The organism is Bradyrhizobium sp. CER78, assembly GCF_029846235.1.
Classification (GTDB): Bacteria; Pseudomonadota; Alphaproteobacteria; order Rhizobiales; family Xanthobacteraceae; genus Bradyrhizobium.
In genome coordinates this window covers 1-115,343 of record NZ_JARVWP010000018.1, presented here as the reverse complement: position 1 = coordinate 115,343, position 115,343 = coordinate 1, and the positions used below count along the sequence as shown (strand labels likewise).

99 protein-coding genes (1 of these 99 running past the window's edge) are annotated in these 115,343 nt (G+C 65.4%); 48 read left to right on the top strand and 51 right to left on the bottom strand.

The window, feature by feature from the left end; all coding sequences use genetic code 11:
- A protein-coding gene (locus QDT69_RS30180; RefSeq protein WP_279710111.1) for an AraC family transcriptional regulator crosses the window boundary here: on the bottom strand, positions 1-624 show its 5' portion. It extends 447 nt beyond the left edge of the window; only the first 624 of its 1,071 coding nucleotides appear in the window; its start codon is at positions 622-624; its stop codon lies off the left edge, out of view.
- A 422-nt stretch (positions 625-1,046) separates the two neighbouring features.
- Between QDT69_RS30180 and QDT69_RS30175 the strand changes: the two genes are divergently transcribed.
- From QDT69_RS30175 to QDT69_RS30150, 6 genes are all read left to right on the top strand, one after another.
- Positions 1,047-2,699 (top strand): fatty acid--CoA ligase, encoded by a 1,653-nt coding sequence (locus QDT69_RS30175; protein ID WP_279710110.1) that lies wholly within the window; start codon positions 1,047-1,049, stop codon positions 2,697-2,699.
- Positions 2,700-2,734: 35 nt separating this feature from the next.
- A complete protein-coding gene (locus QDT69_RS30170; RefSeq protein WP_279710109.1) occupies positions 2,735-3,211 on the top strand; it encodes a MaoC family dehydratase in 477 nt (158 codons plus the stop codon).
- Positions 3,208-4,911 (top strand): alpha/beta fold hydrolase, encoded by a 1,704-nt coding sequence (locus QDT69_RS30165; RefSeq protein WP_279710108.1) that lies wholly within the window; start codon positions 3,208-3,210, stop codon positions 4,909-4,911. The genes QDT69_RS30170 and QDT69_RS30165 overlap by 4 nt, the downstream gene beginning before the upstream one ends.
- Positions 4,904-5,851 (top strand): poly(3-hydroxyalkanoate) depolymerase, encoded by a 948-nt coding sequence (gene phaZ / locus QDT69_RS30160; RefSeq protein WP_279710107.1) that lies wholly within the window; start codon positions 4,904-4,906, stop codon positions 5,849-5,851. The genes QDT69_RS30165 and phaZ overlap by 8 nt, the downstream gene beginning before the upstream one ends.
- A gap of 16 nt (positions 5,852-5,867) precedes the next feature.
- Entirely contained in the window at positions 5,868-6,296 is a 429-nt protein-coding gene (phaP, locus tag QDT69_RS30155) for a TIGR01841 family phasin (RefSeq protein WP_279710106.1), read from the top strand.
- 61 nt (positions 6,297-6,357) lie between these two features.
- Positions 6,358-7,575: an acyl-CoA dehydrogenase family protein gene (locus QDT69_RS30150; protein ID WP_279710105.1), complete on the top strand. Its 1,218-nt coding sequence runs from the start codon at positions 6,358-6,360 to the stop codon at positions 7,573-7,575.
- Positions 7,576-7,599: 24 nt separating this feature from the next.
- On the opposite strand, the gene QDT69_RS30145 is transcribed toward QDT69_RS30150, so the two are convergent.
- Genes QDT69_RS30145 through QDT69_RS30130 form a run of 4 tightly spaced genes read right to left on the bottom strand, consistent with a single transcriptional unit; the run spans position 7,600 to position 10,235 of the window.
- Positions 7,600-8,847, bottom strand: a complete 1,248-nt coding sequence (locus QDT69_RS30145; RefSeq protein ID WP_279710104.1) for an MFS transporter — start codon at positions 8,845-8,847, stop codon at positions 7,600-7,602.
- Positions 8,844-9,173, bottom strand: coding sequence for a hypothetical protein (locus tag QDT69_RS30140; protein WP_146988596.1), 330 nt, complete (start codon positions 9,171-9,173; stop codon positions 8,844-8,846). The genes QDT69_RS30145 and QDT69_RS30140 overlap by 4 nt, the downstream gene beginning before the upstream one ends.
- Complete coding sequence (locus QDT69_RS30135) at positions 9,160-9,738, bottom strand: isochorismatase family protein (RefSeq protein ID WP_279710103.1); 579 nt, start codon at positions 9,736-9,738, stop codon at positions 9,160-9,162. The genes QDT69_RS30140 and QDT69_RS30135 overlap by 14 nt, the downstream gene beginning before the upstream one ends.
- 44 nt (positions 9,739-9,782) lie before the next feature.
- The gene (locus QDT69_RS30130) at positions 9,783-10,235 is read right to left on the bottom strand and encodes a MarR family transcriptional regulator (protein ID WP_279710102.1); all 453 of its coding nucleotides are present in this window, start codon (positions 10,233-10,235) and stop codon (positions 9,783-9,785) included.
- A 249-nt stretch (positions 10,236-10,484) separates the two neighbouring features.
- Here QDT69_RS30130 and QDT69_RS30125 point away from each other — a divergent pair, with 249 nt between their 5' ends.
- Positions 10,485-11,438, top strand: coding sequence for an alginate lyase family protein (locus tag QDT69_RS30125; RefSeq protein ID WP_279710101.1), 954 nt, complete (start codon positions 10,485-10,487; stop codon positions 11,436-11,438).
- 38 nt (positions 11,439-11,476) lie between these two features.
- On the opposite strand, the gene QDT69_RS30120 is transcribed toward QDT69_RS30125, so the two are convergent.
- Complete coding sequence (locus tag QDT69_RS30120; protein WP_279710100.1) at positions 11,477-11,743, bottom strand: hypothetical protein; 267 nt, start codon at positions 11,741-11,743, stop codon at positions 11,477-11,479.
- A 292-nt stretch (positions 11,744-12,035) separates the two neighbouring features.
- Between QDT69_RS30120 and QDT69_RS30115 the strand changes: the two genes are divergently transcribed.
- The 9 genes from QDT69_RS30115 to QDT69_RS30075 all read left to right on the top strand — a co-directional run bounded on the left by QDT69_RS30115 (position 12,036) and on the right by QDT69_RS30075 (position 18,467).
- Entirely contained in the window at positions 12,036-13,106 is a 1,071-nt protein-coding gene (locus tag QDT69_RS30115; RefSeq protein WP_279710099.1) for a histidine kinase, read from the top strand.
- A gap of 108 nt (positions 13,107-13,214) precedes the next feature.
- The gene (locus QDT69_RS30110) at positions 13,215-13,871 is read left to right on the top strand and encodes a response regulator transcription factor (RefSeq protein ID WP_021079504.1); all 657 of its coding nucleotides are present in this window, start codon (positions 13,215-13,217) and stop codon (positions 13,869-13,871) included.
- Between the two features lie 139 nt (positions 13,872-14,010).
- Positions 14,011-14,397 (top strand): hypothetical protein, encoded by a 387-nt coding sequence (locus QDT69_RS30105; RefSeq protein WP_279710098.1) that lies wholly within the window; start codon positions 14,011-14,013, stop codon positions 14,395-14,397.
- Between the two features lie 2 nt (positions 14,398-14,399).
- Complete coding sequence (locus QDT69_RS30100) at positions 14,400-16,151, top strand: OmpA family protein (RefSeq protein WP_279710097.1); 1,752 nt, start codon at positions 14,400-14,402, stop codon at positions 16,149-16,151.
- Positions 16,151-16,663: a GTP-binding protein gene (locus QDT69_RS30095; protein WP_279710096.1), complete on the top strand. Its 513-nt coding sequence runs from the start codon at positions 16,151-16,153 to the stop codon at positions 16,661-16,663. Before QDT69_RS30100 ends, QDT69_RS30095 begins: the two co-directional genes overlap by 1 nt.
- A gap of 282 nt (positions 16,664-16,945) precedes the next feature.
- Entirely contained in the window at positions 16,946-17,362 is a 417-nt protein-coding gene (locus QDT69_RS30090; RefSeq protein WP_279710094.1) for a DUF3597 domain-containing protein, read from the top strand.
- A gap of 84 nt (positions 17,363-17,446) precedes the next feature.
- On the top strand, positions 17,447-17,761 hold the full coding sequence (locus QDT69_RS30085; RefSeq protein WP_279710092.1) for a hypothetical protein: 315 nt from the start codon (positions 17,447-17,449) through the stop codon (positions 17,759-17,761).
- 71 nt (positions 17,762-17,832) lie between these two features.
- The gene (gene mscL, locus QDT69_RS30080) at positions 17,833-18,252 is read left to right on the top strand and encodes a large conductance mechanosensitive channel protein MscL (protein WP_279710090.1); all 420 of its coding nucleotides are present in this window, start codon (positions 17,833-17,835) and stop codon (positions 18,250-18,252) included.
- 47 nt (positions 18,253-18,299) lie between these two features.
- On the top strand, positions 18,300-18,467 hold the full coding sequence (locus QDT69_RS30075; RefSeq protein ID WP_167351838.1) for a hypothetical protein: 168 nt from the start codon (positions 18,300-18,302) through the stop codon (positions 18,465-18,467).
- Between the two features lie 35 nt (positions 18,468-18,502).
- Here the strand turns inward: QDT69_RS30075 and QDT69_RS30070 are convergent, their stop codons facing one another.
- Both QDT69_RS30070 and QDT69_RS30065 read right to left on the bottom strand, forming a co-directional pair.
- A complete protein-coding gene (locus QDT69_RS30070; protein WP_279710089.1) occupies positions 18,503-19,321 on the bottom strand; it encodes a class I SAM-dependent methyltransferase in 819 nt (272 codons plus the stop codon).
- Positions 19,308-19,772, bottom strand: a complete 465-nt coding sequence (locus tag QDT69_RS30065) for an Rrf2 family transcriptional regulator (RefSeq protein ID WP_279710088.1) — start codon at positions 19,770-19,772, stop codon at positions 19,308-19,310. Before QDT69_RS30065 ends, QDT69_RS30070 begins: the two co-directional genes overlap by 14 nt.
- A 158-nt stretch (positions 19,773-19,930) precedes the next feature.
- Between QDT69_RS30065 and QDT69_RS30060 the strand changes: the two genes are divergently transcribed.
- Positions 19,931-22,012: a tetratricopeptide repeat protein gene (locus QDT69_RS30060; RefSeq protein WP_279710087.1), complete on the top strand. Its 2,082-nt coding sequence runs from the start codon at positions 19,931-19,933 to the stop codon at positions 22,010-22,012.
- Positions 22,013-22,019: 7 nt separating this feature from the next.
- Here the strand turns inward: QDT69_RS30060 and QDT69_RS30055 are convergent, their stop codons facing one another.
- Positions 22,020-23,753: an ATP-dependent Clp protease adaptor ClpS gene (locus tag QDT69_RS30055; protein WP_279710085.1), complete on the bottom strand. Its 1,734-nt coding sequence runs from the start codon at positions 23,751-23,753 to the stop codon at positions 22,020-22,022.
- A gap of 326 nt (positions 23,754-24,079) precedes the next feature.
- Here QDT69_RS30055 and QDT69_RS30050 point away from each other — a divergent pair, with 326 nt between their 5' ends.
- The 3 genes from QDT69_RS30050 to QDT69_RS30040 all read left to right on the top strand — a co-directional run bounded on the left by QDT69_RS30050 (position 24,080) and on the right by QDT69_RS30040 (position 28,578).
- On the top strand, positions 24,080-26,437 hold the full coding sequence (locus QDT69_RS30050) for a mechanosensitive ion channel domain-containing protein (RefSeq protein ID WP_279710084.1): 2,358 nt from the start codon (positions 24,080-24,082) through the stop codon (positions 26,435-26,437).
- A 406-nt stretch (positions 26,438-26,843) separates the two neighbouring features.
- Positions 26,844-27,944, top strand: coding sequence for an LLM class flavin-dependent oxidoreductase (locus QDT69_RS30045; protein WP_279710083.1), 1,101 nt, complete (start codon positions 26,844-26,846; stop codon positions 27,942-27,944).
- A 79-nt stretch (positions 27,945-28,023) separates the two neighbouring features.
- Positions 28,024-28,578 (top strand): flavin reductase family protein, encoded by a 555-nt coding sequence (locus QDT69_RS30040; RefSeq protein ID WP_279710082.1) that lies wholly within the window; start codon positions 28,024-28,026, stop codon positions 28,576-28,578.
- 258 nt (positions 28,579-28,836) lie between these two features.
- On the opposite strand, the gene QDT69_RS30035 is transcribed toward QDT69_RS30040, so the two are convergent.
- Positions 28,837-29,313 (bottom strand): hypothetical protein, encoded by a 477-nt coding sequence (locus QDT69_RS30035; protein WP_279710081.1) that lies wholly within the window; start codon positions 29,311-29,313, stop codon positions 28,837-28,839.
- 450 nt (positions 29,314-29,763) lie between these two features.
- Between QDT69_RS30035 and QDT69_RS30030 the strand changes: the two genes are divergently transcribed.
- Positions 29,764-30,519 (top strand): SDR family oxidoreductase, encoded by a 756-nt coding sequence (locus QDT69_RS30030; RefSeq protein WP_279710080.1) that lies wholly within the window; start codon positions 29,764-29,766, stop codon positions 30,517-30,519.
- Positions 30,520-30,528: 9 nt separating this feature from the next.
- Here the strand turns inward: QDT69_RS30030 and QDT69_RS30025 are convergent, their stop codons facing one another.
- From QDT69_RS30025 to radC, 7 genes are all read right to left on the bottom strand, one after another.
- Complete coding sequence (locus QDT69_RS30025; protein ID WP_279710079.1) at positions 30,529-32,514, bottom strand: hypothetical protein; 1,986 nt, start codon at positions 32,512-32,514, stop codon at positions 30,529-30,531.
- An 81-nt stretch (positions 32,515-32,595) separates the two neighbouring features.
- Positions 32,596-34,458 (bottom strand): sigma-54-dependent Fis family transcriptional regulator, encoded by a 1,863-nt coding sequence (locus QDT69_RS30020; protein WP_279710078.1) that lies wholly within the window; start codon positions 34,456-34,458, stop codon positions 32,596-32,598.
- 140 nt (positions 34,459-34,598) lie between these two features.
- Positions 34,599-34,745: an adenylate/guanylate cyclase domain-containing protein gene (locus QDT69_RS30015; protein WP_279710077.1), complete on the bottom strand. Its 147-nt coding sequence runs from the start codon at positions 34,743-34,745 to the stop codon at positions 34,599-34,601.
- Positions 34,735-35,865, bottom strand: a complete 1,131-nt coding sequence (locus tag QDT69_RS30010) for an adenylate/guanylate cyclase domain-containing protein (protein ID WP_279710076.1) — start codon at positions 35,863-35,865, stop codon at positions 34,735-34,737. Before QDT69_RS30010 ends, QDT69_RS30015 begins: the two co-directional genes overlap by 11 nt.
- A 302-nt stretch (positions 35,866-36,167) precedes the next feature.
- Entirely contained in the window at positions 36,168-38,282 is a 2,115-nt protein-coding gene (gene glgX / locus QDT69_RS30005) for a glycogen debranching protein GlgX (RefSeq protein WP_279710075.1), read from the bottom strand.
- A 535-nt stretch (positions 38,283-38,817) separates the two neighbouring features.
- A complete protein-coding gene (locus tag QDT69_RS30000; protein ID WP_279710074.1) occupies positions 38,818-40,179 on the bottom strand; it encodes a prenyltransferase in 1,362 nt (453 codons plus the stop codon).
- Positions 40,180-40,256: 77 nt separating this feature from the next.
- Positions 40,257-40,970, bottom strand: a complete 714-nt coding sequence (radC, locus tag QDT69_RS29995; RefSeq protein WP_279710073.1) for a DNA repair protein RadC — start codon at positions 40,968-40,970, stop codon at positions 40,257-40,259.
- Between the two features lie 117 nt (positions 40,971-41,087).
- Between radC and QDT69_RS29990 the strand changes: the two genes are divergently transcribed.
- The gene (locus tag QDT69_RS29990; protein ID WP_279710072.1) at positions 41,088-41,807 is read left to right on the top strand and encodes a DNA-3-methyladenine glycosylase I; all 720 of its coding nucleotides are present in this window, start codon (positions 41,088-41,090) and stop codon (positions 41,805-41,807) included.
- A 196-nt stretch (positions 41,808-42,003) separates the two neighbouring features.
- On the opposite strand, the gene map is transcribed toward QDT69_RS29990, so the two are convergent.
- Together map and QDT69_RS29980 are read right to left on the bottom strand one after the other, a co-directional pair.
- Entirely contained in the window at positions 42,004-42,828 is an 825-nt protein-coding gene (gene map / locus QDT69_RS29985) for a type I methionyl aminopeptidase (protein ID WP_050426054.1), read from the bottom strand.
- A gap of 168 nt (positions 42,829-42,996) precedes the next feature.
- Complete coding sequence (locus tag QDT69_RS29980; RefSeq protein ID WP_279710070.1) at positions 42,997-44,313, bottom strand: mechanosensitive ion channel domain-containing protein; 1,317 nt, start codon at positions 44,311-44,313, stop codon at positions 42,997-42,999.
- 239 nt (positions 44,314-44,552) lie between these two features.
- On the opposite strand from QDT69_RS29980, the gene QDT69_RS29975 reads away from it, so the two are divergent.
- A complete protein-coding gene (locus QDT69_RS29975; RefSeq protein WP_279710069.1) occupies positions 44,553-46,346 on the top strand; it encodes a potassium/proton antiporter in 1,794 nt (597 codons plus the stop codon).
- A 7-nt stretch (positions 46,347-46,353) separates the two neighbouring features.
- On the opposite strand, the gene QDT69_RS29970 is transcribed toward QDT69_RS29975, so the two are convergent.
- The 6 genes from QDT69_RS29970 to mepA form a co-directional block, all read right to left on the bottom strand.
- Entirely contained in the window at positions 46,354-47,577 is a 1,224-nt protein-coding gene (locus QDT69_RS29970; protein ID WP_279710067.1) for a hypothetical protein, read from the bottom strand.
- A gap of 93 nt (positions 47,578-47,670) precedes the next feature.
- Positions 47,671-48,342 carry a molybdenum ABC transporter ATP-binding protein gene (gene modC / locus QDT69_RS29965; protein WP_279710066.1) on the bottom strand — a complete coding sequence of 224 codons (672 nt, stop codon included), beginning with the start codon at positions 48,340-48,342 and terminating at the stop codon, positions 47,671-47,673.
- 2 nt (positions 48,343-48,344) lie between these two features.
- Complete coding sequence (gene modB, locus QDT69_RS29960; protein WP_279710065.1) at positions 48,345-49,040, bottom strand: molybdate ABC transporter permease subunit; 696 nt, start codon at positions 49,038-49,040, stop codon at positions 48,345-48,347.
- Positions 49,040-49,825: a molybdate ABC transporter substrate-binding protein gene (modA, locus tag QDT69_RS29955; RefSeq protein ID WP_279710147.1), complete on the bottom strand. Its 786-nt coding sequence runs from the start codon at positions 49,823-49,825 to the stop codon at positions 49,040-49,042. Before modA ends, modB begins: the two co-directional genes overlap by 1 nt.
- A 208-nt stretch (positions 49,826-50,033) precedes the next feature.
- The gene (locus tag QDT69_RS29950; RefSeq protein ID WP_279710064.1) at positions 50,034-50,543 is read right to left on the bottom strand and encodes a hypothetical protein; all 510 of its coding nucleotides are present in this window, start codon (positions 50,541-50,543) and stop codon (positions 50,034-50,036) included.
- A 147-nt stretch (positions 50,544-50,690) separates the two neighbouring features.
- Positions 50,691-51,638: a penicillin-insensitive murein endopeptidase gene (gene mepA / locus QDT69_RS29945; protein ID WP_279710063.1), complete on the bottom strand. Its 948-nt coding sequence runs from the start codon at positions 51,636-51,638 to the stop codon at positions 50,691-50,693.
- A gap of 208 nt (positions 51,639-51,846) precedes the next feature.
- Between mepA and QDT69_RS29940 the strand changes: the two genes are divergently transcribed.
- Both QDT69_RS29940 and QDT69_RS29935 read left to right on the top strand, forming a co-directional pair.
- A complete protein-coding gene (locus QDT69_RS29940; RefSeq protein WP_279710062.1) occupies positions 51,847-52,260 on the top strand; it encodes a L,D-transpeptidase in 414 nt (137 codons plus the stop codon).
- A 335-nt stretch (positions 52,261-52,595) separates the two neighbouring features.
- The gene (locus QDT69_RS29935) at positions 52,596-54,800 is read left to right on the top strand and encodes an EAL domain-containing protein (RefSeq protein ID WP_279710061.1); all 2,205 of its coding nucleotides are present in this window, start codon (positions 52,596-52,598) and stop codon (positions 54,798-54,800) included.
- Positions 54,801-54,962: 162 nt separating this feature from the next.
- On the opposite strand, the gene QDT69_RS29930 is transcribed toward QDT69_RS29935, so the two are convergent.
- Positions 54,963-55,409 (bottom strand): DUF1801 domain-containing protein, encoded by a 447-nt coding sequence (locus QDT69_RS29930; RefSeq protein WP_279710060.1) that lies wholly within the window; start codon positions 55,407-55,409, stop codon positions 54,963-54,965.
- Positions 55,410-55,578: 169 nt separating this feature from the next.
- Here QDT69_RS29930 and QDT69_RS29925 point away from each other — a divergent pair, with 169 nt between their 5' ends.
- The gene (locus QDT69_RS29925) at positions 55,579-56,286 is read left to right on the top strand and encodes an RDD family protein (RefSeq protein WP_279710058.1); all 708 of its coding nucleotides are present in this window, start codon (positions 55,579-55,581) and stop codon (positions 56,284-56,286) included.
- Positions 56,287-56,341: 55 nt separating this feature from the next.
- Here the strand turns inward: QDT69_RS29925 and QDT69_RS29920 are convergent, their stop codons facing one another.
- From QDT69_RS29920 to lepA, 5 genes are all read right to left on the bottom strand, one after another.
- On the bottom strand, positions 56,342-58,309 hold the full coding sequence (locus tag QDT69_RS29920) for a methyl-accepting chemotaxis protein (protein WP_279710057.1): 1,968 nt from the start codon (positions 58,307-58,309) through the stop codon (positions 56,342-56,344).
- 632 nt (positions 58,310-58,941) lie between these two features.
- Complete coding sequence (locus QDT69_RS29915) at positions 58,942-60,114, bottom strand: acyl-CoA dehydrogenase family protein (RefSeq protein WP_279710056.1); 1,173 nt, start codon at positions 60,112-60,114, stop codon at positions 58,942-58,944.
- A gap of 140 nt (positions 60,115-60,254) precedes the next feature.
- Positions 60,255-61,481: an MFS transporter gene (locus QDT69_RS29910; protein WP_279710055.1), complete on the bottom strand. Its 1,227-nt coding sequence runs from the start codon at positions 61,479-61,481 to the stop codon at positions 60,255-60,257.
- Between the two features lie 252 nt (positions 61,482-61,733).
- Entirely contained in the window at positions 61,734-62,069 is a 336-nt protein-coding gene (locus tag QDT69_RS29905; RefSeq protein ID WP_279710054.1) for a hypothetical protein, read from the bottom strand.
- Positions 62,070-62,274: 205 nt separating this feature from the next.
- A complete protein-coding gene (lepA, locus tag QDT69_RS29900) occupies positions 62,275-64,086 on the bottom strand; it encodes a translation elongation factor 4 (RefSeq protein ID WP_279710053.1) in 1,812 nt (603 codons plus the stop codon).
- 162 nt (positions 64,087-64,248) lie between these two features.
- Between lepA and QDT69_RS29895 the strand changes: the two genes are divergently transcribed.
- The 3 genes from QDT69_RS29895 (at position 64,249) to QDT69_RS29885 (ending at position 68,186) form a co-directional block, all read left to right on the top strand.
- The gene (locus QDT69_RS29895; protein WP_279710052.1) at positions 64,249-65,619 is read left to right on the top strand and encodes a YARHG domain-containing protein; all 1,371 of its coding nucleotides are present in this window, start codon (positions 64,249-64,251) and stop codon (positions 65,617-65,619) included.
- Positions 65,620-66,399: a M15 family metallopeptidase gene (locus QDT69_RS29890; protein WP_279710051.1), complete on the top strand. Its 780-nt coding sequence runs from the start codon at positions 65,620-65,622 to the stop codon at positions 66,397-66,399.
- 173 nt (positions 66,400-66,572) lie between these two features.
- On the top strand, positions 66,573-68,186 hold the full coding sequence (locus QDT69_RS29885) for a glycosyltransferase family 39 protein (RefSeq protein ID WP_279710050.1): 1,614 nt from the start codon (positions 66,573-66,575) through the stop codon (positions 68,184-68,186).
- Between the two features lie 280 nt (positions 68,187-68,466).
- On the opposite strand, the gene QDT69_RS29880 is transcribed toward QDT69_RS29885, so the two are convergent.
- The 5 genes from QDT69_RS29880 to QDT69_RS29860 all read right to left on the bottom strand — a co-directional run bounded on the left by QDT69_RS29880 (position 68,467) and on the right by QDT69_RS29860 (position 72,463).
- On the bottom strand, positions 68,467-68,793 hold the full coding sequence (locus QDT69_RS29880) for an HPr family phosphocarrier protein (RefSeq protein WP_074130446.1): 327 nt from the start codon (positions 68,791-68,793) through the stop codon (positions 68,467-68,469).
- Positions 68,790-69,191: a PTS sugar transporter subunit IIA gene (locus QDT69_RS29875; RefSeq protein ID WP_021076632.1), complete on the bottom strand. Its 402-nt coding sequence runs from the start codon at positions 69,189-69,191 to the stop codon at positions 68,790-68,792. The genes QDT69_RS29880 and QDT69_RS29875 overlap by 4 nt, the downstream gene beginning before the upstream one ends.
- A 214-nt stretch (positions 69,192-69,405) precedes the next feature.
- The gene (locus QDT69_RS29870; RefSeq protein ID WP_279710049.1) at positions 69,406-69,846 is read right to left on the bottom strand and encodes an HPr kinase/phosphatase C-terminal domain-containing protein; all 441 of its coding nucleotides are present in this window, start codon (positions 69,844-69,846) and stop codon (positions 69,406-69,408) included.
- The gene (locus QDT69_RS29865; protein ID WP_074130449.1) at positions 69,843-71,651 is read right to left on the bottom strand and encodes a sensor histidine kinase; all 1,809 of its coding nucleotides are present in this window, start codon (positions 71,649-71,651) and stop codon (positions 69,843-69,845) included. The genes QDT69_RS29870 and QDT69_RS29865 overlap by 4 nt, the downstream gene beginning before the upstream one ends.
- Before the next feature lie 110 nt (positions 71,652-71,761).
- Entirely contained in the window at positions 71,762-72,463 is a 702-nt protein-coding gene (locus QDT69_RS29860; protein WP_016843287.1) for a response regulator transcription factor, read from the bottom strand.
- Between the two features lie 237 nt (positions 72,464-72,700).
- Between QDT69_RS29860 and QDT69_RS29855 the strand changes: the two genes are divergently transcribed.
- The 3 genes from QDT69_RS29855 to QDT69_RS29845 all read left to right on the top strand — a co-directional run bounded on the left by QDT69_RS29855 (position 72,701) and on the right by QDT69_RS29845 (position 75,933).
- A complete protein-coding gene (locus tag QDT69_RS29855; protein WP_279710048.1) occupies positions 72,701-73,435 on the top strand; it encodes a DUF2470 domain-containing protein in 735 nt (244 codons plus the stop codon).
- Positions 73,436-73,767: 332 nt separating this feature from the next.
- Positions 73,768-74,136, top strand: a complete 369-nt coding sequence (locus tag QDT69_RS29850) for a hypothetical protein (protein ID WP_279710047.1) — start codon at positions 73,768-73,770, stop codon at positions 74,134-74,136.
- 180 nt (positions 74,137-74,316) lie between these two features.
- Complete coding sequence (locus QDT69_RS29845; protein ID WP_279710046.1) at positions 74,317-75,933, top strand: phosphoenolpyruvate carboxykinase; 1,617 nt, start codon at positions 74,317-74,319, stop codon at positions 75,931-75,933.
- Between the two features lie 225 nt (positions 75,934-76,158).
- Here the strand turns inward: QDT69_RS29845 and rocF are convergent, their stop codons facing one another.
- The 3 genes from rocF to QDT69_RS29830 form a co-directional block, all read right to left on the bottom strand.
- Positions 76,159-77,136 carry an arginase gene (rocF, locus tag QDT69_RS29840; protein WP_279710045.1) on the bottom strand — a complete coding sequence of 326 codons (978 nt, stop codon included), beginning with the start codon at positions 77,134-77,136 and terminating at the stop codon, positions 76,159-76,161.
- A 158-nt stretch (positions 77,137-77,294) separates the two neighbouring features.
- Entirely contained in the window at positions 77,295-78,113 is an 819-nt protein-coding gene (locus QDT69_RS29835; RefSeq protein WP_279710044.1) for a thioesterase family protein, read from the bottom strand.
- 198 nt (positions 78,114-78,311) lie between these two features.
- The gene (locus tag QDT69_RS29830) at positions 78,312-80,867 is read right to left on the bottom strand and encodes a glycogen/starch/alpha-glucan phosphorylase (RefSeq protein WP_279710043.1); all 2,556 of its coding nucleotides are present in this window, start codon (positions 80,865-80,867) and stop codon (positions 78,312-78,314) included.
- A 253-nt stretch (positions 80,868-81,120) separates the two neighbouring features.
- Between QDT69_RS29830 and QDT69_RS29825 the strand changes: the two genes are divergently transcribed.
- Positions 81,121-81,354, top strand: coding sequence for a hypothetical protein (locus QDT69_RS29825; protein WP_050426158.1), 234 nt, complete (start codon positions 81,121-81,123; stop codon positions 81,352-81,354).
- Between the two features lie 297 nt (positions 81,355-81,651).
- On the opposite strand, the gene QDT69_RS29820 is transcribed toward QDT69_RS29825, so the two are convergent.
- Positions 81,652-81,831, bottom strand: a complete 180-nt coding sequence (locus QDT69_RS29820) for an RNA polymerase sigma factor region1.1 domain-containing protein (protein ID WP_279710042.1) — start codon at positions 81,829-81,831, stop codon at positions 81,652-81,654.
- 170 nt (positions 81,832-82,001) lie between these two features.
- Here QDT69_RS29820 and QDT69_RS29815 point away from each other — a divergent pair, with 170 nt between their 5' ends.
- The gene (locus QDT69_RS29815; protein WP_074130459.1) at positions 82,002-82,433 is read left to right on the top strand and encodes a hypothetical protein; all 432 of its coding nucleotides are present in this window, start codon (positions 82,002-82,004) and stop codon (positions 82,431-82,433) included.
- Between the two features lie 107 nt (positions 82,434-82,540).
- Here QDT69_RS29815 and QDT69_RS29810 read toward each other — a convergent pair whose 3' ends face one another.
- Together QDT69_RS29810 and pyrE are read right to left on the bottom strand one after the other, a co-directional pair.
- A complete protein-coding gene (locus QDT69_RS29810; RefSeq protein ID WP_279710041.1) occupies positions 82,541-83,323 on the bottom strand; it encodes a DUF2865 domain-containing protein in 783 nt (260 codons plus the stop codon).
- Positions 83,324-83,700: 377 nt separating this feature from the next.
- A complete protein-coding gene (pyrE, locus tag QDT69_RS29805; RefSeq protein WP_057019495.1) occupies positions 83,701-84,264 on the bottom strand; it encodes an orotate phosphoribosyltransferase in 564 nt (187 codons plus the stop codon).
- A 225-nt stretch (positions 84,265-84,489) separates the two neighbouring features.
- On the opposite strand from pyrE, the gene QDT69_RS29800 reads away from it, so the two are divergent.
- Entirely contained in the window at positions 84,490-85,116 is a 627-nt protein-coding gene (locus tag QDT69_RS29800; protein WP_106324250.1) for a glutathione binding-like protein, read from the top strand.
- 139 nt (positions 85,117-85,255) lie between these two features.
- Here the strand turns inward: QDT69_RS29800 and QDT69_RS29795 are convergent, their stop codons facing one another.
- The 6 genes from QDT69_RS29795 to QDT69_RS29770 all read right to left on the bottom strand — a co-directional run bounded on the left by QDT69_RS29795 (position 85,256) and on the right by QDT69_RS29770 (position 95,130).
- The gene (locus QDT69_RS29795) at positions 85,256-85,891 is read right to left on the bottom strand and encodes a LysE family translocator (protein ID WP_279710040.1); all 636 of its coding nucleotides are present in this window, start codon (positions 85,889-85,891) and stop codon (positions 85,256-85,258) included.
- Between the two features lie 410 nt (positions 85,892-86,301).
- Positions 86,302-89,340 carry a DNA polymerase I gene (polA, locus tag QDT69_RS29790; protein ID WP_279710039.1) on the bottom strand — a complete coding sequence of 1,013 codons (3,039 nt, stop codon included), beginning with the start codon at positions 89,338-89,340 and terminating at the stop codon, positions 86,302-86,304.
- Between the two features lie 250 nt (positions 89,341-89,590).
- Positions 89,591-90,328 (bottom strand): response regulator, encoded by a 738-nt coding sequence (locus QDT69_RS29785; RefSeq protein WP_050425909.1) that lies wholly within the window; start codon positions 90,326-90,328, stop codon positions 89,591-89,593.
- On the bottom strand, positions 90,325-92,070 hold the full coding sequence (locus tag QDT69_RS29780; RefSeq protein ID WP_279710038.1) for a DUF3369 domain-containing protein: 1,746 nt from the start codon (positions 92,068-92,070) through the stop codon (positions 90,325-90,327). The genes QDT69_RS29785 and QDT69_RS29780 overlap by 4 nt, the downstream gene beginning before the upstream one ends.
- Complete coding sequence (locus tag QDT69_RS29775; RefSeq protein WP_279710146.1) at positions 92,040-94,106, bottom strand: HAMP domain-containing sensor histidine kinase; 2,067 nt, start codon at positions 94,104-94,106, stop codon at positions 92,040-92,042. The genes QDT69_RS29780 and QDT69_RS29775 overlap by 31 nt, the downstream gene beginning before the upstream one ends.
- A 34-nt stretch (positions 94,107-94,140) precedes the next feature.
- A complete protein-coding gene (locus tag QDT69_RS29770; RefSeq protein WP_279710037.1) occupies positions 94,141-95,130 on the bottom strand; it encodes a TRAP transporter substrate-binding protein in 990 nt (329 codons plus the stop codon).
- Between the two features lie 183 nt (positions 95,131-95,313).
- On the opposite strand from QDT69_RS29770, the gene ugpB reads away from it, so the two are divergent.
- From ugpB to QDT69_RS29720, 10 genes are all read left to right on the top strand, one after another.
- Positions 95,314-96,633 carry a sn-glycerol-3-phosphate ABC transporter substrate-binding protein UgpB gene (gene ugpB, locus QDT69_RS29765; protein ID WP_279710036.1) on the top strand — a complete coding sequence of 440 codons (1,320 nt, stop codon included), beginning with the start codon at positions 95,314-95,316 and terminating at the stop codon, positions 96,631-96,633.
- A gap of 143 nt (positions 96,634-96,776) precedes the next feature.
- A complete protein-coding gene (locus QDT69_RS29760) occupies positions 96,777-97,730 on the top strand; it encodes an aminoglycoside 3'-phosphotransferase/choline kinase family protein (RefSeq protein ID WP_279710034.1) in 954 nt (317 codons plus the stop codon).
- A 451-nt stretch (positions 97,731-98,181) separates the two neighbouring features.
- Positions 98,182-99,804, top strand: coding sequence for an ABC transporter substrate-binding protein (locus QDT69_RS29755; protein ID WP_279710033.1), 1,623 nt, complete (start codon positions 98,182-98,184; stop codon positions 99,802-99,804).
- A gap of 300 nt (positions 99,805-100,104) precedes the next feature.
- Positions 100,105-101,118 carry an ABC transporter permease gene (locus tag QDT69_RS29750; RefSeq protein WP_279710031.1) on the top strand — a complete coding sequence of 338 codons (1,014 nt, stop codon included), beginning with the start codon at positions 100,105-100,107 and terminating at the stop codon, positions 101,116-101,118.
- 10 nt (positions 101,119-101,128) lie between these two features.
- Positions 101,129-102,028, top strand: a complete 900-nt coding sequence (locus QDT69_RS29745; protein WP_279710030.1) for an ABC transporter permease — start codon at positions 101,129-101,131, stop codon at positions 102,026-102,028.
- A 301-nt stretch (positions 102,029-102,329) separates the two neighbouring features.
- Positions 102,330-104,132: an ABC transporter ATP-binding protein gene (locus QDT69_RS29740; protein ID WP_279710029.1), complete on the top strand. Its 1,803-nt coding sequence runs from the start codon at positions 102,330-102,332 to the stop codon at positions 104,130-104,132.
- A gap of 69 nt (positions 104,133-104,201) precedes the next feature.
- Complete coding sequence (locus QDT69_RS29735) at positions 104,202-104,381, top strand: DUF4089 domain-containing protein (protein WP_279710028.1); 180 nt, start codon at positions 104,202-104,204, stop codon at positions 104,379-104,381.
- 28 nt (positions 104,382-104,409) lie between these two features.
- Positions 104,410-105,786, top strand: a complete 1,377-nt coding sequence (locus QDT69_RS29730; RefSeq protein WP_279710027.1) for an AtzE family amidohydrolase — start codon at positions 104,410-104,412, stop codon at positions 105,784-105,786.
- Between the two features lies 1 nt (position 105,787).
- On the top strand, positions 105,788-106,180 hold the full coding sequence (gene hpxZ / locus QDT69_RS29725; RefSeq protein ID WP_279710026.1) for an oxalurate catabolism protein HpxZ: 393 nt from the start codon (positions 105,788-105,790) through the stop codon (positions 106,178-106,180).
- Between the two features lie 17 nt (positions 106,181-106,197).
- Positions 106,198-106,929, top strand: a complete 732-nt coding sequence (locus QDT69_RS29720; protein WP_279710025.1) for a GntR family transcriptional regulator — start codon at positions 106,198-106,200, stop codon at positions 106,927-106,929.
- A 177-nt stretch (positions 106,930-107,106) separates the two neighbouring features.
- On the opposite strand, the gene atzF is transcribed toward QDT69_RS29720, so the two are convergent.
- Both atzF and QDT69_RS29710 read right to left on the bottom strand, forming a co-directional pair.
- The gene (atzF, locus tag QDT69_RS29715) at positions 107,107-108,894 is read right to left on the bottom strand and encodes an allophanate hydrolase (RefSeq protein ID WP_279710024.1); all 1,788 of its coding nucleotides are present in this window, start codon (positions 108,892-108,894) and stop codon (positions 107,107-107,109) included.
- Between the two features lie 236 nt (positions 108,895-109,130).
- Positions 109,131-109,661 carry a MarR family winged helix-turn-helix transcriptional regulator gene (locus QDT69_RS29710; protein ID WP_279710023.1) on the bottom strand — a complete coding sequence of 177 codons (531 nt, stop codon included), beginning with the start codon at positions 109,659-109,661 and terminating at the stop codon, positions 109,131-109,133.
- A 155-nt stretch (positions 109,662-109,816) separates the two neighbouring features.
- Between QDT69_RS29710 and QDT69_RS29705 the strand changes: the two genes are divergently transcribed.
- On the top strand, positions 109,817-111,673 hold the full coding sequence (locus tag QDT69_RS29705) for a feruloyl-CoA synthase (RefSeq protein ID WP_279710022.1): 1,857 nt from the start codon (positions 109,817-109,819) through the stop codon (positions 111,671-111,673).
- A gap of 458 nt (positions 111,674-112,131) precedes the next feature.
- Here the strand turns inward: QDT69_RS29705 and QDT69_RS29700 are convergent, their stop codons facing one another.
- Positions 112,132-112,656 (bottom strand): MarR family winged helix-turn-helix transcriptional regulator, encoded by a 525-nt coding sequence (locus tag QDT69_RS29700; RefSeq protein ID WP_246667591.1) that lies wholly within the window; start codon positions 112,654-112,656, stop codon positions 112,132-112,134.
- 82 nt (positions 112,657-112,738) lie between these two features.
- On the opposite strand from QDT69_RS29700, the gene QDT69_RS29695 reads away from it, so the two are divergent.
- Both QDT69_RS29695 and QDT69_RS29690 read left to right on the top strand, forming a co-directional pair.
- Positions 112,739-113,941, top strand: a complete 1,203-nt coding sequence (locus QDT69_RS29695; protein WP_279710021.1) for a cytochrome P450 — start codon at positions 112,739-112,741, stop codon at positions 113,939-113,941.
- A gap of 35 nt (positions 113,942-113,976) precedes the next feature.
- Positions 113,977-115,188 carry an ABC transporter substrate-binding protein gene (locus QDT69_RS29690; protein ID WP_279710020.1) on the top strand — a complete coding sequence of 404 codons (1,212 nt, stop codon included), beginning with the start codon at positions 113,977-113,979 and terminating at the stop codon, positions 115,186-115,188.
- The last annotated feature ends 155 nt before the right edge of the window (positions 115,189-115,343 follow it).

Sequence of the window (115,343 nt, the reverse complement as noted above, 5' to 3'; positions counted from 1 at the left end):
CGGGCACCCGACATGATCGAGCGGAAGCTCGAAGTCGGTCGCCCGCGGATAGGCGAGCGTGATTTCGAATGGGGTGAAGCCAGGCCCCATGACGTCGCGCATCAGCGAGATGTGGATGCCGATCTGCATCTCGGCGACGAACCGGTAGAGCGCGGAGTCGGCGAGTGCGTGCAGATTGGGCTCGATGGTCCAGCGCGCATGGGCCTTGTCCTCGGTGAAGTCGATCGCCGCCAGCGGCGCCGCGAGCGCGTGGTAGCGCATCGCAAACTCCATCGCCTTGCGAAAGTCCGGACAGCACAGCAGCGCATAGCCGTACATTCCGTATGTCGAGACGTGGATCGATGCGCCGATGCGATAGGGCAGATGACGGTCGGTCGACAGCCGCACCGCGTTTTGACAGACCGTCAGCAGTTGCGTCAGCGAGATCCGCGCCTGCGGTGAATGGACGTCGGCCAGCGGAATTTTGGTGTCGCGCAGGATAGCGTCGGCCGGGACGCCAGCGCCGGCCAGCATGTCGAAGACGGCACCGAGCTTGGTCGTCTCGTAGACCTTGTCGCTGGTGCCGACGGTCAGGATGTCGCCGCGGGAGCCCGGAAGCCTCTTCAGTCGCGTGGTTGGTTGCAACCTGCACCAGCCTTTCCTTCGGTCCCGAAGCAGGACGCCGCAATGCCCGGGCAGAGCCGATTCACGCCCGCCAACACCTCGGAACATAGCCGGTTCGCGGCGCAACCCAAGGCTTATCCAAGGCCTATCAATGGGTCATCCATGCTGCGTAGCAGCAAGAGCGGCGGCGGCGAGACGACGGTGAAGACGCCAAAGAGGGCAATTTTGGCCGAGACCGTTGCTGTCGATGAGAGCAGTCTGTCCGCTTGAGACCCCGCCGATGTCCGATTCGGACCTTCACAAATCTCGGGCATCACGCGAGGCTTCGTTTTAATGTCACACGGTCAGGCCGCTGTGACGCAGGACGGCAGACCACGCGATCCGCGCACTCAAGAACTGCGGACGTCACGGTTGGAGGACATGCCAGGTCGAGGGAGGCTTCCATGGTTGGAAGGCTGATTCAGACTGCACCATCCGCGTATCAATATCCGCTCATCTTCAAGCAGCTTTGGCACACGCCGCGTGTGCAGGCGCCCGACCAGGAGATCGTCTATCGCGATCTCAAGCGTCAGACCTATCGACAGACCAGAGAGCGGATCGGTCGCCTCGCCTCGGCGCTCAGCAAGGCAGGCGTCGAGCCCGGCGACACCGTCGGCGTGCTCGAATGGGACAGCCATCGCTTCCTCGAAGCATTCTTCGCGATCCCGATGATGGGCGCCGTGCTGCAGACGGTGAATGTCCGCCTGTCGCCCGAGCAGATCGCCTACACGATCAACCACGCCGGCGCGTCGACGCTGCTCGTCAACGACGAGTTCGTCGGATTGCTGGAAGGCATGAAGGGACAGCTCCCGAATGTGAAGCGGATGATCGTGATGTCGGACCGGCCGGCGCCGCAGACCGGCAGCCTGTCCTTCATCGGCGAATATGAGAGCCTGCTGGCGGCAGCCTCGCCCGATTACGACTTTCCCGATTTCGACGAGAACACCCAGGCCACCACCTTCTACACGACCGGCACCACCGGGCTGCCGAAGGGCGTCTACTATAGCCACCGCCAGCTCGTGCTGCACACGATCGCCGGGCTGGCGCTGTTCGGCATGGCGGGGTCGCAGGGACGCTTCTCGCGTGACGACGTCTACATGCCGATCACGCCGATGTTCCACGTGCACGCCTGGGGCTTCCCGTGGTCGGCGACGCTTGCCGGCACCAAGCAGGTCTATCCCGGCCGCTACGAGCCGGCGATGCTGGTCAAGCTGATCAAGAGCGAGGGCGTCACCTTCACGCATGGGGTGCCGACCATCCTGCAGATGCTGCTCAACGCCGCCGCGGCGGCCAAGGTCGATCTCAATGGCCTCAAGATGGTGATCGGCGGCTCCGCCTTGCCGAAGGCGCTGGCCAAGCAGGCGATGGAGGCCGGCATCGACATCTTCGCCGGTTACGGCATGTCGGAGACCGGTCCGCTGGCCGCGGTGTCCCATGTCAGCTCCAGGGATCTCAGCGGCGACCCCGACGGCGAGGTCGAATTCCGCACCCGGGCCGGCATCGCCGGTCCACTGGTCGACCTGCGCATCGTCGACCCCGACATGAAAGACATCCCGCATGACGGCAAGTCCGCCGGCGAGATCGTGCTGCGCGCGCCCTGGCTCACCCAGGGTTACTACAACAATCCTGAAGGCTCGGAGCAGCTGTGGGCCGGCGGCTATCTGCACACCAGTGATATCGCGGTGGTCAGCCCGGGCGGCTACGTCCACATCACCGACCGGATCAAGGACGTGATCAAGACCGGCGGCGAATGGGTCTCCTCGCTGCAGATCGAGGACCTGATCTCACAATGCGCCGGCGTTGCCGAGGCCGCGGTGATCGGCGTCAAGGACGACAAATGGGGCGAGCGGCCGCTCGCGCTGGTGGTCAAGAAGCCGTCCGGTGCCGACGACGTCAGCGATGCCGTCATCAAGGACCATCTCAAGGTGTTCGCCGACCAGGGCGTGATCTCGAAATACGGCATCCCCGGGACGATCCTGTTCATCGACAGCATTCCCAAGACCAGCGTCGGCAAGATCAACAAGAAGGAGCTGCGCGAGCTGTACGGCGACATGTGAGGTTGGGACAGAACGGATCGAGGAGGGACAACATCATGAGCAGCCTCACAATGGCCGGGCTGGGCGAACACGTTGGAAAGGAGCTCGGACTTTCCGATTGGGCCACGATCGATCAGCAGCGCATCGACACGTTCGCATCCTGCACCGGCGATCACCAATGGATTCATGTCGACGTTGAACGGGCGAGGCGCGAGAGCCCGTTCCGCGGTCCGATCGCGCATGGCTATCTGACGCTTGCGATGGTGGCGCCGCTTGCGATGCAGGTCGGCATCATTCCGCGCGATGCCGCTGCCGGGCTGAACTATGGGGTCGACAAGGTCCGCTTCTTGGCGCCGGTGCCGGCAGGCGCGCGGGTGCGGCTGCGCGTCGTGTTGTCCGGCATCGAGCCGAGGGACGGCGGCCAGGTGATCATGAAGACCCTGAATACGCTGGAGGTCGAGGGATCGGAGAAGCCTGCTCTGATCGCCGAGACGCTGGCACTTCTGATTCCCGCAGCGGGAGCAAAGCAATGAGCACCGAAAATCGCAGTCCGGATCAGCCGGCCTCTGACATGTCCGAGGCCGCGTCGCGCAACACGCTGGCGCTCAATCCACTGGTCGGCATCCAGGGCCAGGATCTGGTCGAGGGCGCCGGCATCCTGTTCAAGGCCGTCATCAACGAACCGAAGGTTGCGACCGAGCAGTGGCTGTCGTTCGTCAGCGAGCTCGGCTCCATCGCCGCCGGCAAGTCGGAGCGTGCGCCGAAGGCGGGCGACAAGCGATTTGCCGATCCGACCTGGAAGGAGAGCTCGCTGCATAGCGGCCTGCTCAAGGCCTATCTGGCCTGGGGCGAAGCGGTCAACGGGCTGGTCGACAAGACCAGCCTCAGCGACATCGACAAACAGCGCGCGCATCTGATCACCGAAATCCTGATCGATGCGGTAGCGCCGACCAACACGATGATCACCAACCCGGCGGCGGTCCGCAAGTTCATCGACACCGGCGGGCAAAGCCTGTGGAGCGGCCTCAAGAACTATATCGGCGATCTGACGCAGAATCGCGGCATGCCGTCGATGGTCGACATGAAGGCCTTCATGGTCGGCGAGAACCTCGCGACCACGCCGGGCGCGGTGATCTTCCGCAATGAGCTGCTCGAGCTGATCCAGTACACGCCGACGACGCCGACGGTCAGGAAGCGGCCGCTCGTGATCACCCCGCCGCAGATCAACAAGTACTACGCGCTCGATCTTTCGCCGGACAAGAGCATGGTGCGCTTCCTTTTGGAGAGCGGCATCCAGGTCTTTGCAGTGAGCTGGCGCAACCCGACCACCGCGCACCGCGACTGGGGGCTTGACACTTATGTCGCGGCGCTGGACGAGGCGGTCGACGCGGCGCGCGAGATTTCCGGCAGTGAAGACGTCTCGATGATGGGATCCTGCTCCGGCGGCATCACGGCGACGGCCTATTTCTCGACGCTCGGCAGCGCCGCCGAGAAGAAGATCAAGAATCTGGTGCTGGCGGTCTGCCTGCTCGATCCCAACTCGGCCGAGGAGAGCGCGTTCGGCTGCCTGATGACGCCCGAGACCATGCGGGCGGCGAAGGCGTCCTCGCAGCTGCGCGGCATCGTCGATGGCCATGATTTGGCGCGGATGTTCGCCTGGATGCGGCCCAACGACCTGATCTGGAACTACTGGGTCAACAACTATCTGCTCGGCAACCAGCCGCCGGCGTTCGACATCCTGTACTGGAACGCCGATACGACCCGCCTGCCGGCGGCGCTGCATGGCGATTATCTCGATCTCTACTTCAGCAACCCGTTCGTCAACGCCGGCAAGCTCACGCTCAACGACAAGACCATCGACATGAGCAAGGTCAAGGCGGACAGCTATGTCGTCGCCGGGGTGACCGACCACATCACGCCGTGGCAGGGCGTCTACAAGACCGCCCAGATCATGGGCGAGGGCACCACCTTCGTGCTGTCGAACAGCGGGCACCTGCAGAGCCTGCTCAATCCGCCGAGCAACCCGAAGGCGTCGTTCATGATCGGGCCGGTGTCCGCGGACAAGCCCGATGCGTTCATGGCCTCGGCCGAGAAGCGCAAGGGCAGCTGGTGGCTCGACTGGCGCGACTGGCTGCAGCCGCGCTCAGGCGACGAGATCACCGCGCCCGCTGCGCTCGGCAGCGTGCGCCATCCGCCCCTTACGAAAGCACCAGGAACCTACGTCTTTGACTGAGCATATTACCAGCGTCGATACGGCGAGCCCGCCACCGGTTGCGCAACGCGGCGTCATCGAGACGCGGCAGGTCTCGATCGATGGCCAGCTGCTTCAGGTCGCGATCCGGCACGGCGACGGCAGCGGGCCGCCGCTGCTGCTGTTCAACGGCATCGGCGCCAATTGGGAGCTGGCGAAGCCGTTCCTCGATGCGCTCACGAGCACCACCGCCATCATCTTTGATGTGCCCGGCGTCGGCGGCTCGCCAAGGCCGGCCTGGCCCTATCGTCCATCGACACTGGCGCGGCTTGCCGCCGACCTCGTTGCCGAGCTGGGTTATGTCGAAGTCGACGTCGCCGGCGTGTCCTGGGGCGGCGGCATCGCACAGCAATTCGCGCACCAGTTTCCGAAGCGCTGCCGCCGGCTGGTGCTGGCCGCGACCGCGCCGGGCTTCACCATGGTGCCGGCAAGCCCCTCGGTGCTGTTGAAGATGGCGACGCCGCGCCGCTACACCGACAAGGGCTATATGAAGAGCATCGCCGCCGACATCTATGGCGGGGCGTTTCGCGACGATCCGTCACTGATCGGCCGGCATGCGGCCGCGATGCATGGCGCGCGTAGCATGGGCTACTTCTATCAGCTGCTGGCGATGACCGGCTGGACCAGCCTGCCCTGGCTGTGGTCGCTGCCGCAGCCGACGCTGATCCTGATGGGCCGCGACGATCCGCTGGTTCCTCCGATCAACGGTCAGATCATGGCGAGCTTGATCCCGAATGCCGAGCTGCACCTGATCGACGACGGGCACCTGTTCATGGTGACGCGGCCGGCGGAGACCGCTGGCCTGATCGAGGCGTTCCTCGCCGATGAGGGCCGGCAGGCCACGTCGACCCTGCTTTCGCGCACGACCAGTTACCTCAGAGACCTCGTTCCAACATCCGGAGGCGGGCACCTTAAGTCGTAACCACAGGGAGAATATCATGACGGATAACAGCTCATATATCGACATGCTGCGGAAGTTCGGTAGTGACCTCGGCTTGCCGAAGCTGAACGTGGACGAACTGCTGCAGGCCCAGAAGAAGAACCTCGAGGCGCTTGGCAAGAGCGCGAAGGTCGCGGCTGAAGGCGCGCAATCGGTGGCGCAGAAGCAGCGCGAGGTGCTGGAGGCGGGCTTGCGCGAGGCCTCGACGCTGGCGCGCGAATACAAGCCGCTCGGTAAGGTCCACGAGAATCTCGCTCTGCAGACCGAGTTCGCCCGGAAGATGTTCGACATCGCGGTGAAGGGTGCCCAGGACAGTGCATCGACGGCGCGGCAGTCGACAACAGATGCGGTCAAGATCATCCAGGATCGCATGAAGGAGAGTTTCGAGGAGTTCCGCGCCAGCGTGCGTCCGAACAAATCGGCCTGAGATCGTCGGCCCGGATCACGACCCATCAAGCAAAGCCTCGCCACGCATCAGGGAGGACACCATGGCTAACGCGCAGGCAACACGGGCGGCCAAGCCGGACTATGCGCCACCGCCGATCAACGGCGACTTCTACGGGATTGCCCGCGTCCTGAACGAGAGGGAGCGGGCGCTGGTGCGGCGCGTGCGCGAGTTCACCGAAGGCGTGGTGGCACCCGTCATCGAGGAGTTTTGGGGCCGCGACGAATTCCCGTTCGCGATCGTCCCGAAGATGGCCGAGATCGGCATCGGCGGCGTCGGCTACCAGGGCTATGGCGCCGCCGGCGGCAGCTGGCTGCTGAACGGCTTTGTCGCGATGGAACTGGCGCGGGTGGATTCCTCGGTTGCGACCTTCTGGGGCGTGCACACCGGACTTTCGGCGGGCTCGATCTATCTGTGCGGCGACGAGGCGCAGAAGCAGCGCTGGCTGCCTGCGATGATGCGCTTCGAGAAAATCGGCTCGTTCGGTCTCACCGAGCCGCTGGTCGGCTCGGCGACGTCAGGCGGGATGCTGACCACCTGCCGGCGCGAAGGCGACGTCTGGATCCTCAACGGCCAGAAGAAGTGGATCGGCAACGCCACCTTCGCCGACATCAACGTGATCTGGGCGCGCGAGGAGGGCTCGAACCAGGTCAAGGGCTTTGTCGTGGGCAAGGACAATCCCGGCTTCTCGGTCGAGAAGATCAAGACCAAGATGGCGCTGCGCGTGGTGCAGAACGGCCTGATCACCCTGAAGGACTGCCGCGTGCCCGAGGCTGACCGGCTGCAGAAAGCCAACACGTTCAAGGACACCGCCAAAGTGCTGCGCATGACCCGCACTGGCGTCGCGTGGTTCGCCGTCGGCTGCGCGATGGGCGCCTATGAGCATGCGCTGCGCTATGCGACCGAGCGGCAGCAGTTCGGCAGACCGATCGGCGGCTTCCAGCTGGTGCAGGATCTCTTGGTCAGGATGCTCGGCAATGTCACCGCAACGCAGGCGATGATGCTGCGGCTCGGACAGATGCAGGACGAAGGCGTGATGCTGGACGAGCACGCCTCGCTGGCGAAAGCGTTCTGCACCGTCAAATGCCGCGAGACCGTCGGTTATGCGCGCGAGTTGCTGGGCGGCAACGGCATCTTGCTCGAGAACCATATCGGCCGCTTCGTGGCGGATGCCGAGGCGATCTATTCCTATGAGGGCACCCGCGAGATGAACACCCTGATCGTCGGCAAGTCGATTACGGGATTGAGCGCCTTCGTCTGAGCCGTGGCGCGGTTGCGCCGTCGGTCATTCGGCCGGCGGCATGCTGCGATGTCCGCTGCCATGTCCGGCCGCGGCGTTGGCCTGCGAGAGCATGCCGAGCGCGACGAGTGCCGCGGCAAAGCCTGCGGCAGCGCCGACGCCGAGCGCCCAGCGCGGCCCGAGATGGTCGGCGACCCAGCCGACGATCGGTGCGCCGATCGGCGTACCGCCGAGCGCAACGCCGAGCCGCAGCGCCATCACACGCCCGCGCATCGTCGGCTCGGTGGAGAGCTGCATCAGTGCGTTCGAGGTGTTCAAGACCGTCAACGAGGCGATGCCGATCACGACCAGGGCGGCGGCAAACAGCCAGTAATTCGGCGCCAGTGCGGCGAGCGTGCAGCCGACGCCGAAGATCGCGGACCCCAGCATCAACGCGACAAAGCGCGGCCGGTCGCGGGTCGCCGCCAGCAGCGCTCCCGACATCGTGCCGATCGCCATCATCGACGACAACAGGCCAAAGCCGCGCGCGTCGGTATGGAACACGCCGACCGCCATGGTCGAGATGAAGATCGGAAAGTTCAGCCCAAACGTGCCGATCAGAAACAGCATGACCAAGGTCGCCCTGAGATCGGAGCGGGACCAGACATAGTGAAATCCTTCCGTGATGCCGCCCCTGGTGCGGAGTGCGCGCGCATTCGGCCGAAGCTCGGATTTGCGCAGCAGGCACAGCGAGGTCAGCACCGCCATGAAGGACGTGCCGTTGAACAGGAACGCCCAGCCGGTGCCGACCGAGGCGATGAGCAGGCCGGCCATCGCGGGGCCGACCATGCGCGCGGCATTGAAAGAGGTCGAGTTCAACGCGATGGCGTTCGATAGGTCTTTATCGCCGACCAACTCGGCCACGAAGGTCTGGCGGACCGGGGCGTCGAGCGCGGCGCTGCAGCCGAACAGGAACGCAAACACATAGACGTGCCAGAGTTGCACCAGCCCGGTGACGGTGAGGATACCGAGGATGAGCGACAGCGTGCCCATCGTCGCCTGCGTCGCCATCAGGAGCCGCCGCTGGTTGAAGCGATCGGCGGCGAGGCCGGACCAGGGCATCAGCAGCAGCTGCGGTCCGAATTGCAGCGCCATCACGATGCCGACGGCGGATGCGCTATTATTTGTCAGCTGGGTGAGGACGAGCCAGTCCTGGGCGGCGCGCTGCATCCAGGTGCCGATGTTGGACACCAGCGCGCCGACCGCCCAGACCCGGTAGTTAAAGCTCGCCAGTGATCGAAAGACGCGTCTCATGTTCGTTGAGGATCATTCCCGCCGTGAAACCGTCCGAACCGCCGCGCCAGGAACAGGCCGATCAGGAGGCCGCCGAGGCCCAGCGCGGCGACGTCGCTGGTGGTTCGGAGGCCGAAGTCGCCGACACGGCAGACCAAGAGATATCCGACGGCGAGGTTGAAGAAGCCCCATACGATGTTGACGGTCGATGACGACAGGCCTTCGCCCGGCGGCTTTGCGAACGGGCTCTGAAACGGCTCGCCCATCATGCCGGCGACGACGTGGGGGATCGCGTTGGTGAGGAAGGCGCCGCCGAAGAAGTAGGCGACAAGGTCAAGCCAGTTCATGCGCGTGGGTCCTTTCAAGCAGATCGATGATCGCCTGCGTCGAGCCGGTTTCGCCGAGCCGCGGGAATACGTGCTCGATGCTGTAATCATGGGCGTGCGGTCGCGCATCGGTCATGGCGTCGATCGCGAGCGTGACGTTGAAGCCGGCCTCAAAGGCCTGCCGTGCCGTGGATTCGACGCCGCCGGCGGTCGCGACGCCGGCGATCACGACATGGGTAACGCCGCGGGCACGGAGCTGGTTCTCGAGGTCGGTGCTCGCAAATGCGCCCCGCGTTCGCTTGGTGACAACGATGTCGCCAGGCTGCCGGTCGAGCTCCGGAATGAGATCGGTCCATCCGTCGGGAAACGGGCCGTCATGGCGCGGCGCCTGCTCAGTTCGCCCCGGCGAACTGCCATCGACATTGACCAGCGCGACCGGCAGGGCGCACCGCCGAAACGCAGCACCAAGCGCCGCAGCGCGCGCCACGACGTCGCCGATCGGATAGGTGAAGGGCCAGCTCATGAGGCCGTTTTGCAGATCGACGACGATGAGGGCGGTGATCGGATCGAGCGTCGTAAGGGCCATGATCGTTTCCTTTCAACCGGGTGTGTCTCGCGAATGGCGCGGCGTCAGTCCGCGACCAGCCGCTTCAGCAAGCCGACCGCGGCGGCGAGTTCATCCTGTTCCCGCGCCGACAGCCGCGCGGCAATCGTGCGTGACAGCCAGTCCTGCCGCGCGGCGCGGCCGGTGCGCAGCCGCTCGCGGCAGGTGTCGGTGAGCGACATGATGGTTTGGCGGCCGTCGTCCGGATCGGGCGCACCGCGCACCAGGCCCGCCGCCTCGAGCGCGGCGATCGCCGAGCTCATCGACTGCGGACGCATCCCCTCCGACCGCGCCAGGCTGGACACGGTCGCCGGGCCGTCCTTTTCGAGGCGCAGCAGCACCGCGACCTGGGAAGGCGGCAGGTCGTCCCGTTGACCCTGCTCGCGCAGCCGCCGTTTCAGCGTTCCGATCAACAGGCGAAGGTCTTCGGCGAGCGCGGATGTCCGTGCCGAGCCGGTACGGGCTGGTGAACTGTTCATGCCGGTAGTGATGGCATATATGCAGGTAAACTGTAAAGATTGTCTTCGCAGCTTAGCTTCATATTGCCGTGATCGTCGGCGCTTCGGCCGAGTCTTGCTGGACCATGGCGTAACCCTGAACGGCGCCTGAATCCGGTTTCCCGAGCGCATCACTTTAGATTTTGTTGTCTTCCTGCGCGCCGTCGCCGATGACTGCGCCGGCGCTCACGACGGGCGTATCTTCCCGCGGTGGCTCGCGGAGTTCCTTCAATGAAGCATGACATTCGTTTCGCAGCGATCGGCGTGTCGATCGCTCTTGCTTGCCTCGCGCAGCCGGCAGCGGCCCGGACGTGCGAGGCGCCGCCGGCGCTGACGTCGATCGATCCGCCGGGCTTCTACCAGGATGCGAGCGGTTACGCGGAAGCCATCAAGCCGCTGCACGCGTTCATCGCGGAGGTCAACAAGGCGGCCGATGAACGCGATCTGGATTGCGTCATGGACCTGCTGGCGGGCTGGGCGAGGGGAAGTGCCCTGCTGACGATCGGCGCCAACTATCAGGGCGATTTCGAACGCTCCTGGGCCGGGACCGATTTCGCGCTCGCGCTGCTGCGCTTCCCTGCGACATCGATCAAGGCCGATCATCGCTTCCAGCAGATCAAGCCGTGGCTGATCCGGATTGCCGAGGAAACCCGCGATGCCGATCGCATCAACCACCTCGGCAACAATCTGGTCTATTGGGCCGGACTCGATCTGATGTCGATCGGCACCCTGACGGATCGGGGTGATCTGGTCGATGCCGGCATCGCTCGCGCCCGTCAGGGCATCAGGGATATCGGCCCGCATGGCGAACTGGAGCGCGAGCTGAAACGCGGCGAGCGCGCGCTGCACTACCACAACTTTGCGCTCACGCCGCTGGTGTTCTGCGCCGAACTCGCGAGCCGGCGGAACATCGACCTCTATGCCGAGAATAACGGAGCGATCCACCGGCTCGCCGCTGTGATCGTTCGCGCCGTCAAGGATGAGCGTAGCTTCGGCGCTCTCACCCAGGTTCCGCAGCAGCTCTTCCCTTGGACCTTCCAGGGCGACCTGGCCTGGATGGAGCCGTACTACGCCCGGTTTCACAATCCGGACTTGCCGGCGATCCTCCGTGCGAGGCGGCCTTTGAATAATCCACGGCTCGGCGGCAACGTGACGGCAATTTGGGGCGCGCCCTTGCCGGATTGAGCGTCGGCGGAAGATGTGCCGCGCCCGATGACGTGCGCTTACTCGCTCTCGCTGGTCGCCGGGGCTGCGTAGGCGTCCCGCGCACGCTTGGTCACGGCCGCGTAGCGCGCCGTCGCGCTGAGGCTCATCAGGCCGGCGCGTACCAGACCGAGAATGGCGCGTCGTGAGTGGAACGGGCCGGTCTTGCTCGCGGCATATCCGCGCGGGTAGAGCTGAAGGCGGCCGGAGAGCGCTTCCTGCAACGCCACCTTCTGGGTCGCGCTCAGGCGCCGGCGCCGCGCGGGCTTCTCCGCTTCCGCCAACATGCGCAGCTCGATATCCGACGATCTCCGTGGCGCGCCCTTCATTGTCAGCTCACACCCTGGCCGACTGGCACGACGACCTTCCGCGAGGCCCGGCGACCGGCCGGCATCGCCATGGACGCCGTCATGTGGCACATCATGGCTTGCGCTGTTGCTCATCCGTGGGACAGAACCGCATTTCGAGCGGCGGCGGCACCTGACGAAGGTCAGGATCGGTTATGACGAAAGTCATATTCGTTTGCGGCCGCTACCGGCTTACGCCAGAGTGGGCTGCTCGCTGAGTGATGGGCAACGCATGATCAATCTGAGCGCGGATTTGCTTGCGGCCGCGGAAGCCAACGTCATCGGCCTAGCCGTCATCGGTGCCGACCGGAGCATGCAGCGGAAGATCGGCCGGCTGGTCGAATGGCTTCCCGCAATCGGCGTCGATTGCTGCGAGTGCATGCTGCTGGTCGGCATGGAAGCCGAATTGGCGGCGCTCGCGAGCGGCCAGCGGGACACGATCGCGCTGGCCGGCGTGCGCGGCGCGTCGCCTGACATCACGCAGCCGATGACGGCGGTCGTGCTGTGGAACGGCGCGCAGTCGCACTATTTCGTCATCGCCATGCCGGACTTCGCGGGACGTCAGGTGGAAACGCTGCTCGGCAGCGAGCGCCGGGCCCGTCGCCTGATGGAGCAGCAGCTCGAGGCGGCGAGCGCCGAGGTGCGCTTTGCCTCCCTGGCGCGAACACGGCTGCGGCTGGCGCGCGATCTGCACGATACGCTGGTGCATTCGATCGTTGCGCTGCTGACCCAGATACGGCTGATCAGGCATTATCTGTCGGCCGATCCCGCGCGCGTGGCGGATAGCCTTGCGACCGCGGAAGATGCCGCCGCGAGTGGCCTCTCGCGCGCCCGCGAGGCGATCGATCGCCTGCGCACGCCCGACGATCTGAAGCTTGATCCCGATGTCGAGGGACTGCTGAGCGACTTCGCCGCACGCAGCGGCGTCAGGGTGTCGATCCAGATCGACGAAGAGGCGCGTGCCGGCTTGCGCGATTGCGGATTGACGGTTCAGCGCATCCTCAGCGAGGCACTGCGCAACGTCCAGGCCCATGCGCAGGCACGCCGTGTCTCCTTTCACGCTTTCGAGGCGCCGGCGGCGGTTGGCCGCAAGCTCGTCGTCGAGATCCGCGACGACGGCCATGGCTTCGATCCCGCGATCCCGCATCCCGGACATTTCGGATTGATCGGAATGGCCGAATTTGCTGAACTTGTCGGCGGAAGCTGCGCGGTGGAGAGCGCGCCCGGACAGGGAACGCTGGTCCGGATATCGCTCCCCGTAGCGGTGCCGCCGGCGGCGTCTGCCGGCGTGCTGGCCGATTGATGTCGTGGCCGTGCAATCGGTGCGTTTTCGAGCGAAGTGGGTGCCGGTTCGCGTCAAGAAAACGCGACCAACAAGACAACAGGACCTTCGAGAGGATGACGGAAGCCCGTGAGCAGGATTGAGAAGGTACGGGTGCTGATTGCAGAGGATCAGACCCTGATCAGGGAAGGTATCGCCACACTGCTTGCCCAGCAGAACGACGATTTCGAGATCCTTCCCGGCGCGGCCGATGGCGAGCAGGCCATCGAGTTCGCGCGGCGCTACCGGCCGGACGTCATCCTGATGGACCTGCAGATGCCGCGTGTCGACGGCATCGCGGCGACCCAGCGGATTCTGCGAGAGTTGCCGCAGACCCACATCGTGGTGCTGACGACATTCGAGACCAACGACCTGATCTTCGAGGCGGTCAGCGCAGGCGCCAAGGCGTATCTCCTGAAGGATGCCAGGATGGAGGAGATCGCATCGACGATCCGCGCGGTCATCAACGGCCAGTCCGGGCTTTCGCCGGGTGTCGCGGCGCGCATCCTCGACGAGTTCAAGCGGCTGCGCGGCCCGCGCGTCTCGGCGAAGCTGCCGGTTCGCGACGGGTTGACGGCGCGGGAGAATGAAATTCTCACGCTGATCGTCGAGGGCAAGAGCAATACCGAGATCGGCGAGCGGCTGCATTTGGCCGAGGGCACCGTGAAGAACTATGTCAGTACCATCCTGGAGAAATGCCAGGTCAAGAACCGTACGGAACTCGCAATAAAGGCAATAACTTACTAGAAATAATTGCCCTCAACCGCGCAACCAAGCGGTTGATCTTGCTGAGATTGCTCGCCTTTCTCTGGGCCGCGCCCACAAAATTGGCTATAGGGTTGTTTCGGATTTGCTTTTTGAAGCGGCAGGTCCGGATTGCGCGGCTATGAGTAAGCAGGAAATCACCATGAAGGGTATCGAGCGCCAGACCAAGGGTACGGACGGACCGGCAGACGCTCCGGCGGCCGGCAACGGCGTGGATCCGGCCGCGCACGGCATGGCGGCGATCGATCAGGTCCGCGACCTCCTGTTCGGCGGCGCGCAACGCTCGCTCGAGACCAACCTCTCGGGCCTGCGCGAGGAGATGCAGGCATCGCTGAAGCAGATGCAGGCCGACTTCACCAACGAGCTCACCGCGCTGCAGGCGAGGCTCTCCGACCTCGAACGCGACACCGAGCAGAAGCGCCTCGACTCGCTGAAGGATGTCGGCGCGGCCATCACCCAGCTCGGCACCGTCATCAGCGGATTGGGAACCGGCCGCACGGGCAAATAAGCATGGCAGCTGCTGCCGGCCAGAATCGCGAGATCGAGCAGCTCAAGACATTGCTGTTTCAGCCCGAGGCGACGCGTCTGACGTCGCTCGAGGCTGACCTCGACTCGCTGCAGCGCTACGTCGGCAATGCCGATCGGCTGGAGACGGCGACCGCCGGCATTCTCGTCGAGGCGCTGGAGCGCGCCGAGGTCAATCGGCCGCGCGAGCTCGCCACCGCGATTGCGCCGGTCGTGGTCTCCGCGATCCGCAGCGAGATCAAGAATTCGCGCGAGCAGATGATCGAGGCGCTCTATCCGATCGTCGGCCGGCTGGTCAGCGCCGCGGTTGCAAATGCGTTCCGGGAACTGGTTGCCTCGCTCGAGCAGCGCATCAATGCCCTGACCTCGGCGCAGCTGTGGGTCGGGCGCGTCAAGTCGCTGGTAACGGGGCGTCCGATCAGCGAGTTCGTGCTTGCCGATCGCCCGCCGCAGATCAATCGGCTCCTGATCATCGAACGCGGCAACGGCCGGCTGATCGCCGACTGGAAGCGCGAGGAGACCGCCGACGAACGCGCCGACCTGCTCAGCGCGATGGTCGCGGCGATCCTCGAGTTCTCCGTGCAGGCACTGGCCGGCGAAGGCAATCTGCAGACGCTCGATTTTGGTGGCCGGCAGCTCGCGCTGCGCGCCTCACCCCGCTTTATCCTGGCGGCGGAGTGCCTGGGACCGCTGCGTCCCGCCGACAATGCCCGGATCAATTCGCTGTTTTTCGACGCGATCGAGCGCATCGACCGCGGCGCGGATTGCGATGGTCCGATGCTCGCCTCGCTCGCAGCCGCAATCGAAACCGACGACGCGCCGCGGCGGATCGCAAGCCGGCGCGGCAAGGTGATCCTGTTCGCCGTGCTCGCCGCGGTGTTGGCGCTGTTGCTCTGGCTTGCCGCGACCTCGGTGTCGCGCAGCCTGTTGGAGCGGCGAACCCATGCGGCGCTGGAGCAACTCGCCGCAAAGCAGCCTTTGCTGGCCACGTTCCCGCTGCGGCTTGACTTCGATCACGGCAAGGCAAGCGTGGCGGTCTCGGGCATCGAACCGGGCGAGCTGGAGACGGCGCCGGTGATCGACGCGCTTGCTGCGGCCGCGGCACCTTACAAGATCGTCAACCGGATCGGGCAGGTCGCCACACCGGAGCAGGCGGTGGCAGCGCAGGCCGGCATCGCAGGCCTGCAGCAGAGCCTGACGCGGCTGCAGGCGAGTCTCGACCAGATGCGCGAGGCGATGAACGCACAGGCGAAGTCGGGCGACCAGAAATATGCCGGGCTGACCGAGCAGTACGACAAGCTCGGCGAGCAGTACGCGAAGCTCGGTGAGCAATACGCCAAGCTGCAATCCGTCGCCGACGGCCCGGCGGCGCGGCTCGACCGCTTCATCGCCTCGACCGCGGTCTTCTTCGTCAACAATTCAGACGAATTCCTCGACAACGATCAGGCCGAACAGCACCTTCGCGAGCTTGCCGGACTGCTGGCGAACAACGATCTCAGGCTGCGGATCGTCGGCTATGCCGATCAGAGCGGCACGGAAGGCACCAACAGGACGTTGGGGCGCAAGCGGGCGGAGCAGGTCCAGCGCAGGCTGACCGCGCTCGGGGTCGATCCGTCGCGGCTGATCCTGGTGTCGCGCGCCGCGACGATGCCGATCACCGACCGGCTTGATGCCACCGTCGGCGGCAACCGCCGCGTCGCGTTCGAGACGGTCTATCGAGGCGAAGTGGCCCGCTGATGCTCACCGCAAAAGTCATGCTGCTCGGTGATATGGGGGTCGGCAAGACGTCGATCCTCTATCGGCTGATCTACAACCGGTTCGAGGGCCAGTACAAATCGACGCTGGGCGTCGAGATCCTGAGCCACGACGTGGTGCCGGCGGACGGCAGCGATCCGATGCGCCTCGTGCTGTGGGATACCGACGGCGATTTCGGCACGCAGATTTTCGACACCGTCTATGTCACCGGCACATCCGCCGCGATCATCGTCTCCGACGTCACGCGGCCGCAGACGGTGACCCGCATGGTCGAGCTGGTTCGCGGTTTCGAGGAGCGCTTTCCGGGCCGGCCCTACCGGGCGCTGTTGAACAAGATCGATCTTCCGGAAGCGGCGGGCAGCGCGGGCGCGATTGCCGAGCTCGCCAAGTCGCTCGGCAGGTCGAGCGTGAAATCGGTCAGCGCCAAGACCGGCGTCGGCATCGCGGAAAGCTTCGTCGAGCTCGCCCAGACCATCCGCCGCCGCCAGCTTTAGCTCAAGATGCGCGACGCGCGTTGGTGTCAGCCGTCCCGACTTCTCGGGGCTGGCGAATCGGGCCGGGACGGCTGACTTCATCGCACGTGGGGCGTACGATGAAACGCGCGCGACGTGCGATGCCTGACCGCACGATTCTCTCCCCGACTGCACCACGCCGTTCCACACTCCGATAGTGACGATGGTCATCTTCCACTAGGCCAATGGCCTGCCTATCGTTCGCTCCGTCACCGGAACCAGCCACGGGACCAACGGTGTCTCGGGCGCACGGAGTGAGAGAGCATGAGCATTTTTGGAAGCATCATGGGTGCAATCTTCGGCCATGGCGCCCAGGCCAAGACGGCTGAGACCACAACGACGGCTGCGCCCGGCGCTGCGCCGGCATCGACATCAACATCGTCAGCTCCCGCGTCCGCGGCGCCCGGCACGCCGGCGGCGCAAACCGTCGACGTCGCGGCGATCGTCGACAGGGCGGCGGCCGCCACCGGCGAGAAGCTCGACTGGCGCACCTCGATCGTCGACCTGATGAAGGCGCTCGGTCTCGACTCGAGCCTTGCGGCGCGCAAGGAGCTCGCCAAGGAGCTGCACTACGCCGGCGATACCAACAACACCGCCACAATGAATGTCTGGCTGCATCAGCAGGTGATGGCCAAGCTCGCCGCCAATGGCGGCAAGCTGCCGGCCGACATCAAGACCTGACGACCGGCCTTCCCTGAGCCGTGCAAGGCCTTCGCGTCCTGCACGGCTCCGAAAACGATGTGTATTGCGTGAGGAGCAGTTGCGATGACCTCGTCTCATCTTGCCATCCTGAACAGGCCGCGGACCGGCGTCGCTGCCGCTTCGATCGGCGCGAGACTTGCAGCGGGACTTGTAACGGGACTTGGGTTCGCAACATTGGCGCTCGGCATCACGATTGCCATCGCCCGCGCGGATAATTCCGGCGCCGCGCCACAGCCGGCCAGTGCGCCGGCAAGTGCGAATGTGCAGCGCGCTTCGCAGACCCTGCCGCCGGCACGGGTCATCCTGCCAGCGCCGTGGGAGCAAGCCGCTCCCATGCAGCCGGTCGCGGCGCCGGCGAAGCCGGCCGATCGCCATTGATTTTCACACTTTTGTTGCGGCCGGCGATTCAGTCGCCAGGCTGTCCCACACTTTATCGAACGGGAGATCACATGCTGAAGGAATTCAGGGAATTCGCCATGAAGGGCAACGTCGTTGATCTCGCCGTCGGCGTGATCATCGGCGCGGCGTTCGGGGCGATCGTCTCGTCGATGGTGGCAGATATCATCATGCCGATCATCGGCGCGATGAGCGGTGGCCTCGACTTCTCCAACCATTTTACCGCGTTGTCGAAGTCGGTGACGGCAACGAACCTGGCCGATGCCAAGAAGCAGGGCGCGGTGCTGGCCTGGGGCAACTTCCTGACCCTGACGCTGAACTTCCTGATCGTCGCCTTCGTGCTGTTCATCGTGGTGCGCCTCATGAACCAGCTCAAGCGCGAAGCACCCGCGGCGCCAGCCGAGCCGCCGAAGCCGACCAAAGAGCAGGAACTGCTCACCGAGATTCGGGACCTTCTGAAATCGCGTGCGTAGCGATCGCTACCTGTATCGTGCGTACTGCCCAGCTCTGGAGCCTAGCCATGCCAGAACAGGTCAAGCTGCCCCGCAAACTGTCGCAAGAGCCCGGTGGTCCGTCCAAGCTACGGCCGAGCCACCGGCGGGTTATCGAGGAACTCGACCGCTGGGCCAACAGTCCTGGCCTGCAGCCGCCGAGTGACACGGACAAGCAGAGCGACGACAAGCGCTAGCGCTAGCGCAGATCAGGCATGGATGGTGCGCGCGGCTACGGCCGCAGCGCCGTTGCGATCAGCGCGGTCGAGGGAATTGCGAAGATGTCGCCGACCCGTCTGCTGTCGATCTCGGCTCGGAAGGTGCGGGCGACTGCGGCGCTCTTGTCCGCATCGAGCCCGCTCCAATGCGGCATGAACTCGAACAGTTTGTCGACGTCGCCGGGATTGGCGACATTGAGTTTGAAGTCGTGGGTGATCTCGGCGACGACAGGCTCGGAGAAGCCGGCGGCGATGACCGCCGCAGCAAAGCGGCCGGGATCGGCGAGCTCGGCGAGGCCCGTGCAGGGCATCGGCGTGATATTGTCGGGATAGAGCCGGCGGATGATCTGCGACAGCAGGAGATGCACGGCGGCGCCGTCAGCGCTTTTCCAGACCGCAATCGCCGCCGATCCGCCTGATCGCGTCACCCGCGCCATCTCGCGCAATCCGGCGCGCCAGTCCGGAAACAGCATGACGCCGAACACCGACACTGCCGCATCGAAGGCGGCATCCGGCAGATCGAGCGCTTGGCCGTCCATCTGCCGTGCCTCGATATTTGGAAGGCCGTGCGCGCGGACCCGCGCCACCATGCCGGCGGAGAAGTCGATCGCGGTGACCGCAGCCCCGGTGCGGGCGGCGGCGAGCGCCGCGGCGCCCGTGCCGGTGGCAACGTCGAGCACTTTCGATGATGGACCGATTGGGAGCGTTGCGACCGCGGCGTCGGCGAACAGCGTCGTGAACGGCTGCGACTGCGCTTCATAGGCGGTGACCATCTTGTCCCAATGCGCGGGATCGTTGTACGGCAACGGTTTCGCCTGCTCACTTGACAGCATGAATCTGGTCCTCGAGGCTTTGTTTGTGTTTGGCGAGGCGGCGCTTGAAATCCTTCGCGAGCGCATCGAGCGTCACCGCGCCGAGCCGCTTCAGGAACAGCGCCTCGACCTCGCGAAAAGTGTCGCCGAGCGCGTCGTTGACGGCCTGTTCGACCAGGCAGCCGGGATTCTCCGAGCGATGACCCATCGCGACGATGGTGGGCGCGCCGACCGCGCGATAGATGTCCGCGAGGTTGATGTCCGCCGGATCGCGCGTCAGCGTCCAGCCGCCGCCATGGCCCTTCTCCGAATGCACCAGGCCTTGCTCGCGCAGCCCAGCCATCACGCGGCGCACCACCACCGGGTTGGTCGCCATCGCCTGGGCGAGTTGCTCCGACGTGACCGGCTCGCCCGCTCCGATCATGTGGAGCAGGCCATGCAGGACGCTGGACAGGCGGCTATCGCGTATCATGTAACTTCATATGTTACATGATGGGCGAGGCGTCAAGGGGCAGGATGGAAGGCCGCGATCTGATATTCGCGTGCCGGATTTGGCGGCGCCGCGCGTTTAATCCCCATCGGGGTCTTGAAGGCGGGGGCGGTATCGTGGGCAAGGTGGCGATTGATCGGATGTTGCTGGATGCGGTGGCGCATTATGGTGCCGGCCGCGCGACGGAGGCCGGCACGCTGTGCGGCGACATCCTCAGCGCCGATCCCGACCACGTTCCGGCGCTGCACCTGTCCGCCGTTATCGCCTTCGTGACCGATCGCGCGGCCGAAGGCGCGGTGCTGCTGAACCGGGTGTTCAGCCTCGATCCGCAGCATGGACCGGCGTTCGGCACGCTCGGCGATGCGCTCGCCGTGAAGGGCGAGCATGAAGGCGCGGTGGCGGCGTTCCAGCGCGGCGTGACGCTGCGGCCAAAGGATGCCGGCCTGCACATCAAGCTCGGCGTTGCGTTGTGCGATCTGTCGCGCTTCGACGAGGCCGAGGCGGCGTTTCGCCGCGCGATCGCGCTCGATGGCAACCTGACGCGGGCGCGGTTCAACCTCGCCGTTGCCTTGGCCGGGCAGCAGCGGCCGGTCGAGGCGGAGCAGGCTTATCGCGAGGTGATCGCGCGCGATCCGGCCTATCGCGGCGTCTGGCTCAATCTCGGCAATGCGCTGGCCGATCAAAAGAAGCACGACGCCGCCGCCACTGCCTATCGCCGCGGGCTCAGCGTGGATTCCGACTGTCCCGGGCTGCATTGCGGCCTTGGCGCTGCGCTTTATCGCCTCGGCCGGCTCGAGGACGCGATCCTGCACTATCGCCGTGCGACGGCGCTCGATCCCGGCAACCTCGCGCCGCAGCGCCTGCTTGCCATGGTGCTGCACGAACTCGGCGAGCGCGAGCAGGCGGTCCGCATTTATCGCCAGGTCTCGGCCCCCGATCCCTCCGATCACGTCATCCTCAACAATCTCGGCGCCTGCCTGTTCGAGCTCGGGCAAGTCGACGAGGCCATCGCCTGCGCCGAGCTCGCGCTGGCGCTCAAGCCGGACTATGCCGCCGCGCATACCAATCTCGGGATCATCTTTGAGGCGCAGAACCTGGTGGAGGCCGCGGTCGCGGCGCATCGGCGCGCCATCGAGATCGACCCATGCTATGCCAAGGGGCACGCCAATCTGGCGGTCGCGCTGCGCAATGCCGGCGAGATCGACGCCGCGCTGGTGGCCTCGCGGCGGGCTATCGCGCTCGATCCCGACCAGCCGCTGGCGCATTACAACCACGCGCATTTCCTGCTGATGAACGGCGAATTCGAGGAAGGCTTCGAGGAGTATCAGTGGCGCCGCAAGACCAAGATGCTCAGTGAAGGCGATCCGGTGTTCGACGAGCCGGAATGGCAGGGCGAGCCGCTGGCGGGACGCACGTTGCTGCTGTTCGCCGAATACGGGCTCGGCGATGCCATCAATTTCGTCCGCTATGTGCCGATGCTGGTGGGCAGAGGCGGCCGAATCCTTCTGCAGGTGCAGCCGGCGCTGGTCGCGCTGCTGCGGCCGATGCTGCCCGGCGTCGTGGTGTTTGCCCGCGGCGAGACGTTGCCGCCGTTCGACCTGCAATTGCCGCTGCTCAGCCTGCCGCGGTTCTTCCGCACCACCGTCGAGACCATTCCCGCGGCGACATCCTATCTGCAGGCGGACGCGGCCAAGCTTGCGCGCTGGCGCGAGGCGCTCAGCGGCGTGTCCGCGTTGAAGGTCGGCGTGGTCTGGACCGGCAATCCCAGGCACAAGGGCGACCGTCAGCGCTCGCTGCCGGCCGACGCCGTGCTGCCGCGGCTGGTTACGCCTGGCGTCCAGCTCTACAGCCTGCAGAAGGAGTTGCGGCCGGACGATGCTCCGGTGCTGCGACGCCTTGCTGCCGACATCGTCGATCTCGCGCCGACGCTCGGCGATTTTGCCGACACCGCGGCGGCAGTCTGCGCGCTCGACCTCGTCATTGCCGTCGACACCTCGGTGGCGCATCTTGCCGGCGCGCTGGGACGCCCGGTCTGGATGCTGTGTCCCTATGCGCTCGACTGGCGCTGGCTGCGCGATCGCGCCGACACGCCCTGGTATCCGACCATGCGGCTGTTCCGCCAGGACAGGCCGCAGGCCTGGGATCGCGTGCTAGCGCGGATGTCCGACGAACTCGCACGCGTCGCCGCCGGCGAGCGCGAGTTGCTGCTGCCGGCGCGGTGATCCGTTATCACCCCGCGCTCATTCCGTGCGCGCCGCCGAGCAGCTTCACGTTAAGCCGGCCGCCGTCGAACAGCATCTCGTTGAGCGCGCTGTCGATGTCTTCAGCGGTGACATCCTGGCCGCCCCCGCGTGCGATGCTCGCCTGGGCGATACGGCGCATCAGCTCCTTGATGAAGGCAGCGCTGACGCCTGCGGTGCGCTGCACCGCTGCATCGACGACAGGCGGTTCGAGCGGCAGGCCACGGCCGTAGAGCCGGATCAGCTTGCCGCGCCCGGTCTCGTCGGGCAGCGGCACCTCGATCGCCTGGTCGATGCGGCCGGGCCGGCCAGCGAGCGCGCCCTCCAGCTCTTCGGGGCGGTTGGTGGTCAGCACGAACAGGATGTCGCAATCTTCCTTCAGGCCGTCCATCTCGTTGAGCAGCTTGTTGAGCAGGGATTCTTCGCACGGTCCGCCCATGTCCTCGCGGTCGCGCGCGATCAAATCGACGTCCTCGATCACGACCATCGTCGGCTGCAGCAGCCGCGCCAGGCTCATATAGGCGCCGAGCAACCCGACCTGCTCGGCGGTGATGATCAGCGTGGTGTGGCCAGGCAGGTTGGTGGCGAGATAGCGAATGGTGTGGGTCTTGCCGGTGCCGGGTGGCCCGTAGAGCAGGATGCCCTTGCGGGTCGATTGGCCGAGCTTGCGCAGCAGGTCGCGGCTTTCGGCGAAGTCGAGCACGTTGCGGTCGAGCAGCCGCAGCGTCCGTTCCGGCAGGATCACGTCATCGCGCGCGACCGTCGGCAGGCGATGCACGGTCAGGCCACGCGAACGCCCGCGATAATTGGCGCCATCCTCCAGCGACAGGATCTTGCCGCGATAGGAGCGCGCCGCATGCACGGCAGCTTCCAGCTCGGCGAAAATGCGCTGCACGAATGCGTTGCCGGCCGCGCCGGCAGGCAACGCAAGCTCTATGCGCAGCGAGGGCTCGTGATTGTATTCGCGATAGAAAGTCAGCAACACGGCGTAGCGCAGTTCGCTGGTTCGGCACAGCCATAGTCCATTGGCGAGACATTTCACCGGCTCGGCCTCGCCGATATCGACGTCGCGATATTGCGGCGGCGCGATCGCAGGTGCATTGCGGCCAGCTTTCATCAGCGCCGCGAAGTCGAGCGTCTCGTAGCGATATTCTTCATGGATGCCGAAGAAGTGGATTGGATCTGTGAACAGCTTGTCGATCGCGACCTGAACGTCGGCGCGCATATGGCCCGGAAATTGTCGCGCCCGCGTCACGATCAGATTGCGCGGCACGCCGGCGAAATGCCAGTCGAGCGCAACGTAAGCGGAGCGAAACGTCTCGCCCGGCAAGTCTTCCGAGCTGCGGCGTGCCGCGAGCAGGCAATCGCTGCATAGCGATGCAGTCGTCGTACCGGGGATCAGAATCTCCGTCACGGCCCTTGGAGCTTCGCAGAGATCACAGGGGCGGCTGGCGTCGGCGGATTCGGTGGTGATCATCAGCGGCTGGCCGTTGGAACGGATCAGCCACTTCGCCGAGTTGAAGATGGCCCGTGCGACCGGTCCCGGATAGGGGCCGCAGGGAATAGCGCCATTGGCCTCGATCAAGGCGGCGCAGGCCACGGCTTCCTGCTCGGATTTCCCGAACACCGTACGCAACAGATCCTGCACGAATTCCAGCGGGGTATCATCGTCGTCGTGAATGAAGAGCCGGACCGGACCGTCGTCGCTGAACACGTCGTGCATGATCACCTCGAAACGCAATCGGAACCAAAGAACAAAATGAGAACATCATGGCCGCCGGCCTGCGTCAAGCGAAAGATTCCGCGGCCTCATCCCTGACGTGTGGTGCGTCGATCGGCCGGCGCAGCCGGGGAACGCGCTGGATGCGTAAACGCCGCTCAACACTTGTGACGATCGTGTTGCGGGAAATGCCAAAACATGGCCGCTGCAACGGCAAACTTCCGACACATCATCGGGGCGAAAAGGGGTAATCCGACATGGCGCGAGCGCGAGAGCTGATTCCTTGCAGGGATGAGCCGTCGCGCAATGACTTTTAATAAGAGGCCCTCGTGTCGCACATATTTCGTTTTGCGATCCTTCTCGTCCTCACCCTGTTCGTCTCTCCCGCGCTTGCGCAGCCGGCCGCCAAGCCGACGCCGCCGCAACCCAGTACCAGCGACAATCTGACGCCGGAACAGGCGAAGCGCGCGCTCGAGACGCTGCAGGACGACAAAAAGCGCGGCGAGATCATCAACACGCTGCGCGCCATCGCCAAGGCCTCGCCGCAGGCTGCTGCCCAGCCGGCGGCTGCGGAGCCGGCGCCCGAACAGCATTCGCCGATCCCGCTCACGGCCGACAGTCTCGGCGCGCAGCTCCTGCTGATGGTCTCGGAACAGGTCGGCGAGATGTCGCGCGAGGTCGCCGACGTCGCGCGCACGCTGACGAACTTCCCGTCATTTTACTATTGGTTCCTGCGCACCGCCAACGATCCAGCTGCATATGGCCTTTTGATCGATATCGCCTGGAAGCTGGCGCTGGTGTTCGGCTGCGCGCTGGTTGTCGAGTGGGTGGTGTTCCGTCTCATCAAGCGGCCGGTCGCGTTCCTGGAAGCGCGGCTGCCGCAGACCGCGCGGCTGCCGGCGCAGGCGCTCACCAGCGCCGATCCGCCGTCATCGGTCACCGACGTCACGCCGGAGCCCGAGTTGCATCGCCGCCGGCTCAGCCTGGCGCGGGTCTGGCAGTCGGTGATCCGGCTGCCTTTCGTGCTCGGCCGCCTGCTGCTCGAGCTGTTGCCGGTGGTGGTCTTTGTCAGCGTCGCCACCGCGCTGCTCGGCACCGAGATCGGCAATCAGTCGACCACGCGGCTCGTGATCCTCGCCGTCGTCAATGCCTACGCGTTCTCGCGGGCGCTGATCTGCGCGGTGCGCGGGCTCGCCGGTCCCTTCGGCCTGTTCCGCGTCCGTGCCGAGACCGCGGCCTATATCGAGATCTGGGCGCGGCGCATCGTTGCCGTGGGGGTCTCCGGTATCGCTTTCGCCAACGTCGCGCTGCTGCTCGGACTGCATCGCGCCGGCTATGCCGCGCTGATCCGGCTGGTGATGCTGGTCGTGCATCTGTTCGTCGTGGTCATCATCCTGCAGTGCCGCCGCCAGGTCGCTGAATTCATCCGCGCGCCGGCCGATCGCACCGGCCTTGCGGCGCGGACGCGCAACCGCCTCGCGGCGCTCTGGCATGTGCTGGCGATCGCGCTCGACCTCGCGCTGTGGGCAGTGTGGGCGCTCAATATCCGCAACGGCTATTCGCTGCTGCTGCAATATTTCGTCGGCACCATCGCGGTACTGCTGGTCACGCGGCTCGTCACCATGGTGGTGCTCAGCCTGATCGACCGCGGCTTCCGCATCAGCCCGGAGCTGATCCAGCGTTTCCCGGGGCTGGAGACGCGGGCCAACCGCTATCTGCCGCTGCTGCGCAAGGTGGTCACGACGGTGATCGCGCTGATCGGCTTCGTCGCGCTGCTCGAGGTCTGGGGCGTCGATGCCATCGTCTGGTTCTATGGCGGCCAGATCGGCTCCCGCCTGATCTCGGCGCTGGTGACGATCGGCATCGCCGCGTTCGCTGCGGCCGTGATCTGGGAGGTCGCCAATGCGCTGATGGACCGCCAGATCGACACGCTGTCGCGCGAGGGCCATTACGCCCGCGCCGCACGCCTGCGCACCTTCCAGCCGATGCTGCGCACCGCGCTGTTCTGCATGATCGTCGCGGTGGTCGGGCTCACCGCGCTCAGCGAGATCGGCGTCAATGTCGCGCCGCTGCTCGCCGGCGCCGGCATCGTCGGCATCGCGATCGGCTTCGGTTCGCAGAAGCTGGTGCAGGACCTGATCACCGGGCTGTTCCTCCTGATCGAGAACACCGTGCAGGTCGGCGACACCGTCACGGTGTCGGGCCTCTCGGGCGTGGTCGAGAACGTCTCGATCCGCACAATGCGGCTGCGCGCCGGCGACGGCTCGGTGCATGTCGTGCCGTTCAGCGCGGTGACCACGATCACCAATTCCAGCCGCGGCGCCGGAAATGCCGCGGTCAGCGTCAACGTGTCCTACAAGGAGGACACCGACCGCGCCGGCGAGGTGCTGAAGGACATCGTCGCGCAGATGCGCCAGGAGACGGCGTATCGCGCATTCATCCGCGGCGACCTCGAATTGTGGGGCGTCGACAAGGTCGACGGCTCCGTTGTGACCATCGTCGGCCAGATACGCTGCACCGATAGCGGCCGCTGGTCGGTGCAGCGCGAGTTCAATCGCCGCATGAAGCGCCGCTTCCAGGAAGAGGGCATCGAGATCGCCTCGATGGGCCAGACCATCCTGATGCAGCTCCCGCCGCCCTCCGAGCCTGATAGCAACAACGCGATGCCGCGCCGCGCGGCGGGTTAAACCGCGGACTGGCTTTCACCTCTCCCGTTTGCGGGGAGGTCGGATCGCATCGCAGATGCGATCCGGGTGGGGGCTCTTTCCACGATGTGACGCGCCGAGATACCCCCAGTCCAACCCTCCCCCGCAAGCGGGAGAGGGGGGTGCAGTCTTTCTGCGGCGGCCGCTCCGACTGATCTCAATTCACTGCGCCGGATACGCGTCTCACGGTTGCGACACGTCTTGCGACAGTGAGACGGCGAAAGACGCTCCAGGGCCCGCGGCCAAGCTCGCACGCCGCCGAAACACCGCCTTTCGCTTCCCTTCCTGCGATTTCCACGCTGGCACAGCGCTTGCTGAACGCATCAACGAATGCGCGGCAAGACGCATTGCATGACTGAACCGCAAAGCCAGAAGGAAGGAAACGCATATGGAGCTTGGCTACTTCACCATGCCCTCGCACCCGCCGGAGTGCGGATTGAAAGAGGGCCACGACTGGGACCTGCAGACGCTGCGCTGGCTCGACGAGCTCGGCTATCAGGAAGCCTGGATCGGCGAGCATCACACCGCGCCCTGGGAGCCGCATCCGTCGCCCGATCTGTTGGTGGCGCAGGCGCTGCTGCAGACCAAGAACATCCGCATCGGGCCCGGCGGCTTCCTGCTGCCGTATCATCATCCGGCCGAGCTCGCGAACCGCGTTGCGATGCTCGACCATCTCTCCAACGGGCGGCTCAATTTCGGCGTCGCGGCCTCGGGCCTGCCGAGCGACTGGGCGATGTTCAACGTCGACGGCATGTCGGGCCAGAACCGCGACATGACCCGCGAGGCGCTCGAGATCATCCTGAAGATGTGGTCCGAGCCCGGACCCTGGACGCACAAGGGCAAGTACTGGACGGTGAGCAAGCCGGACACGATGTTCGACTTCCTCAAGCCGCACATCAAGCCGCTGCAGGGCCCGCACCCGCCGATCGGCGTCGCCGGCCTGTCGAAGAACTCGGACACCTTGAAGCTTGCCGGCGAACGCGGCTTCATTCCGATGAGCCTCAACCTCAACCCGGCCTATGTCGGCAGCCACTGGGACTCGGTGGAAGCAGGCGCCGCCAAGACCGGCCGCAAGCCGAGCCGCAGGGATTGGCGGCTGGTGCGCGAGGTGTTCGTGGCCGATACCGACGAAGAGGCGTGGAAGCTCTCGACCGGCGACATGATGGGTCGGATGATGGGCGAGTACTTCCTGCCGCTGCTCGGCCATTTCGGCTTCAAGGACTATCTGAAGCACGCCCCCGACGTGCCCGACAGCGACGTCACCGTCGAATATTGCGCGCGCCGGAATTGGATCGTCGGCTCGCCCAAGACGGTCACCGAGAAGATCGAGCAGATCTACCGGGAGGTCGGCGGCTTCGGCGTGCTCTGCGTGTTCGGCTTCGACTACAAGCACAAGCCGGAAGCCTGGCGGCACTCGCTGGACCTGCTCAAGAACGAGGTGATGCCGCGGCTCAAGCATCTCGGCGCCGAGTTCGAGAAGGCTGCATGACAGCTGCGCGGGGTGCGGGGCTTGCCTCGCACCCCGCCTCGCATATCTTAAACGGAGTGCTTCCATGAGGTTTTGCGGCATGACGGTCGACGCACAGAGTTTCAAGCAGGCGATGCGCCATTGCGCGGGCGCGGTCGCACTGGTGACGGTCGGCCGCGAGCCGGGGCAGCGCACCGGCCTGACGGTGACCTCGGCCTGCTCGCTGTCGGACAATCCGCCGTCGGTGCTGGTCTGCGTTAACCGTAATGCCAGCGCGCATGAACGCATTCGCGCGGAGCGCCATTTCGTCATCAACTTCCTGAACGAGGAGCACGCGCTGCTGGCGCTGACCTTCTCGGGCCAGAAGGGCGTCAACGGCGACGACCGTTTTGCGTTCGGACGCTGGACCACCGGTGCGACCGGCGCCCCGGTGTTGGAGGATGCGGTGGCGGCGTTCGACTGCGTCTTGGCGCAGGAGCTCGAGACCAAGACCCATTCGATCTTCATCGGCGAGGTCCAGCATGTCCGGGCCGCGACAACGGTCGATCCGCTGATCTATCTGCGCTCGGGCTTCCAGAGCGTGCGCAACATCCATGATCCGATCACGCTCGGCGACGTCGACGCGCGCCGCGTCAGCTGGAACGAGTTTTCCTGAAACGCACGGTGTGCCGACATCAGCAGGGTGGATGCCCCAGGCGCCCGATCCTGCCTCGATCCGCTTGGGCGCTGTCGAAAGCATCGCCGTTGGAGACGCAATGCTGATCACGCTGGCGCTGCGCTTCGTCACATCGCCAGATTTTAGAGAGGGCAAGGACTTCCGCCGGCCAACAGGCTTGGTCCGCCTCACACCGCTCTTCATGGGATGAGCCAGGCATGGCAGCGGGCCGCCAGAGGCGGCTGCGGCGCTACGCGGCTATGCGCCGGGCGTTTTCACGACCAGCTTGATGTTCAGGAGATTGACCCCCTTGAACGGGTTCGGCGCGCTTTCGATCGTTCCCGTGCCTGTGGCGTTCGCATAGGCGCCCGTGCCCGAAAGGATCGTGTATTCGCCACTTGATTTTCCGTCCTTGACCGCGCCGGTATAACGCGCCGTGATCGACCCCTCCTCGAACGTGTAGGTGCTGTATCCGTAATAGGGGCCAGAGCCCTTCAGCATGTCTCCGGAATGGACGAACTCTTTCACTCCGATGCGGCCATCATTGAAGACGGCGACACCAAAGAACTTGCCGGAGACGACCGTCTGCCCCTCGACGTTTGCTGCCTCGATGACCTTGACGTCGATCGGCTTGGTGACGAGCTTGAACTCGAGCACCTTCTCACCGGCTACGGCGGTTGACGCTGCAACGACGATTGCCACGCTGGAAACGAAAAAGGTGATGAAATTCCGCATCGACTCCTCCTGCGTTTGCTGAAATCAAATCAAGGAGTGCACAGCGGGCTGTACGTCATGCCCAGCATTTGCGTTGCAGCACGAAAGAAAGTCCGCGGTGATATCCCGGCAGCGGATGAAGCTTTCGGTACCCCCGCACGCTGGCTGGTACGCACGCATTAGTCTACGCGATGGAAAAAAGGTTCAGCAGGGGTAGCTCGCCAGCGGCCCGTGCCCATCCGATGGGAGGTTCCGCGACGTCAGACGGCCCGTAGCATGCTATAGAGTGGTTGGGCGCGATGGAGCGATCGATGGGGTAACGCGAACTCGCCAATCCCTCTCCCCGCAGCCGTGGTCTGCCCGCGCTGCAATCGTCGAACCTTCTGCGGATCGACGTACCCATGACGATTACTGCCGGCAAATCCGGCAAGCGTGTCTTAGGAAACCTCGTCTCGACAAGGAGGATCATCCATGAAGATCGTTGTGATCGGCGGCACCGGACTGATCGGCGCCAGGACCGTTGCCATTCTGCGGCAGGGTGGCCATGACGTCGTCGCCGCCTCGCCCAAGAACGGCGTCAACACCCTCACCGGAGAGGGATTGGAGCAGGCCTTGGCCGGCGCGGCTGTCGTGATCGACCTCGCCAACTCGCCGTCGTTCGAGGACAAGGCGGTGATGGAGTTCTTCGAGACTTCCGGCCGCAACCTGCTGGCGGCGGAGAAGCCGGCCGGCGTCACGCACCATGTCGCGCTCTCGATCGTCGGCACCGACCGCACGCCCGAGAATGGCTACTTCCGCGCCAAGGTTGCCCAGGAGAAACTGATCGAGGCGGCCGGCATTCCCTACACCATCATCCGCGCGACGCAGTTCATGGAATTCGTCGGGGCGATCGCCGATGCCGGTGCGGTTGGCAACACGATCAGGCTCTCGCCGGGCCTGTTCCAGCCGATCGCGGCGGAGGATGTGTCCGCGCTTGTTGCCGATATCGCGCTCGAGCCGCCGCGCGACGGCATCGTCGAGATCGCAGGACCGGACCGTGCCCCGTTCGACGAAATCGTGGCCCGCTACCTGAAGGCAAAAGGCGACCGGCGCGAGGTGGTGCGCGACCCTGACGCGCTCTACTGGGGCGGCCGGGTCGAGGAGCATTCGCTGGTGCCGCTGGGCGAGGCGCGCATCGGCCGCATCGACCTCAACGAATGGCTGCGCCGCTCGCGGCCGGCAGCCTGATGGCATCAGTTATTTGAGCCACACCAGCAGCGGGACGGGCGCGCGGCCTTCGCAGGACAGTGTGCCCTCGTAATTGTGCGCCTTGCGGGCGCTGTAGGTGCAGGGCGCGCCATCCAGCACCAGTTCGGCCGTGACCTGTGAATCCGCACCCGCGAGATGCAGCTTGATCTCGCCGGCGCGTTCCTCCGGTCCATCCTGCGTGCAGATTCCGACATGCTTCATCTTCAGCGGTCCGGAGAATTGCCTGGGTGTGCCCGGTGCGCTTTCGGTGAGATGTCCGGTCAGCTCCCATTCGCCGAGCACGCCGGCCTGACCGAGGATCTCCATCGCGCCGGCCGCCGGCACGTGGCAAAGCCATAGCGCGACGGCACCGAGCGAGACCGCCGCACCGTTGCGCCATGGTGTCCGTCGCATCACAGCTTGCTTCCGGTTGTCTGTCGCAATTCGATCAGCTCTGGCCGCGACAAATGCATCCGCGGTGAGCCGGGCGATCTGATCAGCGCAGTCCTTCGTCTTGGCCTGGTCGCCGGCCGCTTTCGCGCTCTTGATCATCCCGACATAGGCCGCCAGCCGGTTGGGCTCCTTCTTGAGCACGGCCTCATAGGCGGCAAGCGCCTCCTTGGCCATGCCGCGATCGAGCAGCATCGCCGCGTAGAGTTCGCGCGCCGGCGCCAGCGGTCCCGGGGTGACGGGATGCTTCTCGGTCTTGTCTTCCGCTTCCGCAGCGGTGTTCATCGCGCTGAGTGCCTCGTCATATTTGGCTTCGGCGTGCAGCACCCAGGCGCTCGCGATCTGCTGCTGGATGTCGACGATGTTGGACCAATAAGCGTCCTTGGCATCCTTGAGCTTGTCGCGCAGCTCGACCAGCTTGACGATATCGGGCTTGGCGGCCGCCGGATCACCGGAGCGCGCAGCGCCGACCGCCCGTGCAAAGTAAGTGATGGCGTCCGCATAGGCATATTTGGTCGGATGCACTTCAAGCGCGGCGGCTCCCTTCCAGTCGCTGCGCTCGAAGACATAGCGGGCCTGGCTTGCCGCGACCGCGAACGGACCGGCGAACCGGTCCTGCTTGAACTGGAGCTTGCCGAGCTCGTCAACCACCGCCCGCGCCTCCTTGTCCTGGCCGAGCTGGAGATAGGCATAGACCAGATAGTCCATCGCGTGCGCCTGGTCCTGCTGCTCGCCGTCTTCCTTGGCGATCCGCGCGGATTGCTTGTTCGAGGCGATCGACTCCTTCCAGTAGCCGACGCGCGTGAAGATGTGCGACGGCATGTGCTGGGCATGTGGCGCGCGCTCGGCGATCTTGGCATAGCGCATCGCCGCGGGGAGGCCCTTCTCCGCGAGCGCCGGGTAGTCGTAGAGATGAATCAGATAATGCGCGATGCCGGGGTGCTCAGGCTGGCGCTTGAAGATCGGATCGAGCAGCGCCGCGCCCTTCAGCTGGTTGGCGTAGGTCTTGTCACTGGGGGACGCCGCGACATTGAGCGTGATCGCATAGGCGATCTGCGCCTCGTCATCGTCAGCATAATGCGCCGCGACCTGCTCCTCGGCCGCGAGGAAGCGCTGCACGCGGGTGCGGTGATCGACCTTGTCGTAGTCGACATACATCGCGGCGATCGCATCGATGTAGTCGCGCTCGCGCTGCGAATTCGCACCGAGCGCCTGGCCCTTCTTCACGGCTTCGAGGCCGAGCGGAAGGTTCTCCGGCGGTGGCGGCCCGTGCGGATTGTAGAGATAGCTGAGCGCGATCCCCCAATAGGCGATGGCGCATTGCGGATCGGCCTCCAGCACCTCCTCGAAGGTGCGGCGCGATGCGCTGTACCAGAACGAATGCTGATACAGCATGGCGCGATCGAACAGCTCCTGCGCCTCCGGCTTGCAGGACGTTGTGAAATGAACTTTGCCCAATCGTTGCTCGGTGGAATCCGAGACCGCAGGTTGCGAAATGGTCGCGGCAATGAGGCCAACGACCACAGTGAGGGGAAACCGTGTCATGGGACCCGCTCCGTGGCGTTGAATGAAAGGCGTATGGTAGCAGCTTTCCCGCGTGCCCGGAACAGGAGACGCTGTTCGGATCTAGCTGTCCAGCTCGATCCCTAACGCCTTGATCTTCCGGTACAACGTCGCGCGGCTGAGCCCGAGCGCCTTGGCCGCATCCGTCGCTCTTCCGCCATTGGCGCGCAACGCGTCGGCGATCGCGGCGCGCTCGTTCGCCGCATGATCGGCTGCGCTGCGCGTGGCGAACGGCTGCAGATCGAGGTCGGCCTCGGTGATGACGCCGTTCTCGGCGGTCGCACCGGCCAGGCGCAGCACGTGGCGAAGCTGGCGCATGTTGCCGGGGAACGGATAGGCCATCAGCTGCGTCCAGGCATCCGGTGCGATGCGGCAGTGCGGTGCTTCCTCGTCGGCGATCTGCGCGATCACCTCGCGCCGGTCCGCGCGCTCGCGCAGCGCGGGCAGGCGGATCTCCATGCCGCGCAGCCGGTAATAAAGATCAGAGCGGAAGCTGCCATTCTCGGCCATCCGCGCCAGGTCGCGATGGGTGGCGCTGATCAGGCGGATGTCGACGGCGACAGGCTTCAGCGCGCCAAGCGGCCAGACCTCGCGGTTCTCCAGCACGCGGAGCAGCCGCGTCTGCAGCGCCAGCGGCATGTCGCCGATCTCGTCAAGGAACAGCGTGCCGCCGCTCGCCTGCACGATCAGGCCCTTCGATCCTTCGCGCCGCGCGCCGGTGAAGGCGCCGGCCTCGTAGCCGAACAGCTCGGCGTCGATCAGGCTCTCCGGCATCGCCGCGCAGTTCAGCGCGACGTAGTTGCGGCCGGCGCGATTGCTCGCGGCGTGGATGGCACGCGCGAACACGTCCTTGCCGGCACCGGTCTCGCCATGCAGCAGGATCGGCAGATCGAGATTGCCGACGGTCTTCAGTCGCTTCACGCCCTTGATCAGCACGGGATCGCGGCCGGCCAGCCGGTGCAGGCCGGAAAACTGTCCGGCCGGTGGTTCACGCGGCGGCGCAGGTAATGGACGGGAGACGCGCGCGCGCACCGGTGGCGCGACGCGGCCGCGGCCCCATGGCGTGCCGTCGGCCCGTCGCAGCGTGACCGGATCGTCCGCAGCGCGTGTCGCGCGATCGTCGAGCTGGATCAGGTGCGACAGGTCGATGCCGTCATCGATCATCGCATCGGTCAGGCCGAACACGCCGCGCGCGGTGCGGCAGGCGCCGACGACGCGGCGGTCGTCGTCATAGGCGAGCATGCCGTGCCCGTCGCCGGGCAAGGTCGCAATCCAGGAAGCGCGGTAGCGCCGGCGGAAGAACGACTGCTCGATCCGCCGCGTCGTCTCCGCGGTGACGGCCAGCGCCAGTTCATGCGCGCTGCGGCCGAGATCGCTGCGGCAGGAGGAGATGTTGACGGCGCCCGCGAGCCGGCCGGCATGATCGAACAGCGGCGACACCGCGCAGGTGAACATGTGCCACTGCTCGCGGAAATGCTCGTCGCCATGCACGATGATCGGCCGCTGCTCGGCGAGCGCGGTGCCGAGCCCGTTGGTGCCCTCGAAGGTCTCGGCAAAGTTCGAGCCGGTGTAGATCTTCCATTCCAGGAACATCCGGTCGTAGTCGCCTCCGGGCAGACGGCTCACCAGCATGGTCGCGTTGGGGTCGGCAAGGTTGACGCAATAGCCAGTGTCGTGGAGTACGCGGGCAAGGTCCTCGATTTCCGGGATCGCGACCTGGATCAAATCTTCCATCGGCTCGGCGATGTGCCGGACTTCGGCCTCGGTCAGCGTCTGCGGCGGCCCGCGCCGGGCCGGATCGAGGTTGTGATTGACCACGCAGCGCCGCCAGGACGCGGCAATCCGCGCCTCGGTGTCGACGCCGGCCACCTGATTGGCCGCCGATAAAACACGGGCGACGTGATTTGAGGCCGAAAGATTGGCCATCCAGAGGTCTCCACCCTGTATTTTCCGCGAAGTCTGGCAGGGCGACGGCGAATGTCAATTGGGCGGCGGGGTCGCGGGGTGGGGACCTTGGGAGGGGGCGGGCGCCGCCTCTGAGCGGGAGCGGAATTCGTCAGCGCGCCCTATGCCGGCTTCAGCTTCCAAACCTGTGTCGGTCCCTTGCCTTTGACGTCGATCATCTGCGGCCCATCGAATGAATATTGGTCCATCAGCGCGCGCATCACCGGCTCGGTGACCTGAATCTGACCTGCGGCGCCGTTACTCTCCATCCGGCTCGCCACATTGACGGTATCGCCCCAGACATCGAAGATGAATTTGGACTCGGCCGATCACGCCGGCCGTCACCGGACCGCTATGCATGCCAATCCGGACGGCGAGGGTTCCGCCGTCCGGCGTGCGGACCTTGGTCACCTCGTCCAATATTTCGAGGGCCACCGACATCAGGACCTGCAGATGGTCGTCCCGCGCGTGCGGAACGCCTGACGCAACCATGTAGCAATCGCCGATCGTCTTGATCTTCTCGAGGCCACGGCGCGCGACGATGCGATCAAAGCGCGCGAACAATTCGTTCAGCATGGTCACGAGTGCTGTCGAAGACATGGTGGCCGACAGCGCCGTGAAGCCGACCACGTCGGCAAACAGCAGGCTCGCCTCGCCGTAATCGTCCGCGATGATCGCTTCGCCGTCCAGCTTGCGCGCGGCGATCGAGGGCGGCAGCACGTTGTGCAGCAATGCACGGATCCGGTCCTCGGCCTCAGTCAGGTCGAGTTGGCGCAGCCAGGCGATGCGTTGGGTTCGATCGAGCAGATACGAACCCAGTCCGACCAGCGAGATCGCGGTGCAGAGCCACGTCGCGCTGAAGAATATCTTCAGGGGCGGTTCAGGCCACATGACAGTCACGCTCGCGAAAAACCCCGCGAGGACAAAAGACGCGAACAGCGTGCCCTCCGCAAAGCTGATGACGCCGAAGCTGTAGCAGCACAGAACCTGCACGATCGCGTTTGAAAGCGGAGTATAATACGGCAGAGAAACCGGCGACATCGATGCGAGCACAAGCGACAGGCAGAAGAGGTTGAAGGCGGCCATGGCCGATATGCCGACCTCGACCCATCGCCCGGGCCTCATGGCAAGCGTCACGACAAAGGCCGCAATATTTCCGAGGATGGCAACGATTCTGAGCGCGAGTAGCGATGCGGACGGATCGTGGATCGCGAACTCGTTGAGCAGGGTGAACACTGCCCAGATCCCGGCCGCCAGGGCGTAGATCGTGCGCGTGGCGGCAAACAGGAAGAGCAATTTGGAATCGCGATATTGCCGTTCAAGGTTCGAATCGGCGAAACGGAGCGTCCAAACGTTGACATCGCGTCCGGCCTGCTTGCCGACCGGCAAAGCAGAGCTCCGAAATACTGCCATTCCTCAGCGCCTCCCCCAGGCGGTCATAAGACCATGCCGCCTCCGGTCCATCAAGGCGATTGGGCTCGACGCGCCATTCCGGATATCGCCACGGGACTGAGCCGGAGGTGCGAGCACTCTCGTCATTCCGGGGCGTGCCAACGGGTCGCGCGAACGCGCGCCCGATGACAGGCTTCGCACGAGCCCGGAATCCATCGGGCCGCGCGTTTGGTGGTGGAATGGATTCCGGGCTCGGCGCTGCGCGCCGCCCCGGAATGACGAGAGTGGTCGCGGGGCGACTACTTCACCTCGCCCGTCGTGAAGAGGACAAATGAACGCCCAGCCGCCTTGTACGTGCTGTCGAACGCGAACGGCTCATTTGCGGCTTGCTCCGGCGCATTGGTGTCGAGCAGCAGTGACCAGTGCGGGCCGGCTGAGGTCGCCGGCAGCTTGAAATCGACCTCGCCCTCATAGCTGTTGAGGATGACAAGCACGGTGTCGTCCTCGCCCTCGCGGGCGATCGCGGTCTTGCGGGCGCGGCCGTCGAGCACGACGCCGAAGCATTTGATCCAGCCGGTGGTCCAGTCGGCCTGCGTCATCTCGACGCCCGAGGCGTTGATCCAGACCACGTCGCGGATCGCGAGCTGCGGATCGCGATCGCCGGAGAGAAAGCGGCTGCGGCGCAGGATCGGATAGTCGCGCCGCAATTTGATCATCCGCCTGGTGAAGGCGAGCAGCTTGTTGGCGTCGTCGGAAAAATTCCAGTCGAACCAGGAGATGTCGTTGTCCTGGCAATAGGCGTTGTTGTTGCCGCGCTGGGTGCGGCCGAACTCGTCGCCGCCGAGCAGCATCGGCGTGCCCTGGGAGGCGAGCAGCGTCGCCAGCATGTTGCGCTTCTGCCGTTCGCGTAAAGCTCGGATCTCGGGGTTGTCGGTCGGCCCTTCCGCGCCGCAATTCCAGGAGTGGTTGTCGGACGAGCCGTCATTGTTGTTCTCGCCGTTGGCCTCGTTGTGCTTGTTGTTGTAGCTCGCCCAGTCGTTCAGGGTGAAGCCGTCATGGGCGGTGATGAAGTTGACGCTGGCCCAGGTGCGACGGCCCTCGCGGTTGAACACGTCGTGCGAGCCGAGCAGCCGCGGCGCGAGGCTGCCTGGCGCGGCCTCGCCACGCCAGAAATCGCGCACGCTGTTGCGGTACTTGTCGTTCCATTCGGCCCAGCCCGGCGGGAAGCCGCCGACCTGGTAGCCGCCGGGGCCGCAGTCCCAGGGTTCGGCGATCAGCTTGACCGTCGCGAGCAGCGGGTCCTGGTTCATCGCCTTCAGGAAGCCGGACTGCTCGTCGAAGCCATAGACCTCGCGCGCCAGGATGGTGCCGAGGTCAAATCGGAAGCCATCGACATGCATGTGGCCGGCCCAGTAGCGCAGGCTGTCCATCACCAGCTGGATCACCCGCGGATGCGACAGGTTCACCGTGTTGCCGGTGCCGGTGTCGTTGATGTAGTAGCGGCGCTTGTCTGGCAAGAGGCGATAGTAGCTCGCATTGTCGATGCCCTTGAACGACAGCGTCGGGCCGCGCTCATTGCCTTCGGCGGTGTGGTTGTAGACGACGTCGAGGATCACCTCGAGCCCGGCGCCATGCAGCCGCGACACCATCTCCTTGAACTCGCGCAGGCTGTTCGGCACGTCGGCGGCGTAGCGCGGATCCGGCGCGAAGAAGCCGATCGTGTTGTAGCCCCAGTAATTGGTGAGGTGCTTGTCCAGCAGATTAATGTCGTTGATGAAGGAATGCACCGGCAGCAGCTCGACCGAGGTGATGCCGAGCGTCTTCAGATGATCGATCGCGGCATTGGAGCCGAAGCCGGCATAGGTGCCGCGCAAATGTTCGTCGATGCGGGGGTGCTGTTTGGTAAAGCCCTTGACATGCGTCTCGTAGACGACGGTTTCGTCCCAATGCACGTCCTGGCGCTGCGCCTCCTGGACCCAGTCGAAATTGGGATCGACCACCACGCATTTCGGCATGAACGGTGCGCTGTCGCGCTCGTCGAAGGTCAAGTCGTCGCCGCTCTCCATCTTGTAGCCGAACACCGCCGGATTCCAGGTGAGGCTGCCGGCATGGGCGCAAGCATAGGGATCGAGCAGCAGCTTGTTCGGATTGAAGCGGTGGCCGCCATCGGGCTGGTAGGGGCCGTACACGCGATAGCCGTAGAAGGTGCCGGGCTGCACGCCGTTGATGAAGCCGTGAAACACCTGGTCGGTATATTCCGGCAGCTCGAAGCGATGGGTCTCGCGCTCGCCGTCGAACAGGCAGACCTCGACCTTGGTGGCATTGGCGGAGAACACCGCGAAATTGGTGCCGTGGCCGCTCCAATGGGCACCCAGCGGATAGGGCAGCCCTTCCTCAATCACGAAATCGGACATCGGTCCCCCAGGGTCGGAACACAGCCATCAATTCAACCTGCAACAAACGCCGCCGTGCGGAAAACGTTGCATAGGTGATGTTAGCGGCAAGAGTTCGTGGTTCGTATGACGCCAAGCGGTGCCAGGTTTCGAGGCAATCCACTTTCTGTTCGTCATTCCGGGGAGCGCGAAGCGCGAGCCCGGAATCCATCGCACCGCATGTTAGGCGGATGAATGGATTCCGGGCTAAGCCCTGCGGGCTGCCCCGGAATGATGGGAGAGTGATGGCCGTGTGACCACCCCACGGGCAACGCGGCAAAATCCCGTCAACCCTTGCCCGTTCATGTCGCGAGAATGCGAAGCTATGTCCTCACTCACTGCTGTCATCGCCCGGCTCGACCGGGCGATCTAGTACGCCGCGGCTTCTCGGCGTAAGCACCGCTGTCTCTGGAATACTGGATCACCCGCTTGCGCGGGTGATGACACCGCGTGTTTGGCGTCTTGAAGCGAACTAACCCTTATCGTCGTCCTGGCGAAAGCCAGGACGACGGTGAAGCTAGTTGTTCGCCAGCAGCGCAAACCGGCGTCGGTCGATCCGCTCGCGTGCCGCCTGTCCGGCCGCCGCACACAGATCGGGTGCGTAGAGCTGGCAGGTTCTACGCTTCTCGATGGCGGTGTCGATCAGGTGCAGAAGTCGCGCGGGCGCGATGTCGGGAGGCGCGGCAATGCGGCCGACGACGACGTGCTTCTCCATCTGCTCGTGATCGGCGTGATCGATATCGGGGTTGCGCCAGCAATTCGCGCACATGATCTTGAAGCCTTCGGAGTGCGAATAGATCACGGCGTCCTCGTCCAATTCGTCGGTGATGTCGGCCAGTTGCCGTGCCGTCTCCTGCGTTCCCGCGAAATCGAAGAACTGGTAGTTCCGACGCAGCAGCGTTGCCAGGTGCGGGAAGACCGGAATCTGCTGCTCGCCGTAGGTGTGATGCGTGATCGGGGCGCCATCCGTGAGGATGACGTCGCCATAGTCGACGCCGAGTTTGCCGTACAACACGCTGCGGATGATGCCGTGGCATGGGCTCAGCCGTTCGATCCACACCGTTTCCTCCCGGCCCGGATCGTCAGAGTCCGCAGTCCGCTCCGCAAGCGGCCGCTCGGCAAGCTTCACCTTGCAGGCCGGATATCCGCCTTCCGGCAATCCGAACCGTCCAGGCTCGATCGTCTGGCCCATCCGCTTCCACACATCCAGGGCGATCTCGGCGTTTCCGGCGCCCGTGGCGCAGATGCCGAGGTTCCATTGGTGGCTGTCGATCACCTCTTGCGACAGGCCTGCGGCGGCCTGGTTGGCTGCCACGCCTTCTGCGAACTTGCCGCGCGTCTTGTAGAAGAGGCCCAGATTGTAATGCGGCGGGCTCTTGCGTGGATCGATTGCGACCAGCTTGCGAAGACAGTCCTCGACGATCGCATCGTGCTGGCGCGCCATCATTCGCGCGGCCGTGGCCAGTCCCCGCAGGATCCACTCCTGTTCAGACGGTCCCGCATGGAGCTTGGCCAGCCGGTCCAGCTTCTCGACCATTGTCTGGAAGATCGGGTGGTCCGGCGGCGGCGCGTTCAGATCATCGATGTCGCGAACCGCTTCGAGGCATTGCCCAAGCGCCGAGAGGACACCGATATCGTCATCATGGGCATCCGCTATCTCCAGGAGCAGGTCTGCCGCCTCGTCCCTTGGGAGGCTTTGCTGGTCGACAATCCAGACCAACGCCATCGCTGCCTCGGGCTGGTGGCGCTGGGCCTCTCGAAGCGGTTGGATCGTCTGCCATGCAGCCTGCTTGCGATCCGCCTGTCCCTCGGCAACGGCGTCGCGTGCCATCGCACCAATCTCGTCGGACGTGAGAACCGTGCTCGGACCATTCGGCATGATCGTCTCCGTGGAGGCGTCTCGGTGTGTGGGCAAGGGTGGGCGGTGACGGCGCGACGCGCCTCAAGGCCGCAAGACTACATCAATTTCATGCCCTTGAAGCTGGTATGCCCGTTCTTGCCGACGATGATGTGATCATGCACGGCGATCCCGAGCGGCTTGGCGATGTCAACGATCGCCTTCGTCATCTGGATGTCGGCCTGCGACGGTGTCGGGTCGCCGCTCGGATGGTTATGCACCAAGATCAGCGCGGTGGCGGACAATTCCAGCGCGCGCTTGATGACCTCGCGGGGATAGACCGGGGTGTGATCGACGGTGCCGGTCTGTTGCACCTCGTCGGCGATCAGCTGGTTGCGCTTGTCGAGGAACAGCAGGCGGAACTGCTCCTTGTCGGCGAACGCCATGCTGGAGCGGCAATAGTCGATGACGTCGTTCCAGGACGACAGCGCGATGCTGCGCTTGATCTCGCCCTTGGCGATCCGGTCGGCCGCCGCGGCGAGCAGCTTGATCTGGTTGATCGAGGCATCCTTGACGCCGTCGACCTCGCGCAGCCGCGCCACCGGCGCGTGCACCACCTCGGCGAACGAGCCGAACTTTTTCAGCAGCGCCTTGGCCAGTGGCTTGGTGTCGCGGCGCGGGATGGCGGCGAACAGCGCCATCTCCAGCAGCTCATAGTCGGTCAGCGCCTCGGGCCCCGCCGCGTAGAAGCGCTCGCGCAGCCGTTCGCGATGGCCGTGATAGTGCGGCGTCTCGTCAGGTTCGTCGTTGCTGGCATCGGGTTTGGTGGGCATCGGCCACAACCTTGCCGTGCCGGCCGCGTTTTGCAAGGGCTGATGCTGCCGAGATTTGCCACCGCGCGGCGGGCGAATTACCGTTGCCTGCAGCGAGATCGAAAGGGGGAGGGCGGCGTGACGTCATTCAAGGTGATCCGTGCGCGCGCCGAGAAGCGCAAGGGCGGGCCGAAGGCGCTGGAGAAGCTGCTGCACCCGCCCGCCGGCGCCAAGGCGCTGGCAAAGCTCGGCGATGACCGCGTGCTGGCCGAGATGACCAGGCGCGTGTTCTGCGCAGGCTTTGCCTGGAGCGTGATCGATGCCAAATGGGAGGGCTTCGAGGCAGCCTTCCTCGGCTTCCAGCCCGCGAAGCTGGCGTTCAAGCCCGACGAGTTCTGGGAGAAGCTGACGAGCAACGCCAGGATCGTGCGCAACGGCGCCAAGATCATGTCGGTGCGCGACAATGGCCGCTTCGTGCAAGAGATCGCGCGCGAGCACGGCAGCTTCGGCAAGTTCCTCGCGGCGTGGCCGTCATCCAATGAGATCGGGCTGCTGGAGCTGCTGGCGAAGCGCGGCAGCCGGCTCGGCGGCAACACCGGGCAAATGCTGCTGCGCTTCCTCGGCTGGGACGGCTTCGTCACCTCGCGCGACGTCGTCGCCTGCCTGCGCGATGCCGGGCTTGATATCGCCGAGGAGGTCAAGTCGAAGCGCGATCTCGCCAAGGTGCAGGCGCAGTTCAACGCCTGGGCCGAGGAGACCGGGCTGCCCTATCTGCATCTGTCGCGGATCTGTGCGATGTCGATCGGCGAGAACCACGCGCCCGAGGAGATCGAGAGGCGCACGCGGAGCGACTATTGAGCTTGCCAGAGCTCGATGAGGTTGGATCGAGCCAGACCCAGGTCGGGATTGCGTTCCCCCTCTCCCGCTTGCGGGGGAGGGCCGGGGTGGGGGTTTTGCCGCGAGCGACTTTCATTGTGGGGAGGCAGCCCCCACCCGGATCGCATCTGTCGATGCGATCCGACCTCCCCGGCAAGCGGGAGAGGTGAAGTAAGCGTCAGACCTGCACCCACGGCTTCTCGCCGTGGCGCTCAGAGAGGGTGAAGATCTCGACGCCGTCGGCGGTGACGCCGACCGAGTGCTCGAACTGCGCCGACAGCGAGCGGTCGCGGGTCACCGCGGTCCAGCCGTCAGACAGGATCTTCACATGCGGCTTGCCGAGATTGATCATCGGCTCGATGGTGAAGAACATGCCGGGCTTCAGCGGCGCGCCTTCGCCGGGGCGGCCGATATGGATGATGTTCGGCTCGTCGTGGAACAGGCGGCCGAGGCCGTGGCCGCAGAAGTCGCGCACCACGCTCATGCCTTGCGGTTCGACGAAGCTCTGGATCGCGTGGCCGATGTCGCCTGTGGTGGCGCCGGGCTTCACCGCAGCGATGCCGCGCATCATCGCCTCATAGGTCACCTCGATCAGCCGCTCCGCCTTCCGCGCGATGGCGCCGATCGCATACATGCGGCTGGAATCGCCGTACCAGCCGTCGACGATGAAGGTGACGTCGACATTGACGATGTCGCCTTCCTTCAGCGGGCGGTCGCCCGGCATGCCGTGGCAGACCACGTGATTGATCGAGGTGCAGGTCGAGTAGCGATAGCCGCGATACATCAGCGTCGCCGGATAGGCGCCGTGGTCGAACGCGAACTTGCGGACGAACTCGTCGATCACAGAGGTCGGGACGCCCGGCTTGACGATGTCGGTCAGCGCATCGAGGCATTTCGACACAAGGGCGCCCGCCTTGCGCATGCCGGCAAAGCCGCTTGGCCCGTGCAGCTTGATCTGGCCGGTCTTGCGAAGGGAGGTGTCGGTGGCGTCGATATAGCTCATGGGCGGGATGTTTCTGCGGGCAAAGGGCTGATTTCTGGCCCTAATTTAATGATCGGCGCGCCCGGCGCAAGCCAAGCTTGGGTATGGGGACAATGTCCAAACGGTTTGATTCCGCGGCCAAATCCGGAACAACACCCGCCAATCGTCCGGGAAAATCGTGCTCAAACGCTAGCTGGAGACCTCGACCACGCTCTCGACCGGCAGCGCGCCGCCGCGGATGCGGAGTTCCCGCACCGGATAGGGCACCTTGATGCCCTGTTGCTTGAAGGCGTCCCACAGCGACAGCATGACGTCGCTCTTCACACCGTCCATGCCATCGGGATCGGCGATCCAGAAGGTCAGCGAGAACTTCATGCCGAGTTCGGCGAATTCGGTCAGGATGCAGTTCGGCGGCTTGCCTTTGAGCGCGCGGGCGTGGGCCGTCGCGGTATCGATCGCGAGCTTGCAGACCAGCCTCGGATCGGCGTCGTAATTGGCGGCGAAGGCGATCTTCACCAGCGTGTTCTTGTCGGTGTAGGTCCAGTTGGTGACCTTCTGCGTCACCAGGTCCTCGTTCGGAATCAGGAACTCGCGGCCGTCGCCGGCGGCGACCGAGATATAGCGGGTCTTCATCGCACTGATGCGGCCCTGGCTGTCCCCGATGGTGACGAGGTCGCCCGGCTTCACCGATTTGTCGACCAGCAGAATGATGCCCGAGATGAAGTTGGCGACGATCTTTTGCAGGCCGAAACCGATGCCGACACCGACGGCGCCGGACAGCACCGCCAGCGCCGACAGATTGATCCCGACCGCGCTCAAGGCGATGGCGACCGCGACGACCATCAGGCCGATGCGAATGATCTTGACCAACAGCACCTGGATCGACGGGGTCAGGTCGGTCGAGCGGGTGATCTGGCCGTCGATGAAATTGCTGACGATATTGCTCAGCCACAGCGCCACGATCAGCACCGCGCCGGCCTTGATCAGCAGCAGCGGCGTCAGCCGCAGACCGCCCACCACGACGGCGAACGAATCCAGCGTATCGGCCGCCCAGTCGAGCTGGCCGATGATGCTGAGGGCGGCGACGAGCCAGGCCGCGATCGAGACCAGTTTGACGATGAAGGCATTGTCGATCACCGATGTCACGAGGCGGATCACCAGCCAGGCCAGCGCCAGCTTGGCGGAGACTGCGATCAGATAGCTACGGCTCGGCCAGGTGGCGTGCCACATCACGATGCGCGAGATCACCATCAACGCCGCGAACACGGCGGTGGAGGCGCTCGTCACCATCACGCGGGCGAAGTGCCGGAGCGGCAGCGGCCAGCGGCTCGCCAGCGTGGCCATGTTGACCCGCGCATGAATGGCGGTATCGGCGGCATAGGCCAGCCCCGCGGCGGCGAGGATGATGCCGAACTGCAGGTAGAACCAGGGCGAGGCGATCTCGGCGCCGACCGAGCGCGCTGCCAGTTGGATCGATTCCAGGACGTCCTTCCAGCTCATGTCCATCGGCAAATTCTCAACTTGAAGCGCGGGTCAGGCAAATGTGATTCGAATGCATGGAGAGAATCCCACAACAGCGCTCACCCGACCATCGATACACCACAGTGTCGGGGCGACCTAGGGTGCGTGAGGCCGGGCACATTGCCGCTTATGACAGAAATCGGTTGGCGTCCCAGTGTGGCGACGATAAGGATGCAATTGCAAGTATTTGAGACCTCCCAAGTCCTTGAGACCTTCAAAGACGCATGGCATCCCTCGACTCCGTCAGTATAGCGATCCTGCTCGGTGCGGTGCTGGTGATGGCCGGCATCCTGTCGAGCCTGCTGGCGTTGCGGTTTGGCGCCCCCTTGCTGCTGGTGTTCTTGCTGGTCGGCATGCTGGCGGGCGATTCCGGCCCCGGCCGGCTGCAGTTCGACGATGTCCGCACCACCTATCTGGTCGGCTCGGTGGCGCTGGCGCTGATCCTGTTCGACGGCGGATTGAAGACGCGGTTTGCCAGCATCCGCACCGTGCTGGCGCCCTCGATGATGCTGGCGACCGCCGGCGTGCTGCTGACAGCGCTGATCACGGCGCCGGTCGCCCGCTACGTGCTCGACCTCAACTGGACCGAGTCGCTTTTGGTCGGCGCGGTCGTCGCCTCGACCGACGCGGCGGCGGTGTTCCTGCTGGTGCACACCCAGGGCCTGCGCCTGCGCCCGCGCGTCGGCGCGACGCTGGAGGCGGAATCCGGCACCAACGATCCGTTCGCGATCTTCCTCACCTTGATGCTGGTCGAGTTCATCTCGATCGGCCAGAGCTCGGCCTCGCACATCGCGATGGAGTTCATCCAGGAGGCCGTGCTCGGCGCCATCATCGGGGTGATCGGCGGCCGGCTGGTGGTGATCGCGCTGAATTACGTGGCGCTGCCGCAGGGCCTGCATGCGCCGTTCGTCACGACGGCGGCGCTGGTGATCTTCGGCGGCTCGCAGATCGTGCACGCCTCGGGATTCCTCGCGGTCTATCTCGCCGGTATTATCATCGGCAATCGGCCGACCCGTGCGCATAATTCGGTGGTGACGTTCCTCGACGCCGCGACCTGGCTGGCCCAGATCGTGATGTTCGTGCTGCTCGGCCTTCTGGTCTCGCCGCATCGCCTGCTCTCCAGCGCCGGCGGCGCGGTGCTGGTGGCCTTCGCGCTGATGCTGGTGGCGCGGCCGCTGGCCGTGCTGATCTGCCTCGCGCCGTTCAAGTTCAACTGGCGCGAGAAGGTCTTCATCGCCTGGACGGGACTGCGCGGCGCGGTCGCGATCTTCCTTGCCTCGATCCCGATGCTGGTCGGCCTGTCGAAGGCCTATCTCTATTTCGACGTCGCCTTTGTCGTCGTCATCATCTCGCTGCTGCTGCAGGGCTGGACGCTGGCGCCGGCGGCGCGGCGGCTGCACGTCGCGCTGCCGCGCGCCGAACGCGGCCCGCGCCGCGTCGAGCTGGATCTGCCTGGCCAGCTCGAGCAGCAGCTGGTCGGCTATCCGGTGCGGTCGAAGAGCCTGTATTTCCGCCGCGGGCTGATCCCGTCCTGGTCGAAGCCGACGCTGGTGATCCGCGACGAGCGGATCCTGACGCCTGTCGAGGCCGATCCGGTCGCGCCCGGCGACTACATCTATCTGCTGGCGCCGCCGGAGCGCGCCGAGGCGCTCGACCGCTTCTTCGTCGACATGGCGCCGTCGAGCGCGCCCGATCCGCATCTGCTCGGTGACTTCATGGTGTCGGCCGAGCATACGCTGGGCGAGCTCGCCGAAATCTACGGCGTCAAGGTCGATGAGCACCAGGCCAAGCTGACGCTCGCGGACTATTTCGACATCAATCTCGACCGCGCGCCGAAGGAAGGTGCCGAGCTTGCACTCGACGAGATCGTGCTGGTGGCGCGCAGCATCAGCGGCGGCCGCGTCAATGTGGTCGGCCTGCGCCTGCCGGAGGAAGAGGAGAAGGTCGTGCCGCGCACGCGGATGCAGACCGTCCGGCGCAAGCTCGCCGATATCTGGGCGTCGGTGGCGGGCGTCTAAACCGCCGTCACTGCTTGCGCAGGAAGTTCGAATCCGGGGCGAACTTCTTGATCATGTCGGACAGGCCGTCGTCGCCCGGCGGGCCCTTGGACGCCGCGTCCTGCTTGGACTCATCCTTCAACTTCTGGCCGGAGATCTCGGCCAGCGCTGCGAGCAGCGTCTCGTCGAGATTGTCGGCCGCCGTCTTCGCTGGCGGTGTCTTCACGGGCGGCGTGTTGGCGGGCGGCGTCGGAGCGGGGTTCGGCGAGGTGGGGGCGACGATCCGGATCTCGGGCTCGCGCTTCACCGCAGGTTGCGTCGGCTCCGGAATCGGGGCCGGCTTCGATCCGTCGGCCCGCCTGGCGGCGGCCTCGCTGACGGCGGCGATCAGCGACGCTTCGAGGTCGGCCGGCGTCTCCGCCGGCATGGCCGGTGGTGCAACCGGCATCGGCGGCGGTTCGGCTGGCTTTGCGTCCCGCGGGGCGCGACCGAACAACGGTTCCCGCTGGCCCGCCGGCGAAGGCCGGCTGTTGTCGGTTGCCTTGCTAGGCTCCTTGCCAAGCTTGAAGAGACCGGCGCGCTCGGCGGCGATCCTGGCGGTCGCCTCCTCGACCGTGGCGAGCAGCGATGCTTCCAGCCCACCGGCGGGATTGCTCGGCGAAGCCGTTGGCTTGGCGGCTGGCGCGGCCACCTGCTTTGGCTCCGGCCGGGGCGGCAACGGCGGTGGCCGGGGTCCCTCTGCTTGCGCGGGCGGCGGGGCCGGCTGGCTGTCCCGGGCGCGCGCGATGATGCCGTCGACGATCGCGCCGAGGCGGCCCTTGTCGGGGGCGGCGAGATAGCTGGCCGCGAGCTCATCGACATATTGCGGGCCGTAATCGGCCAGCACCTTGGCAAGCTGGGCGAGATCGGGATCGCTCTCGACCAGCCGGCGCCAGGTCTGCCGGTCGTAGGTCGCATCCGCGTCCGGCCGAGTCTTGTCAGGCCACGCCACCCGGCGAGGCTGACGCTGTGGCCCGTTGTCCTGGCCGGTGACCGGGTCGAGGGTCGGCGGCTGCAGCCCGGGGCTGAGGCGCGGAGGGGTAAATCCTGCGGCCCCGGCCGGCACGGCATCATCCGCCTGGCGGCGTCGGCGTTCGGCGACCTGCAACGAGATCAGGCCGACGCCCATCAGCAGGAAGCCGAGTGCGGCCCACGAAATCGTGGCGCACAACAGTCCGCCGATCAGCAGCAATAGCCAGCCAGTCAGTCGCACAATTTGCCTTTCCCATGCCCGGATCGGACGTCCCGACGCGAGCCTAGCAGACAAGATGGGCTATCTTATGCCGACTTTCGGAAAAACGGCCAGCTATACGCCCGCCGTCAACACCTTAACACCGCCGAACGCGGTGACCTGGCCGCGGCGCAGCATCACGATCTGGGTGGCGAGCTGGCGCAGCTCGGCGGCGTCGTGGCTGACATAGACCATCGGGACGCCGGCCTCGTCGCGCAGCCGCACCAGATAGGGCAGGATCTCGAGCTTGCGGCTTTCGTCGAGCGCGCCCAGCGGCTCGTCGAGCAGCAGCAGCCGCGGCTTCGACAGTAGCGCCCGGCCGAGCGCGACGCGCTGGCGCTCGCCGCCCGAGAGCTTGCCGGGGCGACGGTCGAGCAGGGCGCCGATGTCGAGCAAATCGACGACGCGCTTGTGCTGCGCGGGGTCTTCAGTGAGGCCGTTCATGCGGCGGCCGTAGTCGAGGTTCTGCCTGATATCGAGATGCGGAAACAGCCGCGCGTCCTGGAAGACGTAGCCGATGCGGCGGCGCCAGGTCGGCACATGGATGCCGGCCGCGGTATCGTCGACCGTCTCGCCGTCGATCACGATGGTGCCGCGATCCGGACGCAGCAGCCCCGCGATGGTGTTGATCAGCGAGGTCTTGCCGGAGCCGGACGCGCCAAACAGGCCGGTGACGCGGCCCTCGCTGGTGAACGACGCCGCGAGCGAGAACTCTCCGAGCTGCTTGGTGATGTCGACGCGCAACATCGCTAGTGCCCGTGCAGGCGCGCGGTGGCGCGGCGTGCGAACACTTCGGCAGCGACCAGCGCGCCGACTGCGAGCACCACCGAGATGACCACGAGTCGCGCCGCGGCGGTGTCGCCGTCAGGCGTCTGGATCAGCGAATAGATCGCCGATGAAATGGTCTGGGTCTCGCCTGGGATGTTGGAGACGAAGGTGATGGTCGCGCCGAACTCGCCGATCGCCTTGGCGAAGCCGAGCACCATGCCGGCCAGCACGCCCGGCAGCGCGAGCGGCAGCGTCACCGTCGCGAACACCCGCCAGGGCGCGGCGCCGAGCGTCTCGGCTGCCTGTTCGAGGCGGCGGTCGACGGCTTCGATCGACAGGCGGATCGGGCGCACCAGCAGCGGAAACGACATCACGCCGCAGGCGAGCGCCGCGCCGGTCCAGCGGAACGCGAACACGATGCCGAGATGATCGGCCAGCCAGCCGCCGACCAGGCCGCGCTTGCCGAAGGTCAGCAGCAGCAGATAGCCGGTGACGACGGGCGGCAGCACCAGCGGCAGATGCACGGCGGCATCGAGCAACGACTTGCCCCAGAAATCGCGCCGCGCCAGCAGCCAGGCGAGCGCGATCCCGAACGGGGTCGCCACCAGAGTTGCGATGACGGCGACCCGCAGCGACAGCAGGATCGCCGTCCATTCGGTCGGCGAGATCTCGAACATCAGGTCGTCGGGCTGATCAGGAACTTGAAGCCGTATTTCTCGAGGATCGTCTTCGCCACGGAAGAGCGCAGGAAGGCGAGATAGTCAGCGGTCTCGCCCTTCGCGGTCGTGGTCGCCGCAACCGGATAGATGATCGCCGGATGGGTGTCGGCCGGGAAGGTGCCGACGATCTTGACGCCGGGCTCGACCTTGGCGTCGGTCGAATAGACGATGCCGAGCACGGCCTCGCCGCGCGCAACCAGCGTCAGCGCCGCGCGCACGCTCTCGGCCATCGCGAATTTCGGCTCCGCCGCCTGCCAGGCGCCGAGCTTCTCGAGCGCGGCCTTGGCGTATTTGCCGACCGGCACCGCCTTGACGTCGCCGGTGGCGATCCTGCCGTCACCGGCGAGCTTGGCGAGGTCGAAGCCGGGTCCGATGTTGACGTTGTCGATCTTGGAATCCTTCGGCGCGATCAGCACGATCGAGTTGCCGAGCAGGTTCACCCGCGTCGGCTCATTGATGTTCTTCTGCTTGATCGCGTAGTGCATCCAGTCGGTGTCGGCGGACACGAACACGTCGGCGGGCGCGCCCTGCTCGATCTGCTTGGCCAGCGCCGAGCTCGCCGCATAGCTGGCGCTGATCTTGACGCCGGTCTTGGCGGTATAGGCCGCATCGATCTCGTCGAGCGCGTTCTTCATCGAGGCCGCGGCGAACACGGTGAGCGTCTTGTCCTCGGCTCTCGCCGGCGAATGGATCGCGCCGAGCAGGATGACGAAGGCGCTGAAAAGTCCGGCAAGTCTTGAAATTGAAAGTCGTGACATGGAAAGCGCTCCGTGCATGTTCGCGCGTGAACGGGCACGCGCAAATCAGGCGTTGAGTGAGGTCTGGCCCGCGACGGACGGAAGCGCTGTTCCGCTGGTCCCCGAAGGACTTACGGTCCCCCAAGGATATCGCACTGCAAACATAGCAGGCTGGGACTTACGGTAAAGGCGACCGTTTGTCTAACGGATCGTCCTATTGATCCGCCGGCTGGATCGCGATCGACAGCGAGTTCTCTTTGGCGCCGCTGACCTGCAGCACGAAGGGGCTGGCGGCGAGGTCGTATTTCATGGTCTTGCGGATGCCGTCGCAATCGGTCGCGCCGCTGAACGCCTTCGGCTTCAGGAAATGCCCGTCCTGCACCAGGTCGACCCAGGCGCCGGCCGAGAGGCTGACCGTATAGAGCCCGGCCTTCGGTGCGGCCTTGACGCTGGTGAAGCCGGCGAAGGTGCCGTCCTTCGGCGCGCGCTCCGGCGGCGACGGCAATTTGGCATCGCTTGGGGCCACCAGCGCCAGCGTGATGGCGGTCGACGGCAGTGCCGCCTGCTCGCTCCCCGAGGCAAGCTTGGCGCGATCCGGCGCGGTGAGCGCGGCGCGGGCGCGGTCGATCGACCATTTGAACTTGTCGCAGCCGCTCGGCTCCTCCGCCGCGAAGGCGGGGACTGAGACGAGCAGGAGCGATGCGGCGAGGAGCGATGTGCGCATGTCTGGTCCAATTCAATTGTGACGGATGAAATAGATCAGTGGCCCCGATCCATCGCTCGATCGCGCTTACGGCGCGACGACATCAGATCATAACGCAGTTCGCGCCGGCCGGCATAGCCGCCTGACGAAGATGTTATTGCTTGAATGTTACGGCTCGGCGTCGGCCGCGTTCAGCACCGTCTTGCAGGCCGCCGGCATCTGCGCCAGCGTCATCGGCGGGCGCGGTTTCGGCGGCTTCGGCGGCGGCTTTGGATGCAGCACCGAATCCTTGAACCAGAAGGCGAGGTCGGACGGCTTGCAGCCCTCGCCCTCCGACTGCTGCTTCTGCCCCTCGCATGCGGGGCTGCCGGACGGACAGCGCATGCGGATGTGGAAGTGGTAGTCGTGGCCCCACCACGGCCGGATCTTCGACAGCCAGCTGCGGTCGCCCTTGGCCTCGCGGCACAGCGCCTTCTTGATCGCCGGGTTGACGAAGATGCGCTGCACCGCCGGCTCCCGCGCCGCATCGCGGAGCACGAGCACATGGCCCGGCGTGAACACGTGCGGATCGATGTCGAGCCGATCGTCACGCACCATCATGACAGCCGACATCTCTTCGCGATCCTCGCGCGACAATTTGCGATCGGGCATTGGCGTCAGCCAGACGTCGGCGTCGAGCCCGATCTGGTGGCTGGCGTGACCTGACAGCGCGGGGCCGCCGCGCGGCTGGCCGATATCGCCGACCAGGATGCCGGGCCAGCCGGCGTCCTTGTGCGCGTTGGCCGCCAGCCGCTTCAGCAGCGCGATCATGGCGGGATGTCCCCAGTAGCGGTTGCGCGACAGGCGCATCACCTGCCAGGTGTCGCCGTTGAGCGGCATCTGCGCGGCGCCGGCGAGACAGCCCTTGGTGTAGCCGCCGATCGATTGGGTCGGCATCGCCGCCGGCAGCACCTTGCGCGCGAACAGCTGCTTCGCTCCGATCGTTGGATCGTTAGGGTTGGCGAGCGGCGGCAATGGCTGCGGATTGAGCGAGCCCTTGTCCTGCGCCCGCGCGGAGATGCTGCAGGCGATGAGGGCGGAGATCAGGAACGGGATCAGACGCAGGCGGGGTGTCATTCGGATCACTCTGTCCACGCAAGGCTAGCATGGATTCGTGCCGGACGAACCGCGCTCTCATCCCATTCGCTTGATCGCCCACAGGGCGGATCAAGATGACCCGCGACTTCCTGTTCCGGATGTGAGCCACGCCACTTTACAAGCGCGCCGCGAGCGACATCATGCGGGCAATAATTTTCAAGGCAGACATTTTTATGACAAGCATATCTTGCGTGCGGCTGGCATTTGCCGCCGCGATTGCCGCGTCGACTCGCCGGCGCGGGCCGACATCGTCGTTCATATCGACAAATCATCGCAGCGCATGGCGGTCAGCGTCGACGGCGCGACGCGCTACAACTGGCCGGTGTCGACCGGACGGCGCGGCTATGGCACGCCGAACGGCGTGTTCCATCCGCAGCTGTTGGCGCGCCGCTGGTATTCGAAGAAGTACTACAACTCGCCGATGCCGCACGCGATCTTCTTCCATGGCGGCTTCGCCATTCACGGCGCCTATGAGCTCGCGCGTCTCGGCGGACCGGCCTCGCATGGCTGCGTGCGCCTGCATCCCTCGCACGCAGCACAGCTCTACGGGCTGGTCGAGCGCAACGGCCGCGGCGGCGCGCGGATCGAGATCACCAGTTAGCCGCGCTAGTACGCGTGAGGCCGGTCGCGCCTTTACCTCGCGATAACCCTGTCACACGCTGGCAAACATTGATGCGCTTGCAGCGTTTTCGGCGCATTCATTGTGCAGGCAGGCGTGGGTTTACCCTTCCTTCACCACGCTCCGGCGCTTTCGCGCTGCTAATCTGCGCTGTCGGCCGCATGCGTGGCACCGGCCGCTTGCGTGCGCCGTGAACACGCCCGCAAAGCGGGCATGTCCGGCTTTCTCAACCAGCGCAGCTATTCGTCAAGAGATACCAATTTTTCAGAGACTTATCGCAGAAATGTCACCGAACTGGAATGCGCGTGGGGCGTGCGATGCCGATAATGCGGCCAAAGAAGATCAAGAAACCGAAGCAGGCCAAACTGTCCCGTTCTCGGGAACGCCGGCCAATGCCGACGCCGAAAATGTCCGGCCGTTCGCGCCGTCCTGCGGCCGAGATCGGCGAACTGGTGCGCCAGCGCGCGCAGGCCGAGGCCGCCATCGCCGAGGCTCGCAAGTCGAACGCGCGGCTGCGTGAGGCGATCGACATCCTGCCGCAAGGCATCGTGTTCCTCGACCCCGAAGGCCGTTACACGCTCTGGAACAGGAAATACTCGGAAATCTACAAGCGCAGTTCCGACCTGTTCGAGCATGGTGCGCGCCTCGAAGACACCATCCGCATCGGCGTCGCGCGCGGCGACTATCCCGAGGCCGCCGGGCGCGAGGAAGAGTGGATCGCCGAGCGGCTCCAGAAGATGTACCAGCCGGGCGAGCGGCACGAGCAGGTCCTGGCCGATGGCCGCGTGGTGCTGATCGAGGAGCGATTGACCTCGGATGGCGGCATCGTCGGCCTGCGCGTCGACATCACCGAACTGAAGCAGCGCGAAGCCTCGTTCCGTCTGCTGTTCGACGGCAACCCGGTGCCGATGATCCTGTGTGCGCTCGACGGCGAACGGATCCTCGCGGTGAACGACGCAGCGATCGCGCATTACGGCTATGTGCGTGCCGAATTCGAGAAGATGACGATCAGGAGCCTGCAGGCGTTCGATCCCGAGCTGCCCTGGGCCGCCGGCCGCAGCAGCGACGAGCAGGCGGCGCGGACCTGGAAGCATGTGCGCGCGGACGGCACGCTGATCGACCTTGCGATCTATTCGCGGCAGCTGATGCATGGCGACCAGCCGGCGATGCTGCTCGCGCTGATGGACATCACCGAGCGCAAGCGCGCCGAGGCGCGGCTCGCCTTCATGGCCCAGCACGACAGCCTGACCGGCCTGCCGAACCGCAACCTGCTGCGCCAGCAGATGGAGGAGATGTTGCAGCATACCCGCCGCTCGACCGACAAGGTCGCGGTGCTGATGCTTGGTCTCGACAATTTCAAGGCGGTCAACGAGACGCTGGGCCACGGCATCGGCGACAAGCTGTTGCGCGCCGTCGCCAAGCGCCTGCGCTCGACGCTGCGCGAGGAGGATGCGCTGGCCCGCCTCAACTCCGACGAGTTCACCATCGTGCAGGGCGGCGTGATGCGTCCCGAGGACGCGGTGCTGCTGGCGCGGCGGATTCTCGATGCGATCGGCGAGCCCTATCTGCTCGAGGGGCATTCGGTGGTGATCGGCGCCAGCATCGGGATCGCGATGTCGCCCGGCGACGGCGAGGATTCCGAAAAGCTCCTGAAGAGCGCCGACATGGCGCTGTCGCGCGCCAAGAGCGAATTTCGCGGCACCTTCTCGTTCTTCGAGGCCGAGATGGATGCGCGCGCGCAAAGCCGGCGCAAGATCGAGATCGATCTGCGCGATGCGATCCAGAACGAAGGATTGCAGCCCTATTACCAGCCGCTGGTCGATCTTGCGACCGGGCGCATCACCGGCTTCGAGGCGCTGGTGCGCTGGCCGCATCCGGAGCGCGGCATGATCTCGCCCGGCGAGTTCATCCCGGTGGCCGAGGAGACCGGCCTGATCAATCCGCTCGGCAGCCTGATGCTGCATCGTGCCTGCATGGATGCGGCGCAATGGCCCGACGACGTGCGCGTCGCCGTCAACCTGTCGCCGCTGCAATTCCGCACCGGAAATTTGCTGGCGCTGGTCACCGATGCCTTGCGGCAATCCGGCCTGCCGGCGCGGCGGCTCGAACTCGAGATCACCGAGACGCTGCTGCTCGAGAAGAGCAGCCAGGTGCTGGCGACGCTGCATGCGCTGCGCGCGCTCGGGGTGCGGATGTCGATGGACGATTTCGGCACCGGCTATTCGAGTCTGAGCTATCTGCGCAGTTTCCCGTTCGACAAGATCAAGATCGACCAGTCCTTCGTGCGCGATCTCGGTGCCAACCCGGACGCGCAGGCGATCGTGCGGTCGATCGTCAGCCTCGGCGTCGGGCTCGGCGTCACCATCACCGCCGAGGGCGTCGAGACCGAGGCGGAGCTGAGCTGCCTGCGCGCCGAGGGCTGCCATGAGGGCCAGGGCTTTCTGTTCAGCCGCGCCCGCCCGAACGCCGAGGTCATCAGCCTGCTGAAGGCGCAGCGCGTCGCGACGGCGCTGGTGGCGTAGGAAAGCTGTCTCCACCTCGTCATTGCGAGCCACCCGGTCGGCGCGTAGCGCCGCCGGATGACAGGCTCCGCGAAGCAATCCATCCATCCTCACGCGCGGAGGCATGGATTGCTTCGTCGCTTCGCTCCTCGCAATGACGGTGGAGAGGGTTGCGCCCGATCGCTAAGGCTTCCGCTTGTTCAGATGATAGGTCAGCGCCAGCGCCACGCAGTGGCGCAGTGCAGCCTCCGGCAGCTTGTCGCCGACATCGAGCAGGATCGCGCGATTGCCGCTGTAGCTGAGCTCGGGATAGAGCTCGCGGAAGGTCTCGACCAGATTGGTCTGGCAGTGGAAGTAGACCGCGACCTGATCGGCGGCCGGCTTCACCTGGTCGATCCGGACCGTGGTGCCGCTGCCGGTCTCCGGCGTCAGGTAGCTCGGCTGGCCCCATTTCAGCGTCTCTTCCAGCGTGCCGACGCCCTTGGTTACCTTCGCGGTATCGAAGATCAGGCGCCGCAGCGCCAGCAGCTTGGCTTTGACGCGGGCAGGGTACGCGTCGAACAGCGCGTCTACGGGGGCGGGATTGCCCTGGCGCGGCTTCCTCGTCACACTGGTGCTCGATTGTTTCATCGGTCCGGTCATGGCTGTTTGGCGAGCTTGCAGAGAAACTAGTCTACCCGTCCATCGTGTGAAAGCCCATGGTTGAACCTTCACCGTCACTGCCTCGTCTCATGGGCAGGGTACATGCGAGAGTGGGATGAGCCCAATGAGCGTTGCCAGCACCGTTCCACCCGCCGCTGTGGTCGCGCCGCTCTATGCGCGATTTTCCCGTCGCTTTCGCGGCATCTTCATCGACTGGATCGTCACGCTGGTGACAATCGCTGGGGCGTTGCTGGTGGCGTCCACGGTAGCGATCGATTCCGTTTCGCGTGCGCTCGGGATCGCCGTGATCGCAGCCCTGGCGCTGTACGAGCCGGTCCTGGTGTCATTCACCGGCGGCACCGTTGGGCATCATCTCACCAATCTGCGCGTGGTCGACGACGCGACCGGCGGCAATGTCGGCTTCCTGACGGCGTGCGCGCGGCTCCTGATCAAGGGCCTCCTCGGCTGGTACTCGTTCGTCATCATCGCCGCGACCCGCCGCAACCAGGCGATCCACGATCTGGTGACGCGGTCGACGGTGCAGATCCGTGATCCCGCGAAGGCGCGACCGGGCCAGTTTGTCACCGAGCGCGTTGAGGAGACGCGCGCGTCTTTGATGCCGGCGCGCTGGCAGCGCATATTGGCGATTCTGCTGTATCTGGTGCTGATCTTCGTTCTCGTCACCGTACTCGCCGTGATTGCCGACCTGCTGCTGGGAGGCTGTGCGGTCAACGCTTGTGCGTCCGCGCAAAAGATCATCGACCTGGTCCTCAACGTCGTGCTGCTGGTGGGAATGGCCGGGATTATCGCGTTGGGCTGGAAGGGCAAGCTGCCCGGCGTGCGGGTCAGTCGCGCCTCACGATGACAGCGCCTTGAACGTCAAATAGAGCGCCATCCGCGAGACCACCGCGCCCCGCGGCTCAAGCGGCGTTGCGCAGTCCCGCCAAGAACGTATCGACGCTGTGCGACAGCGCGGAGGCGTGATCGCCGAGCTGGCCTGATGTATCCAGCACATTGCCGGTGAGGGCGCGGGACTGGCCGGCGGCTTCGCTCGCGCCCGCGATATTGGCGGAGACCTCGACGGTTCCGGAGGAGGCCTGCTGCACGCTGCGGGCGATCTCCCGTGTCGCCGAGTCCTGCTGCTCGACGGCGGCCGCGATCGCGGTGGCGATGCCGGAGATCTCGCGGATGGTGCCGCTGATGTCGCCGATCGCGCTGACGCAATTGCCGGTGGCGGACTGGATCGCGCCGACCTGGCCGGCGATCTCGTCGGTCGCCTTCGCGGTCTGGCTCGCCAGGTCCTTCACCTCGGCGGCGACCACGGCGAAGCCGCGGCCGGCCTCGCCGGCGCGTGCGGCCTCGATGGTGGCGTTGAGCGCCAGGAGATTGGTCTGGCTCGCGATCGCGCTGATCAGGCGCAGCACGTCGCCGATCTTCTCCGCTGACGCGGCGAGGCTCGTCACCATCTCGGTGGTCTCCGCAGCCTTGGCGACCGCGCTGTCGGCGACGCGGCTGGAATGCGTGACCTGGCGGCCGATCTCGGTGATCGACGACGCCAGCTCCTCGGTCGCCGCGGCGACCGCGTTGACGCTGGCCGACGCCTCCTCGGATGCGGCGGCGGCCGCGGAAGTCCGTTCCGAGGTGCCGTTGACGCTGGTGGTGATCTCGCCTGCGACGCGCTGCATTGCGCTCGACGAACGTGCGACGGCGGCGACCATGCCCTTGACGTCGGATTCGAAGCGGTCGGCCATCTGCCGCTGCAGCGCCTGCTTGTCGGCCGCGGCCTTCACCTTGTCGGCCTCCTGCGCGTCGCGCAGCGAAGAGGTTTCGATCATGCTGCGGCGGAACACGTCGACCGCCTTCGCCATCGTACCGAGCTCGTCGCGGCGTTCGCTGCCGGGGATCGTGACGCTGGTGTCGCCGCTGGACAGCCGGTTCATGACGGCGGTGATCGCGGTGAGCGGCCGTGACAGGCCGCGCCCGAGCAGGAATGCGAGCAGCACGGCACCGGCCAGGATCGCGACCGTGCCGAGGATCAGATTGCGCTGCGCACTCGCCGCAGCGGCTTCATAGTCACTGGTGTCCTTGACGATCTCGAGCACCGCGACCGGCTCGCCGGCATAGTTCTTGATCTGGCCGAGATAGAGCTCGACCGCATGGCCGTTGAGAACCGCGTCGCGGAGCACGGCGGCACCGCTCATCACGTTCTTGAGCTCGTCCTGGGTCGCGACCACGGTGTCGCCGAAGGTCGAAGACAGCCGCTTGAAGCTCTTGCCGTCGAATGAATGCACGGCGAGGTCGATGCCGAAGCGCTTCTTGGCGCGGTCGACGAATTCCTTGCCGAAGGCGACGCCGATGTCGACATTGCCCAGCGTCTTGCCGTCATGCATGACCGGGGTCATGCCGAAGATCGAAAGCGCTTCACGGCCGGGCTCGACGCCGACGATCGGCTTGCCGGCCTTGATCGATTCCACCACCGTCGTCCGCCGCGTCGAGGCGTCGTCGCCGAACAGCTTCGGCGCGTGGACCCGGTAGAAGCTGGTCGCCGGCGCCTGCCAGAACGAGATCAGCGGGATGCCTTGCGCCTTGATCGCGGCCCAGGGGGCGCCGAGCAGCTTGCCGAGGCCGTCGCGATCGCCCTTGGCGATGGCCTCCTCGACCGGCGGCAAGGCGGCGATCACTGCCGAGACCGCCAGCGCGGCGCGACCCTCATATTCGATCGCCGCAATCACGCTGTCATATTGCAGCTTGAGCTGCTGATCGAGCGCGAGCCGGGTCAGTGCGCGCTGCTGGCTGATGGAGAACCCGCCGAGGATCGCGCAGGCGACCGCAACAGTCAGTGAAATCGCCAGGATCAGGCGGACGGCGATCGATCGAAGCGTGAACATAGTACCAGCGGAACTCCAGGCATTAGCGCCGTGAGCAAACTCTCAGAAAAAGCTTAACAACCAGATGTTGCGCCGCCGAAATTCGTGCCGTGACCGGTGCCGCCGGTGCCTACTTTCGTACCATGCGGCGCGACGATCGGGTTGAATCAGTCGGACCGCAGACTCGCTTCGCCTCTCCCGCTTGCGGGATCGAGACGAGCGAAGCTCGCTCTCGCGCCGACGCCCGTCGAGCAACGCTAATCGCGGGGGGAGTTGAATTTGAGAGCGTCCTTAATTTGCATTCGGAAGGGGGACCAAGTCCAACTCGCGGCAGATGCCCTTCCAACCGCATTTAGGGCACTCGACGGCTGCGACCTCATCAAATCCGAATTCGTCCTGATACTTGACCTCCGCGTTGCGACATTTCGGACAGCAAGGAAAAGCTGAGCCAAGTCGCTGCACGATTCTTTCCCAAGCCATCGGATGGTTCTCTTCGCGTCTTGGTTGAGGTCGCCTCAGTTGGTGGCCTCTTTCACCCGAATGTCAACCATTGGGCCAAACCGACATGCGGTGGTCACCCGGCGATGAGAGGCAAAAGCCGACTTGGCGGATGTATGAGTACGCGTTCCATTTCCACCTGACTTCATCGCGCCTCAGCGCGCAGTCGGCGGCGCGGACAGATTGCCCGACAGGATCGCCTTGCCGGCATCCTCATACTGTGTGTCGCGGGCCTGGATCTGCTGGGCGATCGCGTGCATGTCACGAAACCGTCGCTCGAATGGGTTCTTGGCGAACACCGCGGTCGCGCCGGACATGTGATAGGCGATGTCGACCACCGAGGCCGACTGGTGGATGGTCCAGGTCGAGGCGATGCGGATCGCGATGCGATGCGCCTCGGTGATCGGATCGCCGCGGGCGAGGTCGCTCCAGACGTCGCGGGCCGTCGCGTAGAGATAGGCGCGCGCGGCGCGCAGGCTTGCCTCGGTGCGGCCGATCTGGCCCTGCACGGCATTGTTGTCGCGCATCGCTTTCAGGCCTTGCGGGGTCTTGCCGCGGGCAAGCTCGGTCGCCGCATCGAGCATGGCGCGCGCGACGCCGAGCGCGGTCGCGGCAAAGCCCATGCTGAACACCATGTTGGTGGAGAGCTTGTAGAGCGGTCCCGGCTCGCGGCACGCACTGGGGTCATCGCGCAGCGCGGCGAATTTGTCCGGGATGAAGAGGTTGTCGACCGAATAGGAATCGGTGCCGGTGCCTTTCAGGCCGATCACGTCCCAGACGTCGTACATTGTCGCTTGCGACACCGGGAACAGGATGGTGCGGATCTCCGGCGAGCCGTCGGCCTTCTTACGCGGCGAGCCATCGGCCTCGGCTATTCGGACATGGGCGCCGAGCCAGCTCGCCTGCCGCGAGCCCGAGGCGAAGTCCCAGCGCGCATTGGCGCGGTAGCCGCCGGGCTCGGCGCGGACCTCATGGGCGATCGCGCCCCAGGCCAGAATCCCGGGCGCGGTGTTGAAGATCTCGTCGGCCGCGTCAGGCTCCAGATAGGCCGCGGTCATGGCGCAGACGCTGCACTGGCCGAGGCACCACGCGGTCGACGCGTCGGCCTTGGCGATCTCCTCCTGCATCTGCATGAAGGCGTCCAGCGTCGCCTCGGCGCCGCCGAAACGCTTCGGCAGCAGCGCACGATAGAGCCCGTTCTCGACCAGGGCTGATGTGACGGAAGGCGTCAGCCGCCGCGTCCGTTCGATCTCATCGGCTTCAGCAATGATCAGCGGCGCCAGCGCGCGCGCCCGCTCGACAAGGTCAACTCCCTGCGGCTTGTTCATGCGTGTCCTCGGCCCGTTCTGACATTCTTGTTGGGGGCGCGCGATGGTGACCCATCCGGCAGGCGAGGGCAAGGCGGGACGGCGCCGGCGCGGGTCAGCTATCCATCACTGACGCGCGAGCGTGACGAATCCATCCGTGCTCAGGCGGCGGCACGGCCGAGATCGAGCGAGGGCTGGCGCCTGGTCGAGAAGCTCAGCGCCACCGCAACCGCAGCGAGGCCGATCGCGAAGGAACCGGCGTGCAGCCACGTGTAGCCATGGAAGGTGTCGAACACATAACCGCCGGCCCACGGCCCCAGCGCCATGCCGAGGCTCGCGAAGGCCGACACCGCGCCGAACACCGTGCCCATGATGCGCGCGCCGAAGAACTCGCGCACCAGCACGGCATAGAGCGGCATCACGCCGCCATAGGCGAGCCCGAACACGACGGACAGCGCGTAGAACAGGCCGAGCTGCGCCACCGCAAGATACGTCGCGATCGACAGCGCCTGCACCAGCAGGCCGCCGACCAGCACCGGCTTGGCGCCGAGCCGGTCTGCAAGCACGCCGAGCAGCAGACGGCCGCCGAGCCCGGAGAAGCCGGCGAGGCTGTAGACGGTCACCGCGGTGAGCGGTGCGATGCCGCAGACCATGGCGTAGGACACCATGTGGAAGATCGGCCCGGAATGCGCCGCGCAGCAGGCGAAATGCGCCAGCGCCAGCGTGATGAATTGCGGCGTGCGCAGCGCCTGCGCCACGGTCCATTCGGTTTGCGGCGCGTTCGCAGCCGTCGGCATCGCAACGTTCGATCCCTGCGGCGCCGGACGCACCAGGAACGATGCGGGGATCAGCAGCGCCCATGCGGCGATGCCGATCACGAGCATCGCGAAGCGCCAGTCATAGGCCGTGATCAGCCAGCTTGCGGATGGCGCGACCGTCAGCGGCGAGACGCCCATGCCGGCCGACACCAGCGCGACGGCGAGGCTGCGATGCTTGTCGATCCAGGCGCTCGCGAGCGCCATCATCGGCGCATAGAAGCTGCCGGCGGCGATCCCGATCAGTACGCCGAAGCACAGCTGGAATTGCCACAGGCTCTGCGCCTGGCTTGCCGTCACGAGGCCAAGCCCGAGCAGCAGGCTGCCCGCCAGCACCACGATGCGGGTGCCGAAGCGATCGGACAGCGCGCCCCAGGCGAACGCCGCAAAACCCATGCAGAGGAAATCCAGCGTCGCTGCGGCCGATACGCCGGCGCGCGACCAGCCCATCGCATCCGAGATCGGCTGCAGGAACACCGCGAGCGACAGCATGGTGCCGAAACCGACGCAGGTCATCAGCGCGCCCGCGCCGACGACGACCCAGCCATAATCGAAGCGAGTGGCTTTGCTCATGCGTTTCCCCGGCGCTGTTGTGTTTTGTGGTGCGCGCGGGGAGGATGGTGGCCTATCCGGGGTCCAGGGGCAATATGACGGGCAACATGCCTCTCATTCCGGGATCAGCGGATTGTGAGTTGCGCGCGCAAGATGTCGCAGCGACGCGCGGCTAAAGCGCGATGAGATTGGGTTAAATCGCCATCGCGCTTTAGCTTGTTGTTTAAGCATGATCTTTCCGGAAAACCGCGTCGCACTTTTCCGGATCATGCTCTACCCGCACTGCCAGGCGCGCCCGATCGGCGTCCAGACCCAGCACGGGCCATAGCTGCCGCCATTGTAGCGTCCTCCGCCATGGAATCCGGGGCGGCCGAAGTAGTGCCAGTCCCCGCCATACCAATATTCCGGCGAAAAGTCCGGGTAGCCACGGGCGGCGCCGCGCGGGCCGAGCACCGGAATGGTCTGGTTGGGCGGCTGCCGGTAGCCGGGCAGGAAGCCATAGCCATGCCAGCGGGTGCTGCCGTGCCGCTTTTTCGAGGAAGCGGCCGAGCTCAGATCCGGCTGCAGCAATGCGAGGATGACGATCAGGAGGAACAGGATGCGCAACATGATCGGAGTCTAGTCGGCCCGCTGTGCGAAGGCGATTCAAATCATGGTGCGTTTTGTTGCTGGGACAAGGATGGACATCATGCGCGCCTGCGTCAGCGCGTCGCCATCCACTTCCAGCTGCTTTGCATGGGGTTGTTTTCGAGATTTTCGCTGACAGCCGGACTGGCGCGATGATTGCAGGCCGGCGACAGTCGGTGACGGCGCCTCAGCTATCCACCTTGAGTGCTGCGATGAAGGCTTCCTGCGGAATGTCGACCTTGCCGAACTGCCGCATCTTCTTCTTGCCTTCCTTCTGCTTCTCCAGAAGCTTGCGCTTGCGCGTGATGTCGCCGCCGTAGCACTTCGCGGTGACGTCCTTGCGCAGCGCGCGCACGGTCTCGCGCGCGATCACCTTGCCGCCGATCGCCGCCTGGATCGGGATCTGGAACATGTGCGGCGGGATCAGCTCCTTCATCTTCTCGACCATGGCGCGGCCGCGGCCCTCGGCGCGGGTCCGGTGGACCAGCATCGACAGCGCGTCGACCGGCTCGGCGTTGACCAGGATCTGCATCTTCACGAGATCCGCCGGCTTGTAGTCGGTCAGATGATAGTCGAACGAGGCGTAGCCTTTGGAGACCGACTTCAGGCGATCGTAGAAATCGAACACAACCTCGTTGAGCGGCAGATCGTATTTCACCATCGCGCGGGAGCCGACATAGGTTAGCTCCTTCTGCGCGCCGCGGCGGTCCTGGCACAGCTTCAAGACGCTGCCGAGATATTCGTCGGGGGTGAGGATGGTCGCCTCGATCCACGGCTCCTCGATCTCGGCGATCTTGACCACGTCTGGCATGTCGACCGGGTTGTGGATCTCGAGCTCGGTGCCGTCGGTCAGTTTCATCTTGTAGATCACGCTCGGCGCGGTCGCGATCAGATTGAGATCGAACTCGCGCGACAGCCGCTCCTGGATGATCTCCAGATGCAGCAGCCCGAGGAAGCCGCAGCGGAAGCCGAAGCCGAGCGCGGCCGAGGTTTCCATCTCGTACGAGAAGCTGGCATCGTTGAGCCTGAGCTTGCCCATCGCGGCGCGCAGCGTTTCGAAATCGTTGGCGTCGACCGGGAACAGGCCGCAGAACACGACCGGGATCGCCGGCTTGAAGCCGGGCAACATCTCGCTGATCGGCTTCCTGTCGTCGGTGATGGTGTCGCCGACGCGGGTGTCGGCGACTTCCTTGATCGCCGCGGTGATGAAGCCGATCTCGCCGGGGCCGAGCTCCTCGACCTGCTGCATCTTCGGCGTGAAGAAGCCGACGCGCTCGATGTCGTAGGCGGCGCCGGTGCCCATCATGCGGATGCGCTGGCCCTTCTTCATCACGCCGTCGACGACGCGGATCAGGACGACCACGCCGAGATAGACGTCGTACCAGCTGTCGACCAGCAGCGCCTTGAGGGTCGCGTCGCGGTCGCCCTTCGGCGGCGGCAGGCGGGTGACGATCGCCTCCAGCACGTCGGGCACGCCGATGCCGGTCTTGGCCGAGATCATCACGGCGTCCGACGCGTCGATGCCGATCACGTCCTCGATCTGCTGCTTGACCTTCTCGGGCTCGGCCGCGGGCAGGTCGACCTTGTTCAGGACCGGCACGATCTCGTGATTGTTGTCGAGCGCCTGGTAGACGTTGGCGAGTGTCTGCGCCTCGACGCCCTGGCTGGCGTCGACCACGAGCAGGGAACCCTCGCAGGCCGCCAGCGACCGCGAGACCTCGTAGGCGAAGTCGACATGGCCGGGCGTGTCCATCAAATTGAAGATATAGTCCTTGCCGTCCTTGGCGCGGTAGTTGAGGCGCACGGTCTGCGCCTTGATCGTGATGCCGCGCTCGCGCTCGATATCCATCGAATCGAGCACCTGCTCCTTGCCCGCCATTTCACGATCCGACAGGCCGCCCGTCATCTGGATCAGGCGGTCGGCGAGGGTCGATTTGCCATGGTCGATATGGGCGACGATGGAGAAGTTGCGGATGTTGGAAATCGGGGCAGTTGTCATGGGGCGCGGGATAGCATCCGCACCCCCGCGCGGGCAACCATATTGCGGTATTTTGCAGGGGTGTGACGGCGAATCACGGGGGTGTTTCCCGTGGGGTTGCAATGATCGATTTCCGGGCATGTTTCTGCTAGGTCTGGCGGCCCGAAATTCGTGGATTTGACGATGCGCTGGACCCTTCTCGCCGCCGGATTGCTCGCCATGTTGTTCGCGGCTCCCGCGGCCGCCGACAAGCGCGTGGCGCTGGTCGTCGGCAATTCGACCTATCAGAACGTGTCGCGGCTGCAGAACCCGAAGAACGATGCGCAGCTGGTGGCCGAGACGCTGCAGCGGCTGGGCTTTGCGCTGGTCGGCGGGCAGGCCCAGGTCGATCTCGATAAGGCCGGCTTCGATGCCGCGATCCAGCGCTTCGGCAGCCAGCTGATGGGTGCCGACGTCGCGCTGTTCTATTACGCCGGCCACGGCATCCAGGTGCGCGGCACGAATTATCTGGTGCCGGTGTCGGCGAACCCCACGCGCGAGGCCGATGTCGATTTCCAGATGGTCGATGTCGGCCTGGTGCTGCGGCAGATGGAGGGCGCGGGCACGCGGCTCAACATCGTCATCCTCGACGCCTGCCGGAACAATCCGTTCGGCGGGCGAGGCTTGCGCGCCGCCGACGGTGGCCTCGCCCAGATCCGCGCGCCGGAGGGCACGCTGCTGTCGTATGCGACCCAGCCGGGCAACGTCGCACTCGACGGCGACGACGGCCACAGCCCGTACACGCGCGCGCTCGTCGACACCGTGCAGAAGCCCGGGCTCGACGTGCTGCAGGCGTTCAATCAGGTCGGTCTCGTCGTCAAGCGCGCCACCGGCAACGCGCAGCAGCCCTGGGTCTCGACTTCGCCGATCGACGGCTCGTTCTATTTCGCCGGCAACGCGCCGGCGCAGGTCGCGACCGCCGATCCGCCGGCAACGGTGATCCCGCCGCAGCAGAGCCTGCCGCCGCCAAGCGCGTCGCCGCCGTCGCCGCAAGCAGCGCGCACGCAGTCGGATTTCATCATCCAGGATTCCGACAGCCGCCTGCTGACGGAGAGCGATCTGAAGGCACTCAGCAAGGACGATCTGCGGATCGCGCGCAACGAAATCTTCGCGCGGCGCGGGCGTTACTTCAACGCGCCGGACCTGACCGCGCGCTTCAGCAGGTTCGCCTGGTACGTGCCCCGCTCATGGGATCCGCCACTCAATGCGATCGAGAGCGCCAATGTCGCGCTGATCGATCGCTTCGAATCCGGCGGCGCAGCACCGAGCGGTTTCATCTTCCCGGATTCCGACCGGCGCCTGCTGACATCAGCCGATCTGCGGCGGCTGTCGCGGGACGAGTTGCGGATCGCGCGCAACGAGATCTTCGCCCGCAGGGGCCGCTATTTCGATTCCGCCGATCTCAAGGCGTATTTTTCGCGCTTTCCCTGGTATGCGCCGAACAGCTGGAATCCGAAGCTGAACGCGGTCGAGGAGGCCAATGTGGCGCTGATCGATCAGCTCGGGAAGCGCTGAATGGCCGCGCGCGGGACGGCCTGCATCGTTGCCTTGCTGGCGCTGCTGCCGCCGCTGGCGCATGCTCAGAGCAAAGGCGAACTGCTCGACCGCCTGGTGCATGCCTATCCCGATGCGCTCACCACCCATGACGACACCACCATCACCTGGCGCGACGGCACGGTGATGCCGGTCGACGACGGCATCTCCGACAAGCCGTTCGACCAGATGCTGCGCAATGCATCGATCCTCGACCAGATGCGGCAGCCCTATCCGGCCGGGCCGTCGGCACCGCCGGCGATAAATGCCGATCCCGGCCGCTTCCGCAACGAGGCCTTCTTCAAGAAGATGTATGGCGACTGCAATACCGCCGAGGTCAGGCGGAACCTGGTGACGATCACTTGGCTGCCGAAATCCTGGGGCAAGCCGGTTCAGGTCACGCGGGTCAACGGCGTCGCCGAGCGGTTGAAGCAGGTCTCGGCCGAGATCGACGCGCTCGATCCGGCGCTGCGCGCCGCGGCGTTTCCGATCGCGGGTGTGCTATCTTGTCGCGCCGTCGCCGATACCGGACGGATGAGCATGCATGGCTACGCGGCCGCGATCGACCTCAACCTGAAAGTCTCGGACTACTGGCTGTGGGCGGGCAAGGCGGAAGGCAAGGGTAAAACCATCCCCTACAAGAACCGGATGCCGCAAGAGATCGTCGACATCTTCGAGCGTCACGGCTTCATCTGGGGCGGCAAGTGGTATCACTACGATACCATGCATTTCGAGTACCGACCCGAGCTGCTCGGAAAGTGAACAGGCCCGCTTGAGGCATTCTCACGCCAAGCTGATTTCACTGGCCACAAAAACGCGCTAAAGCGCGCCGAAGTGCTGGTGAGCAATCACTCATCGCACGTCCGTTTCCATTCGGTATGATCCCTCCGGAAAGCCGCGCTCCACTCTTCCGGGTCATGCCTCAGGCACAGGCCATGTCGACCGCTTCCATTCTTCCTGCCACCCGGCGCTCCACCCGCAGGCTGACGATCCGGCGGATCGCCGCCTGGATTGCCTCGCGCGCCATCGATCCGCGGACCAGCCTGTGGTTCGTGATCGGCTTCGCACTGGTCCACGCGGTGCTGTGGACCTTGATCCTGGTCAAGCTCAAGGCCGCGCAGGATGTCCATATGGACGTCGCGGAGGCGTATGCTTGGGGCCAGCGCTTCCTGCTCGGCTATGGCAAGCATCCGCCGCTGTCGGGCTGGATCGCGGGGGTCTGGTTCAGGATCTTCCCGGTCACCAACTGGTCGACTTATGCGCTTGCGATGGCGACCGTCAGCTTCGCGCTTGTCGTGTGCTGGCTGATCGCGCTGCGCGTCGTCGATCGCCGCCGTGCGTTCTTCATGGTGGTGATGCTCGCGCTCTACCCGATCTTCAATTTCAAGGGCTTCAAATACAACGCCGACCTCGCGCAGCTGGTGCCGTTGCCGCTGCTGGTGCTGGCCTATCTGAACGCGTTCGAGAAGCGCGGCTTCAAATCGGGTCTCTGGCTCGGCTTTGCCGGCATGCTGGCGCTGATGACCAAGTACTGGGTGGTGACGATGATCGGCGCCATCGGGCTTGCTGCGCTGATCCATCCGCAGCGCACCCAGTTCCTGCGTTCGCCGGCGCCATGGGTTGCGATCGGCACGATGATCGTGGCGATGATTCCGCATCTGGTGTGGCTGGAGGAGGTGAACTTCGTGCCGTTCACCTATGCCGGCGACGTCTACGCGCTGTCGAGCCGCGAGCTCAACGTCCAGCTCGTGATCGGCTACATCCTGCACAATCTCGGGCTGCTCGCGATTCCTGTCGTGCTGGGCCTGATCGCGCTGCTGCTGGGGTCGGTGCCGTGGCGGCCGTCGGACGTGCTGTCGCGGATCTGGTCGCGCGGACCCAATCCGGCCGTCAACCTTCCGCAGGCGCTCAACGTCTGGATCATCCAGGCGATCGTCGCGATCGGACCGCCGCTCGGCGCGTTGGCCTTCACCGTCTATATCAAGACCGATTGGGGCATCCCGCTGTTCTTCCTGGTGCCGCTTGCATTGGTTGCGATCCCCTCGCTTCGTTTCCCGCGCATGGCGCTGTTCTCGATCACGGCGGTCTGGCTGGTGGCCACGATCGCAACGCTGATCGCCGCGCCCAGCATCGCCACGCGGGAGATCGCGTCCAACCGTACCGGCGGCTCGACCTACGCCGCGCGCTCCGAGCTCGCACGTGAGCTCACCCAGACCTGGCAGGACAGATTCCATTCGCGCTGGGCGGTGGTCGTCGCGCGCTCCGACATCGGCGAGCCGATGACGTTCTACAGTCCGGATCATCCGGCCTCGCTGGTGCCGGGCGAAGCCTGGACGTCGGGGCTGACGTCGCTCGACGAAGCCAAGCGTCTTGGCTTCATCGGCGTCTGCGACACCACCGATCCGGTGTTCCTGCAGCCATGCGAGGCTTGGATGGCGGAGCACGCCAAGAATGCCGAGCCGGTGGTGATGACCACCATGCGCTTCTTCAACGGCCATCCCGGCCCGTCGACGATGTGGAAGGTCTATCTGGTGCCGCCGGCGAAGTAGTGCCGCTCAGAGGGCTGTAAATCCTCTCAACCTCGTCATTGCGAGGAGCGATAGCGACGAAGCAATCCATTTCTGTACTTGCTGCGCGATGGATTGCTTCGCTTCGCTCGCAATGACGAGGATAGACCCGTCATCCCCGCGCAAAGGCTTCGCCTTTGTCGCTGGAGGTGCGAGCGAAGCGAGCCTCAAAGGATGCACGGCCACCAGCCGGGCCGTCGACCCTTCGAGACGCCGCTTCGCGGCTCCTCAGGGTGACGGTGATGGACGGGCGAGCCCGTCGCTACGTGCCTTCCTCGTTGAACTTGCTGGCGACGAGTTCGGCGATGGCGTCGAGTGCTTGTTGCGCCTCGTCGCCTTTCGCTGACACCACCACGGTGGTGCCGGGCCCCGCGGCCAGCATCATCAGGCCCATGATCGAGGTGCCGCCGACGGTCTCGCCGCCGCGCGTGACCCAGACCTCGGCGTTGAAGCGCTCGACCAGCTGGACGAATTTCGCCGACGCCCGCGCGTGTAGGCCGCGCTTGTTCACGATCAGCAGCTCACGCGAAATGGCGCCCGCAGGCACGCCCGGGCCGACATGGTTTGCGCCCGGGGCCTCGTCGCTCATTTGCCTGCGAGAACGCGGCTGGCGATGGTGACGTATTTGCGGCCGGCTTCCTGCGCCATCGCGATCGCGTCGGGCAGCGAACGCTCCTCGCGAACCTTGGCAAGCTTGACCAGCATGGGAAGATTGATGCCCGCGAGCACTTCCACCTTCGGGCGGCTCATGCAGGAGATCGCGAGATTCGACGGCGTGCCGCCGAACATGTCGGTGAGGATCGCAACGCCGTCGCCGCTATCGACGCGGTTCACCGCTTCGATGATGTCGCTTCGACAGAGATCGGAATCGTCCTCGGCCCCGATCGTAATTGCTTCAATTTGTTTCTGCGGACCCATAACGTGTTCGAGCGCCGCTCTGAACTCGTCGGCAAGGCGCCCATGGGTCACCAGCACTAGACCAATCATCGGAAACTCCTCGCGGGCGCCCTTTGGTGCACCGCACGAACGCGCCACTTTGACCATCCAGAGGCCCTGCGCAAGAGGGCATCTTGGCTAGTCTCCCGGTTCCTGGCGGTAGAGAGGGGAGGCTGCGCCGGCAAAATCCGACGCGATAGTGGATGTGATATGGTTACCAATTCCCTTCCCACAATTGGCCGCAAGATTACGGGACCATGAACTTTCAGGTTGTCGTCAGCGCGGCGACAACCAGCGGCAGGGGTTGAAAGCCGGCCGGCACGGGAATTCGCGGTATTGAAACACCATTTAGGCTGATCTTGAGCGCTTCGGGCGACGGCAGCCGCTCGGCATCGTCGGCGGCAAGGTCGACGACCAAGCCGACCACGGCCTCGTCCGCGAACGGGCAATGGCGGATTCCGAGGCCCCGGATCTCGATCAGACCGGCCAATTGCCGGGCCGGGCGAACCCACAATTGTTCGCCGGCTGTGTCGAGATGGACACGGTCATCCCCCACCAAAATGGCCGGCGGGAGCGCTCCGGTGCGCCCGGCGAGAATCAGTTCGAAGGCGAGGCGCGACTTGCCGGCGCCCGACGGGCCGCGGATCAGCACCGCACGCTCGCCGACCAGAACGGCGGATGCGTGCACGCTTGAATTGTCGCTCATAGTGTCGGCAGCCTGACCACGAAACGAGCGCCGGCCACGGTGGGATTGCCGTCTTCGTCCGCAGGGCCCGGCCGGTTCTCGGCCCAGATGCGTCCGCCATGCGCTTCGATGATCTGCTTGGAGATCGAGAGCCCAAGGCCGGAGTTCTGGCCGAAGCCCTGGTGCGGCCGATCGGTGTAGAAGCGCTCGAAGATCCGCTCCAGCGCGTCCTCGCCGATGCCGGGCCCGTCGTCGTCGACCACGATCTCGACCTCGCCGCGGGTGCGGCGGCAGACGATGCGCACCTTGTCGCCCGGCTTGGAGAACGATTGCGCGTTCGACAGCAGGTTCGAGATCACCTGGCCGAGCCGGGAATCATGGCCGGGCACCGAGAGCGTATCGGTCGGTCCGCGGCCCTCGAAGCGGGCTTCGACGGCGACGTCGTGGCCAAGCCGCGTCTCGTTGGCGACGCCGGTCAAGGTGGTCAGCAGCCGGCGCAGATCGACCGGCGCCATGTCCTGGCGCTGCATTTCGGCGTCGAGCCGGCTGGCGTCCGAGATGTCGGAGATCAGGCGGTCGAGCCGCTTGACGTCATGCTCGATCACGGCGAGCAGCCGCGCGCGGCTGTTCTCGTTGCGCGCCAAGGGCAGCGTCTCGACCGCCGAGCGCAGCGAGGTCAGCGGGTTCTTCAGCTCATGGGCGACGTCGGCGGCGAACATCTCGATCGCCTCGATGCGGCTGTAGAGCGCATTGGTCATGTCGCGCAGCGCGCCCGAGAGATGCCCGATCTCGTCGCGGCGTCCGGTGAAGTCGGGAATCTCGACGCGGGTCTGGATGCGGTGACGGACGCGCTCGGCGCTTTCGGCGAGCCGCCGCACCGGGCCTGCGATCGTGCTTGCGAGCAGCAGCGACAGCATGATCATGACGGCGGACGCGACCCCGCCGATCTTGAGGATGGCGAGGCGTTCGGACATCACCAGCTGGTCGATGTCGTCGCCCTGCGTGGTCAGCATCAATGCACCGCGCACGGCGCGGAAATGCTGCACCGGAACGGCAACCGACACGATGATCGCGCCACGGTCGGTGACGCGTACCGCGCTGCCCTTCATGCCCTCGAGCGATTGCGCGACTTCGGAATAACCCTTGCCGCCTTCGGGGCCGAGCTCGCGGTAGATCGGCAGGTCGCCGCGGTTGAGCCAGGTCTTGATCGTGGCCTTGGTCTTCTCATACAGCGACGGCTTCTCGGACGGCGGCGGCAGCTCCATGCGCAGCACGTCGCCGCGCGCGAACAGATTGCGGCTGTCGAGGATCAGCCCGCCGTCGCGGTCGAAGATGCGGGCCCGCGTCTTGGTCGGCGCGATCAAACGGCGTAGGGTCGGCGCGACGCGCTCGGGATTGATCGGGAAGTCTGCCGATTCATCCGGCTGGCCGAAACTCTCGCCGGGCTTGAGGTCGAGCAGCCGGTCCGGATCGATGGTGACGGTGTTGCCTTCGACGGTCGCGGATGCCGCGATCGCCTCCGAGATGATCTCGGCATAGACCAGGAGGCTCTGGGTGCGCGCCTCGATCAGGCCGGCGCGAAATTGCGAGAGATAGAGGATGCTGGCGACGAGGGCGACGAGGCCGGCGAGGTTGAGCGAGACGATGCGGCGCGTCAAGCTCGAGAACGATAGCGCGAAGAAGAACTGACCGGCGCGGCGCGGCCAGCCGAGCGGCCGGCGCCAGCCCTTGTCCCGCGCCAGATCGTCGGCCACGGCCTCTTGATCGAGGAGCTGCGAGGCGTCCTCGGTATTCAGGCCCTGCTCGAGCTGCGTTCGATCAAGCACTGGCAAAGCTGCCGGTTGGTATGGATGTCGTCCCGCGAAGCAGATGGTTGCCCGAGCTTACCCCAGCCGTGCGCAGCCTGTCAGTTAACAAGCCGCCCGGGAGGCGCAGATCAGGCTTCCTTGAAGCGATAGCCGACGCCGTACAGCGTCTCGATCATCTCGAAGTCGTCGTCGACCACCTTGAACTTCTTGCGCAGCCGCTTGATGTGGCTGTCGATGGTGCGGTCGTCGACATAGACTTGGTCGTCATAGGCCGCGTCCATCAGCGCGTTGCGGCTCTTCACCACGCCGGGGCGGGTGGCGAGCGCCTGCAGGATCAGGAATTCGGTCACGGTCAGCGTCACCGGCTCGTTCTTCCAGGTGCAGGTGTGGCGCTCCGGATCCATCCGCAGCAGGCCGCGGTCGAGTGCGCGGGCGTCCGGCTCCTTCGGCGCGGCGGTCGGATCCTTCGGCTGGCCGCGGCGGAGCACGGCCTTGACGCGTTCGACCAGGAGGCGCTGCGAGAACGGCTTGCGGATGAAATCGTCGGCGCCCATTTTCAGGCCGAACAATTCGTCGATCTCTTCATCCTTGGAGGTGAGGAAGATCACCGGCAGGTCGGATTTCTGGCGCAGCCGGCGCAGCGTTTCCATGCCGTCCATGCGCGGCATCTTGATATCCAGGATCGCAAGATCGGGCGGCGACGTACGAAACCCATCCAGCGCCGACGCACCGTCCGTGTAGGTCATGATGCGATAGCCTTCGGCTTCAAGCGCGATCGAGACCGAAGTGAGAATGTTGCGGTCGTCGTCGACCAAGGCGATTGTGGGCATGAGCTGCTTTCACAATGAGAGTGGCTTAAACGGCGGGCACTCTGGCGTCGCGCCGTGGAATTGGGCTTCGAACGCGGTCAACGAGCAATGCAAGCTAGGCTGAAGTGTGACCGAGTTCCGCAAAAAACGCTCTGCGACCCACGCGTTGGACCCCCATATAGCACCCTGAGACCGTGAGAAAAGGCCCTTTTTTCAAAGGGAACCGCCCGATTCGCCCCAAAATGACCCGATAGGCCCATGCAACCGACCGCCGACTTCGATCCTGCCCACCTTGTCCGCTCGCTGCTGCGCCGCAGTCGCCAGGGCGCGCTCGCGACGCTGATGGCCGGGTCCGGCGATCCCTATTGCTCGCTGGTCAACCTCGCCAGCCACCCCGACGGCTCGCCGATCCTGCTGATTTCCCGGCTGGCGCTGCACACGAAGAACATCCTGGCCGACAGCCGTGTGTCGCTGATGCTGGACGAGCGCGCCGAGGGCGACCCGCTGGAAGGCGCCCGGATCATGCTGGCGGGGCGGGCGGAGGAGGTCGCCGATGCCGAGCGCGAGCTCGCGGAGCGGCGCTACCTTGCTGCCCATCCATCGGCGGAAGCCTTTGTGGAGTTTAAGGATTTTTCGTTCTTCGTGATCCGGCCGGGCGGCGCCCATCTGGTCGCGGGGTTCGGCCGCATCGTCGACCTCAAGCCGGCGCAGTTTCTGACCGATCTCGGCGGTGCCGATTCGCTGCTGGAGGCCGAGCCCGGCGCGGTGGCGCATATGAATGAGGACCACCGCGAGGCGATGAATCTCTACGCCACGCGGCTGCTCGGCGCGGACAGTGCCGACTGGCTCTGCACCGGCTGCGATCCCGACGGCATGGACATGCAGGCCGGCCGCGCCACGCTGCGGCTGGATTTCCCCGAGCGGGTCAGCAACGGCACCGAGCTGCGCAAAATGCTGGTCCGACTCGCCGGCGAGGCCCGCGCCAAAGGATAAGAGGGGATAGGGCAGCATTTGCTGCCCACACCGAAGGTGGCGCTGCGCCCGGCGAGGCATGGTGTCGCACGGCGCGGCTCCCTGCGCCTTCGCCGGGCCGAGTGCGGTGGTCTCTGATAGCGCGATCATTTCGCGCCGGCGCGTCGCGTCATCGCTGATGGGCTCGACGCGGATGCGAGACTCTCCGGTGCTGCTGCATCGGAAAATCAGTGGGATTGCGAGATCTAAGCCGCGACGACGCGCAGGCGTCAGGTGCTGGTTGCGTTACCATCGATCGTGACGGCCGGCGACTTGTTGCGCCATGTGCAAGGAGCGTTGCGGAACATTCGCCGATGCCGCGCATTGAAGTTATCCAGCTTCGACGACGGCATGTTGAGCTCAACCGAATGCTCAACGCCGAGCAGATGGTGCTATCCGCGTGCAACACGATCGTGGGCGACATGCTCGGCAGTGCAGCGCAGCGTCAACTCGCGGCAGTCCATTTCAACGACACATCCTCAGCGCGAAACGCATACCCGGCATTCCCCTTGTTTTATGCAACAATCAACGCATGCGCACGCCGATCGCTGGCACTCTTTGTGCATCGCAAGGCCTCGTTCGCAGCGGGAAAGACGACGAAACGTCGCCCGATCGCCGCGAAAACAATGCGAAAGCGAAAGCAAAGCGAAAGCGTTTCGCGCTGCGGTATTTGCGCCAGATGATGTGCCCGCGTTGGAATAAACCAAAAGCCGTTCGACTGGCTTGGCAAGCCCGGCGATCCCCACTATTAGGTCGCCGGACCGGGGCCGAGAGGCTATATTCTGATGACGGTCATCACCGCGACGGGGCGCGACTAGCGACATTCGCGCGAACAAGGATACGCGGGTTCGAGGAGGTTCTTCGTGCAAGAGACGGGCGTGCATAACGGTGCCTTCGGCGCCGACAAATTCGGCTTAAAAAATCTCAAGGGCGTGCATTGGAACTATGGTGCGCCGCAGCTCTACGAGCATTCGTTGCGCAATGGCGAAGCGGTGCTCTCGGCCGATGGCGCGCTCTGCGCGGATACTGGTGAGTTCACCGGCCGCAGCCCGAAGGACAAGTTCACGGTTCGCGACGGCCTGACCGACAAGAGCATGTGGTGGGCTGGCAACCAGTCGATCACCTCCGAGCAGTTCGCAACGCTGTATGCCGACTTCCTCAAGCATGCCGAAGGCATGACGCTGTTCGCGCAGGATCTCTATGGCGGCGCCGATCCGAAGCATCGCATCAAGACGCGCGTCTTCACCGAGCTCGCCTGGCACTCGCTGTTCATCCGCACGCTGCTCATTCGTCCCGAGACGTCGGAGCTCGCGGGCTTCGTGCCGGAACTGACGATCATCGATCTGCCGAGCTTTCGCGCCGATCCGAAACGTCACGGCGTGCGCTCGGAGAACGTCGTCGCGATCGATTTCGCCCGCAAGATCGTCCTGATCGGCGGGTCTTATTATGCCGGCGAAATGAAGAAGAGCGTGTTCACCACTCTGAACTTCTATCTGCCCGAGAAGGGCGTGATGCCGATGCACTGCTCGGCCAATGTCGGGCCCGACGGCGACACCGCGATCTTCTTCGGCCTGTCCGGCACCGGCAAGACCACGCTGTCGGCCGATCCCAAGCGCACGCTGATCGGCGACGACGAGCATGGCTGGAGCGAGGACGGCGTCTTCAATTTCGAAGGCGGCTGCTACGCCAAGTGCATCAAGCTCTCCGGCGAAGCCGAGCCGGAAATCTACGCTGCCAGCAAGCGCTTCGGCGCGGTGCTGGAGAACGTCGTGCTCGGTGAGCGCGACCGCGTGCCTGACTTCGACGACGGCTCGAAGACCGAGAACACCCGCTCGGCCTATCCGCTCGATTTCATTCCGAACGCCTCGCGCACCGGCTGCGCGCCGCAACCGAAGAACGTGGTGATGCTCGCCGCCGACGCGTTCGGCGTGATGCCGCCGATCGCCAAGCTGACGCCGGCGCAGGCGATGTATCACTTCCTGTCCGGCTACACCGCGAAGGTCGCGGGCACCGAGCGCGGTCTCGGCAACGAGCCGCAGCCCGAATTCTCGACCTGCTTCGGTTCGCCGTTCCTGCCGCGCGATCCGTCGGTCTACGGCAACATGCTGCGCGATCTAATCGCCAAGCACAATGTCGATTGCTGGCTGGTCAACACCGGCTGGACCGGCGGCAAGTACGGCACCGGCCGCCGCATGCCGATCAAGGTGACGCGCGCGCTGCTCACCGCGGCGCTGAACGGTAGCCTGCGCAACGCCGATTTCCGCACCGACAAGTATTTCGGCTTCGCGGTGCCGACCTCGCTGCCGGGTGTCGAGCCGCACATCCTCGATCCGATCAAGACCTGGGCCGACAAGGTCGAGTTCGACAAGACCGCGCGTGCGCTGGTCGGCATGTTCCAGAAGAACTTCGCCAAGTTCGAAGCGCAAGTCGACGCCGAAGTCCGCGCCGCCGCGCCGGAAGTGAAGCTCGCGGCGGAGTAATCCGCGCAAGCGAGACGCGATTGGAAAAGGCGGCCTTCGTGGCCGCCTTTTTGTTTAACCTCCATGTTGTACGACGCGCCGCGATATTTCCCCGTCATCCTGAGGAGCGCGTAGCGCGTCTCGAAGGATGGACGGCCCGGCTGGTGGCCGTCGACCCTTCGAGACGCCCGCTTTGCGGGCTCCTCAGGGTGACGGGGCAGGGGGCGGTGCGCGCTCCGATGTCCGCTACTCGCCCATCTCCGGCAACACCGCGTTGCTCGGCGTCTGCCTGTCCGTGATCTGCAGGCCGAACAGGCTGCCGATCAACTCCACCGCGACGCGGGCGGTGCGGCCGCGCTCGTCGAGGAACGGATTGAGCTCGACGATATCGAGCGAGCGCACCAGCCCGGAATCGTGCAGCAGCTCCATGATCAGATGGGCCTCACGATAGGTCGCGCCGCCCGGCACCGTGGTGCCGACGCCGGGAGCCACCGCCGGATCGAGGAAGTCGACGTCGAACGAGACATGCAGCACGCCGTTCTTCGCCCTGACCCGGTCGATGACGCGGCGGGTCAGCACGGCGACGCCGAACTCGTCGATCTGGCGCATGTCGGCGATGGAGACGTTGCGCTGCCGCAGCAGCTTGCGCTCCAGCGGATCGACCGAGCGCGTGCCGATCAGGTCGAGCTGATCCGGCGGGATCGTGGCGCGCGGCAGCCCGCCGAGCAAATCGTCGAGGCCGGGCTCGCCGCACAGGAAGGCCGCCGACATGCCGTGCATGTTGCCGGTGATGGTGGTGGCCGGCGTGTTGTAGTCGGCATGCGCGTCGACCCACAGCGCGAACAGCGGCCGGCCTTTCTCTTGCCAGTAGCGCGCGACGCCGTTGATCGAGCCCATCGACAGCGAGTGATCGCCGCCCATGAAGATCGGGATCGCGCCGGAATGCGCCAGCCAGTAGGCGCGCTCGGAGAGCGTGCGGGTCCAGGTCTTCACCTCGTCATAGAATTTGGTGTTGGCCGGCACCGGACCGTCGGCAACGACGGCCGGGATCGCAAGGTTGCCGTGGTCGTCGACCTGGAAGTCGAGCTGCTCGAGCAGGCGCGCGATGCCCGCGGTGCGCAGCGCATCCGGTCCCATCAGCGGACCGGGCTGCGACGCGCCGATCTCGATGGGAACGCCAAGCAGCGCGATGCGTGAGGGCTTTGAAGTGTCGGCTTCGGACATGCGGCAGTGCTCCCAAAGGCCAGTGATTCCAAAGGCTGGAACAGAAGCGACGCGGCAATGTTCCCCCAACCCTTGAAATAGGCAATCCGGTCCCAGCAGACCAATGTGGATATTTGGCTACGCGTGACGCGAGCCGGTAGTCGATCCGCTCGAAACGCCTACGCCTTGAAATAGGCGATCTGCGTCGTGGTCGCGAGCAGGCGGCCGGAGGGCGACCACAATTCACCGTGCTGGTCGCCGTAGCTCTTGTGGAAGGTCTTTGCGTCGGCTGTGGCCAGCACGCGGGTGGTATCCTCGGCGTCGAGATCAGCCGCATCCGCATGGAAATAGGTCGTCAGCGACACCGTGCCGAACGGCACCAGCTCGTGCCGCGCATGGAAGACGCGGCCGAAGAACGCATCCGACATCGACATCAGCGACAGCGCGTCGAGCTTGCGCGGCATGCGGTCGGCGATCCAGAGCTTCGAATAGGGGCTCGACGGCTCGGTCGCGGCGCCGCCGCCGAACTTCGGCTCGCCCTCGGCGAAGCGGAAATCGTACTGGTTGGCCCAGGTCATCGCGAGCTTGGGATAGGACCGCAACTGTTCGAACGGCACCGCGCCGGGAAACTCCGCCGGCTGATGCGACCATGACGGTCGTCGCTCGGCGAACACGGCGGTCGCCAAGGTCGCGACCTCGCCGCCGCCTTGCGTCATCTCGACCGACCAGTGCTGGCTCGAGCGGTTGGCCTTGACCAGACGGACATCGAGCTCGAACACGCCCTCGGCGACCGGCGCACAGTAATTGACGGTCAGCGCCAGCGGATCGCCGGCGCGCTGCGGATGCTGCATCAACGCGCGCAGCATGGTCGCCGCCGTGCAGCCGCCGAACGGCCCGACGAACGCCCAGTAGTCCGGGCTGGTGCGTCCCTGCCAGCGGCTGTCGCCGGCGGTCACGGCGGTGGCTTCATCGAAGAGGTGCGGGGTCTTGGTGAGCATGTAAATCCTTGGATCGAAAAAATGCGCCGCCGTCATTGCGAGCGAAGCGAAGCAATCCATCGCCCCGCATCTGCGGACCCATGGATTGCTTCGTCGCTTGCGCTCCTCGCAATGACGGCGTGAGGTTCACTGGCAATATCGCGGGCTGTCGCGCCGAATTCAATGATGTCGGACGTAATCGATTTCCGTGCCCCGGGATTATCCCTTCGCCTCGCGCTGGCTGCCGAGTTGCGGCGAGGCGCTGGGATGCACCGGCACGTGCCAGATGTCCTCGGCATATTCGCGGATGGTGCGGTCGGAGGAGAACCACGCCATGCGCGCCACGTTGAGGATCGAGGCGCGGGTCCAGGCCGGGGGCACCTGCCAGCGCGCGTCGATGCTACGCTGCGCGTCATAGTAGGAATCGAAATCGGCCGAGACCATGTAGTGGTCGAGGTAGCGCAGCGCATGCCCGATCGAGGCGAAGCGCGCGGCATCGCCCGGCGAGAACTCGCCGCTCTCGATGGCGCGGATCGCGCGCTCGAGCCGCGGCGATTTGCGGATCACGTCGCTGGCATCGAGCCCCTGCTTGCGGCGGACCATGACGTCGCCGGCCTCGAGCCCGAAGATCGCGATGTTCTCGGGTCCGACCGCGTCGCGGATCTCGATATTGGCGCCGTCGAGCGTGCCGATGGTCAGCGCGCCGTTCAGCGCGAGCTTCATGTTGCCGGTGCCGGAGGCTTCCATGCCGGCGGTCGAGATCTGCTCGGAGAGATCGGCGGCAGGGATGATCACCTCGGCGAGGCTGACATTGTAGTCGGCGAGGAAGGCGACCTTCAGCTTGCCGCCGAGCGAAGCGTCATTGTTGACGATCTCGGCGACGTCGTTGATCAGCTTGATGATCAGCTTGGCGTAGCGGTAACTCGCCGCCGCCTTGCCCGCGAAGATCTTGACGCGCGGCACCCAGTTCGCACCTGGATTGTCCTTCATCGCGTGGTAGAGCGCGATCGTCTCCAGGATGTTGAGCAGCTGCCGCTTGTATTCGTGGATGCGCTTGATCTGCACGTCGAACAGCGCCGACGGGTCGAGCTTGATGTGGTTGCGTTCGTTGACCAGCCGGGCCAGCGCCAGCTTGTTGTGATGCTTGACGTCGCGGAAGCGCTTCTGGAATTCGAGGTCGCTCGAATGGGCCTCGAGCCGCTCGAGCAGCGAGAAGTCGTCGAGCACGGCCTCGCCGCAGGTCTCGCGCAGCAGCGCGGTCAGCCGCGGATTGGCCAGCATCAGCCAGCGGCGGAAGGTGATGCCGTTGGTCTTGTTGGTGATGCGCTGGGGGTAGAGGTGGTGGAGATCGTGGAACACGGTCTCCTTCATCAGGTCGGAATGCATCGCGGAGACGCCGTTGATGCGGTGCGAGCCGACGAAGGCGAGCTGGCCCATGCGCACGCGGCGGCCGCTGCGCTCGTCGATCAGCGACACCGAGGCGCGGTATTCGATGTCGCCGGGGAAGCGCTCCTCGGCGAGCGCGAGATGCGCCACATTGATGCGGTAGATGATCTCGAGATGCCGCGGCAGCAGCCGCTCGAACAATTCGACCGGCCAGGTCTCGAGCGCCTCCGGCAGCAGCGTGTGATTGGTGTAGGACAGCGTCGCGACCGTGATCTTCCAGGCCTCGTCCCAGCGGAAATTGTGCAGGTCGACTAGGATGCGCATCAGCTCGGTGACGGCAAGGCTCGGATGGGTGTCGTTGAGCTGCACCGCCGCCTTCTGCGCGAGGTTGCGCAGGCCGCCGTCGGAGGCGAGATGCCGGTTCACGAGATCCTGCAACGAGGCCGAGACGAAGAAATATTCCTGGCGCAGCCGCAGCTCGCGGCCCGCCGCGCTCTCGTCGTTCGGATAGAGGAATTTGCAGATCGCCTCCGCGCGCGCCTGCTCGGCGCTGGCCGAGACGTAGTCGCCGGTGTTGAAGACGTCGAGCTTGAGCGGATCGGGCGCATGCGCCGACCACAGCCGAAGCGCGTTGACGTGCTGGCCGCGCCAGCCGACGATCGGCGTGTCGTAGGCCATCGCCTCGACGGTTTCCGCCGGATGCCAGGTGGCGCGGTCGCGGCCGCGCTCGTCGACATGCTCGACATGGCCGCCGAAATGGATGTTGTAGACCACCTCCGGTCGTTGGAATTCCCAGGGGTTGCCGAAGGCGAGCCACTCATCGGGATATTCCTGCTGCCAGCCCTGGTTCATGATCTGGCGGAACAGGCCGAAATCGTAGCGGATGCCGTAGCCGGTCGCCGGGATCGCCAGCGTCGCCATGCTCTCCATGAAGCAGGCCGCGAGCCGCCCGAGGCCGCCATTGCCGAGCGCCGCATCCGGCTCGCATTTGCGCAGATCCGAGAGATCGACGCCGAGGTCGCCGAGCGCCGCCTCGAACAGCGGCAGCAGCCCCATATTGTTCAGCGCGTCGGTGAACAGGCGGCCGATCAGGAACTCGAGCGAGAGATAATAGACGCGCTTGGCTCCGGCATCGTAGGTCTGCTTCTCGGCCGTCAGCCAGTGGTGCACGATGCGGTCGCGCAGCGCCAGCGCCGCCGCCTTGTACCAGTCGCGCCTGGTCGCAACGGTGGCGTCCTTGCCGATCGCAAGCCGCAGCTTGGCCAGGATCGCGCCCTTGACCTCGGTCAGCGCCAGTTCGTCGATCGGCTGGTTCAATGCCGGGTAGTTTGTCTGTTCCTGCAACGCGCCCAATCCCTGCCGTTTAAACGGACCATGATGCGACGGCATGCAGCATGATCTCGTCTCCTTGTTCGAGTGTGGTGCCCCGGAAATCCGGTTCCCGCGATTTTCCGATCACACTCCAGCGCAATGATACGCGCCTTGCACGGCAATCGAAACCGGAACGATACCCATACACCGGCGCTGCCGTGATTTTATGCAAGGACCGGGCCGCTTCGGGAACCTTCCGGAGAAGCCCGTGCGGGTCTACGATCGGGCTGCGAAACGCGAGATTTTGCGACAATTTAGCGGAGGATGCGTGATGAGGCTATTGATCGAGATCGCGGCCGCGGCATTGCTCGTCGTGTGCATCACGGCGACCAGCGCAGCCTATGCGGCGGGCAAACCGGGCCGCAGCGCTGACGGCCTGACGTGCGGCTTCAGCGTGGCGCAGAACGCATCGCCGGCCGCGCGCTGTGCCGCGATCAAGCGGCAATGCGGCGGCAAGTTCTATGCGAATGCCTGCGGCGACAAGCTGCTGTCCGCGGCGAATTGAGCCGCCGCGCAGCGCGTTTTCTCGCGAATCGGGAACACCGTGGTGATACGGATTCTCAGAACTTAAGAAGTTCTTTACAACCACACCTGTCGCCCGTGGGGCGGGCACATTTTTTAGCTCCGACGCATTTCATTCCGAAGCAATTTTCAACGGGCCGCTGACCTAGTCAGCGGCCCGAATTGCTTTGGGGGCCGGCATATGCGTGACAGAGCGATGATGCTCGGTCGCGCCACATCGTCGTCCTGGCGAAAGCCAGGACGTGCGACGGTTCTCGAACTTCTCCGCGCTCCAATTCGGTTACGATTGGTCATTCTCAATGAGGTTTATTCCCTCATCGCTCAGCGCTTGTATGACCGCTTCGATGTCCTCGGGCGTCGTCGTCGCTGACGGCAGCAGCTCGTTGAGCTGATCGAATGTGATGTTTCCCGTCGACTGACCAAGCTCAATTGCTCTCCGGATCGCCGCTCGCAGTCTCATTCCCGGTTCTCCAAAATTTGGTGCCCCTACTAGACGGGGAGAGTCTCGGATGTGTCTGCGTCGATCGTTGGAACGAATTAAGAACACTTTAGCAAGTCTTTGATATATCATTATGATTCGGCGCTGTGCCGATACAATATCTAGGGTCTCCCAGCCTCCGCGAGGACTACATGTCCACCATCGCCTTCGATCAGTTCGCTCTCACCCGCATCGCGGATTTCGCCCGCTCACTGTCGCGGCTGCATCTGGCCTCGCGGCGCCAGCCGATCGACGACGACCAGCTCGACCGCGAGTTCAACGCGGTCTGCATGTCGATCTGGGGCTACACCACGGATGATTTCAGCGACGAGCTGTTTTCGCTCGAGGATCACGCCTGGCTCGACTCGCTTGACGAGGCGCATGCGCGCCTGTTCGCCGCCGAGCAGGGTTACGACCTGGTCGACGACCACGGCATGCTGACGGATTGGTGGGGCTATTGCTGGATGATCCTCGCCGAGAAGCGCGGCATCCTCAATCCGGAGAACCGCGCCGCCGCGCGCGCCGCGATCGAGGAGAAGTACATGGCAGCGCCGAACGTGATCGGCGTGATCGTGGCGCGCTGATTTGTTGTTGCGCTGTCATTCCGGGGCGATGCGAAGCATCGAACCCGGAATCTCGAGATTCCGGGTCTGGTGCTTACGCACCATCCCGGAATGACGGCTGACGCCCGTTAATTCGCCTCGGCCCGCTTGCCGGACTTTGCCGCGTTGCCCTTCGGCACAACGGATGACGGCGCAGGCGGCGCGACATCGCTTCTCGTCTCCGGCAACGGCGCATCGCTGGCGAGCTCGGCGCTGACGGGCGCGACCTTCATTTCGCCGAGCCGCGCGCGCACCGCTGCGGTCAATCCGGGATAGGAGGCGACCGGCGTGAAGTCGAACGACTGCTCGTTGCCCAGGCGAACGCCGGTATAGGCGACGAGGCCGTCGGTGGTCGCGATCACGTCGCCGGCCTTCAGCGAGGCATCGAGCGTGAGGTCGACCGGCGCGAGCCCCGCCGGGTCGCGGCCGTTGCAGGTGCAGTCGGCGCGCAGCGCCTTGCGATAGGCGAAGGCGTTTTCGCTGTCGGCGTAGCGCTCGCCGGTGCTCGATGCGGAACTGTCGATGTGGCTGCCGTAATAGACCTTGGTCGCGCTCGCCGGACAGAAGGCCTGGCAGAGCTGCGCGGGCGTCGCGTTGCCGCGCATGGTCAGCGGAAAATATTTGCCGTCGCAAGTGCGCACGCAATAGGCCGGTCCGGAACCGGCCACCCGCGGTGCCGAGGCGGGGGCGGATGTCTGCCGTTCCGGCTGCTGGTTGAGACCGAACGGATCGGCGAAGAAATTGGCCTGCGGCGGGGCCTGCCGGCCCTGCTGCTTCTGGGAACCACCGAAGAAGAAGTCGAACAGCCCTTCGGCTGAGACGGGAGCGGGCACGACCAGGACGGAACCCGCAAAGGCTGCGGCGACAAGCATCACGCGGCGCCGCATACGCCGATCACTCAACTCTGTACGCAACGCCAACTCCACCCGACGCGCCGCGGCGGCAAGGTGCCCCGGCGGATTCACCCTACGGTGGGATGGTAAACGAGCGATTGATTGGGCGTGACGACGTCACAAGAAGAAGGCGGGATCACGCGGACTTCTCTTCACCTCGCCCCGCTTGCGGGGAGAGGCGTCGGCCGCCTTCGGCGGCCATTCTCAAGCACGCCGAAGCAGAGCTTCGGCTGTGTCGCATCGCGAGATGCGATCCGGGTGAGGGGGTACAGGTCTCACCGCCTTCGCGGCTTGTGGAGACAGCCCTCACCCCAACCCTCTCCCCGAGAGGACGGGGCGAGGGAGAAGAGAGACCGTCAGTCCTTCAGGAACTCGCCGGCCTTGTAGAGCGCGCGGAATTGCAATCCGGCTTCGGCGAAGGTCTCGGTGGCGCCTTCCTCGCGGTCGACCATGGTGAAGACCAGTGCGATCTCGCCGCCGGCCTCGCGCACCGCTTCCACCGCCTTTAGCGCCGAGCCGCCTGTCGTGGTGACGTCCTCGACGATCACGATGCGCTTGCCGGCCAGACTCTCGCCTTTGGCGAGCCCTTCGACTGAAAGCTTCGCGCCGTGCTCCTTCGGCTTCTTGCGCACGAAGAACGCGGCGATCGGATGACCCTTCAGCCAGGACAGCTGCGCGATGGCGCCGGCGAGCGGCACCGCGCCCATCTCCAGCCCGCCGACGAAATCGAGCTTGTCGTCCTTCAGCGCCTCATAGGTCAGCTCGGCGAGCAGCGCCGCGCCTTCGGGATCGAGCATCGTCGGCTTCAGGTTGAAATAGAAGTCGCTCTTGCGGCCCGACGCCAAGGTGATCTCGCCGCGGCCGAACGAACGCTTGCGGATGATCTCGGCGAGGCGGGCGCGGGAGGCTGATTTGGACAAAGACTTTTTCCCTTGAGGGTTTGAGGCGGGCGGCAATCTATCCACGCTGACCGGCACATTCCAGCGTGGAAATCGGGCCGTCAACAGCGCCCACGCCGCGATTTCTGCGGGCGGGCTTTCCGGAAAGTGCGGTTGTGCGGCCGTCTCGATCCCCGTAAGCAGGCCCAAACGCTTGGCCAACCACTCGGCTAAACATTTGGCCAAACACTTGCGAGGGAAGCGGAAATGACCATCGAGCTGCACACCTGGAACACGCCGAATGGCCGCAAGATCTCGGTGGCGCTGGAGGAAATGGGGCTGCCCTACAAGGTGATCCCGGTGAATATCGGCAAGGGCGAGCAGATGGCGCCTGCCTTCCTCGCGATCAGCCCGAACAACAAGATCCCGGCGATCGTCGATCCCGATGGTCCCGGCGGCAAGCCGGTCAGTATCTTCGAGTCCGGCGCGATCCTGCTCTATCTCGGCGAGAAGACCGGCAAGTTCCTGCCGAAGCCGCTGGCCGAGCGGATCCCGGTCTATGAGTGGCTGATGTGGCAGATGGGCGGTTTCGGCCCGATGCCGGGCCAGGTGCATCATTTCATCGCGCTGGAAAACGAGCAGGACCGCGCCTACGGCCTGAAGCGCTACATGGCCGAGACGCGGCGGCTCTACGGCGTGCTGGACCGCAGGCTCGACGGGCGCGACTTCGTCGCCGGCGATCTCTCGGTGGCCGACTTCGCCATCCTTGGCTGGGCCTGGCGCCATCCGCGCCACAAGGTCGATCTGGCCGACTTCCCCAACGTCAAGCGCTGGTACGAGACGCTGATGGCCCGCCCCGCGACAAAGCGCGGGATGGAGGCGAAGCTGGATTGAACTTTTCTCCCTCTCCCGCTTGCGGGGGAGGGCCGCGGTGGGGGTGTTGCCGCGTAACGACTGTCGAAATTCTGGAGAGAGCCCCCACCCGCCGCGCTTCGCGCGTCGGCCTCCCCCGCAAGCGGGAGAGGCAAGCAAGTCACGCTCTCCTTGCCTCGAGCGCCATCTTCATCGCAAGCCCTGCGAGCACCGTGCCCATCAGCCAGCGCTGCACCAGCAGCCAGGTCGGGCGGGTGCCGAGGAACACCGCGATCGAGCCCGCGGCGAGTGCGATCATCGCGTTGACGCTGACGCTGATCACGATCTGGATCGAGCCGAGCGCAAGCGACTGCGTCAGCACGCTGCCGCCGGCGGGATCGATGAACTGCGGCAGCAGCGCGAGATAAAGCATCGCGATCTTCGGATTCAGCAGATTGGTGAGGAAACCCATCGCAAACAATTTGCGCGGGCCGTCGACCTTCAGCGCCTTGACCTGGAACGGCGAGCGGCCGCCGGGCCTCACGGCCTGCCACGCCAGCCACAGCAGATAGGCGGCACCCGCGAAGCGCAGCGCGTCATAGGCGTAGGGAATCGCAAACAGCAGTGCGGTGATGCCGAACGCCGCGCACAGCATGTAGAACACGAAGCCGAGCGCGACGCCGCCGAGCGAAACGATGCCGGCCGCCGGCCCTTGCGTGATCGAGCGCGAGATCAGGTACATCATGTTCGGTCCCGGCGTCAGCACCATGCCGAGGCAGACGAGCGCAAAGCCGAGCAGGGCGGATGTATGGGGCATGATGGGTCTCGCGAGGGGATGCACACACTTCTAGCGTGTCGTCTGATGCCAAGCCATGCTGGAATTGCTCTCGGAGCAATGTGGATGTCGTGGCAGCGAACGGCTGATCGCACACGCAAGTGAGGTGAGCACATCTGTCAGGCACCCTCTCCCCTTGCGGGAGAGGGTGGGGAGAGGGGTAGCCCCGGGCGAGATGAGTAATGGGCGCGCGGCTCGTGCAACATTGAACCGCGCGTCACTGAAGCTCATCTCGAGAGCACGTCGTGCAACACCCCTCTCCCCACCCTCCCCCGCAAGGGGGGAGGGAGCCTGTCTGCCGTGCTCACCTAACTTGGAGCGGATGCGATAGGCGGCGATCGCGTTACTTCACCAACGAGCGACCACCGTCCGCTAGCCCCGATCTTGAGCCGCTAATGCGCCTCGTCCCAATTGTTCGCCGCCCGCGCGTCGACCTGCAGCGGCAGCGACAGGATCACGGCCGGGAACGGCGCGTCCTGCATCACCTTCTGCACGACCGGCAGCGTCGCTGCGACCTCGCCGTCGGGCACCTCGAAGATCAGCTCGTCATGCACCTGCAAGAGCATCTGCGCCGAGAGCTTCTTCTCGGTGAGCGCGTCCTCGACCCGGATCATGGCGCGGCGGATGATGTCGGCCGCGGTACCCTGCAGGCGGGCATTGATCGCGGCGCGTTCGTTGAAGGCACGCACCGAGGCGTTGGAGGCCTTGATGTCGGGGTAGTACATCTTACGGCCGAACAGTGTCGTCACATAGCCGTTGCGGCGGCAGGAGTCCTTGGTCTCGTCCATATAGGCGCGGATGCCGGGGAAGCGCTCGAAGTATTTCTTGATGTAGGCCGAGGCTTCCTCGCGCGCGATGCCGAGCTGGTTGGCAAGGCCGAACGCCGAGATGCCGTAGATGATGCCGAAGTTGATCGCCTTGGCGCGGCGGCGCACCTCGCTCGGCATGTCCTTGATCGGCACGCCGAACATCTCGGACGCCGTCATGGCGTGAATGTCGAGCCCGTCGCGGAATGCCTGGCGCAGCACCGGCACGTCGGCGATCTCGGCGAGCAACCGCAGTTCGATCTGTGAGTAGTCCGCCGACACCAGCTTGTGGCCCGGCGTCGCGATGAAGGCGCGGCGGATCTTGCGGCCGTCCTCGGTGCGAACCGGGATGTTCTGCAAATTCGGCTCGTTCGACGACAGCCGGCCCGTCGTGGTCGCGGCCAGCGCGTAGGTCGTGTGCACGCGATGGGTCTGCGGGTTGACGTAGGTCGGCAGCGCGTCGGTGTAGGTCGATTTCAGCTTGGAGACCTGACGCCACTCCAAAATCTTCTTCGGGAATTCGTGGCCCTGCTCGGCGAGTTCGTCGAGCACCTGCGCGGTGGTCGACCACGCGCCGGTCTTGGTCTTGCTGCCGCCGGGCAATCCCATCTTGCCGAAGATGATGTCGCCGATCTGCTTCGGGCTGCCGACATTGACCGGCTCACCGGCGATCTCCTGGATCTCGGCTTCGACCCGCGCCGCGGTCTGGGCGAAATCGCCCGAGAGGCGCGAGAGCACCTGGCGGTCGATCGAGATGCCGCGCCGCTCCATTCGCGCCAGCACCGAGACCAGCGGCCGCTCCAGCGTCTCGTACACCGTCGTCATCCGCTCGGCGACGAGGCGCGGCTTCAGCACGCGCCACAGCCGCATGATCACGTCGGCGCTCTCGGCCGCATATTCGGTCGCCTTGTCGATCGTGACCTGATCGAAGGTCAGCTTGCCCTTGCCGCTGCCGATGAGGCCGCCGTAATTGACGACGGCATGGCCAAACCAGCGCTCGGCGAGCGCCTCCAGCGCGTGCGAGCCGCGGCCGGCATCGAGCGCGTAGGACATCAGCTGCGCGTCATCGATGTTGCGCAGCGTGACGCCGTGCTGCGCCAAGGTCACCGAGGTGAACTTGACGTTGAAGCCGACCTTCTGGATGCCGGCGGACTCCAGCAGCGGCTTCAGCGCCTTCAGCGCATCGGCGGTCTTAAGCTGCCCGGGGGCGAGGCCGGCATCGAACAGGCCAGCGCCGCCGCCGGGCTCCTTATGGCCGAGCGGGATATAACAGGCATCGTTGGGCGCCACGGCGAATGCCAGCCCGGACAGCTCGGCCTGCATCGGGTCGATCGATTCCGACATCGCCTCGATCGCGAGATAGCCGGTGTCGTGCGCGCGCGCGATCAGGGCGTTGAGCTGATCGAGGCTGCCGATCGCCTGATACGCCTTGCGGTCGAAGCCGGTCTTGCGGATCGCTTCGCCACGGGCCTCGGCCAGCGTCGCCGGCGTGCCCTTGCGGTTGGAGTTCTTGTCGTCGCGCGCGCCGGTCGGCTTGGCCTTCGCAGGTGGCGCCGCGCCGGCTGTCGGTGCGTCGCCCGGCGCCGGCGTCACGTCCGACGGCGGCAGCGGCGAGAACACGCTCGCGCCGCTCTTGTTGCCGGGATCGGCATCGACATTGGCCGGATCGATCTGCGCATAGTCGGCGACGCGGCGGGTGAGGGTGGTGAACTCCATCGCCTTGAGGAAGGCGATCAGCCGGCGCGAGTCGGGCTCGTGCACGGCGAGGTCGTCGAGCGGCACTTCGAGATCGACCTTGTCGTCGAGCAGCACCAGCTGGCGCGAGATCCGCGCCTTCTCGGCGTTCTCGAGCAGCGCCTCGCGGCGCTTCGGCTGCTTGATCTCGGTGGCGCGGAACAAGAGCTGATCGAGATCGCCATACTCGATGATCAGTTGGGCCGCGGTCTTGATGCCGATGCCGGGCACGCCGGGCACGTTGTCGGTGGAGTCGCCGGCCAGCGCCTGCACCTCGACGACCTTCTCCGGCGGCACGCCGAATTTCTCGATCACCTCCGGGATGCCGATGCGGCGGTCCTTCATCGTGTCGTACATCACGACCTTGTCGGTGACGAGCTGCATCAGATCCTTGTCTGACGACACGATGGTCGTGCTGGCGCCGCGCTCATTGGCCTGCCGCGCATAGGTCGCGATCAGGTCGTCGGCCTCGAAGCCCGCCTGCTCCAGGCAAGGCAGGTCGAAGGCGCGCACCGCCTCGCGGATCAGCGCGAATTGCGGGATCAGATCGTCGGGCGCCGGCGGCCGGTGCGCCTTGTAGTCCGGATAGAGCTTGTTGCGGAACGTGATCTCCGACTTGTCGAACACGATCGCCAGATGGGTCGGCCGGTTGTCCTCCGGCATGTCGCGCAGCAGCTTCCACAGCATGTTGCAGAAGCCGAGCACGGCGTTGACCTGCAGCCCGTCGGACTTGCGGTTGAGCGGCGGCAGCGCGTGGTAGGCGCGGAAGATGTAGGACGAACCATCGACCAGAAAGACGTGGTCGCCCTTCGCCGCGGCTTTGGCGGCGACGGGCTTGGGGGCGGTCTTCGGAGCGGGCTTGGCGGGGTCTTTGGAGGCTGTTTTCGGCATGGCCGAAACTTAGGGATTTTTGCGGAGAATGACAGCCTTACGTGTGTGGATTCCGGGTGTGCCGCACAACGAATTCGATGGATTCGAGGAGGACGTACAGACGTCGTCCCGTCATCCTGAGGTGCGAGCCTTGCGGCGCAATTGCGCCGCTGGGCGAGCCTCGAAGGATCGACGGCCACCAGCCGGGCCGTGCATCCTTCGAGACGCCGCTTCGCGGCTCCTCAGGATGACGGAGACGGCATCGGAAGAGCTAAGCCTTATCCCCGGTCGGCGAGAACAGGTAGCCGCCGCCGCGGATGGTCCGGATCACGGATGGCTTGGTCGGATCGAATTCGATCTTGCGGCGGATGCGCATGATGCGGAGGTCGACGGCGCGGTCGAAGGCTTCGGCGTCGCGCGCATTGGCGAGTTCCAGCAGCCGCTCGCGCGACAGCACGCGTTTCGGGTTGGCCGCGAACACCTTGAGCAGGCCGAACTCGGAGGCGGTCAGCGGGTGCTCATTGCCCTCGTCGTCGCGCAGTGCCTGGGCCTCGAGGTCGAGCCATTTGGTGCCGAACCGCACCAGCTGCTCCTTTTCGGCCTTCGCGCTTGCCGGTTCCGGCGCGGCTGATTTCGCAGGCCCGCTCCGCCGCAGCACCGAACGGATGCGCGCCATCAGCTCGCGCAATTCGCAGGGCTTGGCCACGTAATCGTCGGCGCCGAGCTCGAGCCCGACCACCCGGTCGATCGGGCTGGCAGTAGCTGTCAGCATGATGACGGGGACGTTGATCTTGCTCTTGAGGTCGCGAATGATCGACAGCCCGTCTTCCTCGGGCATGTTGAGGTCCAGCACCACGAGATCGGGCGTGCTGCTCTCGATCTCCTTGCGCAGGCTCTTGCCGCCGTCGCACAGCGTCACGCCGAAGCCGTGCATCTTGAGGTAATCGCCGACCATCTCGCGGGCCGGCGCCTCGTCGTCGACGATGAAGATATGCGGGTTCTGGTTCATGTCTCTGTCGCCGGCAGTGTAACCGTAAAGGTCGACCCCTGTCCGGGGCCCGGGCTCTGTGCGGTCACATGGCCGCCATGCATGTCGATGATACGCTTGACGATGGAAAGGCCGAGGCCGGTCGAGCTCTCGCCCGCGGTCGGCTTGGCCGACAGCCGCTGGAACCGGCCGAACAGCCGGCCGAGATCCTCGGGGCTGAGGCCGGGGCCCTGGTCGGCGATCCGGATCACCGTGTCGTCGCCCTCGTGGCTGACCGTGACCGTGATCTTTCCGCCGATCGGCGAGTATTTGATGGCGTTGCTGACGAGGTTGTCGATCGCCTCGCGGATCCGGTCGGCGTCGCACATCGTGACGAAGTGCTGCGGCCCTGAGACCGAGATGCTCTGCTGCTTGTTGACGGCCGAGGGCAGATTGGCCTCGGTGACCTCGTTGACGAGGGCCGCGACGTCGACTGGCTCGCGGCGGATGGTGATGTCGAAGGCGTCCGCCATCGCATCCGAGATCAGGTGATCGACCATCGAGGTCAGCCGCTTGGTGGCATCGCGGATGTGCTCGACCTGCGAGGTGACGTTCTCCTTCGGCGAGCCGGCGCCGATCAGCTCGGTCAGCATCTCGGTGCGGCCGAGGATAACGCCGAGCGGATTCTTCAAGTCGTGGGCGACGGTGCCGAGGATCTCGTTCTTGAAGCCGTTGGCGCGCTGCAGCCGCAGCCACTGCGCCGACAGCCGCCGGTTGGCCTGCATCAGCGCGCGGGTGCGCTGCGCGACGCGGTCCTCGAGCTGGGTGTTGGCCTCGTGCAGCTGCTGGTACAGGATCACGTTGTCGAACGCGATCGACAGCCGGCTCGAGAAGATCTCGACCAGCGCACGATCGGTGTCGGAGAGCTGGCGCTCGGCCTGCAGCAGCACCACGACCTCGCGGCCAGAGCCGGTGCGCGAATAGAGCACGCTGCGGTGGTCGGCGAACTCGTTCTTGCGGCGCTGGAAGGCTTCCTCGACCATGTGCCGCAGATCGGCATCGAGCGCCTTCGAGGAGGTGGTGCCGATGAAGCGGCTGTAGCAGCCCGAGCAGGCCAGCACCGAGAAATCACATGCGGCCGCATTGCCGTCGTCGCGCAGCACGAGAATGCCGGCGCAATCGACATTGAGTAGCGAGGCGAGCTGCGTCAGCACGCCCTCGGCCAGCCGCTGCATCGATTTGAAGTCGTACAACGTCGAGGCGGCGTCGATGATGATCTCGAGCCCGCGCCGCGTCTGCACCATGCGCTCGAGCTGCTGGTAGCTGCGCAGCGCGGCGGTCAGCGAGGTAAACAGCTTGTCGGCGGTGAGCTCGGTCTTCGCCTTGTAGTCGTTGATGTCGTACTGCACGATGACGCGCCGCTCCGGCGCCTGGCCGGGCTGGCCGGTGCGCAGGATGATGCGGACGGTCTCGTTCCTGATCTCGTTGCGGATGTATTCGACGAGCTCGAGGCCGGCGACGTCGGTCTCCATGATGACGTCGAGCAGCACGGCCGCGATGTCGGGATTGTCCCGCATCAGCGGGCGGCCTTCGGCCGCAGAGTAGGCGGAGAGGATCTCCAGCGTCGCGCCGTTCAGATTGTAGTCGCTTAATGCAAAACGGGTGCCCTCATGGACGGCGTGATCGTCGTCGATCACGGCGATCTTCCATTTGCGGGCCGACGAGTCCTCCGGGGGGCTCTCGGTGTCGTCGATCAGTTGGAGGACATCGTCCTGTTCGGCCATTGACTGGTTCCGTCGGCTGCTGCGTCAGTGATCGTGGGCTCGCCCTTGGCTGCCCCCTTGGCGATCCTGGGCATGATAATGCGAAAAGTGGTGCCTTGTCCTACCCTTGACTCCAGCATCATGCGTCCGCCGAGCTGTTGGGTGACGAGGTTATAGACGATATGGAGGCCGAGGCCCGTACCACCTTCGTTGCGGCGCGTCGTAAAGAACGGGTCGAACGCCTGTCGCTGCACGTCCGGCGTCATGCCAGCCCCGTCGTCTGCGAAGATGATCTCGACATCGTCAGCGCCGCGCCCGCGCGCCGAGATCGTGATGTTGCCGGAGCGGCCGTCGGCGAAGGCATGATTGACGGCGTTGAGGAAAAGATTGGTTAAGATCTGGCCATAGGCGCCGGGATAGCCGTCGATCAGCAAGCCGTCGGGCACATCGACGGACAGCGCGATCGCAGCCTTCTTCAGCACCGGCCGCAGGCTCGCCACGATCTGGTCGGTGGATTCGCCGAGAGAGAACTGGCGGCGCTCGGCATGCGAGCGGTCGACCGCGACCTGCTTGAACGACTGGATCAGCTCGCCGGCGCGCTGCAGGTTCGAGACCAGTTGCTGCGATGCGTCACGCGAGGCGCGCACGAAGTCGTCGAGCCTGGAGCGGCGCAGCGGCTCGGTCTTCAAATCATTCTCGAACATCTCGCTGCGGCGGGCAAAGCTCGAGGCAACCGTCAGGCTGATGCCGATCGGATTGTTGACCTCGTGGGCGACGCCGGCAACGAGGCCGCCGAGCGCGGCGAGGCGTTCGGCATCGATCAGGTTCTGCTGCGCGGTGTTGAGCTCGAGCAGCGCGCTCTCGGCCTTCTCCTTGGCGGTGCGCAGCTCGTCCTCCGTCTTGCGCTTGGCGATCGCATTCTCGCGGAACACCTCGACCGCACGCGCCATCGCGCCGACCTCGTCCTTGGCCGATGTGCCCTGCACCGGCCGGTCGAGATCGCCCGAGGTGATGGTGCGCATCGCGGCCATGATCTGCGCCAGCGGCAGCCGGATCGACAATGCGATCATCACGCCGGCGGACATGATGACGCCGAGGAAGATCACCGCGATCGACAGCACCCGGCGCGAGATCGACGTCAGCGTCTTGTCGAACGTCTCCTGCGCCTTCTGCTCGCGCTGGCGCATCTTCACCGAGAGATCGTCGATCGCGCCGATCGCGTCGGCCTGGCTGGCGTCGATCGAGTTGCGCAGCAGATCGGTGCGGTTGGTGAGCTGTTCGCTGAGCTTGCCGAGCCCGTCGCGCAGCTCGGCGGTCTTGACCTTGAGCCGCGCCAGCGCCATGCGCTGCAGATCGTTCTCGGCGAGATCTGTCATGACCGGGATCGTCTTCTCGATCGTATCGATGTTGCGGCGGGCTTCCTCGGCCGACGAGGAGGCCAGCGAGAGGTAGTAGGCATTGGCGGCGACCAAGAGCGAGGTGAACGCCTCGCGCGATTTGCCGAGCGCGGGCCAGATCAGCGCGTCGCGATGGCCGGTGGCGCCCTCGATGATCGAATACAGCCCGGCCATGTCCTTGGTCGGCGTCAGCACCTGCTCGTCATAGGTCTTGGAGATCTTGGTCTGCAAGGTGCGCAATTCGCCGAAGCCGTCGAGGAAGCGGCTGGTGGCGCGCTCGAGCTGCTCGACCGAGCCGGACAGCATCGGGTCGGTCGAGGCGCGGTTGGTCAGTGTGCCGAGCACGGCCTCGCGCAGCAGCAGGATTTCCGCGAACAGGTCCGGGCTCGGCTGGTTGATGTAGCGATGGATCAGGTTCTGCAGCCGGCTGGTCTCGCTTTCGAGCTTGGCCAGGATCTTGTCGGATTCCCGCACCTGGCGGACATCATCCCAGGCCGAGCCGAGCACCTTCGAGCCGTTCCAGATCAGCACCGCGAGCACGATCACGACCGCGGAGTTGAGCAGCGCGATCGAGAGGATGCGCCAGCGGATCGGCACCGCACGCAGCAACTGGACGATACGGAAGCGGCCCTGCGGTCCGAAGGCCGCCGGCCGTCGCATCATCCCGTCCTGTTGGGGTGCGTCCAAGATCCGGTCACTCCACGTTGCGGATGCGTTCGATCAGCGCTGCGATCGCCGCATCGCGCTCGGCCTTGGCATAGATGCCGGCCATCGCCGCCTCGAACGGCTTGCGGTCGAAGTCGGTCACGACCTGGACGCCCGCGAGCTCCGCCTGCTTGCGCGAGCGCTCCTCGAGATCCCGCCACTTCTCGCGCATGTAAAGGCTGGAGCGCTGCGCGGCGTCGCGGAAGATGATCTGCTCATCGGGCGAGAGGCTGGCCCAGGCCTTGAGCGACATCACCAGCACTTCGGGGCTCACGGTGTGTTGGGTCAATGTGTAATAGCCGGCGTATTTGTAGTGGCCGGTGGTGACGAAGGACGGCCAGTTGTTCTCGGCGCCGTCGATCAGCCGGTTGGCAAGCCCGGTCAGCACCTGGCCGTAGGCCATCTCGACCGGCTGGGCGCCGAGCGCGCGGATCATATCCGACATCTGTTCGGATTGCTGCACACGCAGCCGCAACCCCTTGACGTCGTCGAGCGAACGCACCGGGCGCACGCTGTTATAGATCGAGCGGCCGCCGGAATCGTAGAAGGTGAGCCCGACGAAGCCGTGGGCCTCGAGACTATTGAGGATCTCGTTGCCGATCGGCCCGTCCAGCACATGCTGCAGGTGCTCATGTGATCGAAACAGGAACGGCATCGCCAGCACGTTCACGGACGGCACCATGGTCCCGATCAGCGCGACATTGGTCCGGTTCAGATCGATGGCACCGGCCCGGGTCTGCTCCAGCGTCTCCTTTTCCTCGCCGAGCTGGCGGGAATGGAAGACCACGATGCGGTGCCGGCCGCCGGTGCGTTCGGCGATCAGGCGGTCCATGTAATTCAGCGCCTGGACCGTCGGATAGTCTTCATTCTGGGTGTCGGCGGTGCGGAACTCGCGCGCAAAAGCACTCGCCGAAACCGCTGCCCATAACAGCGCGACGGCAAGCGTTATTGTCCGCGAAAGGCCGGCGCGGCGGTACACAGGCTACAATTCCCCTTGTGATTTGTGTCCAGGGCGGGAGCAAAAGGTTCAACGCTTTTTAGCAGAATGGCGCTGGTTCGCCCATCGGCCAAACGTTAATTCGGCGCTGCAACTTGCGGTGTCGATTGAATCTCTGGTTGTAGCACCGTATGAGGGCATGTTGGCATCCGGGAACGGCTGGTCGTGAAGTTCGCCTTGAAGCTCTTGCATCTCGTCGTCGTGACCCTTCTGCTGGTGGCGCCCGCGCAAGCGGCTACCGAGATCATGTGGTGGCACGCGATGTCGGGCGAGCTCGGCAAGCAGCTCGAGAAGCTCGCCGCCGACTTCAACGCCTCGCAATCCGACTACCGGATCGTGCCCGCCTACAAGGGCAACTACACCGAGACCGTCACCGCGGCGATCTTCGCCTTCCGCTCGCGCAGCCAGCCCGCGATCGTTCAGGTCAACGAGATTGCCACCGCAACCATGATGGCGGCGCGCGGCGCGATCTATCCGGTGTTCGAGCTGATGCGCGATCAGTCGGAGGCGTTCGCGCCATCGGCCTACCTGCCCGCGGTCGCCGGCTACTATGCCGATGTCGACGGCAACATGCTGTCGTTCCCGTTCAATGCCTCGACGCCGATCCTCTACTACAACAAGGATATGTTCCGTTCCGCGGGGCTCGATCCGAGCGAGCCGCCGAAGACCTGGGCCGAGCTCGGTACGATGGCGAAGCGGCTGCGCGCGGCCGGCGCGATGTGCGGCGTCACCACGTCGTGGCCGTCCTGGATCAATGTCGAGAACTTCTCCGCATTCCACAATCTGCCGATCGCGACCAGGGCCAACGGCTTTGCCGGGCTCGACGCGCAGCTGGTCTTCAACAACCCGATCGTGGTGCGTCATATCGCGCAGCTTGCGCAATGGCAGGCCGACAAGTCGTTCGACTACAGCGGCCGCGGGCAGGCGGCCGAGCCGCGCTTCCAGAAGGGCGAGTGCGGCATCTTCATCGGCTCGTCGGGCACCCGCGCCGACATCAAGGCCAATTCGAAATTCGAGGTCGGCTACGGCATGATGCCGTACGAGGCCGACGTACAGGGCGCGCCGCAGAACTCGATCATCGGTGGCGCGACGCTGTGGGTGCTGCGCGACCGGCCGCGCGCCGAATATGCCGGGGTGGCAAAATTCTTCGCCTATCTGTCGCGGCCCGAGGTGCAGGCCGCCTGGCATCAGAACACGGGCTATCTGCCGATCACCCGCGCCGCGTTCGATCTCAGCCGCGCGCAGGGCTTCTACGATCGCAATCCCGGCGCCTCGATCTCGATCGAGGAGGTCACGCTGAAGCCGCCGACCGATAAGTCGAGGGGGGTCCGTCTCGGCTCGTTCGTGCTGGTCCGCGATGTGATCGAGGAGGAGCTCGAGCAGGTGTTCGCCGGCAAGCGTTCCGCGCAAGCCGCGATGGACAACGCCGTCGAGCGCGGCAACCGCCTGCTGCGCCAGTTCGAGCGCGCCAATCCGGACCGGTGATGATGCATCCCCTTCGTCATTGCGAGGAGCGAAGCGACGAAGCAATCCATCCCTCCGCGTATGCCGAAGCATGGATTGCTTCGCGGAGCCTGTCATCCGGCGGCGCTTTGCGCCGACCGGGTGGCTCGCAATGACGCCACTGCATGACCTCGCAACTTCCACCCCTCACCACCTACGACACCTACCGCGCCTGGCGCGGCGACACCTCGCGCTGGCTGCCGGTCGCGCGCGAAATTGCCGACGGCCACGGGCTCTCCTGGGGCACGCCGCATGTGTTCTCGACCGGCACCAACCTCGTCGTCGGGCTCGGCGATGACCTGATCCTGAAGCTGTTTCCGCCGTTCCTGCGCCCGCAATTCGTGTCCGAGCGCGGCGCGCTGGCGCAGTTGCGCGGACGGCTCGGCGTTCCGATTCCCGATCTCATCGCGGAGGGCGAGCGCGACGGCTGGCCTTATCTCGTCATCACGCGCCTCGCCGGCACCGTCGGCTCGGAGGTATGGCCGTCGCTGGCGGAAGCCGAGCGGGAGCGCGTGCTCGGCGAGATCGGGGCCGTGATCGCCGAGGTGCAGCGCGTGCCGCCCGGCAGCCTGCTGGCGATCGAGCCGCGCTGGGAGGCCTTCATGCGCGGCCAGATCGCGCAATGCCGGGCGCGGCATGAACGGCTCGGCCTGTCGGCAAAATTCCTCGCCTCGCTCGATGACCTGCTGCGCGACGCCACCGAATTGATCCCGATGCACGCGCCGCCGGTGATCCTGACCGGCGAGTATATCCCTGAGAATTTTCTGCTGGGGCGCCGGGCCGACGGCTGGCACGTCGCCGGCCTGTTCGACTTCGGCGACGTCCGCACCGGGTGGGGCGAGTACGATCTGCTCGGCCCCAGCGCCTTCATGGCCGCCGGGCATCCACGGCTTGTGCGTAGCCTGTTCGACGGCTTCGGCATCCCGCGCAGCGAGGTGAATTTCGCGCTGAAGCGGCGTCTGATGGCACTCATGATGCTGCACTCCGCCAGCGATCCGCTGCGGCACGTCTGCATCGCGGGCTGGCCGGATCGGGTCGATGATTTCGTGCAGTTGCAGGAATTGATCTGGCCGGACTAAAGCCTGATGAGATTAGGTTGAGCTGGAACGGCGTCGAAGGTTCACCTCTCCCTTGGGAGAGGTCGATTTGCGCAGCAAATCGGGTGAGGGGTTATGGTCTATCGAGAGGGCAAGAGCCCTCACCCGGATTGCTTCGCAATCCGACCTCTCCCCAACGGGGAGAGGTGAACCGAGACCGCGCCAAACCGATTCAACTAAAACTCATCCCGCCTTAGCTGCCCTGGGAATCCTCGACCAGAAACGAAGCAGTCCTTACGTTCTGCTCACTTATTGAGCAGATGGCCTTCCTTTGTATGCAATCTCGCGCGTGCTGACCCGCGCCAGACCAAGTTACCGTTGACGATTTCTCTTATTTATACAGCGTGTTAGCGCCTCATAAGGTTTCGTTAAGGGTTGGCACAATCCTTGCGATCTGAGTTCCAAGGCCCGTCCCGGGGCGTTGGAGCATCACATGAAGCGTCGCGATTTCCTCAAATCGGTGTCCGGGCTGGCCGCGGGGGCGCTGGCGCCGACCGCGCCGGCGATCTGGTCGCCGGCCAAGGCCGATGCGCGGTCCGAGACGCTCCTCATTGTTTCTGAAGGCGGGCCCAACAATCTCGATATCCACGGCGTCGGCACCAACGTGCCCGGCTACGAGGTGTCGTGGAATTGCTACGACCGCCTGATCAGCCACGAGATGAAGAGCGGTCCCGGCGGCGTGCCGTATTACGACCGCGACAAGTTCAAGCCCGAGCTCGCCGAGGACATGAAGATCGACGACATGTCGGTCACCTTCAAGCTGCGCAAGAACGCCAAATTCCATGACGGCACGCCTGTCACGGCGAAGGACGTCAAATGGTCGCTCGATCGTGCCGTCAGCGTCGGCGGTTTCCCGACCTTCCAGATGAGCGCGGGTTCGCTGACCAAGCCCGAGCAGTTCGTCGTGGTCGACGACCATACGGTGCGGGTCGACTTCCTGACCAAGGACAAGCTCACGATCCCCGATCTCGCGGTGATCGTGCCCTGCGTCGTCAACTCCGAACTCGTCAAGAAGAACGCCAGCGAGAAGGATCCCTGGGGTCTCGAATTCACCAAGCAACAGACCGCGGGCTCCGGCGCCTACAAGGTGACCAAATGGACCGCCGGCACCGAGGTCGTCATGGAGCGCAACGACGACTGGGTCTCGGGTCCCCTGCCGAAGATCAAGCGCGTGATCTGGCGCATGGTGCCGCAGGCCGGCAATCGCCGCGCGCTGCTCGAGCGCGGCGATGCCGACATCTCCTACGAGCTGCCGTTCAAGGATTTCCAGGAGATGAAGGCGAACGGCAAGCTCAACGTGGTCTCGCTGCCGTTCTCCAACGGCATCCAGTATATCGGCATGAACGTCACCAAGCCGCCGTTCGACAATCCCAAGGTGCGGCAGGCGATGGCCTATGCGATGCCTTACCAAAAAATCATGGATGCGGTGCTGTTCGGTCTCGCCAACCCGATGTTCGGCGCGGCCAAGGACAAGCCGACCGAGGTCGCCTGGCCGCAGCCGACCAAATATTTCACCGACATGGAGAAGGCCAAGGCGCTGCTCACTGAAGCCGGCTACGCCAACGGCTTCGAGACCACGATCTCGTTCGACCTGAATTTCGCCGGCGTGAACGAGCCGCTCTGCGTGCTGGTGCAGGAGAGCCTCGCGCAGCTCGGCATCAAGACCACCATCAACAAGGTGCCCGGCGCCAACTGGCGCACCGAGCTCACCAAGAAGGAAATGCCGCTGTTCACCAACGTGTTCTCGGGCTGGCTCGATTACCCCGAGTACTTCTTCTACTGGTGCTATCACGGCAACAATTCGATCTTCAACACGATGAGCTACAAGTCGGGCGAGATGGACAAGCTCATCGACGGCGCGCGCATCGCCGCCGCCAACGGCGACACCGCGGCCTATGACGCCGACGTCAAGGGCTTCGTCGATCTCGCCTACGCCGACATCCCGCGCATCCCGCTCTATCAGCCCTTCGTCAACGTCGCGATGCAGAAGAACATCTCGGGCTACGAGTACTGGTTCCACCGCCGGCTCGACTATCGCGCGATGGCGAAGGGGTGAGACGGTGATGCTGATGATCAACCAGACATCGGCACATGGCGTTCATTCACGTGAGGTGAGCACGTCTCTCAGGCTCCCTCCCCCCTTGCGGGGGAGGGTGGGGAGAGGGGTAAGCCGCGAACTCGGAAGGACAACTTCAGGCGCGATAGTGCCAAACTATTCGCTGCATTACGCGCGGATCGGCGGGGCGTTTCGTCTGGCATCGGAGCAAGCGGTACCCCTCTCCCCAACCCTCCCCCGCAAGGGGGGAGGGAGCCCGCGCAGTCCCGCTGTGGCTTTCTTCGATGTCGGGAGGGCCCCATGCTCACCCTGATCGGCAAGCGGCTCTTGTTCGCGATCCCGTCGCTGATCGGGGTCGTGATCGTGACGTTCCTGCTGACGCGCGCGCTGCCGGGCGATCCCGCGGCGTATTTTGCAGGGCCCGCCGCAACGAAGGAGGCTGTCGACCAGATCAGGAAGAAGCTCGGCTTCGACAAGCCGCTGATCGAGCAGTTCGTGCGCTACACCAGCGATCTCGCCCATGGCGATCTCGGCACTTCGCTGACCACGGGCCAGCCGGTGGCCGCCGAGCTGCGCAACCGCCTGCCGGCATCGGCCGAACTCACGCTGCTTGGCCTCGTCGTCTCGATCGTGATCGCGATCCCGCTCGGCGTGCTGGCAGCGACGCGGCCGGGCTCCTGGATCGATCATCTCTGCCGCGTCACCACGACGGCCGGCGTGTCGCTGCCGGTGTTCTTCACCGGGCTCGTGCTGGTTTACGTGTTCTATTTCCGGCTCGGCTGGGCACCGGCGCCGCTCGGCCGGCTCGACGTGTTCTACAGCGCGCCGCCGACCGTCACTGGCTTCTATCTGATCGATACGCTGATCGCGCGCGACTTCGAGGCGTTTCGTTCGGCGTTCAGCCAATTGATCCTGCCGGCGGTGACGCTCGCGATCTTCTCGCTGGCGCCGATCGCGCGCATGACGCGGGCCTCGATGCTGGCGGTGCTGGCGTCCGATTTCGTCCGCACCGCGCGCGCCAGCGGCCTGTCGCCCGGCAAGGTGATCGTCACCTATGCGTTCCGCAACGCGATGCTGCCGGTCATCACCACGCTCAGCATGGTGTTCTCGTTCCTGTTAGGGGCCAATGTACTGGTCGAGAAGGTGTTCGCCTGGCCCGGCATCGGCTCCTATGCGGTGGAGGCGCTGATCGCCTCCGACTTCGCGCCGGTGCAAGGCTTCGTGCTGACCATGGCGGTCATGTACGTGCTGCTCAATCTCCTGATCGACATCCTCTATGGCGTGATCGATCCGCGCGTCAGGCTGGAAGGTTAGGGAGGGGCGTATGAGCAGCGTAGCGCCGGCCGTCGAACCCGCAGGTCCCGCCCGCACCTCGGGGCTTGCTGCGGTGCTGGAGCAGACCCGTTATGTGCTGGGCGAGAACAAGGTCACCGGCTTTGCCTTTGCGCTGCTGATCCTGATCATGTTCGCCGCGCTGTTCGGGCCCTATGTGGTGCCGTACGACCCGCTCGCGTCCGACACCGCGGCAGCGCTGAAGCCGCCGTCCGCCGCGCACTGGTTCGGCACCGATCAGCTCGGCCGTGACATCTTCAGCCGCGTCATCGTCGCAACCCGGCTCGACACCTTCATCGCGGTTGCCTCCGTCGTGCTGGTGTTCCTGATGGGCGGGCTCGCCGGCATCGCCGCCGGCTATTTCGGCGGCTGGACCGATCGCATCGTCGGCCGCATCGCCGACACCATCATGGCGTTCCCGCTGTTCGTACTGGCGATGGGCATTGTCGCGGCGCTCGGCAACACCGTGCAGAACATCATCATCGCGACCGCGATCGTGAACTTTCCGCTCTATGCCCGCGTCGCCCGCGCGGAAGCCAATGTCCGCCGCAATGCCGGCTTCGTGCAGGCGGCGCGGCTGTCCGGCAATGGCGAATACCGCATCCTGCTCGGGCACATCCTGCCCAACATCATGCCGATCATGATCGTGCAGATGTCGCTGACCATGGGCTATGCGATCCTCAATGCCGCGGGCCTGTCCTTCATCGGCCTCGGCGTCCGGCCGCCGACCGCCGAGTGGGGCATCATGGTCGCCGAGGGCGCCGGCTTCATGGTGTCCGGCGAATGGTGGATCGCGCTATTCCCCGGCCTCGCGCTGATGATCGCGGTGTTCTGCTTCAACCTGCTCGGCGACGGCCTGCGCGACATCGTCGACCCGCAGCGGAGGACGTGAGTGATGATCTCCAGCCTGCGCCGTCTTTTCCTTCGCCTCGCCCCGCCTGCGGGGAGAGGCCGGATCGCATGGAATGCGATCCGGGTGAGGGGGAGTCTCCGCGAACTCCTCGGCCAGTTGAGTTCGTTGCTAGAGGCCCCTCATCCCAACCTTCTCCCCGTAAGAACGGGGAGAAGGGGCACACCGCCGCGGCGGAGGACGTGATGACTGTCTCGGCGCGGTGTCACGCTACCGCTCCCCTCCTTTGCATGGGGTTGTTTTGCGGATTCTTGGATGACGCCTCGTATGCGGAGGGACGTGCATGACCGCCCAACCGTTGCTCGACGTCAGCGACCTCACCGTCGAGTTCACCACGCGTCGCGGCATCGTGAAAGCCGTGCAGCACGTCAACATCTCCGTGGCTAAGGGCGAGACCGTCGGCATCGTCGGCGAGTCCGGCTCCGGCAAGTCGGTGACCTCATATGCGGTGATGCGGATCCTCGATCGTGCCGGCCGGATCGCCGAGGGCTCGGTGATGTTCTCCGGCATCGACGTCAAGGCCGCGACCGAAAGCCAGATGCGCGATCTGCGCGGCCGCGAAGTCTCGATGATCTTCCAGAATCCGCGTGCCGCCCTCAATCCGATCCGCAAGGTCGGGCACCAGATCGAGGACGTGCTGCGCCAGCATGTGCAGCAGGCCCAGGTCACCGACCGCGGCGAGAAGGCGATCGAGGCGCTGGAGCAGGTCAAGATCGCGCGACCGCGCGAGCGCTATCACGCCTATCCGTTCGAACTGTCAGGCGGCATGTGCCAGCGCGTCGTCATCGCGCTTGCGCTCGCCTGCAACCCGCAGCTTCTGATCGCAGACGAGCCGACCACCGGCCTCGACGTCACCACCCAGAAGGCGGTGATGGATTTGATCGTCGAACTGACCAGGCGCCGCTCGATGTCGACGATCCTGATCACGCACGATCTCGGCCTCGCCGCCGCCTATTGCGACCGCGTCGTGGTGATGGAGAAGGGCCGCGTGGTCGAGACCGCTGTCTCGGCCGACATCTTCGCCGCGCCCCAGCACGCCTACACGAAGAAGCTGATGCGCGCGACGCCGCGGCTTGGCGTGTCGCTCAGGGATTTGTTGCCGGAGGAGGACCCTCTTGCCTCTCCCCGCACGCGGGGAGAGGCCGACACGCGCAGCGTGGCGGGTGAGGGGGACTCTCCGCATACTGCGCTCGTGGATGTAGCCCCTCACCCCAACCCTCTCCCCGTGAAGAACGGGGAGAGGGAGAAGAAGCCCCTCCTGTCAGTCGAGAAGCTGGTCAAGGAATATCCCCGCCAGGGCGCGGGCTCGGTGCTGACAAAACTGTTCGGCCGCAAGCCGCCGGTCGAGGAAGAGGTCTTCCGTGCCGTCGACGGCATCAGTTTCCAGGTCGACCATGGCGAGAGCGTAGGCCTGGTCGGCGAATCAGGCTGCGGCAAGTCGACGACGTCGATGATGGTGATGCGGCTATTGGACCAGACCTCCGGCCGCATCATGTTCGACGGCGAGGACATCGGCGGCATCATGCCGCAATCCTTCGCGCGGCTGCCGCGACGCAGCCAGATCCAGATGGTGTTCCAGGATCCGACCGACAGCCTCAACCCGCGCTTCACCGCGGCGCGCGCGATCGCGGACCCGATCATGCAGCTCGGCGACATCAAAGGGCGCGATGCGCTGCGCGACCGCTGCGAGGAGCTGGCACGGCTGGTCGGCCTGCCGGTCAATCTCCTGGACCGCTTTCCGCATCAGCTGTCCGGCGGCCAGAAGGCCCGCGTCGGCATCGCACGCGCGATCGCGCTGCATCCGAAGCTCGTGATCCTCGACGAGCCGACCGCAGCACTTGACGTGTCGGTGCAGGCGGTGGTGCTCAATCTGCTGCAGGACCTCAAGCAGTCGATGGGCATGAGCTATCTGTTCGTGTCGCACGATCTCAACGTGGTGCGGCTGCTGTGTGATCGCGTCATCGTGATGCGCGCCGGCCGCATCGTGGAGCAGGGCACGTCAGGGGACGTCTTGGGCAATCCGCAGGATGCCTATACAAAAGAACTGCTGACGGCGATCCCGCATCCGCCGTTGCCGGTTTCCTGACGCATGATCCGGAAAAGTGGGAACCGGTTTTCCGAATAGATCATGCGCAAAATCGTTATTGGGAGCGAAATGGCCGATCATCTCGACGACTACGTGAATGCCGCCGCCCGCGCGATGGAGCTGCCGCTGGAAGATGCCTGGCGTCCGGCGGTGCGCGCCAATCTCGAGGTCGCGCTGCGGCTGGCGAAACTGGTCGACGACTTCGCGCTGCCCGATGACGCCGCCTCGGCTGCGATCTATTCGGCCTGAGATCGCGATGTCCGAAACTTCCGCGTCCATGTCAGCCGCCGAAATCGCGCAGGCCGTCGCGAGCCGCAAGATCACTGCGCTTGCCGCAACCGAGGCGGCGCTCGCGCGCATCGCGGCGTGCGACAAGGTCCTCAATGCCTTCACCGACGTCACCGCCGATCGCGCGCGTGCAAAGGCGCGTGCGATCGATGCGGAGATCGCAGCCGGAAAATCGGTCGGCCCGCTCGCCGGCGTGCCCTTCGCGGTCAAGAACCTGTTCGATGTGCAGGGCCTCTCGACCCGCGCCGGCTCCAAAATCAATCGCGAGCTGCCGGCCTCGCCGCGCGATGCCACGCTGATCGAACGGATGGAGGCGGCCGGCGCCGTGCTGGTCGGCGCGCTCAACATGGGCGAATACGCCTACGACTTCACCGGTGAGAACGCGCATGACGGTCCGTCGCGCAATCCGCACGATCCGGCGCGGATGGCGGGCGGCTCCTCGGGCGGCTCCGGCAGTGCCGTCGGCGGCGCGCTGGTGCCGATCGCGCTCGGCTCCGATACCAACGGCTCGATCCGGGTGCCGTCGTCATTCTGCGGCATCTTCGGCCTGAAGCCGACCTATGGAAGGTTGTCGCGCGCGCGATCCTTTCCGTTCGTCGCGAGCCTCGATCATCTCGGTCCGTTTGCGCGTAGCGTGACGGATCTCGCGCTCGCCTACGACGTCATGCAGGGGCCTGACACTGACGATCCCGCCTGCGTCGCGCGGCCGGTCGAGCCGACGATGCCGCTGCTTGCCGAAGGCATCGGCGGGCTGCGGGTTGCGATCGCCGGCGGCTATTTCCAGCAGAATCTGTTGCCGGAGGCGGTCGAAGCCGTCGCGCGCGTGGCAAAGGCGCTCGGCGCGACGCGGACCGTGGAGTTGCCGGAAGCGGCGCGCGCCCGTGCGGCGGCCTTCATCATCACCACGACCGAGGGCGCGGCGCTGCACCTCGATCGGCTGCGCACGCGTCCGAACGATTTCGATCCGGCGGTGCGCGACCGCTTGTTTGCGGGCGCGATGGTCTCGGCGGTCCATGTCGACAAGGCGCAGAAGTTCCGCCGCTGGTATCGTGCCAGGGCGCTGGAGCTGTTCCAGTCGGTTGACGTGATCCTGGCGCCGGCAACCCCGTGCACCGCACCGAAGATCGGTCAGGCCAATTTTACGCTCGATGGAGTCGAGCTTCCGGTGCGGCCCAATATCGGTATCCATACCCAGCCGATCTCCTTCATCGGCCTGCCGGTTGTCGCCGTGCCGGTGCCGCTTGAACCGATGCCGATCGGCGTTCAGATTATCGCCGCGCCCTGGCGCGAGGACATCGCGCTGCGGGTCGCCTACGCGCTCGAACAGATGGGCGTTGCGAATGCGCCTGCGCCGAGAGGAATATAAGATGGATATTGATCTTCCCGACGTGCTTGCCGAAGTGACGGCGCAGTTCGAACGCTACGAGAGGGCGCTGGTGTCGAATGACGTCGCGGTGCTCGATGAGTTGTTCCGCAACGACAGCCGCACGCTGCGCTACGGCATCGGCGAGAACCTTTATGGCTACGCCGAGATCATGGCGTTTCGCGCCGGGCGCTCGCCGGTCGGCCTGATGCGCAAGATCGACCGTACAGTGATCACGACCTATGGCCGCGACACCGCGATCGCCTCGACGCTGTTCTATCGAGACAGCACTCCAGGTAGGGTGGGGCGGCAGATGCAGACGTGGATTCGTTTCCCCGAGGGCTGGAGAATCGTCGCGGCCCATGTCAGCGTCATCGACGAGCCCAAAGGCGTTTGAACAAGAGCGCTTGAACCATGAGCCTGGACGATCTGCCGACCCGCGCGCAGCAAGCCACTGAACCCGAACCGGTCGTGCCGCGCGTCGATCGCCCGTCGTCGCTGGTCGACAAGGTCACACGCGCCGAAGAGCTGCGCCTGCAACTCGCCGACGAGATCGTGCGCGGCACGCTGCCGCCGGGCGCCGGTCTCGATGAGACCGATCTGGCGCGCCGCTTCAATGTCTCGCGCACGCCGGTGCGCGAGGCGCTGCGGCAGCTGGCCGCGAGCGGCCTGATCGATGCCCGCGCGCATCGCGGCGCCGTGGTGGCGCGGCCTTCGCTTGAAAGACTCACCGGCATGTTCGAGGCGATGGCCGAGCTGGAAGCGATCTGCGCCGGCCTCGCCGCCGAGCGCATGACGCCCGCGGAGCGTCACGCGCTGGAGGCGATCCACGAGGAGCTGCGGGTCTTGAGCTACACCGGCAATCCCGAGCGCTTCCACGAGGTCAATGAGCGCTTCCACAACGCGATCTATGCCGGCTCGCAGAACGCCTACATCGCCGAGATCACGCTCGCGACGCGGGTGCGAGTACAGCCGTTCCGCCGCGCCCAGTTCCGCAACCTCGGGCGCCTGGCAAAATCCCACGCCGAGCACGACCGCGTCGTCGTCGCCATCCTGCGCGGCGACAAGGCGGGCGCTGCGGCAGCGATGCGCGCGCATATCGAGCAGGTGCGCGGGGAATACGAAACCTACGCGGTGTCGGTGTAGCTCGGTGCTCAAACCTATCAGCGCGTCATTCCGGGGCGCGCGAAGCGCGAGCCCGGAATCCATTGGTCAGCATCTGACGTAGATGATTGGTTGCGGGGCGCTCCAGCAACCGTCACTGCGACGAAATGGATTCCGGGCTCGCGCCAAGAGGCGCGCCCCGGAATGACGAGAAAGCGGTTACACTCTCGCCTTCTCCGCCATGAACGCGCGCCAGCCGCCATAGGCCGAGATATCCTTCGCGCCGGCAATTGCAGCGGGCTCCACGATGAAGCCTTTCGCCTGCCGTCCGTCGGCGAGCCGGATCGTGCCGATTGAGAGCGGCGGCGGGATCGCGGCGACGAATTTGCCGAATGCGGCGGCCGACATCGCCCACAGCTCGAGCTTGATCGATGCACCCGCGCCGGCCTCGACACGCAGCATGCCGGGTTTTGGCGGCGTGGTGTCGAGCGCGTAGAGCTTGTAGTCCGCTGCGGTGACCGTCGCTTCCAACAGCCGCGCATCGAGCGTCGTCAGCTCGTGGTTCAGCGCCATGCCGGAGAGATGCGCGCCGACCACCGCGATCGTGATCTCGTCGGCGGCGGCCTGCGCCGGCACGGCGGCAAGCGGCGGCTGCGGCAGCGCCTTCGCGCCGAGCGCAAGGCCGGTGTCGGCATGGAATATGCGGCCAATGCCGGCAAGCGCGGCGTCGCGGCCGGCAGGAGCCAGCAACGTGATGCCGAACGGCGCGCCGTCCGGCCGCATCGCCGCCGGCAGTGCGAGGCCGCAGAGATCGAGCAGGTTGACGAAATTGGTATAGGTGCCGAGCCGCGAGTTGAGCTCGATCGGGTTGGCCAGCACGTCGGCGGTGGAATAGACCGTCGGGGCGGTCGGCAGCACGATCGCGTCGAGTTGCGCGAAGGTGCGCGCGGCGACACCGCGCAGCGCCTGCAGGCGATAGAGCGCGGCGAATGTATCGGCCGCGGTGGGCCGCGCGCCGCCGATGGTGATCTCGCGGGTCACCGGGTGGATCGCATCCGGCGACGACGCCAGCAGGTCGCGGATCACGAGATAGCGCTCGGCGACCCACGGGCCCTCATAGAGCAGCCGCGCCGTCTCGTAGAACGGCTCGAGGTCGAATTCGACGAGTTCGACGCCGAGCGCCTGCCAGCGCTTGCACGCCTCGCCATAGGCCGTCTCGGCCTCGCGATCGCCGAAGAAGATCAGCTGGCCGGACTTGGGAATGCCGAGCTTCAGCTTCGCCGGAAGCGTCGTGAGCGGCCCGAGCGGCCGGTTGCGCGAGAACGGATCAGCCTCATCCGGCCCGGCCATCACGGCAAGCGCGGCCAATGCGTCATCGACGGTCAGCGAGAACACCGAGATGCAGTCGAGCGTGCGGCAGGCCGGCACCAGTCCCGCGTTCGAGATCAGCCCGAGGCTCGGCTTGAGCCCGACGATGTTGTTGAGCATCGCCGGCACGCGGCCGCTGCCCGCAGTATCGGTGCCGAGCGACAGCGGCACGAGGCCCGCCGAGACCGCGACCGCGGAGCCCGAGCTCGATCCACCCGGCACCAGATCGCCGCGCACCGGATTTTTGGGAATGCCGTAGGGCGAGCGCACGCCGACCAGGCCGGTGGCGAACTGGTCGAGATTGGTCTTGCCGATGATGATGGCGCCGGCCGCGCGCAGCCTGGCGACAACAGTGGAGTCCTTCGCCGGTGTATAGGCGAATGCGGGGCAGGCGGCGGTGGTCGGCAACCCCGCGACGTCGATATTGTCCTTCACCGCGACCGGCACGCCATAAAGCGGCAGCATCGGGTCCGTGAGCCGCGCGGCTTCGGCGAGCGCCTCCTGCTCGTCGCGCAGGCTGATGAAGATGGCGGGGTCGTTGTGCTCGCGAATGCGCTGATAGCTGCGCTCCACGGTTTGCGCCGGCGTCATGGTCCCGGTGCGGTGTGCGGCAACGATCGCGGCGACAGTTTCAGTCACGTGGTTGGCCCGTCTGTTGAGCGGCAAGGCGTTGGATGCCTGCCGCGAGGGAATTGCAGCCTGATCGAAGCAAGCAATGTGCCATTGTGTACAATTTGTCCGCGGTCGCGATGCGGCGAATTATTACGCAATATCAGTTGTTTGAAATGCTCGCTGGTAGCTGATGCAAGCTGGCTTGCGAGTGTCGATGCCTAATTTTAGAGCAGGCATGACCAAGCCGAAATCCGGCCGCGGGATCAGGTGAAGCAGGCAAGGATCTGCAGCAGTCGCTCGCGGTTGTCCTTGCCGATCTTCTCGGCGACATGCCGCTCGTGCTCGGCGGCAAGCCGCTTGAACCGCGCCAGCGCGGTCTTGCCGCGCGCGGTCAGATGCAGCGCGTGGGAGCGGCGGTCGGTGGCGGAGGGGATGCGGCTGACGAAGTCGCGTTCCTCCAGGCTGTCGAGCAGATGCACGAGGCGCGCGCGCTCGATCCCGAGCCGCTTGGCGACCGCCATCTGGCTGAGGCCCGGATTGGCCCCGATCACGGTCATGACCGAATATTGGGTCGGGCGGATATCGACCGTCGCCAGCGTCTTGATGAAGTCCTGGAAGATCCAGAGCTGGAAGCGCCGCACTGCGTAGCCGACGTGGCCGACCAGTGCGTCGAGGCCGATGTCGTCACCGGCCTCGCCCGCATGCGCCCCGCCATTCGCGGTGCGCGCCTGGGGGCGGCGGATTGCCGCTGCCGTTGCTGCCGCCTTGCGCGATGTCTTCTGCTGGCTTGCCATACCGCAAGGCTAGCGCGCCCGGGGCGTGAGGGAAAGATTGTTGTTGACGACAACAATTGATATCCGCAACATTATCGCCAAAGAGCCCGGCCGGGATCGGTGCACCGCATCATGTTGCGGCGCGATCCCGAAACGACACGGGCGAGGAGGAAACCATGACGGCCGTCGGCGGTGACAATCCGAGCAGCCTGTTCGCGACGCCTGCCATCGTGGCGGATCGACGTGGCGACGGCAGCATCCTGGTTCGTTCCACCACGCCCTTGAAAGAAAGCGCAAGGTGCGTCGGCGACTGGCTAGAGCACTGGGCGCGGCAGGCGCCGGATCGCATCTTCCTCGGCGAGCGCGCGAGCGTCGAAGCGCCCTGGAGCACCGTCAGCTATCGCGACGCGCTCGGGATCGTACGGTGCGCTGCATCGTGGGTATTGGCGCAAGGGCTGAGCACCGAGCGGCCGCTCGTCATCCTCTCCGACAACGGCATCGACCACGCGCTGTTCGCGCTCGCCGCCCAGCATGTCGGCGTGCCTTCGGCCGCGATCTCGCCGGCCTATTCGCTGATGTCGAAAGACTTCGACAAGCTGAAGGGCATGATCAGCCTGCTCGATCCCGGTGCGATCTATGTCGCGGGCGCAAAGCCGTTTGCCTCGGCGCTGGCCGCGATCAAGCCGCTGCATCGCGCCGTCATCGTCAGCGGCAATCCCGAGGATGCCGACGCGCTGGCATTCCGAGCCATTGCAGCGACACCAGAATCGCCAGACGTGGCAAAAGCCTTCGCCGCGGTGACGCCGGACACGATTGCAAAATTCCTGTTCACCTCGGGGTCAACAGGCACGCCGAAAGCCGTGATCAACACCCAGCGCATGCTGACCTCGAGCCAGCAGGCCAAGGCGCAGACCTGGACGTTCCTGGAGCGGGCCAGCGAAGAGCTGGTCATTCTGGACTGGCTGCCGTGGAGCCACACCTTCGGCGCCAACCACAATTTCAACCTGGTGCTGCGCAACGGCGGCACGCTCTATATCGATGGCGGCAAGCCGGCGCCGGGCCTGTTCGCGACCTCGCTCGCCAATCTGCGCAGCGTGGTGCCGACGGTCTATTTCAACGTGCCACGCGGCTTCGACATGCTGATCGCAGCGCTTCGCACCGACGAGGAGTTGCGCCGCAAGTTCTTCGAAGGCACCAAATTCGCGTTCTATGCCGGCGCGGCGCTGCCGCAGAATTTGTGGGATGCACTGGAGGAATTGTCGCTGCAGACGGTCGGCCGCAGGCTGCCGATGGTGTCGGCCTGGGGCTCGACCGAGACCTCGCCGCTGGCGACCGACTGCCACTTCCTGGCAAAACGCTCCGGCAATATCGGCGTGCCGATTCCCGGCACCGAGCTGAAACTCGTGCCGTCGGGCGACAAGCTCGAGGTCCGCGTGCGCGGGCCCAATGTCACGCCGGGCTACTGGAAGGCACCCGAGCTGACCGCGCAGGCCTTCGATGGCGAGGGCTTCTACAGGATCGGCGACGCCGTCACCTTCGCCGATCCCGACAGGCCGGATCTCGGCCTGTTCTTCGACGGCCGCGTGGCCGAGGATTTCAAACTCAATTCCGGCACCTGGGTCAGCGTCGGCACCTTGCGCGTCGCCGGCATCGCGGCGCTTGCACCGCTCGCGCAGGACATCGTCGTGACTGGTCACGGCCGCGACGAGGTGCGCTTCCTGGTGTTCCCGAACCTTGCCGCCTGCCGCTCGCTCGCGGGACTGCCCGAGACCGCCGGCGCGCAGGAGGTGATCAATCATCCGGCAGTCCGCTCCGCGATCGGGCAGGGGCTGGCACGGCTGAAGGCGCAAGGCGGCCATTCCTCCGGCCACGCCACCCGCGCGCTGTTGCTCGCCGAGCCGGCCTCGGTCGACGGCGGCGAGATCACCGACAAGGGCTACATCAACCAGCGCGCCGTGCTGACGCGCCGCGCTGCAGCAGTGGCGGTGCTGGAGGACGATGCGTCGTCCGAGCCGATTGGCTGTGCCGGGTGAGGGCCGATAGGGCAGGCCTGGTTAGGAAGGCACGCGGAAGGGTTCCCTCCCCCCTTGCGGGGGAGGGTTAGGGAGAGGGGTACCGCACGACGTGAGCTATCCGTATTCGTGTCACTCCAACGCACTTTGCCAGGACGTTGCATGCATCGATCATCGCGCCGGGGGCTTACCCCTCTCCGCGACCCTCCCCCGCGAGGGGGAGGGAGCCTGAGCGGCGTGCTCACCTGACCTGAGGGCGACGTCACAAATCTCGGCATGGGACCTGACGTCGCACCGGCTCGCCTTTTTAGTTGCCATAGCAACTAAGCTATGCGAGTTTCCGCTCAATAGGGACAGGGCCGGTCAACGGCCTCGCATTTGGGAGGATCATGTTGCGCAGCAGCGCGCGAGCAGCACGCATGGAAAACTGGACGAAGTCCGCGGTGGCGCAGGGCGCTGCCCGTGGCCCGGCCGTGCCGTCAGGTCGTGCTTTGCCCGGTCACGGCGCCGAGATTCTCGTGCAGCCGGCGCAGCAGGTCGATCAGCACCTCGCGCTCGTCCTTTTTCAGGCACGACAGCAGCCGCCGCTCCCGCTCCAGCGCCGCGACAATGACCTTGTCGTGGACGGCGCGGCCACGCGCGGTCAGGGTGATCGAATGGGTGCGGCCGTCGTCGGGTGCGGTCCGGATCGTCAGCAGGCCGCGTTTCTGCAGCGCCGCGAGGTTGCGGCTGACCGGTCCCTTGTCGAAGCCGATCACCTGGCAGATCCGCGAGGCCGGAATCCCGGGCTCGATCGCGAGCTGCGAGATGATTCGCCACTCGGTGACGTTGACGCCGAAATTCTTCTGGTAAAATGCGGTGGCGCTGTTCGACAGCTTGTTGCCGATGAAAGTGATGAACGCCGGCACATAGCGATTGAGGTCCAGCAGCGGGCCATCGGTGGCATCTGCGGGATCGGCCGGTCTCGGCCGGCGGGGCTTTCGGGGGAGGGGCTGGCTGCTCATTTCTCAAATCATCGCTGCGAAACTGCTCGGGAGCAAGTGACATGCGGCCCGTGTTGACAAGATCAAACCTCGGGAGGTCCTGATGACTGCAACAGGGGGGACATCCGTCCCGCATCTCGACGTCGATCCGTTCGCGCTGGATTTCTTCGCCGATCCGTTTCCGACCCATGAGCGGCTGCGCGAGGCCGGACCGGTGGTCTATCTCGACAGGTGGAATGTATATGGCGTGGCGCGCTACGCCGAGGTCCATGCGGTCCTGAACGATCCTGCGACGTTCTGCTCCAGCCGCGGCGTCGGCCTCAGCGACTTTTCCAAGGAAAAGCCGTGGCGGCCGCCGAGCCTGATCCTGGAGGCCGACCCGCCCGCCCACACCCGAACCCGCACTGTGCTGAGCTCGGTGCTGTCTGCGACCGTGATGAAGCAGCTCCGCGGCCGCTTTGCCGCCGCGGCGGAGGCCCGGGTCGATGCGCTGCTGGAGAAGCGCAGGTTCGATGCGATCGAGGACCTTGCGGAAGCCTATCCGCTCTCGATCTTCCCGGATGCGCTCGGCCTGCAGCCGGAGGGCCGTGAGCATCTGCTGCCTTACGCCAGCCTGGTGTTCAACGCGTTCGGTCCGCCGAACCAACTGCGCGAGGAGGCGATCAAGCGCTCCGCGCCGCACCAGGCCTATATTGCCGAGCAGTGCCAGCGCGACAACCTCACCCCGGGCGGCATCGGCGCCTGTATCCACGCCCATGTCGATAGTGGCGCCATTACCGCGACCGAGGCACCGCTGCTGGTGCGCTCGCTGCTGTCGGCCGGCCTCGACACCACCGTCAACGGCATCGGCGCCGCGGTCTATTGTCTCGCCCGATTCCCCGACCAGTTCGAGAAGCTGCGCAACGATCCGACCCTGGCGCGCAACGCGTTCGAGGAAGCGGTGCGGTTTGAGAGTCCGGTTCAGACTTTCTTCCGGACCACGACCCGCGACGTCGAGCTCAGCGGGGCCAGCATCCCCGAAGGCGAGAAGGTGCTGATGTTCCTGGCTGCGGCCAATCGCGATCCGCGCCGCTGGGAGGCGCCCGATAGCTACGACATCACGCGCCGCACCTCGGGCCATGTCGGCTACGGCTCGGGTATCCACATGTGCGTCGGCCAACTCGTCGCCCGCCTCGAAGGCGAAGTGATGATGGCGGCGCTGGCGCGCCGTGTCGCCAGGATCGAAATGACGGGTGAGCCGAAGCGCCTGTTCAACAACACGCTGCGCGGGCTCGAGAGGCTGCCGGTCGAAATCACGCCGGCCTGACGCCGGCTGCGGAACAACGCAAGGGAGGGGACACGATGAGGGGCTTTAGGATTGGACTTGCGCTGGCATTGGCCTGCGCGGCGGGCAGCGCGCGTGCGGAGATTTCCGGCGACGTCGTGCGCGTCGGCGTGCTGAACGACATTTCCGGCATCTTCCAGGACACCAACGGCATGGGCTCGGTGGAAGCCGCGCGGATGGCGGCGGAAGATTTCAACGGCGGCGGCAAGGGCATCAAGGTCGAGATCGTCTACGCAGATCACCAGAACAAGGCCGACGTCGGATCTGCGATCGCGCGCAAATGGCTCGATGTCGAGGGCGTCGACGCCATCGTCGACGTGCCGAACTCGGCCGTCGGCCTCGCGATCAATACCGTGCTGCGCGATTCCAGGATGACGTTCCTGGCCTCGTCGACCGCAAGCTCCGATCTCACCGGCAAGGCCTGCTCACCGAACACCATTCAATGGGTCAACGACGCCTGGGCGACCGGCAACACCACCGCCGCCGCGATGATGCAGCGCGGCGGCAAGGACTGGTATTTCGTGACGGTCGACTACGCGCTCGGCAAGGGTATCGAAGCCGAGGCGACAAACTACATCGAGAAGCACGGCGGCAAGGTGCTCGGCTCCAGCAAGCACCCGCTCGGCACGTCGGATTTCGCCTCCTTCCTGCTGCAGGCGCAGAGTTCCAAGGCCAAGGTGATCGGCTTGGCGAATGCCGGCGGCGACACCATCAACGCGGTGAAGCAGGCGGCCGAGTTCGGCATCCAGCAAGGCGGCCAGACCATGGTCGCGTTCCTGCTGTTCGTGAACGACATCCACGGCATGGGCCTGAAGGTCGCGCAGGGCCTGCAGCTGCTGGAGGCTTTCTACTGGGACATGAACGACGACACCCGCGCGTTCGCAAAGCGCTTTGCCGCGCGTCCCGGCATGAACGGCAAGATGCCGAGCGGCAACCAGGCCGGCGTCTATGCCTCGACACTTGCCTATCTCAATGCCGTCGCCGCGACCGGCAGCGACGATGCCAAGGTGGTGGTGCCGCAGATGAAGACCTTCAAGGGCAAGGACAAATTGTTCGGCGACACCACGATCCGCCAGGACGGCCGCGTCGTCCACCCGATGTATCTGTTCGAGGTGAAGAAGCCGGAGGAGTCGAAGTACCCCTACGATTATTACAAGCTGATCGCGACCATCCCGGCCGACCAGGCATTCCGCCCGCTGGCGGATGGCGGCTGCTCGCTGGTGAAGTGAAACGTCCGCCGCGCACGATTCATCCTCCCCTGGAGGGGGAGGATCGGTTCGCATGAAACGCGAACCGAGGTGGGGTGAAGGTCTCTCCACTTCGGCGCGGCCCGTGTTGAGAGATCACCCCACCCCGCTTCGCATTTCGCTACGCTTCATGCGAA

Coding starts and splice junctions, on each gene's coding strand:
- QDT69_RS30175 (WP_279710110.1), top strand. CDS start 1,047: ATGGTTGGAAGGCTGATTCAGACTGCACCATCCGCGTATCAATATCCG.
- QDT69_RS30170 (WP_279710109.1), top strand. CDS start 2,735: ATGAGCAGCCTCACAATGGCCGGGCTGGGCGAACACGTTGGAAAGGAG.
- QDT69_RS30165 (WP_279710108.1), top strand. CDS start 3,208: ATGAGCACCGAAAATCGCAGTCCGGATCAGCCGGCCTCTGACATGTCC.
- phaP (WP_279710106.1), top strand. CDS start 5,868: ATGACGGATAACAGCTCATATATCGACATGCTGCGGAAGTTCGGTAGT.
- QDT69_RS30150 (WP_279710105.1), top strand. CDS start 6,358: ATGGCTAACGCGCAGGCAACACGGGCGGCCAAGCCGGACTATGCGCCA.
- QDT69_RS30145 (WP_279710104.1), bottom strand. CDS start 8,847: ATGAGACGCGTCTTTCGATCACTGGCGAGCTTTAACTACCGGGTCTGG.
- QDT69_RS30140 (WP_146988596.1), bottom strand. CDS start 9,173: ATGAACTGGCTTGACCTTGTCGCCTACTTCTTCGGCGGCGCCTTCCTC.
- QDT69_RS30135 (WP_279710103.1), bottom strand. CDS start 9,738: ATGGCCCTTACGACGCTCGATCCGATCACCGCCCTCATCGTCGTCGAT.
- QDT69_RS30130 (WP_279710102.1), bottom strand. CDS start 10,235: ATGAACAGTTCACCAGCCCGTACCGGCTCGGCACGGACATCCGCGCTC.
- QDT69_RS30125 (WP_279710101.1), top strand. CDS start 10,485: ATGAAGCATGACATTCGTTTCGCAGCGATCGGCGTGTCGATCGCTCTT.
- QDT69_RS30120 (WP_279710100.1), bottom strand. CDS start 11,743: ATGTTGGCGGAAGCGGAGAAGCCCGCGCGGCGCCGGCGCCTGAGCGCG.
- QDT69_RS30115 (WP_279710099.1), top strand. CDS start 12,036: ATGATCAATCTGAGCGCGGATTTGCTTGCGGCCGCGGAAGCCAACGTC.
- QDT69_RS30105 (WP_279710098.1), top strand. CDS start 14,011: ATGAGTAAGCAGGAAATCACCATGAAGGGTATCGAGCGCCAGACCAAG.
- QDT69_RS30100 (WP_279710097.1), top strand. CDS start 14,400: ATGGCAGCTGCTGCCGGCCAGAATCGCGAGATCGAGCAGCTCAAGACA.
- QDT69_RS30095 (WP_279710096.1), top strand. CDS start 16,151: ATGCTCACCGCAAAAGTCATGCTGCTCGGTGATATGGGGGTCGGCAAG.
- QDT69_RS30090 (WP_279710094.1), top strand. CDS start 16,946: ATGAGCATTTTTGGAAGCATCATGGGTGCAATCTTCGGCCATGGCGCC.
- QDT69_RS30085 (WP_279710092.1), top strand. CDS start 17,447: ATGACCTCGTCTCATCTTGCCATCCTGAACAGGCCGCGGACCGGCGTC.
- mscL (WP_279710090.1), top strand. CDS start 17,833: ATGCTGAAGGAATTCAGGGAATTCGCCATGAAGGGCAACGTCGTTGAT.
- QDT69_RS30075 (WP_167351838.1), top strand. CDS start 18,300: ATGCCAGAACAGGTCAAGCTGCCCCGCAAACTGTCGCAAGAGCCCGGT.
- QDT69_RS30070 (WP_279710089.1), bottom strand. CDS start 19,321: ATGCTGTCAAGTGAGCAGGCGAAACCGTTGCCGTACAACGATCCCGCG.
- QDT69_RS30065 (WP_279710088.1), bottom strand. CDS start 19,772: ATGATACGCGATAGCCGCCTGTCCAGCGTCCTGCATGGCCTGCTCCAC.
- QDT69_RS30060 (WP_279710087.1), top strand. CDS start 19,931: ATGTTGCTGGATGCGGTGGCGCATTATGGTGCCGGCCGCGCGACGGAG.
- QDT69_RS30055 (WP_279710085.1), bottom strand. CDS start 23,753: ATGCACGACGTGTTCAGCGACGACGGTCCGGTCCGGCTCTTCATTCAC.
- QDT69_RS30045 (WP_279710083.1), top strand. CDS start 26,844: ATGGAGCTTGGCTACTTCACCATGCCCTCGCACCCGCCGGAGTGCGGA.
- QDT69_RS30040 (WP_279710082.1), top strand. CDS start 28,024: ATGACGGTCGACGCACAGAGTTTCAAGCAGGCGATGCGCCATTGCGCG.
- QDT69_RS30035 (WP_279710081.1), bottom strand. CDS start 29,313: ATGCGGAATTTCATCACCTTTTTCGTTTCCAGCGTGGCAATCGTCGTT.
- QDT69_RS30030 (WP_279710080.1), top strand. CDS start 29,764: ATGAAGATCGTTGTGATCGGCGGCACCGGACTGATCGGCGCCAGGACC.
- QDT69_RS30025 (WP_279710079.1), bottom strand. CDS start 32,514: ATGACACGGTTTCCCCTCACTGTGGTCGTTGGCCTCATTGCCGCGACC.
- QDT69_RS30020 (WP_279710078.1), bottom strand. CDS start 34,458: ATGGCCAATCTTTCGGCCTCAAATCACGTCGCCCGTGTTTTATCGGCG.
- QDT69_RS30015 (WP_279710077.1), bottom strand. CDS start 34,745: ATGGAGAGTAACGGCGCCGCAGGTCAGATTCAGGTCACCGAGCCGGTG.
- glgX (WP_279710075.1), bottom strand. CDS start 38,282: ATGTCCGATTTCGTGATTGAGGAAGGGCTGCCCTATCCGCTGGGTGCC.
- QDT69_RS30000 (WP_279710074.1), bottom strand. CDS start 40,179: ATGCCGAATGGTCCGAGCACGGTTCTCACGTCCGACGAGATTGGTGCG.
- radC (WP_279710073.1), bottom strand. CDS start 40,970: ATGCCCACCAAACCCGATGCCAGCAACGACGAACCTGACGAGACGCCG.
- map (WP_050426054.1), bottom strand. CDS start 42,828: ATGAGCTATATCGACGCCACCGACACCTCCCTTCGCAAGACCGGCCAG.
- QDT69_RS29980 (WP_279710070.1), bottom strand. CDS start 44,313: ATGGACATGAGCTGGAAGGACGTCCTGGAATCGATCCAACTGGCAGCG.
- QDT69_RS29975 (WP_279710069.1), top strand. CDS start 44,553: ATGGCATCCCTCGACTCCGTCAGTATAGCGATCCTGCTCGGTGCGGTG.
- modC (WP_279710066.1), bottom strand. CDS start 48,342: ATGTTGCGCGTCGACATCACCAAGCAGCTCGGAGAGTTCTCGCTCGCG.
- modB (WP_279710065.1), bottom strand. CDS start 49,040: ATGTTCGAGATCTCGCCGACCGAATGGACGGCGATCCTGCTGTCGCTG.
- QDT69_RS29950 (WP_279710064.1), bottom strand. CDS start 50,543: ATGCGCACATCGCTCCTCGCCGCATCGCTCCTGCTCGTCTCAGTCCCC.
- mepA (WP_279710063.1), bottom strand. CDS start 51,638: ATGACACCCCGCCTGCGTCTGATCCCGTTCCTGATCTCCGCCCTCATC.
- QDT69_RS29935 (WP_279710061.1), top strand. CDS start 52,596: ATGCCGATAATGCGGCCAAAGAAGATCAAGAAACCGAAGCAGGCCAAA.
- QDT69_RS29930 (WP_279710060.1), bottom strand. CDS start 55,409: ATGAAACAATCGAGCACCAGTGTGACGAGGAAGCCGCGCCAGGGCAAT.
- QDT69_RS29920 (WP_279710057.1), bottom strand. CDS start 58,309: ATGTTCACGCTTCGATCGATCGCCGTCCGCCTGATCCTGGCGATTTCA.
- QDT69_RS29915 (WP_279710056.1), bottom strand. CDS start 60,114: ATGAACAAGCCGCAGGGAGTTGACCTTGTCGAGCGGGCGCGCGCGCTG.
- QDT69_RS29910 (WP_279710055.1), bottom strand. CDS start 61,481: ATGAGCAAAGCCACTCGCTTCGATTATGGCTGGGTCGTCGTCGGCGCG.
- QDT69_RS29905 (WP_279710054.1), bottom strand. CDS start 62,069: ATGTTGCGCATCCTGTTCCTCCTGATCGTCATCCTCGCATTGCTGCAG.
- lepA (WP_279710053.1), bottom strand. CDS start 64,086: ATGACAACTGCCCCGATTTCCAACATCCGCAACTTCTCCATCGTCGCC.
- QDT69_RS29895 (WP_279710052.1), top strand. CDS start 64,249: ATGCGCTGGACCCTTCTCGCCGCCGGATTGCTCGCCATGTTGTTCGCG.
- QDT69_RS29890 (WP_279710051.1), top strand. CDS start 65,620: ATGGCCGCGCGCGGGACGGCCTGCATCGTTGCCTTGCTGGCGCTGCTG.
- QDT69_RS29885 (WP_279710050.1), top strand. CDS start 66,573: ATGTCGACCGCTTCCATTCTTCCTGCCACCCGGCGCTCCACCCGCAGG.
- QDT69_RS29880 (WP_074130446.1), bottom strand. CDS start 68,793: ATGAGCGACGAGGCCCCGGGCGCAAACCATGTCGGCCCGGGCGTGCCT.
- QDT69_RS29875 (WP_021076632.1), bottom strand. CDS start 69,191: ATGATTGGTCTAGTGCTGGTGACCCATGGGCGCCTTGCCGACGAGTTC.
- QDT69_RS29870 (WP_279710049.1), bottom strand. CDS start 69,846: ATGAGCGACAATTCAAGCGTGCACGCATCCGCCGTTCTGGTCGGCGAG.
- QDT69_RS29860 (WP_016843287.1), bottom strand. CDS start 72,463: ATGCCCACAATCGCCTTGGTCGACGACGACCGCAACATTCTCACTTCG.
- QDT69_RS29855 (WP_279710048.1), top strand. CDS start 72,701: ATGCAACCGACCGCCGACTTCGATCCTGCCCACCTTGTCCGCTCGCTG.
- QDT69_RS29850 (WP_279710047.1), top strand. CDS start 73,768: ATGCCGCGCATTGAAGTTATCCAGCTTCGACGACGGCATGTTGAGCTC.
- rocF (WP_279710045.1), bottom strand. CDS start 77,136: ATGTCCGAAGCCGACACTTCAAAGCCCTCACGCATCGCGCTGCTTGGC.
- QDT69_RS29835 (WP_279710044.1), bottom strand. CDS start 78,113: ATGCTCACCAAGACCCCGCACCTCTTCGATGAAGCCACCGCCGTGACC.
- QDT69_RS29830 (WP_279710043.1), bottom strand. CDS start 80,867: ATGCCGTCGCATCATGGTCCGTTTAAACGGCAGGGATTGGGCGCGTTG.
- QDT69_RS29825 (WP_050426158.1), top strand. CDS start 81,121: ATGAGGCTATTGATCGAGATCGCGGCCGCGGCATTGCTCGTCGTGTGC.
- QDT69_RS29820 (WP_279710042.1), bottom strand. CDS start 81,831: ATGAGACTGCGAGCGGCGATCCGGAGAGCAATTGAGCTTGGTCAGTCG.
- QDT69_RS29815 (WP_074130459.1), top strand. CDS start 82,002: ATGTCCACCATCGCCTTCGATCAGTTCGCTCTCACCCGCATCGCGGAT.
- QDT69_RS29810 (WP_279710041.1), bottom strand. CDS start 83,323: ATGCTTGTCGCCGCAGCCTTTGCGGGTTCCGTCCTGGTCGTGCCCGCT.
- QDT69_RS29800 (WP_106324250.1), top strand. CDS start 84,490: ATGACCATCGAGCTGCACACCTGGAACACGCCGAATGGCCGCAAGATC.
- QDT69_RS29795 (WP_279710040.1), bottom strand. CDS start 85,891: ATGCCCCATACATCCGCCCTGCTCGGCTTTGCGCTCGTCTGCCTCGGC.
- polA (WP_279710039.1), bottom strand. CDS start 89,340: ATGCCGAAAACAGCCTCCAAAGACCCCGCCAAGCCCGCTCCGAAGACC.
- QDT69_RS29785 (WP_050425909.1), bottom strand. CDS start 90,328: ATGAACCAGAACCCGCATATCTTCATCGTCGACGACGAGGCGCCGGCC.
- QDT69_RS29780 (WP_279710038.1), bottom strand. CDS start 92,070: ATGGCCGAACAGGACGATGTCCTCCAACTGATCGACGACACCGAGAGC.
- QDT69_RS29775 (WP_279710146.1), bottom strand. CDS start 94,106: ATGCGACGGCCGGCGGCCTTCGGACCGCAGGGCCGCTTCCGTATCGTC.
- QDT69_RS29760 (WP_279710034.1), top strand. CDS start 96,777: ATGACCTCGCAACTTCCACCCCTCACCACCTACGACACCTACCGCGCC.
- QDT69_RS29755 (WP_279710033.1), top strand. CDS start 98,182: ATGAAGCGTCGCGATTTCCTCAAATCGGTGTCCGGGCTGGCCGCGGGG.
- QDT69_RS29750 (WP_279710031.1), top strand. CDS start 100,105: ATGCTCACCCTGATCGGCAAGCGGCTCTTGTTCGCGATCCCGTCGCTG.
- QDT69_RS29745 (WP_279710030.1), top strand. CDS start 101,129: ATGAGCAGCGTAGCGCCGGCCGTCGAACCCGCAGGTCCCGCCCGCACC.
- QDT69_RS29740 (WP_279710029.1), top strand. CDS start 102,330: ATGACCGCCCAACCGTTGCTCGACGTCAGCGACCTCACCGTCGAGTTC.
- QDT69_RS29735 (WP_279710028.1), top strand. CDS start 104,202: ATGGCCGATCATCTCGACGACTACGTGAATGCCGCCGCCCGCGCGATG.
- QDT69_RS29730 (WP_279710027.1), top strand. CDS start 104,410: ATGTCAGCCGCCGAAATCGCGCAGGCCGTCGCGAGCCGCAAGATCACT.
- hpxZ (WP_279710026.1), top strand. CDS start 105,788: ATGGATATTGATCTTCCCGACGTGCTTGCCGAAGTGACGGCGCAGTTC.
- QDT69_RS29720 (WP_279710025.1), top strand. CDS start 106,198: ATGAGCCTGGACGATCTGCCGACCCGCGCGCAGCAAGCCACTGAACCC.
- QDT69_RS29710 (WP_279710023.1), bottom strand. CDS start 109,661: ATGGCAAGCCAGCAGAAGACATCGCGCAAGGCGGCAGCAACGGCAGCG.
- QDT69_RS29705 (WP_279710022.1), top strand. CDS start 109,817: ATGACGGCCGTCGGCGGTGACAATCCGAGCAGCCTGTTCGCGACGCCT.
- QDT69_RS29700 (WP_246667591.1), bottom strand. CDS start 112,656: ATGAGCAGCCAGCCCCTCCCCCGAAAGCCCCGCCGGCCGAGACCGGCC.
- QDT69_RS29695 (WP_279710021.1), top strand. CDS start 112,739: ATGACTGCAACAGGGGGGACATCCGTCCCGCATCTCGACGTCGATCCG.
- QDT69_RS29690 (WP_279710020.1), top strand. CDS start 113,977: ATGAGGGGCTTTAGGATTGGACTTGCGCTGGCATTGGCCTGCGCGGCG.